The sequence below is a fragment of the Mesorhizobium sp. M0771 genome (assembly GCF_040320155.1).
Classification (GTDB): Bacteria; Pseudomonadota; Alphaproteobacteria; order Rhizobiales; family Rhizobiaceae; genus Mesorhizobium.
In genome coordinates, this window is sequence record NZ_JAMYPC010000023.1 from 1 (window position 1) to 93,985 (window position 93,985).

At 61.9% G+C, this 93,985-nt stretch carries 73 protein-coding genes and 6 pseudogenes; 37 read left to right on the forward strand and 42 right to left on the reverse strand.

Annotation, left to right across the window (positions count from 1 at the left end; genetic code table 11):
- Positions 1-241: 241 nt before the first annotated feature.
- Complete coding sequence (gene hutC, locus NKI05_RS27095) at positions 242-982, reverse strand: histidine utilization transcriptional repressor HutC (RefSeq protein ID WP_023816263.1); 741 nt, start codon at positions 980-982, stop codon at positions 242-244.
- Entirely contained in the window at positions 979-2,331 is a 1,353-nt protein-coding gene (locus tag NKI05_RS27100; RefSeq protein WP_352497317.1) for a formimidoylglutamate deiminase, read from the reverse strand. Before NKI05_RS27100 ends, hutC begins: the two co-directional genes overlap by 4 nt.
- An 88-nt stretch (positions 2,332-2,419) precedes the next feature.
- On the opposite strand from NKI05_RS27100, the gene hutI reads away from it, so the two are divergent.
- The 10 genes from hutI (at position 2,420) to NKI05_RS27150 (ending at position 22,759) form a co-directional block, all read left to right on the forward strand.
- Positions 2,420-3,655: an imidazolonepropionase gene (gene hutI, locus NKI05_RS27105; protein ID WP_023816261.1), complete on the forward strand. Its 1,236-nt coding sequence runs from the start codon at positions 2,420-2,422 to the stop codon at positions 3,653-3,655.
- Positions 3,652-5,190 (forward strand): histidine ammonia-lyase, encoded by a 1,539-nt coding sequence (hutH, locus tag NKI05_RS27110; protein ID WP_023736403.1) that lies wholly within the window; start codon positions 3,652-3,654, stop codon positions 5,188-5,190. Before hutI ends, hutH begins: the two co-directional genes overlap by 4 nt.
- A gap of 1 nt (position 5,191) precedes the next feature.
- Positions 5,192-6,004 (forward strand): N-formylglutamate deformylase, encoded by an 813-nt coding sequence (hutG, locus tag NKI05_RS27115; RefSeq protein ID WP_023672901.1) that lies wholly within the window; start codon positions 5,192-5,194, stop codon positions 6,002-6,004.
- A gap of 28 nt (positions 6,005-6,032) precedes the next feature.
- On the forward strand, positions 6,033-7,703 hold the full coding sequence (gene hutU, locus NKI05_RS27120) for a urocanate hydratase (RefSeq protein WP_023705777.1): 1,671 nt from the start codon (positions 6,033-6,035) through the stop codon (positions 7,701-7,703).
- A gap of 12 nt (positions 7,704-7,715) precedes the next feature.
- Positions 7,716-8,315 carry a HutD/Ves family protein gene (locus tag NKI05_RS27125; protein WP_023682912.1) on the forward strand — a complete coding sequence of 200 codons (600 nt, stop codon included), beginning with the start codon at positions 7,716-7,718 and terminating at the stop codon, positions 8,313-8,315.
- 289 nt (positions 8,316-8,604) lie between these two features.
- Positions 8,605-17,184, forward strand: coding sequence for a glycoside hydrolase family 94 protein (locus NKI05_RS27130; protein WP_352793628.1), 8,580 nt, complete (start codon positions 8,605-8,607; stop codon positions 17,182-17,184).
- Positions 17,185-17,527: 343 nt separating this feature from the next.
- Positions 17,528-19,300 (forward strand): glucan ABC transporter ATP-binding protein/ permease, encoded by a 1,773-nt coding sequence (locus NKI05_RS27135; protein ID WP_023672897.1) that lies wholly within the window; start codon positions 17,528-17,530, stop codon positions 19,298-19,300.
- Between the two features lie 166 nt (positions 19,301-19,466).
- The gene (locus NKI05_RS27140) at positions 19,467-20,228 is read left to right on the forward strand and encodes a heme ABC transporter permease (RefSeq protein WP_023715243.1); all 762 of its coding nucleotides are present in this window, start codon (positions 19,467-19,469) and stop codon (positions 20,226-20,228) included.
- A 192-nt stretch (positions 20,229-20,420) separates the two neighbouring features.
- Positions 20,421-21,092 carry an outer membrane protein gene (locus NKI05_RS27145; RefSeq protein ID WP_023816258.1) on the forward strand — a complete coding sequence of 224 codons (672 nt, stop codon included), beginning with the start codon at positions 20,421-20,423 and terminating at the stop codon, positions 21,090-21,092.
- 77 nt (positions 21,093-21,169) lie between these two features.
- On the forward strand, positions 21,170-22,759 hold the full coding sequence (locus NKI05_RS27150; protein WP_245261943.1) for a tetratricopeptide repeat-containing sulfotransferase family protein: 1,590 nt from the start codon (positions 21,170-21,172) through the stop codon (positions 22,757-22,759).
- Positions 22,760-22,806: 47 nt separating this feature from the next.
- On the opposite strand, the gene NKI05_RS27155 is transcribed toward NKI05_RS27150, so the two are convergent.
- From NKI05_RS27155 to NKI05_RS27165, 3 genes and pseudogenes are all read right to left on the reverse strand, one after another.
- Entirely contained in the window at positions 22,807-23,103 is a 297-nt protein-coding gene (locus NKI05_RS27155) for an addiction module antidote protein (RefSeq protein ID WP_023672893.1), read from the reverse strand.
- Positions 23,096-23,394 (reverse strand): annotated as a pseudogene (locus NKI05_RS27160) (type II toxin-antitoxin system RelE/ParE family toxin). Before NKI05_RS27160 ends, NKI05_RS27155 begins: the two are co-directional and overlap by 8 nt.
- 69 nt (positions 23,395-23,463) lie before the next feature.
- The gene (locus NKI05_RS27165; RefSeq protein WP_023750475.1) at positions 23,464-24,522 is read right to left on the reverse strand and encodes a D-TA family PLP-dependent enzyme; all 1,059 of its coding nucleotides are present in this window, start codon (positions 24,520-24,522) and stop codon (positions 23,464-23,466) included.
- Between the two features lie 150 nt (positions 24,523-24,672).
- Here NKI05_RS27165 and NKI05_RS27170 point away from each other — a divergent pair, with 150 nt between their 5' ends.
- Positions 24,673-25,359, forward strand: a complete 687-nt coding sequence (locus NKI05_RS27170) for a D-lyxose/D-mannose family sugar isomerase (RefSeq protein ID WP_023750474.1) — start codon at positions 24,673-24,675, stop codon at positions 25,357-25,359.
- 15 nt (positions 25,360-25,374) lie between these two features.
- Here NKI05_RS27170 and NKI05_RS27175 read toward each other — a convergent pair whose 3' ends face one another.
- The 8 genes from NKI05_RS27175 to NKI05_RS27210 all read right to left on the reverse strand — a co-directional run bounded on the left by NKI05_RS27175 (position 25,375) and on the right by NKI05_RS27210 (position 32,092).
- The gene (locus NKI05_RS27175; RefSeq protein WP_023689648.1) at positions 25,375-25,551 is read right to left on the reverse strand and encodes a hypothetical protein; all 177 of its coding nucleotides are present in this window, start codon (positions 25,549-25,551) and stop codon (positions 25,375-25,377) included.
- Between the two features lie 123 nt (positions 25,552-25,674).
- The gene (locus NKI05_RS27180; protein ID WP_023705783.1) at positions 25,675-26,058 is read right to left on the reverse strand and encodes a hypothetical protein; all 384 of its coding nucleotides are present in this window, start codon (positions 26,056-26,058) and stop codon (positions 25,675-25,677) included.
- Positions 26,059-26,135: 77 nt separating this feature from the next.
- Positions 26,136-27,002 carry an RDD family protein gene (locus NKI05_RS27185; RefSeq protein WP_023816256.1) on the reverse strand — a complete coding sequence of 289 codons (867 nt, stop codon included), beginning with the start codon at positions 27,000-27,002 and terminating at the stop codon, positions 26,136-26,138.
- Positions 26,989-28,008, reverse strand: a complete 1,020-nt coding sequence (locus NKI05_RS27190; protein WP_023682904.1) for a stage II sporulation protein M — start codon at positions 28,006-28,008, stop codon at positions 26,989-26,991. The genes NKI05_RS27185 and NKI05_RS27190 overlap by 14 nt, the downstream gene beginning before the upstream one ends.
- On the reverse strand, positions 28,005-29,315 hold the full coding sequence (locus NKI05_RS27195; RefSeq protein WP_023715250.1) for a DUF58 domain-containing protein: 1,311 nt from the start codon (positions 29,313-29,315) through the stop codon (positions 28,005-28,007). Before NKI05_RS27195 ends, NKI05_RS27190 begins: the two co-directional genes overlap by 4 nt.
- Positions 29,312-30,268: an AAA family ATPase gene (locus tag NKI05_RS27200; RefSeq protein WP_023715251.1), complete on the reverse strand. Its 957-nt coding sequence runs from the start codon at positions 30,266-30,268 to the stop codon at positions 29,312-29,314. Before NKI05_RS27200 ends, NKI05_RS27195 begins: the two co-directional genes overlap by 4 nt.
- A complete protein-coding gene (locus NKI05_RS27205) occupies positions 30,255-31,463 on the reverse strand; it encodes a hypothetical protein (RefSeq protein ID WP_023715252.1) in 1,209 nt (402 codons plus the stop codon). The genes NKI05_RS27200 and NKI05_RS27205 overlap by 14 nt, the downstream gene beginning before the upstream one ends.
- Complete coding sequence (locus tag NKI05_RS27210; RefSeq protein ID WP_023715253.1) at positions 31,460-32,092, reverse strand: DUF4129 domain-containing protein; 633 nt, start codon at positions 32,090-32,092, stop codon at positions 31,460-31,462. Before NKI05_RS27210 ends, NKI05_RS27205 begins: the two co-directional genes overlap by 4 nt.
- Before the next feature lie 149 nt (positions 32,093-32,241).
- On the opposite strand from NKI05_RS27210, the gene NKI05_RS27215 reads away from it, so the two are divergent.
- From NKI05_RS27215 to NKI05_RS27225, 3 genes are all read left to right on the forward strand, one after another.
- Positions 32,242-33,024, forward strand: a complete 783-nt coding sequence (locus tag NKI05_RS27215) for a hypothetical protein (RefSeq protein WP_023715254.1) — start codon at positions 32,242-32,244, stop codon at positions 33,022-33,024.
- A 63-nt stretch (positions 33,025-33,087) separates the two neighbouring features.
- Positions 33,088-33,966, forward strand: coding sequence for a hypothetical protein (locus tag NKI05_RS27220; protein ID WP_023816255.1), 879 nt, complete (start codon positions 33,088-33,090; stop codon positions 33,964-33,966).
- 27 nt (positions 33,967-33,993) lie between these two features.
- Positions 33,994-34,749, forward strand: a complete 756-nt coding sequence (locus tag NKI05_RS27225) for a hypothetical protein (protein ID WP_023715256.1) — start codon at positions 33,994-33,996, stop codon at positions 34,747-34,749.
- A gap of 36 nt (positions 34,750-34,785) precedes the next feature.
- On the opposite strand, the pseudogene NKI05_RS27230 reads toward NKI05_RS27225, so the two are convergent.
- The 6 genes and pseudogenes from NKI05_RS27230 to NKI05_RS27255 form a co-directional block, all read right to left on the reverse strand.
- Positions 34,786-36,347 (reverse strand): annotated as a pseudogene (locus NKI05_RS27230) (hypothetical protein); the annotation flags it as partial.
- 124 nt (positions 36,348-36,471) lie between these two features.
- Positions 36,472-38,112 (reverse strand): ABC transporter substrate-binding protein, encoded by a 1,641-nt coding sequence (locus NKI05_RS27235; RefSeq protein WP_352793635.1) that lies wholly within the window; start codon positions 38,110-38,112, stop codon positions 36,472-36,474.
- A gap of 415 nt (positions 38,113-38,527) precedes the next feature.
- Positions 38,528-39,514 carry an alpha/beta hydrolase gene (locus tag NKI05_RS27240; RefSeq protein WP_031205814.1) on the reverse strand — a complete coding sequence of 329 codons (987 nt, stop codon included), beginning with the start codon at positions 39,512-39,514 and terminating at the stop codon, positions 38,528-38,530.
- Between the two features lie 3 nt (positions 39,515-39,517).
- Positions 39,518-40,195, reverse strand: a complete 678-nt coding sequence (locus NKI05_RS27245) for an isochorismatase family protein (RefSeq protein WP_023672542.1) — start codon at positions 40,193-40,195, stop codon at positions 39,518-39,520.
- Positions 40,196-40,577: 382 nt separating this feature from the next.
- A complete protein-coding gene (locus NKI05_RS27250) occupies positions 40,578-41,882 on the reverse strand; it encodes a M24 family metallopeptidase (protein WP_023698044.1) in 1,305 nt (434 codons plus the stop codon).
- A gap of 323 nt (positions 41,883-42,205) precedes the next feature.
- Positions 42,206-43,102 carry a GlxA family transcriptional regulator gene (locus NKI05_RS27255; protein ID WP_352519331.1) on the reverse strand — a complete coding sequence of 299 codons (897 nt, stop codon included), beginning with the start codon at positions 43,100-43,102 and terminating at the stop codon, positions 42,206-42,208.
- 183 nt (positions 43,103-43,285) lie between these two features.
- Here NKI05_RS27255 and msrC point away from each other — a divergent pair, with 183 nt between their 5' ends.
- Complete coding sequence (msrC, locus tag NKI05_RS27260) at positions 43,286-43,783, forward strand: free L-methionine (R)-S-oxide reductase MsrC (RefSeq protein WP_023698045.1); 498 nt, start codon at positions 43,286-43,288, stop codon at positions 43,781-43,783.
- Here the strand turns inward: msrC and NKI05_RS27265 are convergent.
- Complete coding sequence (locus NKI05_RS27265; RefSeq protein ID WP_444848994.1) at positions 43,780-44,814, reverse strand: YeiH family protein; 1,035 nt, start codon at positions 44,812-44,814, stop codon at positions 43,780-43,782. The genes msrC and NKI05_RS27265 overlap by 4 nt on opposite strands.
- Positions 44,815-45,061: 247 nt before the next feature.
- The gene (locus NKI05_RS27270; protein ID WP_352793639.1) at positions 45,062-47,788 is read right to left on the reverse strand and encodes an autotransporter domain-containing protein; all 2,727 of its coding nucleotides are present in this window, start codon (positions 47,786-47,788) and stop codon (positions 45,062-45,064) included.
- Between the two features lie 743 nt (positions 47,789-48,531).
- Here NKI05_RS27270 and NKI05_RS27275 point away from each other — a divergent pair.
- The 3 genes from NKI05_RS27275 to NKI05_RS27285 all read left to right on the forward strand — a co-directional run bounded on the left by NKI05_RS27275 (position 48,532) and on the right by NKI05_RS27285 (position 50,956).
- Entirely contained in the window at positions 48,532-48,993 is a 462-nt protein-coding gene (locus tag NKI05_RS27275) for a GNAT family N-acetyltransferase (RefSeq protein ID WP_023816252.1), read from the forward strand.
- Between the two features lie 23 nt (positions 48,994-49,016).
- On the forward strand, positions 49,017-49,400 hold the full coding sequence (locus NKI05_RS27280) for an ACT domain-containing protein (protein WP_023752026.1): 384 nt from the start codon (positions 49,017-49,019) through the stop codon (positions 49,398-49,400).
- 122 nt (positions 49,401-49,522) lie between these two features.
- Positions 49,523-50,956 (forward strand): aldehyde dehydrogenase family protein, encoded by a 1,434-nt coding sequence (locus tag NKI05_RS27285; RefSeq protein ID WP_023752025.1) that lies wholly within the window; start codon positions 49,523-49,525, stop codon positions 50,954-50,956.
- 62 nt (positions 50,957-51,018) lie between these two features.
- Here the strand turns inward: NKI05_RS27285 and NKI05_RS27290 are convergent, their stop codons facing one another.
- The 10 genes from NKI05_RS27290 to NKI05_RS27335 form a co-directional block, all read right to left on the reverse strand.
- A complete protein-coding gene (locus NKI05_RS27290; RefSeq protein ID WP_023689671.1) occupies positions 51,019-52,329 on the reverse strand; it encodes an HlyD family type I secretion periplasmic adaptor subunit in 1,311 nt (436 codons plus the stop codon).
- Positions 52,326-54,062 carry a type I secretion system permease/ATPase gene (locus tag NKI05_RS27295; protein WP_352793642.1) on the reverse strand — a complete coding sequence of 579 codons (1,737 nt, stop codon included), beginning with the start codon at positions 54,060-54,062 and terminating at the stop codon, positions 52,326-52,328. Before NKI05_RS27295 ends, NKI05_RS27290 begins: the two co-directional genes overlap by 4 nt.
- Before the next feature lie 34 nt (positions 54,063-54,096).
- Positions 54,097-54,519, reverse strand: coding sequence for a hypothetical protein (locus NKI05_RS27300; RefSeq protein ID WP_023682883.1), 423 nt, complete (start codon positions 54,517-54,519; stop codon positions 54,097-54,099).
- A 73-nt stretch (positions 54,520-54,592) separates the two neighbouring features.
- Positions 54,593-57,934 (reverse strand): M10 family metallopeptidase C-terminal domain-containing protein, encoded by a 3,342-nt coding sequence (locus NKI05_RS27305; protein WP_023816249.1) that lies wholly within the window; start codon positions 57,932-57,934, stop codon positions 54,593-54,595.
- A 291-nt stretch (positions 57,935-58,225) separates the two neighbouring features.
- Complete coding sequence (locus tag NKI05_RS27310; RefSeq protein WP_023682882.1) at positions 58,226-58,729, reverse strand: hypothetical protein; 504 nt, start codon at positions 58,727-58,729, stop codon at positions 58,226-58,228.
- A gap of 585 nt (positions 58,730-59,314) precedes the next feature.
- A complete protein-coding gene (locus tag NKI05_RS27315; protein ID WP_023682880.1) occupies positions 59,315-59,947 on the reverse strand; it encodes a hypothetical protein in 633 nt (210 codons plus the stop codon).
- A gap of 337 nt (positions 59,948-60,284) precedes the next feature.
- Positions 60,285-60,620, reverse strand: a complete 336-nt coding sequence (locus NKI05_RS27320) for a hypothetical protein (RefSeq protein WP_156939254.1) — start codon at positions 60,618-60,620, stop codon at positions 60,285-60,287.
- Between the two features lie 186 nt (positions 60,621-60,806).
- A complete protein-coding gene (locus NKI05_RS27325; RefSeq protein ID WP_023682877.1) occupies positions 60,807-61,400 on the reverse strand; it encodes a hypothetical protein in 594 nt (197 codons plus the stop codon).
- A gap of 259 nt (positions 61,401-61,659) precedes the next feature.
- A complete protein-coding gene (locus NKI05_RS27330; RefSeq protein ID WP_023672568.1) occupies positions 61,660-62,187 on the reverse strand; it encodes a DedA family protein in 528 nt (175 codons plus the stop codon).
- A gap of 22 nt (positions 62,188-62,209) precedes the next feature.
- A complete protein-coding gene (locus NKI05_RS27335; RefSeq protein ID WP_050591962.1) occupies positions 62,210-62,725 on the reverse strand; it encodes a CorA family divalent cation transporter in 516 nt (171 codons plus the stop codon).
- Positions 62,726-63,118: 393 nt separating this feature from the next.
- Between NKI05_RS27335 and NKI05_RS27340 the strand changes: the two genes are divergently transcribed.
- Complete coding sequence (locus tag NKI05_RS27340) at positions 63,119-63,643, forward strand: OmpA family protein (protein ID WP_352793661.1); 525 nt, start codon at positions 63,119-63,121, stop codon at positions 63,641-63,643.
- A 213-nt stretch (positions 63,644-63,856) separates the two neighbouring features.
- On the opposite strand, the gene NKI05_RS27345 is transcribed toward NKI05_RS27340, so the two are convergent.
- Positions 63,857-64,813: a DUF1402 family protein gene (locus NKI05_RS27345; protein WP_023672572.1), complete on the reverse strand. Its 957-nt coding sequence runs from the start codon at positions 64,811-64,813 to the stop codon at positions 63,857-63,859.
- 489 nt (positions 64,814-65,302) lie between these two features.
- Between NKI05_RS27345 and NKI05_RS27350 the strand changes: the two genes are divergently transcribed.
- The 4 genes and pseudogenes from NKI05_RS27350 to tnpC all read left to right on the forward strand — a co-directional run.
- Entirely contained in the window at positions 65,303-66,613 is a 1,311-nt protein-coding gene (locus NKI05_RS27350) for a hemolysin family protein (RefSeq protein ID WP_352723749.1), read from the forward strand.
- 286 nt (positions 66,614-66,899) lie between these two features.
- The gene (locus NKI05_RS27355) at positions 66,900-67,907 is read left to right on the forward strand and encodes an AI-2E family transporter (RefSeq protein ID WP_023682875.1); all 1,008 of its coding nucleotides are present in this window, start codon (positions 66,900-66,902) and stop codon (positions 67,905-67,907) included.
- A gap of 757 nt (positions 67,908-68,664) precedes the next feature.
- Positions 68,665-68,945, forward strand: a pseudogene (tnpB, locus tag NKI05_RS27360) (IS66 family insertion sequence element accessory protein TnpB).
- Positions 68,946-69,080: 135 nt separating this feature from the next.
- Positions 69,081-69,952: pseudogene (gene tnpC, locus NKI05_RS27365) on the forward strand (IS66 family transposase); the annotation flags it as partial.
- Positions 69,953-69,975: 23 nt separating this feature from the next.
- On the opposite strand, the gene NKI05_RS27370 reads toward tnpC, so the two are convergent.
- The 3 genes from NKI05_RS27370 to tatB all read right to left on the reverse strand — a co-directional run bounded on the left by NKI05_RS27370 (position 69,976) and on the right by tatB (position 72,275).
- On the reverse strand, positions 69,976-70,824 hold the full coding sequence (locus NKI05_RS27370; RefSeq protein WP_352793648.1) for an undecaprenyl-diphosphate phosphatase: 849 nt from the start codon (positions 70,822-70,824) through the stop codon (positions 69,976-69,978).
- Between the two features lie 108 nt (positions 70,825-70,932).
- The gene (locus tag NKI05_RS27375) at positions 70,933-71,712 is read right to left on the reverse strand and encodes a CDP-diacylglycerol diphosphatase (protein ID WP_023700588.1); all 780 of its coding nucleotides are present in this window, start codon (positions 71,710-71,712) and stop codon (positions 70,933-70,935) included.
- A 227-nt stretch (positions 71,713-71,939) separates the two neighbouring features.
- Positions 71,940-72,275, reverse strand: coding sequence for a Sec-independent protein translocase protein TatB (tatB, locus tag NKI05_RS27380; protein ID WP_023682870.1), 336 nt, complete (start codon positions 72,273-72,275; stop codon positions 71,940-71,942).
- A 197-nt stretch (positions 72,276-72,472) separates the two neighbouring features.
- Between tatB and NKI05_RS27385 the strand changes: the two genes are divergently transcribed.
- On the forward strand, positions 72,473-72,793 hold the full coding sequence (locus NKI05_RS27385; protein ID WP_023689684.1) for a hypothetical protein: 321 nt from the start codon (positions 72,473-72,475) through the stop codon (positions 72,791-72,793).
- Positions 72,794-73,080: 287 nt separating this feature from the next.
- Here NKI05_RS27385 and NKI05_RS27390 read toward each other — a convergent pair whose 3' ends face one another.
- On the reverse strand, positions 73,081-74,205 hold the full coding sequence (locus tag NKI05_RS27390; protein ID WP_352630716.1) for a DUF2333 family protein: 1,125 nt from the start codon (positions 74,203-74,205) through the stop codon (positions 73,081-73,083).
- 703 nt (positions 74,206-74,908) lie between these two features.
- Positions 74,909-75,739: a universal stress protein gene (locus NKI05_RS27395; RefSeq protein WP_023682867.1), complete on the reverse strand. Its 831-nt coding sequence runs from the start codon at positions 75,737-75,739 to the stop codon at positions 74,909-74,911.
- Positions 75,740-76,372: 633 nt separating this feature from the next.
- Here NKI05_RS27395 and NKI05_RS27400 point away from each other — a divergent pair.
- Positions 76,373-77,107, forward strand: coding sequence for an IclR family transcriptional regulator (locus NKI05_RS27400; protein ID WP_023682866.1), 735 nt, complete (start codon positions 76,373-76,375; stop codon positions 77,105-77,107).
- Between the two features lie 179 nt (positions 77,108-77,286).
- Positions 77,287-77,991: a tetratricopeptide repeat protein gene (locus NKI05_RS27405; protein WP_245263077.1), complete on the forward strand. Its 705-nt coding sequence runs from the start codon at positions 77,287-77,289 to the stop codon at positions 77,989-77,991.
- Positions 77,992-78,089: 98 nt separating this feature from the next.
- Here the strand turns inward: NKI05_RS27405 and NKI05_RS27410 are convergent, their stop codons facing one another.
- Positions 78,090-78,806 carry a hypothetical protein gene (locus NKI05_RS27410; RefSeq protein WP_352793652.1) on the reverse strand — a complete coding sequence of 239 codons (717 nt, stop codon included), beginning with the start codon at positions 78,804-78,806 and terminating at the stop codon, positions 78,090-78,092.
- Between the two features lie 569 nt (positions 78,807-79,375).
- Between NKI05_RS27410 and NKI05_RS27415 the strand changes: the two genes are divergently transcribed.
- From NKI05_RS27415 to NKI05_RS27440, 6 genes are all read left to right on the forward strand, one after another.
- Complete coding sequence (locus NKI05_RS27415; protein WP_023673600.1) at positions 79,376-80,050, forward strand: response regulator transcription factor; 675 nt, start codon at positions 79,376-79,378, stop codon at positions 80,048-80,050.
- Entirely contained in the window at positions 80,037-81,443 is a 1,407-nt protein-coding gene (locus NKI05_RS27420; protein ID WP_023682864.1) for a sensor histidine kinase, read from the forward strand. The genes NKI05_RS27415 and NKI05_RS27420 overlap by 14 nt, the downstream gene beginning before the upstream one ends.
- Complete coding sequence (locus tag NKI05_RS27425) at positions 81,440-82,543, forward strand: ABC transporter substrate-binding protein (protein ID WP_023682863.1); 1,104 nt, start codon at positions 81,440-81,442, stop codon at positions 82,541-82,543. Before NKI05_RS27420 ends, NKI05_RS27425 begins: the two co-directional genes overlap by 4 nt.
- Positions 82,544-82,756: 213 nt before the next feature.
- Positions 82,757-83,860, forward strand: coding sequence for an ABC transporter substrate-binding protein (locus NKI05_RS27430; RefSeq protein WP_023682862.1), 1,104 nt, complete (start codon positions 82,757-82,759; stop codon positions 83,858-83,860).
- A gap of 120 nt (positions 83,861-83,980) precedes the next feature.
- Positions 83,981-85,651 carry an ABC transporter permease gene (locus tag NKI05_RS27435; RefSeq protein WP_031202992.1) on the forward strand — a complete coding sequence of 557 codons (1,671 nt, stop codon included), beginning with the start codon at positions 83,981-83,983 and terminating at the stop codon, positions 85,649-85,651.
- The gene (locus tag NKI05_RS27440; RefSeq protein ID WP_023682861.1) at positions 85,644-86,738 is read left to right on the forward strand and encodes an ABC transporter ATP-binding protein; all 1,095 of its coding nucleotides are present in this window, start codon (positions 85,644-85,646) and stop codon (positions 86,736-86,738) included. Before NKI05_RS27435 ends, NKI05_RS27440 begins: the two co-directional genes overlap by 8 nt.
- Here NKI05_RS27440 and NKI05_RS27445 read toward each other — a convergent pair.
- On the reverse strand, positions 86,660-87,022 hold the full coding sequence (locus tag NKI05_RS27445) for a glycosyl hydrolase 108 family protein (RefSeq protein ID WP_245262007.1): 363 nt from the start codon (positions 87,020-87,022) through the stop codon (positions 86,660-86,662). The two genes, NKI05_RS27440 and NKI05_RS27445, sit on opposite strands and share 79 nt — an antisense overlap.
- Before the next feature lie 82 nt (positions 87,023-87,104).
- Here NKI05_RS27445 and NKI05_RS27450 point away from each other — a divergent pair, with 82 nt between their 5' ends.
- Together NKI05_RS27450 and NKI05_RS27455 are read left to right on the forward strand one after the other, a co-directional pair.
- Positions 87,105-87,698 carry a CatB-related O-acetyltransferase gene (locus tag NKI05_RS27450; RefSeq protein WP_023682860.1) on the forward strand — a complete coding sequence of 198 codons (594 nt, stop codon included), beginning with the start codon at positions 87,105-87,107 and terminating at the stop codon, positions 87,696-87,698.
- Between the two features lie 79 nt (positions 87,699-87,777).
- Positions 87,778-87,999 (forward strand): hypothetical protein, encoded by a 222-nt coding sequence (locus NKI05_RS27455; RefSeq protein WP_023673607.1) that lies wholly within the window; start codon positions 87,778-87,780, stop codon positions 87,997-87,999.
- Between the two features lie 180 nt (positions 88,000-88,179).
- On the opposite strand, the gene NKI05_RS27460 is transcribed toward NKI05_RS27455, so the two are convergent.
- On the reverse strand, positions 88,180-88,332 hold the full coding sequence (locus NKI05_RS27460) for a twin-arginine translocase TatA/TatE family subunit (RefSeq protein WP_023673608.1): 153 nt from the start codon (positions 88,330-88,332) through the stop codon (positions 88,180-88,182).
- A 178-nt stretch (positions 88,333-88,510) separates the two neighbouring features.
- On the opposite strand from NKI05_RS27460, the pseudogene NKI05_RS27465 reads away from it, so the two are divergent.
- The 3 genes and pseudogenes from NKI05_RS27465 to NKI05_RS32285 all read left to right on the forward strand — a co-directional run.
- Positions 88,511-88,725: pseudogene (locus NKI05_RS27465) on the forward strand (ParB N-terminal domain-containing protein); the annotation flags it as partial.
- 246 nt (positions 88,726-88,971) lie between these two features.
- The gene (locus NKI05_RS27470) at positions 88,972-89,403 is read left to right on the forward strand and encodes a L,D-transpeptidase (RefSeq protein ID WP_023682859.1); all 432 of its coding nucleotides are present in this window, start codon (positions 88,972-88,974) and stop codon (positions 89,401-89,403) included.
- 30 nt (positions 89,404-89,433) lie between these two features.
- Positions 89,434-89,578 (forward strand): annotated as a pseudogene (locus NKI05_RS32285) (chromate transporter); the annotation flags it as partial.
- Between the two features lie 335 nt (positions 89,579-89,913).
- Here NKI05_RS32285 and NKI05_RS27475 read toward each other — a convergent pair.
- Positions 89,914-90,282: a hypothetical protein gene (locus NKI05_RS27475; RefSeq protein WP_023673611.1), complete on the reverse strand. Its 369-nt coding sequence runs from the start codon at positions 90,280-90,282 to the stop codon at positions 89,914-89,916.
- Between the two features lie 26 nt (positions 90,283-90,308).
- Positions 90,309-93,985: beta strand repeat-containing protein (locus NKI05_RS27480; RefSeq protein ID WP_352793658.1), on the reverse strand; the 3,677-nt coding region annotated here is incomplete at its 5' end.

The window sequence follows — 93,985 nt, forward strand, 5'->3', positions numbered from 1 at the left end:
CGGCCCAGCCGTCATCAACAAGCGATTCGTGTGTCATCGCAGCGTAGAATCACACCCGATTCCGCAGGGCAATACCTATCTTAGCGCCTATGCCCTCGAGGGGAGGGTCGGCGAGTAGTCGAAGCGAAGCGGAGACTGCGAGACGGGGTGGGGTCGGCGAGGCTGCACCGACCCCACCCCGCGTCACCAGTGCCGCCTTGCGGCACTTGCTCCGCGACCCTCCCCTCGAGGGGGAGGGTAATCACCCCTGCGAAGGCTTGAACCTCGCCACCAACGTGTGGCTCTCCGCGGCGTAGGTGAACCTCACCTGCGTCACCGGGTGCTCGGCGCTCCAGGTCCGGCGCTCGACCACCAGACAGGGCGTGCCGGTTGCGATGTCGAGCGCTTCGGCAATATGTCTGTCGGCCGCTACCGCGCGGATGCGGTGCTCGGCCTCGCTCCATGGCACGCGGCCGATCAGCCAGGGGCTGGGCGCGATGTCGAGAAACTCTTCCTCGGCGGCTTCCGCGACGGCGGCGAGATTGATCAGCCGCTGTTCGTGCGCGAATGGCCGCTTGCCGGCAAAATGCCGGCATTCCAGCGCCAGCACTTGTCCGGCGGCGCTCAATTCCAGCAAGCCACGGTCCTCGGCGCCGCTGCGCCTTTTCTGCCGCGCCAAGCGCTCGTAGCGATAGGCCAGGCCAAGCGCCTCGACCTCGATCCTGATGTCGTGGATTTCCAGCACCGCGGCCTGCGATTGCGGCTGGCGCACGAAACTGCCCGAACGGCGGCGGCGCTCGATCAGCCCGGCCTTGGCCAGTTGCGACAGCGCCTTGTTCACCGTCATGCGCGAGCAATGATACTGCGCCGTCAGCTCGTGCTCGAACGGGATGCGGTGGCCCGGCGCCCAGGCGCCGGACATTATTTTCTCGCTGATGTCGGACAGGATGCGCTGGTGCAGCGAGCCGCCGCCTTCCGACGCCGCTGTCTCAATCATGCTCATGCCGAAAGCGCCGTCATCACCTGGCGAAAGCGCTCTGCAATCGGCTCGCGCCTGGAATGCCGGCCGCCGCTGACCTGCTTTTTCCCATGCACCCAGACGCAATCGACCTTGCCGCCATTGGCAAAGATCCAGGCGTCGAGGATCGCATCGCCACTTTTTCCGGCCAGCGAAGGATGGTTTTCGTCGAGGGAGACGAAATCAGCCGCGGCGCCGGCGGCGATCCGCGACGGGCCGGCGCCGAGTGCGGTGCTGCCGCCATCGAGGGCGGCGTCGAACAGAGCCCGCCCGGTCGAGCCGCCGGCCACCGCCAGCACATTGCGGGCGCGGTGTGCGAGGCGCTGCGAATATTCGAGCTGGCGCAATTCATCCGGCAGGCCGATCAGCACGTTGGAATCCGAGCCGACGCCGAAGCGGCCGCCATGTTCGATGAACAGAGGTGCTGAAAAGGTGCCGTCGCCGAGATTGGCCTCGGTGATCGGGCAAAGCCCGGCAATGGCGCCGCTTCTGGCCATGCCGGATGTCTCAGCCTCGGTCATGTGGGTGGCGTGAATCAGGCACCAACGCTTGTCGATCCCGGCATTGGCGAGCAGCCATTCGACCGGTCGCGCACCCGACCACGCCAGGCAATCCTCGACCTCCTTCACCTGCTCGGCGACGTGGATGTGGATCGGTCCGTCCGGCGCAATGGCGGCAACAGCGCTGAGTTCCTCCGGCGCCGCGGCGCGCAGGCTGTGCGGGGCGACGCCGACGACAGCCTGATTCAACGCACGAACCGATTCGCGGCTTTTCTCAAGCAAGCGTTCGAACCGATTCACATCGTTGATGAATCGCCGCTGGCCTTCGTTGGGCGCAGCGCCGCCGAAGGAGGAATGGGCATAAAATACCGGCAGCAGCGTCAGGCTGATCCCTGTTTCGTTGGCAGCGGCGGCGATCCGCTCCGCCATCTCGGCCAGGTTGGAATAGGGTGTTCCGTCGCGATCGTGGTGGAGATAATGAAACTCGCCGACGCGCGAGAACCCGGCCTCCAGCATCTCGACGTAAAGCTGTGCGGCGACCGCCTCGACCTGGTCCGGCGTCATCGACAGCGCGAAGCGGTACATCACCTCGCGCCAGCTCCAGAAGCTGTCGGCGGAGGGACCGCGCAGTTCGGCAAGCCCGGCCATGCCGCGCTGGAAGGCGTGGCTGTGCAGGTTCGGCATGCCGGGGACCAGAATGGCGTGGCGTTCGTCACCGCTCCGCGGCGACGTGTCGACTTCGACGGTTGCGATGCGACCGTCCGTGACGACGATCCGCACCTTGTCATGCCAGCCATCGGTCAGCAGCGCCTGTTCCGCAAAGATCGCCGTCACGTTTTTCTCCGAATTCCATAAACAATGCACTTGCAGCGCGTTTCAATATGTATATACATAATCGCCATCCAAGCAACGGAAAAAGATGATGGCGGCACAAGACAAAAGCCGGGCAGGGGGCCTTCAGCTTTGGCGTGATGCGCGCCTGGCAACCATGGCTGAAGGCGTTGCCGGACTTGGCATCGTCGAAAAGGGCGCGATCGTCTCCCGTGACGGCATCATCGTCTATGCCGGCCCGGAAGCCGACATGCCGTCAGCGTTGGCTCAGGGCGGCGAGACTACCGATTGCGAAGGCCGCTGGATCACGCCCGGCCTGATCGACTGCCACACCCATCTCGTCCATGCCGGCAACCGTGCCAACGAGTTCGAGATGCGGCTGGCCGGCGCCACCTATGAAGAAGTCGCCCGTGCTGGCGGCGGCATCGTCTCCTCGGTCAAATCCCTGCGTGCCGCGAGCGAAGACGCACTGGTTGCGCAGACGCTGCCACGCCTCGATGCGCTGATGGCCGAGGGCGTCACCACGGTAGAGGTAAAGTCGGGTTACGGGCTCGATCTCGAACATGAACAGAAGTCGCTTCGCGCCGCGCGGCAGCTGGACAAGCAACGCCCGGTCACGGTCCGCACCACCTTCCTCGGCGCGCATGCGCTGCCGCCGGAAGCAAAAGGCGACAAGGACGCTTTTGTCGATCTCGTCGCCAACACCATCCTCCCCGGAATCGCCGCCGAGGGCCTGGCTGACGCCGTCGACGGCTTTTGCGAGGGCATTGCCTTTTCGCCGGAACAGATTGCCCGCGTCTTCGACAAGGCCAAGGCGCTTGGCCTGCCGGTCAAACTCCATGCCGACCAGTTGTCCAACCTGCATGGCGCCGAACTCGCCGCCCGCTATGGCGCGCTGTCGGCCGACCATCTCGAATACACCGACGAGGCCGGCGCCGCAGCGATGGCCAAGGCCGGCACCGTGGCGACCATCCTGCCCGGCGCCTACTATTTCATCCGCGAAACCAAGAAGCCGCCGGTCGGCCTGTTCCGCCAGCACGGCGTCAAGATGGCGGTCGCCACCGACAACAATCCCGGGACGTCGCCGCTGACCTCGCTGTTGCTGACCATGAACATGGCAGCGACGCTTTTCGGCCTGACCGTCGAGGAATGCCTGGCCGGCACCACTCGCGAGGCTGCCCGCGCGCTTGGGCTGCTTGGCAAGACCGGCACGCTTGAGGCAGGAAAATCCGCCGACCTGGCGATCTGGGACATCGAGCGTCCGGCCGAACTCGTCTACCGCATGGGCTTCAACCCGCTCCATGCCCGCATCTGGAGAGGACAATGACCGAACTTAACCTGAAGCCCGGCAATGCGACGCTGGCCGACTGGCGCGCTATCTATCGTGGCGCCATGCCGAAGCTCGACGCCTCCTGCCGGCCAAAAATCAAGGCCAGCGCCGAGGCAGTCGCCCGCATCGTCGCCAAGGGTGAGCCGGTCTACGGCATCAACACCGGCTTCGGCAAACTGGCCAGCGTCCGCATTCCGGCCGAGGATCTAGAGACCCTGCAACGCAACATCGTTTTGTCGCATGCCGCCGGTGTCGGCGAGCCGATGCCGGTTTCGGTGGTTCGGCTGATGATGGCGCTGAAGCTCGCCAGCCTTGCGCAGGGCGCGTCGGGCGTACGGCCGCAAACCATCGAGTTGCTGGAAGCGATGCTGGCCAACGACGTCATCCCCATGGTGCCGGCGCAGGGCTCGGTCGGCGCCTCCGGCGATCTCGCGCCGCTGTCGCACATGACGGCGGTGATGATCGGCGTCGGCGAATGCTTTACACCGCATGGCCGCTTCCCGGCCAAGGTCGCTTTCGTCTCGCACGGCCTGGAGCCCGTGACGCTCGGCGCCAAGGAAGGTCTGGCGCTGCTCAACGGCACGCAGTTTTCCACCGCCTACGCGCTGGCCGCTCTGTTCGAGGCCGAAGTGCTGTATCAGTCGGCGCTGGTCGCCGGGGCGCTGTCGACCGACGCTGCCAAGGGCTCGGACGCGCCCTTCGATCGGCGCATCCATCTCCTGCGCAAACATCCCGGCCAGATCGAGACGGCGGAAGCGCTGCGCAACCTGATGGCCGGCAGCGCCATTCGTGAATCGCACCGCGTCGGCGATGAGCGCGTGCAGGATCCGTACTGCCTGCGCTGCCAGCCGCAGGTGATGGGTGCGGCGCTCAACGTGCTGCGCCAGGTCGCCGATACGCTCGGCACCGAGGCCAATGGCGTCACCGACAATCCGCTGATCTTCGCCGAGGACGATACTGCGCTGTCCGGCGGCAATTTCCACGCCGAGCCGGTGGCTTTCGCTGCCGACATGATCGCGCTTGCCGTCTGCGAGATCGGCTCGCTGTCGGAGCGCCGCATCGCCATGCTGGTAGACCCCGCGCTGTCCGGCATGCCGGCCTTCCTGACGCCGAAGCCCGGCCTGAACTCCGGCTTCATGATCCCGCAGGTGACGGCGGCGGCGCTCGTCTCTGAGAACAAGCAGAAGGCCTATCCGGCAAGTGTCGATTCCATCCCGACCTCGGCCAACCAGGAAGACCATGTCTCGATGGCCGCACACGGCGCTCGCCGGCTGATCGGCATGATCGAAAACGCCACGGCCGTCATCGGCATCGAACTCCTGGCCGCCGCGCAAGGCTGCGATTTCCATGCGCCGCTGGCGTCGAGTGCAGCTCTGGAAGCGGTTCGCAAGCTGGTCCGCGCCGAGGTGCCGCATCTCGACAATGACCGGCATTTCCACCCTGACATGGAAAAAGCCATCGCCATGGTGCGCAGCGGCGCTGCCATCAAGGCTGCGAGCGCGGTGACATTGCCTTCGATCTCGGGAGTCTGACATGACCGACTGGCTGACAGCGACGGAAGGCACGGCACCCCTGCTGGTGTCCATCCCGCACACGGGTATCGATCTCGCCGGCATCGACAATCGGCTGGTCTCGCCCTGGCTCGGCCGCCGCGATTGCGACTGGTGGATCGACAATCTCTACGATTTTGCCGCCGGCCTTGGCGCGACTGTCGTGCACACGTCGATCTCGCGCACCGTCATCGATGTCAACCGCGATCCTTCCGGCGCCTCGCTCTATCCCGGGCAGACGACAACGACGCTATGCCCGACCGAGACCTTCGACGGCGATCCGCTGTATCTGCCCGGCGCGGAACCGACGCCATCGGAGATAGACCAGCGCCGCATAGCGTATTTCGTGCCCTACCATGAAATGCTGGCGGCTCAGTCCGTCAGGCTGCGCGGCCTGCATGAGAAGGTCGTCATTTACGATTGCCACTCGATCCGGTCGGTGCTGCCGCGCCTGTTCTACGGCACGCTGCCGGTGTTCAATCTCGGCACCAATGACGGCCAGACCGCGGATCCTACGCTGCAGGCGCTGGTTGGCCAGATCATGGCCGAGAGCGGTGAAAGCAATGTCATCAACGGCCGTTTCAAGGGTGGCTGGATCACCCGCTATTTCGGCAATCCGCAAGGCGGCTACCATGCGCTGCAGATGGAACTTGCCGATCGCGGCTATTTGCGCGAGCCCGAGGGCAAGGGCGAACCGGACAATTGGCCGGTGCCTTATGATGCCGAGTTCGCCGCGCCGATGCGCGCCACACTGACGAAAATCCTCCAATCCGCCATTGACTGGGCCGGGCGCTGAGACGCCGCCTTACTCCAAAGGGACAATGATGAACAATCCTCGCCACAACATCCGCGAAGTGCGCGCGCCCCGCGGCGACAAGCTCAACGCCAAATACTGGACGACCGAAGCGCCGCTGCGCATGCTGATGAACAACCTCGATCCCGATGTCGCCGAAAACCCCAATGAGCTCGTCGTCTATGGCGGCATCGGCCGGGCCGCGCGCACCTGGAACGATTTCGACAGCATCGTCGCCTCGTTGAAGACCCTCAATGAAGACGAGACGCTGCTGGTCCAGTCCGGCAAGCCGGTCGGCGTCTTCCGGACGCACACCGATGCGCCGCGCGTGCTGATCGCCAACTCCAACATCGTGCCGCATTGGGCGACCTGGGATAAATTCAACGAGCTCGATAAAAAAGGCCTGATGATGTACGGCCAGATGACGGCCGGCTCCTGGATCTATATCGGCACGCAAGGCATCGTGCAGGGCACCTACGAGACCTTCGTCGAGGCCGGCCGCCAGCACTACAATGGCAACCTTACGGGCAAATGGATCCTGACCGGCGGCCTCGGCGGCATGGGCGGCGCCCAGCCGCTTGCCGCCGTCATGGCCGGCGCCTGCTGCCTCGCCATCGAATGCAATCCGGACTCGATCGATTTCCGGCTGCGCACCCGCTATGTCGACGAGAAGGCCGAGACGCTCGACGAAGCGATGGAAATGATCGAGCGCTGGACCAAGGCCGGCGAGGCGAAGTCGGTCGGCCTGCTCGGCAATGCGGCCGACATCGTGCCGGAAATGTTCAAGCGGGGCATCCGCCCCGACATGGTCACCGACCAGACCTCGGCGCATGACCCGATTAACGGCTATCTGCCCAAGGGCTGGACGATGGCTGAGTGGCGCGAGAAGCGCGTCTCCGATCCCAAGGCTGTCGAGAAGGCCGCCCGCGCCTCGATGCGCGAGCATGTCGAGGCGATGGTCGCGTTCTGGAATGCCGGCGTGCCGACGCTCGACTATGGCAACAACATCCGCCAGGTCGCCAAGGACGAAGGCTTCGAGAACGCCTTTGCCTTCCCGGGCTTCGTGCCGGCCTATATAAGGCCGCTGTTCTGCCGCGGCATCGGCCCGTTCCGCTGGGCTGCTCTTTCGGGCGATCCCGAGGATATCTACAAGACGGACGCCAAGGTGCGCGAACTCACCCCCGGCAACACCCATCTGCACAACTGGCTGGACATGGCACGTGAGCGCATCGCCTTCCAGGGCCTGCCGGCGCGCATCTGCTGGGTCGGCCTCGGCGACCGCCACAGGCTGGGGCTCGCCTTCAACGAGATGGTGGCCAGGGGCGAACTCAAGGCGCCCGTCGTCATCGGCCGCGACCATCTCGATTCCGGCTCGGTGGCTTCGCCCAACCGCGAGACGGAAGCGATGAAGGACGGCTCCGACGCCGTCTCCGACTGGCCGCTGCTCAATGCGTTGCTCAACACCGCGTCGGGCGCAACCTGGGTGTCGCTGCATCATGGCGGTGGCGTCGGCATGGGCTTCTCGCAGCATGCCGGCATGGTCATCGTCGCCGACGGCACGCCGGACGCCGCAAGGCGCCTGCAGCGCGTGTTGTGGAACGATCCGGCGACAGGCGTCATGCGCCACGCCGATGCCGGCTACGACATCGCCATCGAGTGCGCGAAGGAGCACCAGCTCAATCTGCCCGGTATTTTAGGCTGATTGGCTTAAATGATGCGCATCCTACGGGCCGCCGACTACCGGGTCATGCCGTGGAAGAATGGCGGCGGCACGACCACCGAGATCGCCGTCTCGCCGGACGGCGCCGGCCTGGACGATTTCGACTGGCGCGTTTCGATGGCGCGAGTCGAGGATAGCGGGCCGTTCTCGGGCTTTGCCGGCGTCGACCGCACGCTGGCCGTGCTGGAAGGCGAGGGCATCGTCCTCGACATTGCTGGCCGGCGGCCGGCCGAAGTGACGGCGGCTTCCGCCCCGCTGTCCTTCCCGGCCGATGTGCCGACCTCGGCGGCGCTGATCTCCGGTCCGATCACCGACCTCAACGTTATGACCCGCCGCGGGCGGGCCATGCACACGGTCGAGCGCCTGGTGGTCTCGGTTCCGACCGATATCCGGCCGACCAGCGCTATGACCCTGATCCTGCCGTTCGACGGCGAGGTCGGCCTCAGCGGCCCGACATCGTCTCGTCTTGGACCCCTCGACACGCTGTTGCTCGGTCCGCAGGCGAAACTACGGGTTGAACCGGTACGGCCGACGACCGTGTTCGTCATCCGGATAGCCAGGCTGGGCCAGCCGCACCGCCAGCACAACGATTAACGCCTGTTGCCAAACATGATCGCACGCCGGAGAAATCTGGCGTAAGCTGTTGTCTGGATCACGAAAAAGCCCGAATCCTTCCGTCGTTCCAAGGCGGACGGGAGGGCAGGGGTGCTCGTCCTTGAATTGTCGAAAGCCCCACTTAAAATGTCGAAGGGATAACGCCTCTGGCGTGGTGCGAAGCAAAACTTTCGGCCAGTGTAATCATGCAACCAATTGCATTTGAATCGGTTTTAGGGACATTGCCGTGGCGGTGGCGCCGCATCGCGTCCCCCATGCGGAATTTTCAATGAATATCCAGACAAATCCTGCCCATATCGAAAAGTCCAGCGCCGGCTTCCCGGTCATCACCGAAGAGCCGATACGCTCCAATTTCCTGCCCGAAGAGCGGCTGCGCGCGCTGGGCGAAAGCCTTGCCAAGGGCGACATCAAGGACCTGTTCGGCCTGACGCCGTTCGATTTCCAGGCCCGCATCCGCGACAGCGCCAAGAAAATCCTCGAAGTCTACCGCTCGACCAATGCCGCCCAGGCCAAGGGCGAAACCATCACGCCTGCCGCCCAATGGCTGCTCGACAACAATTATCTCGTCGAGGAGACCATTTTTCAGGTGAAGCGCGACCTGCCGCGCCGTTTCTACCGGCAGTTGCCGACCCTGAAAGTGGCCGATCGCGCCGCGGTGCCGCGCGCGCTGGCCCTGGCCTGGAGCTATGTCGCCCATTCCGACAGTTCGGTTTCGGCGACCATGTTCAAATCCATCGTCGAGGGTTTTCAGTCGGTCGAGCCGCTCAAGATCGGCGAGCTCTGGGCGCTGCCGTCGCTGCTGCGCTTCGTTTTGATCGAGAATCTGCGCCGCATCGCCGTGCGCGTCGACCGCACCAGGCAGATGCGCCATATCGCCAACGAGGTCGCCGACCGCGTGCTGGCGACCGACGACAATGCAGACCGCCGGAAGATCCTGTCGGGCTACGGCGCGCATGCGCAGGACACCACCTTCGCCACCCAGTTGCTCTACCGCCTGCGCGACGGCTCGCAGAATGCCGGCAGGGCGCTGGAATGGCTGGAGGTCGAGCTCGAGAAAACCGGCTCCGACGCCGAGGAAATCATCATTTCCGAGCATCGCACGCTGTCCAGCGGCAATGTCACCACCGGCAATATCATCCGCGGCCTGCGCCTCATCAACGACGTCGACTGGACGGTGTGGTTCGAGGGCGTCAGCCGCATCGACACGCTGTTGCGCGAGCGCACCGATTTCGCCGCGCTCGATTTCTTTTCGCGCGACCAGTACCGCACGTCGATCGAGCAACTGGCGCGCCGCTCCGACCTGTCCGAATTCCGTGTCGCCGAAAAGGCCATCGAGCTGGCCAGCCATGTTCCCGGGGTCACCGATGCCTCCGGCGTGCCGGATGCATCAGCCGATCCGGCCATGCATACCGATGTCGGCTTCTTCCTGGTCGGCCCGCGCCGGCCGGATCTGGAAAAGGCGATCGGCTATCGGCCGCCCTTCCATGTGACTTTCAAGCGCGCCTTCACCGCCACGGGCTGGCTCGGCATCGTTGTGCCGGTCTTCCTGCTGACGGTGCTGCTGCTGGTTGTCTCCGGCAATGCGCTTGCCCATCTCGGCCTGTCGGTGGAATCCATCACGCTGATGCTGGCGCTGTTTGCGGTGCCTGCCAGCGAAGGCGCGCTCGCCTTCTTCAACACCGTTGTTTCACTGTTCCTGAAGCCGACGCGGCTCGTCGGCTATGATTACAAGCACGGCATTCCGGCGGCATCACGCACCTTGGTCGTGGTGCCGTCGCTGATCGGCTCGCGCGATGATGTCGAGGAAAACATCCGCAACATCGAGGTGCATCACCTCGCCAACACGGCCGAAGAAATCCATTTCGCGCTGCTGTCCGACTGGCCGGATTCCAAGACCGAGATCGACGCCGCCGACATCGAGATCCTGCAATATGCGCGCGACGAGATCGCCAGGCTCAATGCCCGTTATCCCTCGGAAGGCGCGCCGCGTTTCTATATCCTGCATCGCCGCCGGCTCTACAACCAGGCGCAGGGCGCCTGGATGGGCTGGGAGCGCAAGCGCGGCAAGCTGCATGAGCTGAACCTTCTCTTGCGCGGCGACAGCGACACCACCTTCCTGCCGCTCGACGTGCCGCTGCCGGAAAAGGTCGTCTATGTCATGACGCTCGACGCCGACACGCGCACCACGCGCGACGCCGTGTCGTCACTGGTCGGCAAGCTCGCCCATCCGCTCAACCGCCCGCATTTCGACGCGACAAAGCGCGTCGTTACCGCCGGCTACACCATTCTGCAGCCGCGCATCACAGCCTCGCTCACCAGCGGCGACGACGCTTCTTTCTTCCAGCGCGTCTTCTCGTCCAACAGCGGTCTCGATCCTTACGTCTTTGCCGTCTCGGATCTCTACCAGGACGTCTTCAGCGACGGCTCCTTCACCGGCAAGGGCCTTTATCACGTCGACGCTTTCGAGGCGGCGCTGCAGGGCCGCATCGAGGAAAACACCGTCCTCAGCCACGATCTGCTCGAAGGTGCGCTGGCGCGCGCAGCACTTGTCACCGACGTCGAACTGGTCGAGGACTATCCTACCCGCTACTCGGTCGACGCCTCGCGCCACCACCGCTGGGCGCGCGGCGACTGGCAGCTGCTGCGCTTCATCTTCTCGCCGCGTTCCGGCGTGCCGGCGCTGTCGCGCTGGAAGATGGTCGACAATCTGCGCCGCTCGCTGACCCCGATCTTCTGGGTGATGGCGGCGATCGCCGGCTGGACGCTGCTGCCCTTCACGCAGGCCGCGCAGTGGCAGGCGCTGCTGATCCTGTCGCTGTTCATGGCGCCGACCTTCGATGTCGTCAACGCCATCCTGCCCAAGAGCGGCGACCAGACGCCGCGCGGCCATTTCTCCGCGCTGGCGCACGACACCGTCTTCGGCACGGCCCTTGTGGCGCTGAAAGTGCTGTTGATGGCGCACAATGCCTGGATGATGGGCGACGCCATCGTGCGCACGCTCTACCGCCTGTTCGTCAGCCGCCAGAACCTGCTGGAATGGCGCACCGCGTCGCAGGCGCACAAGGGCGGCGACAACGATATCGGCTCCTATTACAGCATGATGTATGGCGCCGTGATCATCGGCGTCGTCGGTCTCGCTATCCCCGTGCTGGCCGATTCCACCGGTGCCTTCGTCGCCTTCTTCTTCGCTCTGTTCTGGATCGGTTCGCCGGCGGTTGCCTGCTGGATCAGCCGCTCGGCCGAGACCGAGGACCGCCTGCGCATATCGCAGGCCGACATCCACGCGCTGCGCACCGTGGCGCGCCGCACCTGGCATTATTTCGAAACCTTCGTCACGGCCGAGCACCACAATCTGCCGCCCGACAATTTCCAGGAAAGCCCGGCGCCCGTTGTAGCGCCGCGGACGTCGCCGACCAATATCGGCGTCTACCTGCTGTCGGTGGTGTCGGCACGCGATTTCGGCTGGATTGCGCTCTCCGACGCCATCACCCGGATCGACGCCACGATGACGACCATCGAGAGCATGCCGCGCAACCGTGGCCACCTCTTCAACTGGTACGACACCACGACGCTCAAACCGCTCTATCCGCTCTACATCTCCGCCGTCGACAGCGGCAATCTCGCCGGACATCTGGTCGCGGTGGCGGCTGCCTGCGCCGAATGGGCGGAAGCCCCGTCCGTTCACCTGCAGGGCGATTTCGAAGGCGTCCTCGACACGGTGAGTATCCTCGACGAGAGCCTCGAGGAATTGCCTGACGACCGCCGGCAACTGCGGCCGTTGCGCCAGCGTCTGGCCGATCGCCTCGATGGCATGCGGCGCGCCGTCATGACCATCAAGGCGCAGCCGGAGATGGCCTCGATCCGCACGATCAACCTGGCCGTGCTTGCCGGCGAGATCCGCAAGCTCGCCACCGCCATCCACACCGAGGCCGGATCGCAGCGGAGCGACATTATCGCCGACTGGGCGGCCCGGCTGGAAGCGACCTGCGAGGCGCATGTGCATGACTCGCACAGCGACGAAAACGCCGTCGAAGCCTTGCGCGCCAAGCTGCTGGCGCTGCGCGAACGCTGCCGCCGCTATGCCTTCGAGATGGATTTCTCTTTCCTGATGCGTCAGGAGCGCAAACTGCTCTCGATCGGCTACCGGGTCGAGGAGCACCAGCTCGACGAGAGCTGCTACGATCTGCTCGCCTCCGAGGCGCGGCTGACCAGCCTGTTCGCCATCGCCAAGGGTGACCTGCCGACGGAGCATTGGTTCCGGCTTGGAAGGCCGATCGTCGAGATCGGCTTCCAGGGTGCGCTGATGTCCTGGTCGGGCTCGATGTTCGAGTATCTGATGCCGCCTTTGGTAATGAAGGAGCCGCAGGGGTCGATCCTCAACCAGACCAGCAAGCTGATCATCAAGCGCCAGATCCAGTACGCGCGTTCGAAGAACGTGCCCTGGGGCATTTCGGAAGCGGCCTACAATGCCCGCGACCGCGAACTGACCTACCAGTATACCAATTTCGGCGTGCCCGGACTTGGTCTCAAGCGCGGCCTTGGCCAGAACACGGTGATCGCGCCTTACGCCACGATCCTCGCGGCGCAGTTCACACCGCGCGAATCCGTCCAGAATCTGGCCAGGCTGCGCTCCATCGGCGCTCTCGGCCGGCATGGCTTTTACGACGCCGTCGACTTCACGCCGCAGCGCGTGCCGGAAGGCACCGACCATGCCGTTGTCCTGAACTACATGGCGCATCACTCCGGCATGTCGATCGCCGCCGTTGCCGACGCCATCTTCGAGGGCCGGCTGCGCGACCGCTTCCACAGCGATCCGGTGATCGAGTCTGCCGAACTCCTGCTGCAGGAGAGGGCGCCGCGCGACATCCCGACCGCCACGGTCAGGACCGAAGCCGACGAGCGTTCGAAGGACGAGACCGAGGTCGAGAGCCCGGACTCGCGCATTATCCTCGACCCGCTGAGGGCGTTGCGCGCCACCAGCGTCATGTCCAATGGCCGCTACTCCGTCATGGTCTCGGCCACCGGTTCCGGTTACAGCCGCTGGGGCGAACTCGCCGTCACCCGTTGGCAGCCCGACCCGACCGAAGACCGGCTCGGCTCCTACATCTTCCTGCGCGACGCCGGCAGCGGCGACTGGTGGTCGGCCACCGCAGAGCCGAAGCAGGCGACCGGCGAGAGAGTGCAAACGCTGTTTTCCGACGACAAGGCGAGCTTCGTCAAAACAGTGGGCTCGCTGCGTTCGGAGGTCGAATGCATCGTCATCTCGGAAGGCAATGGCGAGGGACGGCGCGTCACGCTCTACAATGACGGCGCCACTGACCGGCATATCGAGGTGACCTCGTTTGCCGAGTTGGTGCTGGGCAACGAAGCCTCCGACAATGCCCATCCTGCGTTCTCGAAAATGTTTATCGAGACCGAGATCGCTGCCAACAACGGTGCCATCTTTGCCACCAGGCGCAAGCGCGACAAGCACGAGCCTGACGTCACCATGGTGCATTTCGTCACCGATCCGTCCGGGTCGGCGCGCGATGCCGAGGCCGAAACCGACCGCCGTGCCTTCATCGGCCGTGGCCGTACCATCGCGGAAGCGGCGGCCTTCGATCCCGGCGCCAAGCTTGGCGGTCACCACGGCTTCACCCTCGATCCGGTAGCGGCCCTGCGCCGCCAGGTGCGGGTGCCGGCCAACAAGAAGATATCGCTGACCTTCTGGACCGCCGTCGGCGCCAACCGCGCCGAACTTGACGAGGCCATCGCCAGGCTCGACCATCCCGAAAGTTTTGCCCGCCAGGCGATGCTTGCCTGGACGCGTTCGCAGGTGCAGACCCGCCATCTTGGTCTCAGCCTGACCGACGCCGCCAACGTGCAGAAGCTGGCGCGCTTCCTGATCTATCCCGATCCGTTCCTGCGCCTGCCCGGCGAATCCATCGCTTCGGGGCTGGGCAAGCAGTCCAGCCTGTGGCCGACCAGCATTTCGGGCGATTTCCCGATCTTCCTGGTCCGCATCGGCGACGTGGCCGACCTCGAAATTGTCGCCCAGGCGCTGCGCTTCCAGGAGTATATGCGCGCCCGCGGCATGATGATCGACTTCGTGGTCGTCAACGAGCAGGCATCGTCCTATGTCCAGGACCTGCAGCGCGCGGTCGAGACGCTGTGCGAAAACAGCCGCCTGCGCGGCAAGGAACTCGGGCCGCGCCAGCACATCTTCGCCGTGCGCCGCGACCTGATGGACGAGGCGACGTACAAGACGCTGCTGGCGGTTGCCCGCGTGGTTCTGCACACGCGCAACGGCACCATCTTCGACCAGATCGAACGCGCCGAGGCGGCAGCCTTGCAAGCACGCGATGCCCTGCAGCCGGTGGCCCCCGCGTCGCTGCGCGAGCCGTCTCTGCCGGTGCCGGCGGCGCCTGCATACCATGCCGCGTCCGACAGCAGCGCCGACGGCAGCGGCCTCAGCCAATGGAACGGCTTTGGCGGTTTCGAGGGCGACGGCCGCCACTATGTCACCCGCCTTGCCGGGCGGCGCTCGACGCCGCAGCCCTGGATCAACGTCGTCTCGAACGCCTCGTTCGGATTCCATGTCTCGGCCGAAGGCGCTGCCTTCACCTGGAGCCGCAACAGCCGCGATTACCAGCTGACGCCATGGTCGAACGATCCGGTCACCAACCGGCCGGGCGAGGGCATCTACATCTACGATCAGGCCAGCGGCAAGGCATTCTCGCCGCTGGCTGCCGTGGTCCGCGATCCCTCGATGACCTATGAGACATGGCACGGCCAGGGCTTCTCCACCTTCCGGTCCAAACGCGGCCCGCTGTCGATGGATCTGACGCACGTCGTCGATCCCGTCGATCCAGTGAAGATCACGCGGCTGCGCATCCAGAACTCAGGCTCGGGGCCGGCGCGGCTGCGCGTCTATGCCTATGCCGAATGGGTTCTCGGCAGCCATCGCTCGAGCACTGCTGCGACCATCATCCCGTCCAGGGATCCAGCGACCGGCGCGCTTCTGGCGCAAAACCCCTACGGTCTCGATTTCGGCGACCGGGTGGCCTTCCTGGCCGCCACCGGTCCGGTGCATTCGGTGACAGCCGATCGTGGCGAGTTCATCGGCAGGCACGGCACCAGCGCCTTCCCGCACACTGTCGTCAGCGGCGCCGGCCTGTCGGGCCGCGTCGAGGCCGGCGACGATCCGTGCGCAGCTGTCGCCAGCGACATCGACATCCCTGCCGGCGGCGACGTCACGCTGGTCTGGCTGCTTGGCGACGCCGCTACATCAGCCGAAGCGAGCGCGTTGGTGCAGACCCATTCGGGCAAGGATTTCGACCAGCGGCTGGCCGATAATGAACGCGTCTGGCGCGGCTTCCTCGACACCATCCAGGTCGAGACGCCCGACAAGGCGCTCGACGCCATGGTCAATCACTGGCTGCCCTATCAGAGCCTGGCCTGCCGCATCCGCGCCCGCTCGGCCTTTTATCAGGCAAGCGGCGCCTTCGGCTTCCGCGACCAGCTGCAGGACACGCTGGCCCTGCTTGCGCATGATCCGAAACTGGCGCGCGACCAGATCCTCAATGCGGCGCGCCGGCAGTTCCCCGAAGGCGATGTCCAGCATTGGTGGTTGCCGCGCACCGACGCAGGCGTGCGCACCATGATCTCCGACGATGTGGTCTGGCTGGCGCATGCCACCAATCGCTACATCGAGGTGACCGGCGATACAGGGATCCTGAAGGAGCAGCTGCCTTTCATCGACGGGCAGGTGCTGGGCGAGGGCGAGCACGACGCCTTCTTCACGCCGGAAATCTCCAAGACGAACGCGTCGCTCTACGACCATTGCGCGCGTGCGCTCGACCTTGCGGTCAAGCGCAGCAGCCCGGCCGGGCTGCCGCTGATCCTCGGCGGCGACTGGAACGACGGCATGAACCGCGTCGGCGAAGCCGGCAAGGGGGAGAGTGTCTGGCTCGGCTGGTTCCTTTTGACGACGCTGGGCGACTTTACCACCGTGGCCAAGGGGCAGGGCGACACCAAGCGGGCGCAGGCCTGGACAAAACACGCCGATGTGCTGAAGCGGGCGCTGGAAAGCACCGCCTGGGACGGCCAGTGGTATCGCCGCGGCAGCTACGACGACGGCACGCCGCTTGGCTCGCATAATTCGGACGAGTGCAAGATCGACTCCATCGCGCAGTCGTGGAGCGTGCTCTCCGGCGAGGGCGACCCCGCGCGCTCGACCACGGCGATGCAGCAGGCGACGAACCTGCTGGTCGACGACAAGCTCAAGATCGTCAAACTGTTTACCCCGGCCTTCCAGAACACGAGAAAGGACCCTGGTTACATCAAGAGTTATCCGCCGGGCGTGCGCGAGAACGGCGGCCAGTACACCCATGCGGCGACCTGGTTCGTGATCGCGCTCGCCGAAATGGGCCGCACCGACGATGCCTATCGCTGCTTCTCGATGCTGAACCCGGTCAACCATGCGCTCGACGATGCATCGGCCGAGCATTATCGCGTCGAGCCGTACGTCGTCGCCGCCGACATCTATTCCGGTGAGGACAAGGGCGGTCGCGGCGGCTGGACCTGGTATACGGGCTCAGCGGGATGGCTCTACCGTGCTGCGGTCGAAGGCATTCTGGGCATTGAGCGGCGGGGCAAGCAGATCACGTTCCGGCCGAAACTGCCCAGCCATTGGGACGGCTATTCTGCCACGCTGAAGATGCTGGGGTCGGAGATCAAGGTTCGCGTCATCCGCGACAAAAAGGCCAAATCCATCTCGCTCGAAGTCAATGGAACCAAGACAAAATCTTCCGGTTTTCAGCCGAAAGCCGGCGACAAGACCGAGGTGGTCGTCAAGATACCCTCGTAAAATCAAAGGCTTCAGGTTATTGACGCGCGCCTTTCGAGGCGCGCGTTTTCTACTTCGGCATGCTCCTGGCGCAGAACGGCGTGCCTTCCCGAAAACGGCGGTCCAAGCGTGCAGTGACTAAAAATGTGGCAGGGCCAGCTGCTGCCATGATTTTGCCGCAAGACTGACATTTCACCTTTTATCTCAAACCGTTAGGTGATCACGGCAGATTTCGCAACGTCGTCATCTTTTGTTCGCAGAATGGGAACGGAAGAAGTAGACGGGCATTGTTTTGCGACCCGTTAACCGGTACGTGTCAAGAAATGGTGCGGTGCACAATAATGTTTTGGGCGGAGTAGCTGAAGTGTCACTTCTGCAAATCTACTGGAGAGCGCTGGGTTATCTCGCAGCCGACAGGAAGCGCGTTGCGTTTATCTGCGGTGCGAATGTCGCGCTCGCCATTATCGCCATCCTCGAGCCGATCATGTTCGGCCGGGTAATCGACGCCATCTCCGATAAGGGTTCGGTGTTTTCGACGCTGGCGCTGTGGGCCGGTCTCGGCGCCTTTAACATCGTCGCCTTCGTGCTGGTGGCGCGCGGCGCCGACCGTTTTGCCCACAAGCGGCGCAGCGAGGTGCTGTGCCAGTCGTTCGAGCGCGTGATCACCATGCCGCTCGCCTGGCACCACCAGCGCGGCACCTCCAACGCGCTGCACACGCTGCTGCGCGCCGTCGAGACGCTGTTCAGCCTGTGGCTTGAATTCATGCGCCAGCATCTGTCGACGGCTGTTGCGCTGGCTCTGCTGATTCCGACCGCTATAAGCATGGATCTTCGCATGTCGCTGGTGCTGATGGCGCTGGGCGTTCTCTATGTCGGCATCGGCCGGCTTGTGATGAAGCGCACCAAGGCGGGCCAGGCCGCGGTCGAGCGTCACTACCATCAGGTCTTCGCGCATGTGACCGACTCGGTCAGCAATGTCGCCGTGCTGCAGAGCTACAACCGTCTCGGCCACGAGGCCGATACGCTGCGCCGCTATGTCAAGAACCTGCTCGACGCGCAGAACCCGGTGCTCGACTGGTGGGCGATGGCCAATGCGTTGCACCGCCTGTCGTCGACCATATCGATGATGGTTGTGCTTTTGATCGGCGCCTATCTGGTCACCCATGGCCAGCTCAAGATCGGCGACGTCATCGCCTTCACCGGCTTTGCCACGCTGCTGATTGCCCGCCTCGACCAGATGTCGGCTTTCGCCAACCAGATTTCGGAAGCCCGCGCCAAGCTCGAGGACTTCTATCACCTCGAGGATTCGGCCGCCGACTCCGCCGAGCCGGACGGCTTGCGCGACCTCACCAACGTCACCGGCCACGTCCGCTTCGAGAATGTCGGCTTCGAGTTTGCCAATTCGAGGCAGGGCGTCGACGACGTCTCCTTCGAAGTCCAGGCCGGGCAGACGGTTGCCATCGTCGGCCCGACCGGCGCCGGCAAGACGACGCTGATCAACCTCTTGCAGCGCGTCTTCTCGCCGTCTCATGGCCGTATCCTGATCGACGGCATCGACACCCGCACGGTGACCCGCAAGTCGCTGCGTCATTCGATCGCCACCGTCTTCCAGGATGCCGGCCTGCTCAACCGCTCGATCGAGGACAACATCCGCGTCGGTCGTGCCGAGGCGACTTATGACGAGGTTCACGCCGCCGCCAATGCGGCTGCCGCGCAGGATTTCATCCTTGCCAAGAGCGCCGGCTATGACACCGTCGTTGGCGAGCGCGGCGGCCAGCTTTCAGGCGGCGAGCGTCAGCGCATCGCCATTGCCCGCGCCGTGCTCAAGGACGCACCGATCCTGGTGCTCGACGAGGCAACGAGCGCGCTCGATGTCGAGACCGAGGACCGCGTCAAGGAAGCCATCGACGAACTGAGGCGCAACCGCACCACCTTCATCATCGCCCACCGCCTGACCACCGTCCGCGACGCCGACCTGGTCGTGTTCATGGACAAGGGCAAGGTGGTCGAGATGGGCGGCTTCGCCGAACTGTCGCTGCGCAATGGCCGTTTCGCCAGCCTGCTGCGCGCCGGCGGCCTGCTCAACGACGAGGAAGTCCGCCGTCTCAGCCGCACGGTGAATATCGAAGCTGCGTAAGCTTTTTTACCTCCCCCTTGTGGGGAGGTCGGACCGAAGGTCCGGGTGGGGTAGTGCCCGCCACCCCACCCCGCTGCTTTGCAGCGACCCTCCCCACAAGGGGGAGGGTAAGCACTGCGACAACCGCTCGATTGCCCCGAACGCGCCGCCGGTCTATCTAGACCTTATGAGCGACACCTCCTCACGCCTCGCCGGCTGGACCGACCTCGCCAACCCGACGCGCTTTGTCGGGCTGGCCGACAGGCTGGTGCCGTGGCTGGCGTCGATCGCCGCGATCCTGCTCGCCATCGGTCTCTATATGAGCTTTGCCGCGCCTGAGGATTTCCAGCAAGGCATCACGGTGCGCATCATGTATATCCACGTGCCTTTCGCCTGGCTCGCCATGATGTGCTACACGGTGATGGCGGTCGCCGCGCTCGGTACGCTGGTCTGGCGCCATCCCTTGGCCGATGTCGCCCTGAAATCGGCAGCCCCGATCGGCGCCACCTTCACCGCGCTTGCGCTGGTCACCGGCTCCATCTGGGGCAAGCCGATGTGGGGCACCTGGTGGGTCTGGGACGCGCGTCTGACCTCGGTCTTCATCCTCTTTCTTATGTATCTCGGCATCATCGCGCTGACGCGTGCGCTCGACGACGCCAGCCGTGCCGCCTGGGCCGCCGCCATCATCACGCTCGTCGGCTTCATCAACATCCCGATCATCAAATTCTCGGTCGACTGGTGGAACACGCTGCACCAGCCGGCCTCGGTGTTCCGGCTCGGCGGACCGACGATCGATCCCAGCCTGCTATGGCCGCTGCTGGTGATGGCGCTCGGCTTCACCGTGCTGTTCTTCGCGCTGCATTTGACGGCGATGCGCACCGAGATCCGCCGTCGGCGAGTGATCGCCATGCGGCGCATCGCGGCGCGGCAGGCAGAGCAACGCGACTAGGCGGTTCTCTTTTCCGGCCACTCGAATGACAACCGAACAGCAGCCTTTGCCTGTCTCCGTCTAAATTAGAATATGCTGCTATGTTGCTGTATAGCAACGAGGATTGCTGAAAGAGTGCCCTGACTGCGTCTGCTTATTGACAGCTCCAACCGCAGGCGAGCAAGTAGCTGGAAGGCTACGAGGGAATCGACGATGAAACTGCTTCTACTGGCTGGTGTGTCGACAACGGCATTGGTGCTTGGCTGGAGTTCGGCGTACGCCGCCGACGCGATCGTCGACGTTCCGAGGGCAGAGGATCTCTGGTACGTCACGCTCTTCGGCGGCGCCAGTTTCCCGAACCATGTGAAAACGGACTACAATGGTACTGGCTATTCAGTCGATCTTGATACCGGGTTCGTAATCGGCGGCGCTGTCGGTCGGCGCATCAACGATGTGTTTCGTGTCGAAGGCGAACTGTCCTACGCGCGCTACAAGGCAAGCGAATACAGCTACACGGGCGTCGGCAACTATCCGGCTTCCGGCAATCTGTCGGCCACCTATCTTCTCGCCAACGTCTGGGCCGATGTTGCGCATTTTGGTGATGCCAAACTCTATGTCGGCGGCGGTGTCGGCGCGGCCTATGTTACCGCCGATACTCACTTTGATGGCCACGCCTTTGGATACGGGCCTGGCGGCTGGGGTTTCGCCGGCCAGGTGGGCGCCGGTGTTACCTACGCGGTAACGCAGAATGTCGACCTCGATTTCGGTTACCGCTTTAAGGCCGTGACAAGCGTGGATCTAGACGACAATGATGGCGGCGGCACATACGAGAACGCCAAATTGTACTCCCACAATCTCCAGCTTGGCGTTACCCTGAAGTTCTGATTGGTTCGTCGCAGGCCGCGACCGGGATTTGACGGATGCCGCTCTTGCCACGCCGGCAACCCCTGGGCCTGCCGGCAATGATCCCAGCTTCGCTGCCGTCCGCCGGTGAACCGGCGGAAAAGACATTGCAGCGCGGCATCGACCTGCAACGGCGCAAGCGTTTTCGCGAGGCCGAGTTCTGCTACCAGACGGTGCTTCGCACGCAGCCCAAAAATGCCATGGCGCTGAACCTGATGGGCACGCTGGCCATCGAGGCCGAGCATCATGACGCCGCCATTGCCTATATGGAAAGGGCGGTCAAGCTCGAACCGGACAACGCCATCTTCCGCAACAATCTCGGCAACGCCTACAATGTAACCGGCAACATCGACAAGGCGCGCAGACATCTGAGAAAGGCGATCGAGCTCGATGGAGGGCTCATCGAAGCGCTGTGCAATCTCGGCCGCTCCTACCGAAGCCAGCTCGAGGGCGACATTGCCGAAGGGTTCTATCGCCAGGCGCTAGCTATCGACGGCCAGTCGGTGATGGCACTTGCCGGTATGGGCGATTTGCTCACCGACATTGGCCGGCCGGCCGAGGCGGTCGAATGCTTCAGCAAGGCCCTTGCCATCGACCCGGGCCATGTCGAGGCGCTGGCTGGAATGGCGCTTGCGCGCCGGGCGGTCAAGGACGATCCGACGTTGCCTTTGGTGCTGAAACGCCTGGAATTGCCGACAACCACCGATCGCGAGCGGGTAGTGCTGCACCACGCCGCCGGCAAGATGCTCAATGATCAGCGCGAGTATAGCCCGGCCATCCGCCATTTCGCGAGGGCCAAGGCGATTTCCGGCAATGATTTCGACATCGACCGGCACACCCAGCTTTACGACAGCTTCATCGACACTTTCGACGCCGGCTTCTTCGAGGCGCGAGCCAATTTGGGAAATCCATCCAGACGCCCGGTCTTCATCGTCGGCATGCCACGGTCGGGAACGACGCTGACCGAGCAGATATGCGCCAGTCATCGCGATATCCATGGCGCCGGCGAGTTGTCGACCATTCGTTCACTTGCCGGCGAACTTGGGTTCGACAAGCTCGACCCAGCCATTTTCACCAAGGCCATGGCGGCGCTCACTGCGGCCAAGGCCAAGGAGCTTGGATCGAAATATCTCGACGATCTCAAAAAGCGCAACAACACGGCGCGGCTTGTCGTCGACAAGATGCCGCATAATTTCGAGCTGCTGGCCTTCATCAGCCTGATCTTGCCGAATGCCCGCATCATCCATTGCCGGCGTGACCCGATGGACAATTGCGCGTCCTGTTTCATGCATAATTTTTCCGAGGCGCACGGCTATAATGCCGATCTTACCAAGCTTGGGCAGTATTACCGGGAGTATGACCGCCTGATGCGCCATTGGACCAAGGTCATCCCGCTGAATATCCACGACATGCCCTACGAAGAAACGGTCGCCGATTTCGAAAATCGCGCCCGTGGATTGATCGGATTCCTCGGCGTCGAGTGGGACGATGCCTGCCTGCGTTTCAACGAGACCGAGCGCACCGTGCGGACGCCGAGCCGCTGGCAGGTGCGCCAGCCGATCTATTCATCCTCGGTCGAGCGCTGGAAGCTGTATGGCGACGCGCTGGATCCGCTGAAGGCGGCGCTGGGTCCGGTTTATCCGTCCTGATTTCAGTTGGCCCGAACAACCTCGCGCTCGACGCGCGCTGGCGTAGATTAGACCTGAGTTGCATCGTGCTTTGGGGCCAAATGAAAGCCGAATGCTTTCATGACCGCCAGTGTGGTTTCCAGCGTAGGATTACCGTTTTCGCTGAGCGAGGTATAAAGATGCTCGCGAGCCAAGCCGGTCTTTCTGGCAATGTTGCTCATCCCCTTGGCGCGGGCAACGACACCGAGGGCGGACGCGACGAATTTGGCGTCTCCGGTTTCCATTGCCTCTGCCAGAAACGCCTCGATTGCCGTATCGGAATCGAGCATTTCGGCGGGATCGAAATCATAGATTTTTTCAACCATTGTCGTCACTCCATTCTACGGCCAGGCGCTTTGCTGTCCGTATGTCGGTTTCTTGTGAACTTTTATCCCCGCCGCACAGGAGCAGGATGACCGTTTCACCGCGCTTGTGAAAATAAACGCGATAGCCGGGCCCATAGTGAATGCGCAATTCACTGATGCCTTCACCCACTAGTCGCCGGGATTTCCTACAATCAAACGTTGCAGCCGAACGGCAATTGCCGCCTTGGCTCTTCCGTCTTTCAGCTTTTGGTGCCACCTCCGAAAGGTGGCTGTCTGCTTCAGGATTGCCATGGGGACTAGTAAGTTATAAATTACAATTCGTCAATGTCGAAATAGGGCGAGCCTCCAAAACGAAAAGCCTCACCCCATCCGCCCACGCGCTTCCACCTTCAGCGTTTCCAGCACCTTGTCACCATCGATCAGATGCACCTGGTCGAACAGGTTGGTCACGACGCAGCAATGATCAGGCACCACGCGCACGCGCTCGCCAATGCGAAGCTTCGCACCATTTCCAAGCGTGACCGTGCCATGTTCCTCGCTCAAGCTGGTGACGCGGGCGCCGGGCATGCCGAGCAGCTCGCCAAAATCGGCGAGCCCCAGCGTGTCGCTGGACAGCGCCTTGCTGCCGCTGTCCAGGATGGCGCGGGCCGGCGTCGGATGGCTGACCACGGTGGCGAGCACCGTCAGCGCACAATCGTCGAGCGTGCCGACGCCTTTGGCGACCTGGTAGCGGTCGAGGTAGATGTAGGTGCCGGGGCGGTATTCGGTCACCACGCTGTCCTCGCCCGAGCGCCACATGTCAGGCGTGCCGCCGCTGGAGATGCGTTCACAGGCGAGGCCCGAGGCCGCGAGCGTTTGTTTGGCGCCGGCCAGCCACGATTCAGCCTCGGCGGCTCGGCCTGCCGCGGGGTAGGTCATCAGTCCGCCGAAGGTGAGCCCCTTGGCCTGGTCGATCATTTTCGCCAAGGCCAACGCCTCGGCGGCGCTCTGCACACCGCAGCGGCCCATGCCGGTGTCGCATTCGACCAGCACGGGCAGGGGCCGCCCGGCATCGATGAAAGTAGCGGCGAGCCCCTCCAGCGTTTCGCGGCTGTCGGCCGTCACCGACAGCGTCACACGACCATGCAGCGCCTTGAGGCGCTCCAGCTTGGCGCGGCCAAGGATGTTGTAGGGCAGAAAGATGTCGGAGAGCCCGGCATCGGCCATCACTTCCGCCTCGCCGATTTTCTGGCAGGTGATGCCGACCGCGCCGGCCGCCATCTGCTTCTTCGCCCAATAAGGCAGCTTGTGCGTCTTGATGTGCGGCCTGAGTTTCAGCCCGTGGCGGTCGGCATGCGCCTGCGCTCGTGCGATGTTGGCTTCGGCGCGGGCCGCGTCGATGAGGATCGCCGGCGTGTCGAGGTCGTCTATGCCTTGCATGAAATATCACCTTGGGAAATCTGGCTGACTTATGGCCCCGATCCGCACGGATGTCATGGGGCCAGCACGCAGTTTGCGTCGACACCGCAGCGCTGTTCGGCTATGCGCTTCAGATAACTCCAGGGAACGCGACGCGAAGGGATCACGATCATGAAACGCTCCACCGTCAACGACATCATCCGCGATGCAGACGCCTTCATCCGCTCGTTCGGCTACATCATGCCGCCCTTCGCCTACTGGAGCCCGGAAGAGATGAAGGCGCGCAAGGCCGACTCCGCCGCCATTTTCACATCGCGGCTCGGTTGGGACATCACCGATTACGGCCAGGAAAAATTCGACGAACTCGGCCTGTTCCTGTTCACCGTTCGCAACGGCGTCTATGCCGACATGAAGAAGGGCATGGGCATGCTTTATGCCGAGAAGATCATGATCTCGCGCAAGGATCAGCTGTCGCCGATGCACCGCCACAACATCAAGGCCGAGGACATCATCAACCGCGGCGGCGGTAAGCTCGTGCTGGAACTGTTCATGCACGATCGCGACGGCGGCATCGATCCGAAGGCCGAAGTGACGGTGCCGGTCGACGGCACCATCCACAGGCTGCCGGCAGGCGGGCTCCTGAAACTCGACCCGGGCCAGAGCGTGACGCTGCTGCCCGGCGTCTGGCACGCCTTCTGGGCCGAGGGCAAGGATGTGCTGATCGGCGAGGTCTCGACCGTCAATGACGACCTTACCGACAACGTCTTCCGCGAACCGATCGGCCGCTTCTCCAACATCCACGAGGACGTTGCGCCGGTGCACCTGCTGGTGTCCGACTATGAAAAGTGGGTGGGGTAGGCGGCCTCGCCGCTTTTACTTCGTTTGATTGAGAAGTGCGCCCAGCCTGCGCACTTCGGCGATCAGGCGAGGCATGTCCTGCCGCGCCGCAGCCATGAAATCCTGGTCTTCGGCCGTGGCGCTGGCCATTTCGATATCGTCGCCGCGATCCGCGCCTTCGTCGGTTTGAATGAAATTCGATCTGCTCAGCAAATCCCGACCCTCGACCCATGATTTCCATGGGCCGGGCTGAGCTGCGGCAGCACGCGCGCCTCCATTTCCTGGAGTTCGAGCTCGGATGGAGAGGTGTTCATGGTGACCGATTACTCGACGCTGTTAACGACAAAGCGCAATGCACTCTCGAACAGCACGCCCGAGATCCTCTGGCGTATCTGTTGAAGACAAGATCGTGTCCAGCGGCACGGCACTCTCTCTGTTGACTTTGGCATAGGGGGTAAGTGTGAATTTGTCGTCCCTTCCCTGGTCGACCGACATCTGACGGGATTTCCGAAGGAGGGAGTTGTACGACTTGAAGCCGAACCGCGAAGCCGAGCTGTCAAGAAGAACCGTGTGTACGATGTCGTCGGGCACATCGCTGGCATAAGCACCAAGCGCGTTGAGTGTTGCTAGACCGATCTCTTTGTCGGAGACCGAAGGTAGCTCGCCAATCAAAATGACGGGACCTGCGAACTTCTCCCAGCCGTCGCGGGTGGTAGCCATCGGAATTGCAAACACACTTTTATTAACTATGTTCAGGAAGCAATGTCTCATGTATCGACTCCCATCTGAGGCACAGCTCACCGCTGATACTTATCCGCCTTGCGGTTGCCCAGCAAAAGCTTGCGTTCGAGTTGAGCCCGCAACTCGCCATAATAGGCGGTCAGGAAGGCCCTGGAATCGACCGGCTCGACCATCATGCCGATCTTGCGCCCGATCGTCTCGGCCACGGCTTTCAGTGCGAAATAGTCGTCGCGGCGCAGCACCTCTTCCAGCTTGTGCAGTTCGGCGATGCCATAGGCATCGAGCTGCGCCTGGGTGAAGCGGAAGGCGCGGGTGGTGGTGTCCTGGCGTTGCGACAGGTCTTCGACCAGCGCCAGTTTCGGCGCCTCGACCACCCAGGTTCCGGCAAGCAGATCGCCGATCCGCATACGGTCGCGGTTGAACAGCGGGAAGAGCGCAAACAGCAGCGTCCAGACCAGCCCGAAGATCGTCGACAACGTGTCGGCGAGCCCCATCTCGCTGCGGCCGAGCATGATCGACAGCGGCAGGAAGATCTCGATCTCGCGCATCAGGTTGCGGGCGATGACCTGATCGATCGACAGGCCGGCGCCGCTGCGCGACGCCACCCGGATGCCGAGCATCCGTTTGCCGGGCGTGGCGGCGCGGCGGCCGGCTTCGAAGACGATGAAATAGGCGTTGCGCAGGAAGAAGATCAGGATGATCCAGACGATGAACAGCGGCTGCGCGCCTTCGCCTTTGAGGCCGGCCAGCCCGAATAGTGCAATGATCGAGATCACGATCGCCGTGACGATGATGATGACAAAGTCGAGCAGGAAGGCGGCGGCGCGGGTGCCGGCATCGGCGAGCTTGATCCGGAGATCGACCCCTTCCGGCGTGATCAGCGGCCGTATCGTCGAGACGGTAGCACGCCTAGCGGTCGCCATGCCGCACCACCCTGAACACATAGAAATAACAGAGCCACAGCGTCAGCATGCCGCCGCCAATGGCGTAGCGTGTCACGTCGCTGGTGATCACCTGCCGACCGATGCCTTCGAGCAGGCCGGCAAACAAAAGCATGATCGTCACCCCGACCATGGTGGTGGCGGCCACGCGCCCGGCATCGGCAGCAGCCGTCATCCGCGTCAGTTCGCCGGGGAAGGCGATGCGCGTGCCGATGCGCATGCCGGCGGCGCCCGCCAAGGCGATCGCGAACATCTCGGTGGTGCCATGGATGGACAGCCATCCGCCCAACTCCAGGCCGAGATCCTTGGCGACGTAGATCTGGAACATCGCGCCAAGCAGGCAGCCATTCATCAGGATCAAGAGCACGCTCGGCACCGCGAAGGCAAAGCCCAGCGCGAAGGCCAGGATCGCCACCTGGACATTGTGCGTGAACAGATAGGCGGCGAAGCCCGACAGGAAATTATTCTCGGTGCCGTCATAAAGCACCTGCCGCAGCACTTCGGCCGAGGCATCCGGGTTGCGCCCCCCGGCCAGGCTCGGCGGAATGATGGCGTCGAACCAGCCCTTGTCTTTGGCCACCAGCCAGTAGCCGGCGCCGGCGCCGACAAAGGTCAGGACGACCGACAGCAAGGTCTCGCGCCACAAATCGCGAATGGCATGCGGCCAGTCATGCAGGAAGAAGTCGCCGATGCGCTGCCGCAAGCCGCGACGTGCGCCATAGAGGTAGAAGTAGCCGCGCAGGCAAAGCGCTTCGAGATAGCTGACCAGCGCATTGTCGAGCGAGGTCGCCCGCGCCACCGAAAGCGAGGACAGCGCCGAGCGGTAGAGCAATGGCAGCGACAGCAGTTCGTCTTCCGATAGCGTGCGTGGCGCGCGTTTCTCGACCCGGGCGAGCAGCGCCTCGAACGCCTTCCAGTCGGCCTCGCGCTCCGAACGGAAGCTCGCCAGCGACTGGCGCACGGCATCCTTGCCGACCAGCGCGTTCACAACAGATCCTCCCGCTTGAACTCGAGATAGCGCTCGACCAGCGCCGGTCCGAGCCTCTGGTGGTCGGCTTCGATGACATGCGCGCCGAGCAGCCTGAGCCTGCCGATGACGACCTGCCTTTCGCGCAGCAGCCCGCCGGCGACGACGGAGCGCGCCACATCCTCCGGCGTGTCCGGCGGCATGTCGGCCAGTGTCTCCAGCTCGACATCCTTCATCATCATGAACAGCACCAGATGCCGTTCGGTGAGCCGGCCTACGGTGCGCAGCATCAGTTCGGCGCTGATCGGATCGACAAAATCGGTGAAGATGATCACCAGCGAGCGCCGGTCGAGCCGCGCCGCCAGCGTCGTCAGCGCCAGGGTGAAATTGGTCTCTTCGGTAGAATAGTCGATCTCCGCCGCCCGCTTCTGGATCATGGCGAAGCTGGCCGAGCCGCGCACGGCGCCGCTGGAAACGCGCGGTCGCGCGTCGAAGCCGAACAGGCTGACCATGTCGCCGCCCTTCAGCGCAATGAACGCCGACAGCAAAGCGGCGGTGACGGCGCGGTCGACCTTCGGCACGCCGTCGACGGGCTCGCACATCAAGCGGCCGCTATCGATGGCCAGCACGATGTTGTTGTTCTCCTCGATGCGGAATTCGCGCGCCAGAAGCCTGCCGTGGCGGGCGCTGCGCTTCCAGTCGATCATGCGCCGGCCCATGCCGGGCTGGTAATCCTTGAGCGCCTCGAATTCGCGGCCCTGGCCGGCTCGGCGCTGCGCATGGCCGTCGGGCAGCGCCTGTCGCTGCAAAAGCGTGATCGCCTCGTCGCGGGCGCTGCTGACGTCGGGCAGCACCGCCACCTTGCTGTCCATCGGCAGCACCACCTGGTTCCAGACCAGCCCGAACGGCCCGGGCCAGCGCACCCACAAGCGGTCGAACCTGGCAATGCCGCGCCGCAGCGCCTGAAATCTGAGATCGAGCGATGCGCTGCCGGCCTCGGCGGTCGATGCGCCGCCGGTGCCGCCCAGCGGTTGCAGCCGCTCGTCATGGCCAAGACGCGCCTGCACGGCGCGCGGCCGTCCGCCGAGCCTGGCGGTGACATTGACGGTGAGCTGGCCGCCGACGCTGACCTGCGGCGGGGCGTGGATGCTGGCGTTCAGAGAAGCCCGTCCGCGCCCGGCGGCCGCGTCCACGGCCAGGAAAGCAAGCAGCGCGCAGATCCACAACAGGCCGAGATACCACAGCGACGGCAGCGCGAGCGCGATCAGGAAGGCCGGTATTGCACCGGCCGCACCTGCCCAGACTGCCCGGCCGCTCGGATAAATCAACGTGGCGCTTCCGTCTGGTCTACAAGGTCGGTCACGATCTGTTCGACCAGGCGGCCGTCGATCTGCGCCGCCGGCGACAGGATAACGCGATGGCGCAGCGCCGGCACGGCAAGCGCCTTGACGTCGTCGGGGATGACATAGGCACGCCCGTCGAGCGCTGCCCGGGCCCGTGCAGCTCTCGCCAGCATGGCGCCCGCGCGCGGGCTGGCGCCGACCTCGAGGTCGGGGCTTTCGCGCGTGGCCCGCACCAGCCTGGCGATATAGTCGACGACATCATCGACCAGCGTAACCTCGCCGACGGTCGCCAACGCCTTTTCCAGCGTCTTGCGGTCGGCCTGGGCCTTGATGCCGTACTGCTTGATGTCGTGCGAGGCGGTGCCGCCGCCATGGTGGATGATGATCGCCTTTTCCTCTTCCGGGCCGGGGTAGCTCACCCGGTGCTTGAACAGGAAACGGTCGAGTTGGGCCTCGGGCAGGGGATAGACGCCCTGATGCTCGATCGGGTTCTGCGTCGCCACCACCATGAAGTTCGGGCCGAGCGCATGGGTGGTGCCGTCGAAGGTGACGGCATGTTCCTGCATCGCCTCCAAAAGGGCGGCCTGGGTCTTGGGCGGCGTGCGGTTGATTTCGTCGGCGAGCAAAAGGTCGCAAAAGATCGGGCCGCGCGTCAGCGTGAATTGCCCGGTCTGGAAATTGTAGATGTTGGAACCGACGATATCGCCGGGCATCAGGTCGGGTGTGAACTGGATGCGGCCATAGGCGACGCCCAGCGCCTGGGCAAAGCAGCGCGCCGTCATCGTCTTGGCCGTGCCCGGCGGTCCTTCGAGCAATATATGCCCGCCGGCGAACAATGCCGTGAGCATCAGATCGACCGTATCGTGTTGCCCGGTGATGGCCTTGGCCACCTCTTCCCTGATCTGTGTCGCCAGGGCCTTCACATCATCGACGTTCACCGAGCCTCCTTGCCGTCCAGTCGTGCAGCTTTTCGGCTGCATCATGCATTTGTGTCAGGGTCTTTGCCGCGTTCGCAGCTTGCAGGCGGGTCGTGAACCCGCCGGCTTCGTCCTTGTCGCGGGAATCGAGCCAGCGGTCGAGCGCTTCGCCCTGCAAACCGTGCGGCGCGCCGAGCAGCGCGCCGGCGCGCACGCGTGCCAGTGCTCCATAGCGGTCGCCCAGTTCCTCCAGCCGGCCGGCGCGGCGCAACAGCATCGCCGTGGTATCGACCAGCGCGCGCTTGCCGAAGGCGATGGCGCGCTGATCGGCCCGTGGCGGCCCGAACCGGCCAAGGCCATGCAGGAAGGCAAGTGCCGCCGCCGCCAGGATGGTCAGCGTCAGCGCCAGGAAGGGCGGCTCGACCAGAAGCTTGGCGAGATCGTATTTTCGCCCGACGCCATGCAGCGTCAGGTCGAACATGACGGCACCCTCTTCGGGCTGGAGGAGCTCGATCAGCTTGAGCGCCGCCGCCGCCTTGTCGGGATCTTTCAAGCCAGCGTTGTTGATGAGATCGGGGTCCGTCAGAATGTAGAACCGCTCGTCTTCGACCTCGGTCAGCACGGCCTTGCCGTTGCCGGCGGCAATCAGCGGGTGTTCGTCGGCCACCCATTGCAACTGGCCGGGAACGCTGACCATTTGCCCTGAGACGTCGAGTTGCTTGACCGTGGTCTCACCTTCGCCGAGCTTGGCCTTGGCGATGCGGCCGAGCCAGTCGTTGACCACCACATCCGGCAGCCGCTGGATCTTCATCTCCCAGCCTTCGTGCAAGGCCAGCGGCAAGGTCGCCCATTTGGGCAGCACGAACAGCGTATCCAGGCCCTTGCGAAGCTTGATGATGTTGGCAAGCGCATCCGGGTCGCTGTCGGGCGAAATGGTGACGATCAGGAGGTTCGTGTCGATCTGAAGATCGCTGTCGGACCGCGCCATGTCGGGCGCTTCGCCGGTCAGCTCCAGCCATTGCGCCAGACCGGCATAGCCGATGCCGCTCTTCGACAGCGGCGTTGCGCCACCGACGCTCGGCTGGCGAAAGTCGGGCGCATAGGTGGACAACAGGAAGAAGCCTGCGGCCGCGAGCAGGCTGGCGAAAATGCCCCAGAACAGCGTCCTGCGGCTGAACGGTTCCTGCTGGGCGATGTCGGCTGTCGCGTCACTCACGTCCAGGCATCCCTGAAGACGAATCGCTCATAGGCGCTGCGCGCCTCCTGCCAGCCCTCGGGCCCGACCGGCCGGCGCGCGAACAGAGCGGCCTCGACGATGCGCGCGATCTGGGTAAAGGCGCCACGCGCCCGCGTTGGCAGCGACGCCGCTCCCGCGATATCGCGCGCGGTCAGCGACGGGCGCAGAAAGTCGGGCAGGCGGCCGGCAATGTCGGCAACGCTGCGGCGCAGCAGGAGATGCACCGCCTCGTCATACTCGCCCCGGGCGGCGAGCGCATCGGCTTCCGACAACAGGATCTGCGCGGCGCCAACGTCGGGGTGCCATATCGCTTCCGCCTCGGTCACGCTCTTTTTGCGCCACCAGGGCAGGCGCCAGGCGACGCCTTTCACTTCAAGGACAATTAGCAGCAGAATGATCGCGGCACCTGTGATCACCGCGCCCCAGAACAGGTAGATCATGTACGGGCCGAGCGATTTCAGGAACTCGCCCAGCGGTCTCATCCACTCGGGTGTCTCGGGTGGTCTGTAGGCCGGCAGGTCGAACTGGATCGAATCGTCTGACAGCAACTGCTTGTGCAGTTTGGCCAGCCATTCGGCTTGCGCAGCGTCCGGCTGTGCAGCAGTCACCTTCTCGCCCCCATGAACCTGCGGTTCGCGGGCCGACACTGGCAATGCAGCGTAACTTTTGCAAGTGGGCTAGACGCCAGTCGTTAATCTTGGCAAATTTACTACTGCGGCTGCCGGACAATATTCGGCGGTGGAACAGGGGGCGCATCATGACTTCGGCAACATTTGCACGGCCTGAGAAATTTCAGATCGGCAGGGTCTTCAACAACAGCTTCTCCGTCATCGGCCGCAACGTCATACTTTTCGTGGGGCTTTCGGTGCTGTTTGCGGGGGTGCCGGCAGTTATTCTTCGGCTATGGACCGAATCGCGCATGCAGGCGCTCCTGACGGCCAATCCCGGCGCTGCGGCCGACCCCGCCCTGGTGTTTAGCAACATTTGGGTGACGCTCCCGGCCAGTTTCATTGCCTCCCTTTTCGTACTGGTGCTGCAGTCGGCGCTCGTGCGAGCCACAATCGAGGATTTGAACGGCAAGCGGCCGACCTTGGGCGATTGCCTGCAGATAGCCATCCGATATTTTCTGCCGACATTGGCGATCGGCCTGCTCGTCGGCCTGGGCGCAGGCCTAGCCGCGCTTGCGTTGCTGGTGCCCGGCATCATCTTGTGGCTGGGCTGGTCGGTTGCGATACCGGTTCAGATCCAGGAGCGGCTCGGCGTGTTCGGCTCGATGTCGCGCAGCCGCGCCCTGACCAAGGGCAGCCGCTGGTCGCTCTTCGGCTTGTTCCTTGTCCTGATCATCATCGGCATGGTCATCCAGGGCGCGGTGGGCGTGTTTGTCTACCTGTTTCACGACATTGTCGCTACTGTCGTGGCGGCACTGGTGCAGAGCGTGATGTCGATGTTGCTGTCGGTCGCCGCCGCGGTCAGCTATGTCGAGCTGCGCCAGGTCAAGGAAGGCACCAGCGTCGACGAACTGGCCGAGATCTTCTCGTAAGCCGACGGGTTTGCACCGCCTTGACCCGGTCAGGTCAAGGCGGGTGCCAGGGCAGGAGGCATCGTGACGTCACTGGCGCAGGACCGACCGGAAAAATTCCGCATCGGCAGGGTTTTCAGCAACAGCTTCGCGGTCATCGGCCGCAATCTGGGTTTCCTTGCTGTGGTCGTCGGACTTTTCTCAACCCTGCCCGCACTGCTGTACAACCTCTGGAACCTGTCCCGGGTCGCTACATTGGTGAACGTCGACAGCGCCGGGAACGCCGCCGCTTTCGAAACGTCGGCCATGGGAGACTACTCGGGCTTATCGATAGTCGCTTCCTTGATCATTTTCGTTCTGGCCTTGCTGGTGCAAGCGGCGCTTGTCAGGGCGGCAATCGAGGATTTGAACGGCAAGCGGCCGGTCATCGGCGACTGCATCCAGATAGCATTGCGCAGCTTCTTCCCCACGTTGGGCATTGGCATTATGGTCATTATCACCCTGGTGGTGGCTGTTTTTGTGATGGTTTTCATCGCCTGGATCATTCCCCCTATCGGCTGGCTGATCGGGCTTGCCCTGGCGTTTATTCCCGCTTTCATGTGGCTGATTTCCGTATCGGTTTCCGTGCCCATTGCGGTTCAGGAGCGGCTTGGCGTGTTCGGCTCGATATCGCGCAGCCGTGCCCTGACCAAAGGCAGCCGCTGGTCGATATTCTGGCTGCTGCTGATCATTGGCGTGGCGGCGATGCTCATCCAGGCGGTGTTCTCGTTGTTTTTCGGACTGGCGCTCGCAACCGCCGGCGGCGTCACCGGTGTCGGTGTCCTGGTCGGAGCGATTGGCAGCACTCTGGTGTCGACGATCTTTTCGACGATGCTGTCGGTGACCATTGCCGTCACCTATGTCGAACTGCGCCAGGTCAAGGAAGGCACCAGCGTCGACGAACTGGCGCAGATTTTTTCGTAACGGCACATCGACCGGGGTAGGGCAATCGTGACGTCGATGACGCCGGAGCAGCCAGGCAAATTTCGCATCGGCAGGGTTCTCCGCGATACGTTCGCGATTATCCGGCGCAATCCGGTGCTGTGCTTGGGAGTGGCGTTGTTCGTATACGCCTTGCCGGAGTTTGGATTTTCCTACTGGTTCTGGGTATCCGTTGGGTCGGTAGAGCCCGAATACTCGATGCGACGGTTGACGATCACGGCAATCTTCATGTTGGGCTTTTTTGTGCTGGGGGCTTTCATGCAGGCGGCATTGACGCGAGCGGCCCTGATGGATCTGCGCGGCGAACGGCCGTCGGCACGCGATTGCATCAGAACAGCCTGTGCGCTTCTGCTACCGGCAAGCGCCGCCTCGATCCTGATCACATTCGCCTTCTGGCTGGGCCTGGTACTCATCATCGTTCCCGGACTGTTGCTGCTGGCGCGCTGGTCGGTCACGACGCCGGTAATTGTCGGTGAAGGGCGTGGCGTGTTCGCCAGCATGCAACGCAGCCGCGACCTGACCAAAGGCAGCCGCTGGCCGTTGCTGTGCATCTGGCTTGTCGTGCTCGTGCCTTCAATCACCGTGGATATTTGGGCGAACGCCTTCTTTTTCTCATTTGGTCTGACACTGGGCTTTTTGCTCAACGCCCTGGTCGATACAGCCCAAGGCTTGGTGGTATCGATCGCCATCGTCGTCATGTATGTGGAGTTGCGACAGCTCAAGGAAGGCACCAGCATCGACGATCTGGCTGAGATTTTCTCGTGAGCGAACGTCGCCGATTTCGGTCGGTTGGCTGCCCTCTCAATGACAGCAGCTACGGTCCGCCTGCGGTCTCGTCCGGCACAGGCATGACGACGTGATCGCCACATTAGCCTTGGCCAGTGCTACGTCGAGCTTCTCCTGCACCCCCGGCAGTTCCACGCTCTCGCCGCGCCGCTTCAGACATTCCACCAACCCGTGCAGCGACCAGACATTGTCGGGGTGCTGGGCGCAGCGCTGGACCTTGCCGCTCAGGCCGAGGTCGTCGCGATAGACCTGCTCGGCCTCGTCAGTGTGGCCCTGGTCGAGGACCAGTGCCGCCAGCGCATGGCGCGGCGGTGCATCCAGGCCCAGGGCTCGGTGTAGGACAGATTGTCGTCGAGTTCGACGGATTGGCGCAGATGGGCGTAAGAGTCGTCATGCTGCCCCTGGTGGTAGGCCAACTCGCCATCGAGCAAGGCGGCGCCGACGGCTAGCGAGGCCCGTGCCGGGTTGCTGAGGAAGCGCCGCTCGGGCGCAATGCTCTCGACATGCCTGCGGAAATTTTCGCGCTCACGCTCGGCTGCCGCGAATTGCTTGAGCGTCGCATGGGCGACGCCCTTGGCGTAGTGCTGCATGGCGGCGGCCAGCACATAAAGTGCCGGCTCGTCCACCATCGGCTCATCGATGATCTCCTGCCAGCGGCCGAAGCGCACCTGCACATGCGATTTTATCGCATGATAGCCCTCCACTGTTTGCGTCAGCTTTGGCCGGTCCTGGATGGCGACCACGTCGCGCGTGACCAGGCTGCGCACCTTGTCAGCCGCCCACAGTGCCGGCTGGTACTGGCCAAGGAACATGCAGGTGAACATCATCAGATGCAAATCGTGGCAGCAGCCGAGCAGATAGTAGGTCGTCTCACCGGCATAGGCGAGGTAGAGGTCGTTGGCGCGCACCGCCTTTTCGCTGGCCAGCTTTGCCTTCTCGTACTCGCCGCACAGCACATGGATATGGCCCGGCATATGGTTCATGTGGCCGGCATCGGGGCACATGGTGCCGAGCCGGTCCGCCGAGCGCATGCCGCGTTCCGGCTGCGTCGACATCTCGAGCAGATGGATATGCAGGTGCAGGATCGCCGGATGCGGCGCAGTGCCGGCTTCGTCCGACAGCCGGATCGATCGCTCGCAGACCTCCAGCGCCTCCAGCACATCTAGTTCGGCGCCGGCTTGCCGGTTTTCAAATCCCACAGCCGCCGCACGGTGCGCATCATCAGCGCCTCGACGGTGAGAGCCATCACGTCATGGTCGTCGGGAAAGTCACAATAGACCTACCGCATCGCGGCGGCAGCGTAAGCATTGTCCCATTGTTCGAATTCCGCCGGCGTCACGCCATGCGGCTGCTGGAAGCGTGCGGCCAGCGCCTCGATCAGCCGCTGCTCGACGGGGCTTGCGCCCGCAGAACCAGCCCGCGCAAGCTGGACATGATCAAAGCAGCGTCGCGGCGCGGTTAGCCTCGTCCTTGCCGTGCTCCTTCCAGGTGAGGTTGTAAAAAGGCTCGGCGGCATAGGCGATGCCCCAATACACGAAGGCGCAATCAGGATCGGTCTCCAGCGCCTTTTCGACACACCAGACCGATCCACGATCGCCGCGTCAAGACAGACACCGTCGTAAATGCTCGGAGTGCGCTGCAGGTATTTACCTGAGCGACATACCGCTCAGGTGCCAGCCGGTATGCGGCGTCCCCGAACGATCACCCCTCCAGCCACACCTTCTCAAAATGCTGTTCCAGCGACTGGTGCTGTTCGCAGCCTTGCACGCCTTTGCGATAGGTGCGGTAGACCGAGCGCCAGTAGGGCTGGATGATGATGCCGGCATCGCGCAGATTCTGTTCGATCTTGGCCATGATCTCCTTGCGCTGTGCGGCATCCGGCGTTGCCAGCGCCTTGTCGAGGAGTTCGTCGAACTCTTTGTTGGCGTAAGCGCTTTCGTTCCAGGCGGCGCCCGATTTATAGGCGAGCGCCAACACCTGGACGCCGAGCGGGCGGCCCAGCCATTCGGTTGTGGAGAAGGGGTATTTGCTCCAGTCGTTCCAGAAGGTCGCGGCGGGCAGCACGGTTCGCTTGATCTTCAGGCCGGCCTCGCGCATCTGCGCGGCGATCGCATCGCCGGTGCTCTTTTGCCATTCGACGTCGACCGAGATCAGCTCGAATTCGTGGTCCGTCTTGCCGGCCTCGGCGAGCAATTTCTTGGCCTGTTCCGTGTCGCGCTTGGCCGGGCCGATATCGGCAAATTCCGGGTGCATCGGGCCGACATGGTGATTGTCGGCAGGCTTGCCGCGGCCGCCGAGGCCGAGCGCCAGCACGGCCGAATTGTCGACCGCAAGCTGGGCGGCGCGGCGCACCTTGACGTCGCCATAAGGCGCGTTGCCGACATTGAAGCGGGCAACGATGGTCGAGCCGGTGGCGATCTCGGAATTCAACAAGCCCATCTGCTCGGTCTGCGACACGGCGTCGGACGCGGTCTCATGGTCGGTGTCGATCTCGCCGGATTCGAACGCCGACAGCGTCGCGTTGGGGTCGGAGCCGTAATCGACCCATTTGATGCCGTCGAGGTAGAAGTCGCCCTTCCACCAGGGCTTGTCCTTGCGCTTCACCTCAGCACTTGTCTCGGCATTCCAGCTGCCCAGTTCGCAGGGTCCGGTGGTGATCGCCAGCGCCTTCATCGGATCGTCGCCGCCCTCATAGGAGCGGTGCATGATCAGCGCGGGATAGTCGGCCATCCCTGCGATCAGCGAAATGTCGGGTTTCGGCAGATTGAGCTTTACGGTGAAATCGTCGACCTTCTCGATGCCGCCATCGACCGGCTTCTTGGTGTCGGCATTGACCAGCGCGCCCATGCGCGCGGCGACCGAATTGCCGGGGACGGAAGCGTCGCACCAGCGGTTGAGATTGTGGATGACGTCATCGGCGTTGAAGGCGTCGCCATTCGACCAGGCGATGCCCTTGCGCACATGCAGCGTCAGCGTCTTGGCGTCGTCGCTGGTTTCCCAGCTTTCGAGCAGCCACGGCTCGAAGGTGAAGTCGCGGTTCCAGCGCACCAGATATTCGTTGCAGTGGCGCGCCACATTGGACATTTCGACACCGTCGAAAGTGCGCGGATCCTTGAACCCCTTGACGTTCATGGCGACGCGCAAGGTGCCGCCGCGCTTCGGCTCCTGGGCCCGGGCAGGCGACGCGCTGAGGCCGCCCAGCGCCAGCGCTCCGGCAGCACTGACGCCGAAGCCGGCCATGATGGCAAGATATTCGCGCCGGTTGACGCCGCCTTTCCTGAAATCGTCGGCAACGGGCTTCGCCTGCGGGTGCAAATTGCGGTCGGTCAGCATGAATTTCATCGTCGTTCCCTCTTTTGTTGGGCGCCCCGACGGTCCGTCTCCGCTGGGGGCGGAGGCGACCATCGGGCGCGCCGTTGCCTGAGCAGGCGATGATAAAGCGGGCCCACCCAGGGAAATGTTCTCTTTTCCGCAATTCTTGTGCACTGCTCCGCAGAGGTAGACTGCCAATCTCCCCCCTTGTGGGGGAGATGTCCGGCAGGACAGAGGGGGGCGCTGTCCCGCCATCCCGTCTGCCGACTGGAGTATCTTCACAGATAATCGTTGCGCTGATTTAGGATATTGAAGGGCCGCGATCCTTCGCGCCCCCCTCTGGCCTGCCGGCTTTCGTCGTTCGGAAAGCCAAGCAATTGGCTTTCCATCCGCTACGCGGACCACTCCTCAACCCCCATGAGGGGGAGATCAGCGCTTCGCCGCCTCAATATGGCCAGTCGTTCTTGCCGAGCACGGCGACGGCGGCGATGGCTGCAAGCGTGCACGCGAACGCCTCGCCGGCGCGCTGAACACTTTTGCGGGCGCGCAGAAAACTGTGCACGAGGCGGTTCTCCTCATACCACCAGGCGCGGCCGCCTGCCGCAACGATGCGGTCGCGATAGGTCTCGCCGTCCGATGACAGCGGATCGCATTGGGCGGTGATGATGACAGTCGGCGGCAGGCCGGAGAAGTCATTGTCGCTCAGCGGCGAAAAAGTCGGGTCGTCGGGCGACTGTGCCGGGGCAGCGCGAATGGTGCGGTAGAACGCGATGTCGCGCAGCGTCAGCAACGGTGCCTCGGCATGTTCGACATAGGAGCCGGCACTCTCGTCGCCGCCGAGGCCGGGATAGATCAGCACCTGGCCGACCGCCCGGCGCAGGTGGCGGCGCGAGGCGTGCGCGACCGCGGCGGCAAGGTTGCCGCCGGCGCTTTCGCCAACGAGCACGATCGGCAGGTCCGTTGTCACCGCCGCCCATTCGAACACGGTCAGCGCGTCGTCGAAGGCGGCCGGGTGCGGATGCTCCGGCGCCAACCGGTAGTCGGCCGAGACAACGTCGAAACCGGTGCCGGCGCAGATCTCGGCGCAGATGTCGTCATGGCTGTCGAGCCCGCCAAGCACAAAGCCGCCGCCATGATAGTAGACGATGACGGCGCGCACGGGCTTGCCCGCCATCCGGTAGTAGCGGATCGGGATGGCGTGCCCTGCATCGGCGGCGATGATGCCGCCGCTGGCCGAAACCCCTTTGGGACAACCCTGATGGAAGGCGCGGCACATCGCATCATAGACCGACCTTTGCTCGGCGATCGGAAGTTCGGCGATTTCTGGCGGGAACCAGTCATTGACCAGGTCGATATACTCCCACAGCGCCGGATCGAGCAGGGTGGCGTATTTCCCCCGCCTGGCGATCTTGAGCTTGTGGACCGTGCCCATCTCTCAGAGCTCGCCGTAGAGCCGTTCGGCGTTTTCAAAGGTGAAGCGCAGCGGCACCGAGCCCTCGACCCGCCATGCATCGACGGTGTCGCCCGCCATCAGCCGGCACGCGTCTATCGTGTTGGTGACGGCGCCGCCATAGAGCCGGTTGGCAAGGTTGAGGATGGCGGTCTGGTGCATGGCGGCACTGCCGCTGCCGCAGGCATCCTTGACCAGAAGCACACGAAAGCCGGATGCGACCGCGTCCTTCACGGTGGCGTCGATGCAGGCCTCGGTCCAGACGCCGGCGACGATCAGCCATTCGATGCCGCGCGCCTTGAGTTCGGTTGCGCCAGGTCCGGCGCCGAAGGCGCTGGCCTGCGTCTTGACCAGCATCGTCTCGCCGGCCGCGGGCGCCACCTCATGGCAAATCTCCGTCAGCGGATCGGTCTTGTCGGAAAAGGCGGACTTGCCGTCGGCGTCGAGCGGATGGAACGGACGCGCCTTGGCGGTATCGACGATATAGGCCCAGTGATACAGCGGCACGAAGTTGCGCCGCGCCGCCGCCTGCAGGCGCTGGACATTGGCAAGCACCTCGCCAAAACCTTCGACCAGATAGCGCTTGTCCTGCCGATGCTCTTCCTGGAGGTCGATGAACGCCGCGGCGACCGTGCCGCGTTTGATCGAGATGCGGCTTTTCATGCGGATAGGCCTTGGTTCGCGACCAACGCCGCCGCTCTTCTCGCAAGGGCAGCGCAAGCGATGGAGATTGGTCGTCGTCCTCCGAACTTCGTCATCCCAGGGCGAAGCAGCCGCGCAGCGGCGTCGCGGAGACCCTGGGATCCATTCCGTGACGTCGACCGTGCAGTGCAACTGTGCAGGATCTGCACCGTTGCGGCGCTCTGGAGTCCATGCCGTGACATTGGCCAAGGAATGCAGCGGAGCAGAACTTGCACCGTTGCGGCGCGGATGAGTCCCGGCATGGATCCTAGGGTCTGCGCCGCGTCGCTGCGCTCCTTGCTTCGCCCTAGGATGACGACGGGATTGGCGTTCGCGCTGGTTGCCAAGGGATGCGAAACGACCATCAAACCTGCTTCTCCAGAAACTCATCCTCGTAGGGAAAGCGCGACAGAAGTTCGGTGCCGGTGTCGGTGATCAGGATCTCGTCCTCCAGCTTGACGCCCTCGCGGCCGCCTTTCTCGCCGATATAGCTTTCCACGCTCACCACCATGCCGGGCACGACAACACCGTCGCGGCCGTAGGTTTCATAGTCCATGGCGTGCGCTATGAACGGCGTCTCGCCATGCATGCCGACGCCGTGCATCACCGAGGTATAGCGCTGGTCGACGAAACGGTCCGGGATTTTCCACGCCTTTTCGGCGATTTCGCGAAACGCCATGCCCGGCCTGACGATCGAAATGTTGTGCTGAACCTGGTCGTGCGCCATGCGGTAAAGCGATTTCTGATAGTCGGTCGGCTTGCCCGGCCCGCAGCGGAAGGTGCGCGAAAAATCGGAATAATAGCCATAGCAGCCGATCGTGTCGGTATCGAGCGCCAGAAGCTCGCCCGGCCGGATTTTGCGGCCGCTGGCCTCGTTGAACCACGGATTGGTGCGCTGGCCCGAGGTGAGCAACCGCGTCTCGATGAACTCGCCGCCCTGGCGGATCACCTCGCCATACATGATGGCGAACAGCTCGTTTTCGGAGACGCCGGGCTTGATCGCCTCGCGCACGGCATAAACAGCGGCTTCCGCGCCAGCCATCGATACCTGCAGGCATTTGACTTCCTCGGGTGTTTTCACCGCGCGCACCGCCAGGATTTCGCCCTGACAATCCCTGACGTCGCAGCCGCGCTTTTCCAGCGCCAGCGCCTGCAAATGGCTGCAGCGGTCGAGCCCGAGCTTCATCGAGCCGCCGCCATGTTTCTTCAAAAGCTCGGCGATCTCGTCGGCGAAGGGGCCGGCGGTTTCGTCGTCGCGGCCCGACACCGAAGACCATACCAGCTTGGACGGGCGCGCCTCGTCGATCGTGTCGAGCACCATCGAGACATGGTAGCTCTGCGGGTATTCGAACAGCACGATCGGCCCGTCGGTCGGGATGAAGAAATACCGCGTCGAGTTGCGCAGGAAATAGCCGAACATGTTGCGCGAGCCGGTGGCATAGCGCTGGTTGTAGGGGTCGAACAAAACGACGCCCCCATAGCCCGCCTCGCGCATCCAGCCGCGCAGTTTCGCCAGCCGACCCTTGCGCAGCGCGTCGGCATCGATGAAGGACGGCTCGGTGTCCGACAGCCACATGCCACCGGCCGAGTCAGCCGCGACCGGGTGGCGCATGCGGTCCTTGAAATCCACATCCTCGGTGCTGTCCGGGTCGAAAACGACGATGCTCATGGGTGCGCCTCCTGAAGGGCTAGACCATAGCCATGCGCCGAAAAATGTCTGTGCGAGAATCCGCAGATGTCGTGCGAAATGCCGCAAGAAGGGCATGGATACAAAGGGCAATGTTGCGATCCTTCGCGCCCCCTCTGTCCTGCCGGACATCTCCCCCACAAGGAGGGAGATTAGCAGCTTTCGCGTCCCGCTCGCCCTGCAACGTTGGTGATTGGCGAAAGCCGAGGCGACATCTGATCTCCCCCCGTGTGGGGGAGATGTCCGGCAGGACAGAGGGGGGCGCTGTCCCGCCAGCATCTCACCGCGTTAGCGCGCAGCGCCCTCTAATGCCGCCGCATCGCCTTCGGCGCGTGCCCATGCTCCTCGCGAAACGCTCGGGCAAAACTTGACATGGACGCGAAGCCGCAGGCCAGCGCCACGTCTCGCACCATCAGCGTCGAATGGGCCAACAGGTCGGCGGCGCGCCGTAGCCTGAGGCGCCGGTAATAGCCGTTGGGCGAAATGCTGAGCTCGGTGCGGAAATTGCGCTCCAGCTTGTCGGAGGAGACACCGAGCCTTGCCGCCAGCTCCGTCATGCCAAGCCGCTCTTCCACCGCATCCTCCATGATGGCGATGGCCGACAGCACCAGTTCGTTCTGGACGCCGGTGCGCAGCCTGAGCGGCATCAGCTTGCGGTCGACGCTCGAACGCAAGGGGCTGTGCACGAACCATTCGGCAACGCCCGCCGCGAGCTCGCCGCCATAATCGTTGGTGATGATCTCCAGCATCATGTCGAGGCTGCCGACGCCGCCGGCCGAGGTGAAGCGCTTGCGGTCGATGACATAGAGGTCGCGCCGAAGCTCGATATCCGGGAAGGCCTCGGTGAAGGCGGCCTGGCTGGTCCAGTGCAAGGTGCAGGCATGGCCGTCGAGCAGGCCGGCCCGTGCGAGGAAGAAGGCGGCGTCGGCCACCGCGCCGATATGGGCGCCGGCGCGCAGGCTCCTGCGGATCCAGGCAACCGCATCGTCCGCGACAAGCAAGTCCGCATTGCCGCCGGAGCAGACGACGATGCGGTCGACCTTCGGTGCGCTCGAGGCTGAGAATCCCGGTTGTATGACAACCCCATTGGACGCCTCGACCGTGCCCTGGTCGGCGCCGACGATCACCCAGCGGTAACAATCGCGCTTGGCCAGCACATTGGCGGCGCGCAGCGGCTCGATCACCGAACTGAACGCCATCATCGGAAAGCCGGGAAAGACCAGCACAGCGAAGGTGAGGGGACCTTCGCTCGCTGCGGGTTGCGCCCGGTCGTGTGTTTGGCTGGCACGGTCGGTATTCACAATTGTGTATTTCCTGGGAGCGTCATTGGTGGCAGACAGGAAATGTAACGGGCTTTTTGGCCCGCCGGCAATGGAGACGACGCCATGTTTGCGGCCCAGACCATCGACAGCACCGACAAGCCGGCCTTCTACCGCGAACTGGCCACCCAGTTGAAGGCGCTGCTGGAAGGCGAGAGCGACTCCGTCGCCAACGCCGCCAACACATCGGCGCTGATCTTCCAGATGGTGCCCGATCTCAACTGGGCCGGCTTCTATTTCTTGGCCTCCGACGAGGAGCTGGTGCTCGGACCGTTCCAGGGCAAGCCGGCCTGCGTGCGCATCGCCGTCGGCAAGGGCGTGTGCGGCACCGCCATCGATCTCGAAATGTCGATGCTGGTCAAGGATGTGCATGAATTTGCCGGCCACATCGCTTGCGACGCCGACTCGCGCTCGGAACTCGTCGTGCTGCTGAGGGACAATGACGGCGTCTTCGGCCTGATCGACCTCGACAGCCCGGCGCCCGGCCGCTTCGACAAGGACGACCAGGCGGGCATCGAGGCGCTTGCCGCGATCTATGTCGCGGCGAGTTCGTTCGAGGATTAAGCGAACTTCACCAGCATCAGGCTGAAGCAGCCGATGAACAGGAAGGCGCAGGAGGCGAGCGCCAGCGGGCGAAGGCCGCGCGAGCGCAGCTGCGAAATGTTGGCCTGCAGACCCATGGCGGCGAGCCCCATGGTCAGCATGATGGTGGTGGCGAACGCCATGGCCGACTTCACTTCGGCCGGCACGGCAACCAGGCTGTTCAGCGCCACGACGGCGATGAAAGCGGCGACGAACCACGGCATCGGCGGCCGCGCACCGGATTGGTCGCTTGGGCGATCGCCATTGCTCTTGCGGCGCGCCATCAGGCCGAGCGCGATGACCATCGGCGCCAGCAGGGCGACGCGGGTCAGCTTGGCGACGGTGGCGATCTCGCCGGACTGGGCGCCGTTCTGGAAGCCGGCGCCGATGACCTGTGCCACCTCGTGGATCGAGGCGCCGGCCCACAGGCCGAATGCGTGCTGGTCGAGGCCGAGCACCGGCGCCAGCAGCGGAAAGCCGAGCATGGCGACGGTGCCGAACAGCGTGATCGAGGCGACGGCATAAGTGACGTCCTCGTCGCGCGCATCGGTGACGATGTTGGTGGCAACGATCGCCGAAGCGCCGCAGATCGAGGTGCCGGCGGCAATCAGCTGCGCCAGCTTGGCGTCGACGCCGATCAGCCGGCCAAGCGTAATGGTGAAGACGAAGGTCGCTCCAAGGGTCAGCGCCACGATGCCGACGCCGCCGGCGCCGATGGAGACAACCTGTCCGAGCGTCAGCTGAAAGCCGAGCAGCACGATGGCAAAGCGCAGCAGGCGCTTCTGCGAGAATGCAATGCCGGCCTTGGCGTGGGCGGGCGTGCCGAGCACGTTGGAATAGATCATGCCGGCGACGACGGCGAGGATCATCGGGCTGAACAGCGCGAAGCCGGAGACATTATGGGCCGAGAAGGCCACCCCCGTGATCATCGCCACCAGCACGATCCCGGGGATGACGCCATTCCACACGGAACCGAGCCGCTTCCGGCCCACGGCCAGATCGGCGGAAATCATGCTGATCGGAATATCGTTCGCTAGCTGGGCGGCGGAAGACAATGCAATTCTCCACGCAAGTACCTCAGGAGAATGTCATTCCGGAATCGATCTTTCCAACGAATTGTTTTTGTTGAAATGATCGATTTTTGTGAACGTTTAGGGCGGCCGAGGTCAGAATGAGAAAGAGCGGCCGGGCGAAACCTGGAGCCGCCCTAGATCATGATGAATTCCCTCACGATCTAACCCCACTTTTTGGGATCATGCCCTAGTATTTCATCCCAATTCGCGCGGCGATCGTATGGTCCTGGCTGTCGCCGTTGCTGCCGACCGCGGTGCTGTAGTTCAGCCCGAAGGCAATACCGCCGATTTGCGCATCGACGCCGAGCCCGATTGACAAATAGTCGTTGGAAAAGGCATCTGCGTCCAGCGCGTAGGGCGTGGTGCCGATATCGGCATAGCCGAGGCTGACGCGGCTGGAGCCGGCAAAGTCGTGCGTATACTCAAAGCGCGCGCGCGGTGTGAGCAGACCCCAGCTGGTAGGAATGTTGTTCTCGATGCGCAGGCCAAGGGTGCCCGACAGCGTGTCGACGGTCTGCTTGCCGAAGGTCAGATTATAGATGTCGCCACCCGTCTCGGTGAAGCCGTCAAGCGTGGAGTGGGACCCCGACAGACGTCCATAGGGTGATATCAGAGAGTCCGGCCGGCGAAATTCGTAGCCCGCCGTCAGCGACCCGAAGACCTGGCTTCCGTCGCGCGTTCCAGACGCGAAATCGCCGGTATCGGTCACATAGCGCTCACTGTCGAAATTGAGGGCGCCATAGCCGGCAAGGCCATCGACAAAAAAATCTGGCGCCGGGCGGTAGCTGCTATAGGCGGCGACCGAGATGGCATGGGCGCGGCTTTCGGTGCCGTTGCTCCCGACGTCGGTGACGTCATGGCCATAGCCAAACCCGAGACCGGCGGTGAAGGTCGGGGAAAAGCGGTAGTCGGCACCGACGCTCACGCCGACCAGCGTATGGTCGAGCTTGATGGCTCCATCGTCATCGGTGCCGAAATTGACGTAGCCGCCGCTCCAGAAGGCCAGTTCGCCAAATGGGTTCTCGGCCGGCAGTGACGACGTCTGGGTGTCCACGTCCGTGCCAGTTGAAGACTGTCCGGTCTTGATCGGCGACGCGCCGGTCGAAGTCCTGTCCTGCTTTGCGTTGGCGTTGGGCTGAATGCGCTCCGGATTGGGCGCTCCGTAAGTGGACTGCGACGATGCCGTGGCGATTGCGGCGAGCGCCGGATCGTTCGCCGCATTCTGCTGCTGAGCGTATGCGTCGGGATTGTCCGACGATTGCTGGACGGCAACGCTGAGGCCTATCGAATTGTGGCGCTGGTCGCCCTCATTGTGGAGCTGTTCCAGCCTCTGTCCAAATCCCTGGATCTGAATGTCGGCGAAGTGCTTTGCCGCCTCCACCTGTGCCCGAATCAGGCCGATCACTTCCGGATCGCGGGAGGGGTCGGGCCGTGCCGTGACGTTGATGGTCACGGTTGCCGGAGGTGACGTTCCGTCGGCATTCGAGAGCGTGTAGGTCAGGCTGGTTGTGCCGGCAAAGGTGGCTGCCGCGGCAAACTGCAGGATATAAGCGCCGCCATCGGGCACAATGGAAGCCGTGCCCGCTTCGCTCGGCGGCGGCGAGGCAATCGTGGCGCTGGTAAACGGCCCATTCGTAGCCCCTTGCGTCAGGTCGAGGGACCCGGTCGTTCCGGCCATCACGTCCAGCGTGTGGTCCTGTGCCGACGGCAAGTGGATCTCGACGACCACAGTGTAGTCACGTTGGCCGGTAAAGCCGTTGCTGTCCGTGGCCCGCACCGTAAAATCGTAATTGGCCGCGACAGTGGGTGTGCCAGCCAGTGTACCCCCAGGCGAGAGTGCGAGGCCGGGAGGCACCGAGCCGGAAACCACGGTGAAGGTGTAGGGTGCGGCGCCGCCATTGGGGCTGCTTGCGGTGATGGTCTGGCTGTACGGCGTGCCAATATGTGCATTCGGCAATGTTGCCGGCGAAAACTCCACCCTCACCGTGGTGCAGGACAGGACAAGATTGGTCACGTCGGCTCCCGCCACCGTGCCCGAGGCCGTCGTGACCGTGCATGTCTGGTCGGCCGGCTTGGCAGTAACATCAACGCTCCAGTTGGAGCCGGTCAGTAGGCCATCCGCAAAGGCAAAGGTGGTATCGCCGACATTCACGTCCCTGGTTTGCGTCCCTGCCGGCGAGCTTGATGTCAATTTCAAACTCACCGTCCCGGTCTGACCGCTCGCCGTGCCGCTGATCACATAGAGCGGCTCATCAAAACAGATCAATGCGGACCCATCGCCTGAATTGACGCCTTCCGCCACCGCAGCCGATTGCAGCGAGCCGGCATCCGATGATCCGCCGCCGCCGCCGCCGCCGGCGCCGTTCCAGTTCTGCTGGCACGAGGTCGTGCCGACGCCTGCGCCGCCACCACCGCCGCCGACAGTAGCCCCGCCACCGCCGCCACCAGCATATCCGGCGCCCAGGAAAGACCCTGAGAAATTTCGTGCAGTTCCGCCTTGGCCATTTGTCTGACCGGCCGTGCCAGGAAAACTATCGCACCCAGCGCCGATCGCGCCACCGGCACCTACAGTGCCACCTTCACCGCCAAAGGGGCCAAGGCCGCCCGAAACATCGGTTCCTGCCGAGCCGGATCCCCCGCTCTTGCCACCGGCGCCACCAGCTATCGAATTTGTAGTGTGCCAGCCCCCGTTGCCACCGCCGCCACCGCCGCCAGCAATTGCCAGGCGGGTTCCGCCCAGCCGCAGGTCGGTCGCCCCGCCACCATTGCCGCCGTCGGGAGTACCGCTCGCGCCACCGGGATTGACCGCGAGCGAGCCACGGCCGCCAACGCCGACAGAAAGGATGTCACCCGGCGCGACAGTCAAGGAACCGCTCACCTGGCCGCCGAGCCCGCCGGCGCCGCCTGGGCTCAATGGGCTGCCCCCGATGGTGCCGGCGCCGCTCTTGCCAACCCCGCCTTGCGCTCCCTTGAGGTATACTGTGGCGGAATGGGTGTTGCCAGGAACCGAGATGGACTGGTCGCCGCCAGTAAAGCTAAAAGCATGAGCTGTCTGTGTGGGACTACAAGACTGCCCGAGCGCTGACGTCGTGCCCGCGAGCGCGTAGACGACCGTCATCGCGCCTAACAAACGTGAGATTGTACGCTTTGCCAGCCCCCGATGCATGGCGCCCCCCCCCGTCAGCCCGTCCAGTGCTTCTCCGCTTATATTATGATGCCAAGATTAGATCAAATAGAAATTTGAACCAATGGTAGGTTGAATGTCCAACAATATTAGCTGTTGCTGTTTTTTTGTACGCGTACGAGAGCCCTACTCGACGGCGCAGCAGTTTAGGCGAGCAACCACCGCGCAAGGTGAAGACTGGCGTTGCCTGGCAGTACACTTATGGCCTTGCCGGCGCCGCCCGCTCTAGCCGCGCGGGTCAACTCGGAGGCTGGGCCAACGCCAAAATCTTGACAGCGCCGCGCTTCCTGCTCCAGCGTGGCGTCATGTTCGTTTTCTCGTTCGCCATCGCCAAGCGACGCCGTTCCTGCACCACGCAGCGCGGCAAGCTGTTTGCGCGACGAAAAGGACCGGCCCAATAAAATTCCGGTTCGTTCGTTCCAGCCCCGCCCGCGACGTCTGCCGGCGGGGTTTTCATGTCTGGAGCCTTTGCCATGTCCAATTCTTCCATCCTGTTTCGGCCGGCCCAACCGGCGGACGCTGCCGCCATCAAGGACATTGTGCGTGCCGCCTATGCCAAATGGGTGCCTCTGATCGGCCGCGAGCCGCTGCCGATGCGCGCCGACTATGACAAGGCGGTCGCCGAACATCCGTTCGATCTCGCCATCGAAAATGGCTGCATCGTCGGCATGATCGAGACCATGCTGGCCGAGGATCATCTCTGGATCGAGAATGTCTGCGTCGCGCCACAGGCGCAGGGCAGGGGAATCGGCCGGCTGTTGCTGGAACGGGCGGAGCAGAATGCGCTGGAGGCCGGCTGCTTCGAGCTGCGCCTGCTGACCATTGGCGCCTTCATGGCCAATGTGTTGTTGTACAAACGGCATGGCTATACGATCGACCGGGAGGAGCCGTTCATGAACGGCATGACGGTCTATATGAGCAAGAAACTGGGGTGATGGCCGATAACAGGGAGGATCGGATGGCAGTCAGGGTCCGGTTGAAGCCGCTCTCGGGGCGGTATGCGGTTTCGCGCCTCGAAGCAAAAGAGAGCATTCCCGGCTGGGCCGAAGGACCGGGCTTCGTCAGCATCACCAGGACAGAGGACGAGCTTTCGGTCGTCTGCCTGCAGGATCGGGTGCCGGACGGGGTGAAGCATGACAGGGACTGGGTCGCCCTGAAACTCCAAGGTCCCTTTGCCTTCGACGAAACAGGCATCGTGCTGTCGGTGATAAAACCATTGTCGGAAAACGAACTCGGCATTTTTCTGGTATCCACCTTCGATGGTGACCATCTGCTCGTCAAAGCCAAGGATGAAGCCGCGGCAAGGGGGCTTCTGGTCGCGGCGGGGCACACGCTTCTGTAGCCGTCGGCTCAATCGCCCGCCCTTGCGTTTGACATCGCTCTTGCCCCATCGTTATCCCTGAACCGATACGACGATCTGGCGATCGCCCCCCATCAATTCAGAAATCCCCCGAGGAGAAGCCCATGTCACACAATCTGCAGTTCTATATTGACGGCGTGTGGGTCGATCCTGTCGTGCCCAGCACACTCGACGTCATCGACCCGTCAAACGAAGATGCTTTCGCGCAGATTTCGCTCGGCTCAACGGCCGATGTCGACAAGGCGGTTGCGGCCGCCAAGCGCGCCTTCGAGACATTCGGCTTCACTTCGGTCGAGGAGCGCCTCGATATCCTCAACCGCATAATCGAGGTCTACAAGAAGCGCAGCGCCGATCTGGCGCTGGCCGTATCGCGCGAGATGGGCGCGCCGCGCCAGATGGCACTCGACAGCCAGGTCGGCATTGGCCTGGCACATCTGCGGAAGATGGCCGAGGTGCTGAAGTCGTTCGAATTCCGCCACGTCAAGGGCTCGTCGCTGATCGTCAAGGAGCCGATCGGCGTCGTCGGCCTGATCACGCCGTGGAACTGGCCGCTGAACCAGATCACCTGCAAGGTCGGTCCTGCGCTCGCCGCCGGCTGCACCATGGTGCTGAAGCCCTCGGAAATCGCGCCGCTCGACGCCATCATCTTTGCCGAAATCATCGACGAGGCCGGCGTGCCCAAGGGCGTCTTCAACCTCGTCAATGGCGTCGGCCCGGGCGTCGGCCAGGCGCTGTCCAGCCATCCCGATGTCGACATGATGTCGTTCACCGGTTCGACTCGCGCCGGCATCCTGGTCGCCAAGGCGGCCGCCGACACGGTCAAGCGCGTGCATCAGGAGCTTGGCGGCAAGTCGGCCAACATCCTGTTTCCCGATGTCGATCTTGAAAAGGCCGTCAGCAAGGGCGTCGCCGGCTGCTTCAGCAACTCGGGCCAGTCCTGCAATGCGCCGACCCGCATGTTCGTGCCGCGCGACCGCCACGACGAGGCGACCGGCTATGCCAAGACGGCGGCCGAAAAATTGACCGTCGGCCCGGCCGATGCGGCCGGTACCAAGCTCGGCCCGGTGGTCAGCCAGATCCAGTTCGACAAGATCCAGGACCTGATCCAGGCCGGCATAGATGAAGGCGCGACGCTCGTTGCCGGTGGCCCCGGCCGTCCGGCCGAACTCAACCGCGGCTACTATATCCGCCCGACCGTGTTCGGCGATGTCACGCCCGACATGCGCATCGCACGCGAGGAAATCTTCGGACCGGTGCTGGCGATCATGCCTTACGACACAGTGGAAGAGGCGATCGGCACCGCCAACGACACCGTCTATGGGCTGGCGTCCTACATCCAGGCCAAGAATATCGAGAAGGCCCGCGAAGTCGCCGCCCGAATGCGCACCGGCAACGTCTACATCAACTATCCCCAATGGGACGCCGGCCTGCCCTTCGGCGGCTACAAGCAATCCGGCAACGGCCGCGAATACGCCGAATACGGCCTCGAGGATTTCCTCGAGATCAAGGGCATCGCCGGCTACGAGGCGGCGGAGTAGGGCTACCCCTTGGGGACCGGCAACCAGCCGGTCCCGAGGCTTCAGCTCTCAAAGGTGCGGCTTCACTCTTCCCGGAAAGCTTTCTGGATCTGATCCGACAGCGGCTTCACCAGATAGGAAAGCATCGTCCGGTCGCCCGTCGGGAAGAACACTTCGGCCGGCATGCCTGGCGCCAGCGCCAGCCCGCGCAGCTTGGCGACCTCGGTTTTGGGCAGCGTCACCCGCGCCACATAGAAGGCTGCTCCGGTGCGCTCTTCGATGGTGAGATCGGCCGAGATCCGCGACAGCGTCCCGGTCAGCTCCGGCGTGGTTTGCCGATTGAACGCCGACAGGCGCAAAATCGCATTCTGGCCCATCGTCACCTGGTCGATATCCTGCGGTGCGATATGCGCTTCAACGGTCAGGTCGTCCGTCACCGGTACGATCTGCATCACCTGTTCCCCGGGGGTGATGACCCCGCCGATCGTATGCACCGCCAACTGCAGCACCACGCCATCCTGCGGGCTGCGCAGATCGATGCGCTTCAACTGGTCCTCGGCCGCTACCTTGCGTTCGACGAACTCGGAGATCTTTCCCTGGGTATCGCGTAAATCGGTCGCGACCTCGCTGCGAAGATCCTGGTCGATCTGGATGATCTGCAGTTCGATCTCGGACGCCTTGCCTTTCACCTGGGCAATTCCCGCGGTCAACTGGCCATGCTCGCCTTCGAGCCGCACCGCGTCCCGTTCCAGCGACGTCATGCGGTCGATTCCTATCAGCTTGCGATGCCAGAGCGACCGCACACCTTCCAGCTCGATCTGGATCAGCTCGATCTCGCGGCGTTTCGCCTGCAGCTGCTCGGTCAGGCCGGCACTCTCCTGCTTCAACTGCGCGATCCGTTCGCGCAATTGCGATCGCTGGCCAGACCGCGCCTGGTGCCGGAAATCGAACAGCGATTGTTCTCCGGCCATCGATGCGGCGACACCGGCTTCGTCGCGCCGCGATGTCAAAACGTCCGGAAAGCTGATCGTGTCCTTGCCGTCACGCTCCGCCTCCAGGCGCGCCAACCGTGCATAAAACTCATCCAGACCTTTTGAGACGATCGCCAGATTGGCGCGTGTTGTCGTTTCATCCAGCCGCACCAGAATATCGCCCGCCTTGACCCGGTCGCCTTCACGCACCCTGATCTCGCCGACCACGCCGCCCGTCGGATGCTGAACCTTCTTTACATTGGAATCGACCACCAGCCGGCCAGCTGCGATCACCGCACCCGACATCTTGGTCACTGCCGCCAGGCCGCCAACACCTCCGACAAGCAGCAGACAGGTAGCAACGCCAGCCACGAGATAGCGGCGGACCTGCCGATGATGCAAAGCGGATCTGTCCTCGCTCATGCAGGAACGCCTCTCTCCGTGGCGGCAACGACCTTGAGCGGTGCCGCCGATCGGAAGACCTTGTTCAGCACCTCATCCTTCGGACCGACGGCCTGCACATGGCCATTGGCCATCACCAGCACGGTGTCGACATTGGCCAGCACACTTGACCGGTGCGCGACGACGATAACGATGCCGCCGCGGTCCCTGATGCCCTGGATGGCGGCGGACAAGGCCACTTCACCCTCTGAGTCGAGATTGGAATTCGGCTCGTCCAGGATGACCAGGAACGGATCGCCATAAAGAGAGCGGGCAAGGGCGACACGCTGGCGTTGCCCCGCCGAGAGCGAGGCGCCGGCTTCGCCAACCTTTGTGTCGTAACCGTCGGCCAGATGCACGACGAGATCATGCACGCCGGCGGCCTTGGCTGCCGCAAGCACCATGTCGGACGACGCATCCGGGTCGAAGCGGGCGATGTTCTGCGCAATCGTGCCGTCGAACAACTGCACATCCTGCGGCAGATAGCCGATATGTTTACCCAGCTCGTCGGCCGGCCACTGGTCAAGCGTCGCGCCGTCCAGCCGCACGGCGCCGCGCGCCGGAAGCCAGACACCTGCAAGCGTACGCACCAGCGATGATTTGCCGGAAGCACTCGGGCCGATGACCCCCAGGCCTGCTCCCCTGGCCAGTGAAAAACTTGCATCCCACACCACCGGCGCGCGTTCGCCCGGCGGCGCGACACTGACATTCTCGACCGCCAGCGCGCTGACAGGCGCGGGCAGGGTCACGCCGGTTGCGCCTTCCGGCAGCGCGGACAGAAGCTGCTTCAGGCGTGCCCAGCTTTGCCGCGCCGAAATGAAACCCTTCCAATGCGCTATCGCCAGTTCGATCGGAGCCAGCGCCCTGCCCATCATGATCGAGCTTGCGATCATGATGCCGCCGGTCGCCTCTTGCTTGATGACCAGATAAGCGCCGATCGCCAGCATTGCCGATTGCAGCATCAATCGCAGGATCTTGGAAATCGTGCCAAGCGTTCCCGCGACATCGCTGGCCGCCGCATGGGCGTTCAGGTACTCGGCATTGACGGCAGACCACCGCTCGGCGATACGCCCGCCAAAACCCATGGCCTGCATGGCTTCGGCATTGCGCCTTGTCGCCTCGGCCAACGTGCTGCGGACGGCTGCGTGCTGTCCGGCGATCCTTGTCGGGCCGCGGGTCCGGAATTCGGCCAGAAGCGTCAATGCAAACAGGACAACGGCGCCGGCAAGCGCGGTAACGCCGATCCAGAAATGAAAAATGAAACAGATGCCGATATAGAGCGGCATCCATGGCAGGTCGAACAAAGCGGTCGGTCCGGCACTGCCGATAAAGGAGCGGACCTGATCGAGATCCCGTAGGGGTTGCAGCCCGTCGCCGGAAGGCTTGGCGCGCAGCGGCAGGCGCATCAACGCCGAATAGACCGACGGGCTCAGCTTTGCGTCCAGCCCCTGTCCCAGCCGCACCATGAGGCGAGAGCGGATCAGCTCCAGCACTCCCTGAAACACGAACAATGTTCCCGCAAGCACCGCCAGGCCGACCAGCGTCGGCACGCTGCGACCCGGAACGACGCGGTCATAGACTTGCAACATGAAGAACGAACCGGTCAGGGTCAGCACGTTGACGACACCGCTCATCAGGACGATGCCCGAAAACGCACGTCGAAAGGACGCCAGGATTCCGACCAGCGTAAGCGGCGTCGATGGCGTCAGCTGCATGCAGGCTCGCAATCAGGATATGGCATCTCGTCCTTCAATAGATAACTGCCTTGAGTGTGACATGGACGGGCAGGCCGGCCTGGAACTGCGCGCTGCCCCGCGCCACCAGCCAGCCGTCCGCACGCTCCAGGCGCGCAACGACCTGCAGCGTTGGTGAAGCGGTCGAGCTTGCGGGCAGGGGCAAGGAAAATTCTATCGTCTTTGAGCCGCCCTCGCTCTTGAGGCTGGTTTTGGCGGCGCGGCGTCGCCCACTGTCCTGAATGGCGGGATCCTCAAGATAGATCTCGAGATGACCTTCCGGGATAGCCTTGCCGCCCACAAAGGTGACGGCGCCGCGAATATCTGTTGCGCGAATATCTGGCGCGCGAATATCTGGCGATTGCGCTGCCGCTGCCCCGGTGGCCGCGGCGACTGCCGCAACTCCGGCGGCCATTAACACCGTGCGGCGGTCAGTCATCGCGTCCTCTCCCTTTTCACTGCGCTGGGGTATGCGGGAGGGCAGCCTGACGGCACCCCCTCCCGGCAACGCGTTAGATGACAATGAAGTCTGCAGCCGAAAGATCCAGATTTGTGTTCAGGTGTGCAAACTGAACGGCTGCTCCCTGTCCGGAACCATCGGCGTCGTAAGACAATATTCCACTGTCGGTGTCGTAGATGATGCGGTCGTCGGCATCATGAGCAGCGCCGGCTGCGCTCTTGTAGAATGAGCCCAGGGCGAGGGCGCCGTCGCCGCCAACGCTGGCAAAGATGAGGTTGTCCAGCAGGATCGTATCGTCGGCGACCTTGAAGTCCTTGATCCAGTCGATATTGCCGTTCCCGAGTTCTGTCGAAAAGCGGAAATAGTCGTCGCCGGCGCCGCCGGTCAGCGTATCGGCAGCCAGCCCGCCATCCAAAAGGTCGCTGCCGCCGCCGCCATTGAGCGTATCGGCGCCCGCAACGCCCGGCTGAGCTGGTACCGGCGGGAATTCGACCGATACGTTCAGCTTGTAAGTCGAGCCCTCCGGCACGGATTCGACCCAGCCATCGCCAGGAGCGGAGTCCGACCATTCGCCCTCCACAATATAGTAGGTTCCGGTTTCCTGAACGATGAAGCTGGTGCTCGAATCGCGGCCGTTGTTGGAGCCGGGGTCGTTGCCGCCATCGTCGTTCTGGGCGACGATATTGCCATCGCTGTCCAGAACCCTGACGATGCTGTCATGGACATTGGGGTCGGCAATGCCATCGATGTCGATGGTGATGATCGTGCCGGCCGCCAGGTTGATGCTGTAATATCCGCCCAAGCCGTTTCCGGTGGCATTGACGGTGGTGTGAAGGGTGGTCGTCGAATCGAAGATGTCGGGGTCGGCAGTCAGCGAGAAGTTGTTCGAGATGTCGAAGGCGGTCGAGACCGAATTGTTGGTCGCGTCCGGTCCGAGCGTGGCGTAGCCGGTGCCCATGCCCGGGCGTGGCGGAGCATCGCCCTGATAGGCGAAATCGCCGAGCAGGGTGTCATCGCCGCCGCCGCCGTCGATCTTGTCGGCGCCGCCCTGGCCGGTCAGCACATTGGCCGCGCCATCGCCGGTCAGGTGATCGTTGAAGCCCGAGCCAGCCAGATTTTCGATCGAGATATAGGTGTCGCCGCCGGATTTGCCGCCACCCAGTTTGAGGTTTTGCCCGCTGGCCGCGTCGGCGTAGTCCGCCGTGTCGCTGCCGGCGCCGCCATTCAATATATCGGCGCCGCCACCGCCGGTCAGCGTGTCGTTGCCGGCGCCGCCGGAAAGTTTGTTGGCCTGGGCGTTGCCGATGAGATGGTCGTCGAAGAACGACCCGACAGCGTTTTCGAAGCCGACCAGGATGTCGTGCCGGATAACGGTGCCGCGCCCGACGATCTGCACCGGGCCATCGCCGTCGCCGCCATTGGCCGTGCCATTGGCGAGGTCGATCGTCACACCGGCGGAGCTGCCTTCGTAGACGATCGTATCGATGCCGGCGCCGCCATCCAGATAGTCCTGGCCGGCGCCGCCGATGATCGTGTCGTTGCCGGCTTCACCGTACAGGATGTCGCCGTCATTGCCGCCATCCAGTATGTCGTTGCCGCCGCCGCCGTTGAAATAGTCGCCGCCGCCCCGGCCCCAGAAATGATTTGCCGCCGACGTACCGATGAAACGGTCGATGCGGTCATCGGAGCCGATCAGGTTCTCGATGCTGTAGAAGGTGTCGCCCGTGGCGGTTCCGCCGCTGGCCACGTTCGTCTCGAGGTTGACGAGCAGTTGGAAGGGGCTCTCCTTGCTGAAGTCTACCGTGTCGACGCCGGCGCCGCCCCGGAATATATCGACGCCATCCTGGCCGCTCAGCGTATCGTCGCCGTCGCCGCCGTCGAGGATGTCGTTGCCTTGGCCGCCGAGGATCGTATCGTTGCCGCGGCCGCCATAGAGCGTGTCATTGCCGTCGTCGCTCTCGGTCTGGTCTGGAAGGTCGGCGACATCGATGGTGTTGTTGATGTCGCGGCTGGCGAGCGAGTCGCGGCCGCCGATGATGAGGTCATCGCCGCCCTGGCCGAAGATCGTGTCGTCGCCGGCGCCGCCGTCGAGCGTATTGTTGCCATTGTCGCCGAAGATGACGCTGGTCATCGTGTTGTCGCCGATGGTCGGTGCGGTTTCGGTGCCGCCGTCTCCAGGCTGGAGTGTCGACTCGTCGGCGTAGATGATGTGTTCGACGTTGGCGATTTTCCGGATATTCAAGTTCCGGTTCAGCAGAACGACCGTGTCATTCCCGCCATTCGCTTCCTCGCGCACGATGTCGTCGAGGGAATCGACGAAGTAGGTGTCGTCGCCGCCATTGCCGGCCATGCGGTCGCCGCCGCCGCGGCCATCCAGCACGTTGGCTCCGTCATTGCCAATCAGGACGTCGTCATAGCTGCTGCCGATGCCGTTCTCGATGTAATAGTCGGTGCCATCGGCGTTGTGCCCGGCAAAGATCGACACATTGTTGCTGTGGCCGTTGACGCTGGAGAACTGTCCGGCGCGCAAATCGAGGATCGTGCCGGCCGTCGAGCCGGAGAAGTCGATCGTGTCGGTTCCGCCGGTGTCATGGATGACAAAACCGATATCGTGCTGCATGCCCGAGGAGGTCAGCCGGTAGCCGTCCACGGCACTGCCGAAGCCGTAGACGTTGTCGCCCATGTTGAGATCGATATGCTGATAGGTGCGCACGCCGTTCTCGTCGACGGTGGAGAAAAAGCGGCGGATGACAGCCTCGATGTCGGCCATCATCGGCGTTGACGCCGACCAGCGGCTGGTTTCACCGACATCGATCCCGTCGAAATAGGACATGACGCTGTATTGCTGACGGTCGTAGGTCCAGGTCGCATTGTTCAGATAATTGATCTGTACGCCGCCTGGGCCGCTGTAATTGTAGAGCCCGGGGTGGTTCAGCCCGAACTCATGACCGAATTCATGGATGAAGGAATCGAAGACATAGCCGCCAATATCCGTCTTGTTGACCTCGGTGTCGTGGAAACGCTGGCCGATGCTGACATAGCGGTCGTTGGAATAGGCGCTGCCGTCGTCCTCTTCGCCCAGTTCGGGGCTGACAACCTGCATCCAGTCCGTTGCGCTGTTGTATGGTGCATTGTCGACGATTTCGAACTTCAACGGGGTGACACTGGCCCACATCTGCAAGGCGCCGATCGCGGCGGCCTTGTATTCGGGATGGTCATTGAGCTCGGAGACATTTATCCTCAGCGTTCCCGCCGCGATCGCCGGCGTTATCGACCGGTCCAGCGCTCCAAGGTAGGTGAGGAAGGCCCCGTAATCTTCGCTTTTGCCGTACGGGTTGTCCGGCGTCTGGTCGTTGACCCACCATTGATCGCTGGTTTGGCTTGAGTTCGGCATCCTTGGGACTCCTTGGTCTCGCAGCCGTGGCAATTACGGCTGTACGGTTTAGCAGTTGCCAACCACCGACAAGCATCGTTTGCGTTTGCCGGTCGAGCCCCGTCCCAGTGCCAACAATGCTATTGGAATCTTCACTTGTCTAGCCTCAGTTCGCGCTCGGTACATATGAAGGTTCTTGGGCGCGCTTGTACCGGCGGGTTTTGAGATACTGGTTTGGTGTTAATTGAGCTATCGCTAATCTATGGTCGTACCTCGCCCGTAGGCACGAGGGGCTGAATGCGCAAGCGTGCTTCAGGAACCCGTCCGGCGCGCGAAATGTTCATATGTCACGCGCCAGGGGTCGCTCTCCGCTCGTCTCTCCTCACCGATCCAGTGAAAGCTGGCGGCGGTGATCTCGGTGAACCGCCACCGCGCCTGCAGGCCGCGCGAGTCGGCGCCCATCTGGACGATGTCCTTGCCTTCGGCCCGCCCGATCTGGCGCGAGTAATCCTGGTTGAGCGGATCGCTCCAGATAATGTGCCAGCCACCGATCCCGGGATCGAAGACGCGCAAGGTCGTGCCATACATGGTGGACGGGGCAGGGCGCCTGGGCCTGATCCAGATGTCCTGAATGGCGCGGCCTTCGAGCACCCAGCCAAAGTGACACTCGCCATCCGATTTCTGGATTGTGCCGTCGTTGCGGTGGTGAACCGTCTCCATGTCCCAGCTGCCAATCAACCATCCATAGAGGTCCATGTCTTTCGCCCGGTCGGCTGGCGGACCTTCGGATGCGAGAGCGGTGAGAAACGTCGTCATGATTGTCTCCAGGGCAAGCCTCGCGGAAACGCTGGGCGCCACAAGCCTTGCAGCGTTGCGGGCCCGGGTCTTGGGAAAAATTGCTGTAGTGCCGCGGCTGCCGACCTTCCGCGTTCGCGCCATATCGCATCTATGCACCAATGCTAATGTAGCGTCGGCGGGTACCCCAATGCCCGCCTGGCCGGCGCCTCCTCAGGCAATCTCTTGGATGAGCGGCGCCGGCCGCTGGCTTGGGCGCAACCAAACTCCTGCCGGAGAACGCCAGCTGCCCAATCGCGCAGTTCTGGAGAAGCATCGCCCGATTTCATGTCGACACGGCCAGCGCCGCCATGTCTGCAGGCGGCTTGTTGTGCGAGGTCACATAGGTGAAATAGCCGGCCATGATGAAATGACCGGCGGGACGATCTGGAGTGCCGCCAAAGCTATTGCGCGCCAGCGTTTGGGCGGGCCGGGTGCTGGAACGTCATCCTTGTCCACGAAATCGACCATTCTGCTCTGTCCAAAAGCCGGGAGAACACAATCCGAAAGGATGATCTACATTAGTTAAAATGCGGATAAATCCTTATGGGAGATGCTGTCGCTGCCCTAGTCGGTCCCTTCCGGCGGCGCCTCATCTTGCCAGCCGGCCAGCTCCGGCAGGTCGTCCAGCCAGCTTTTCTCCGTCATCAAGATTTCGCCGGCCTGTGGTGCCGCCTCAGTGGCGTTTTGAATAAGCCAGTCCATCCACTTTCGATAAGCGGCTGGGGCCAGTTCAGGCGGCAGCACCTTGGCCTTGGCCAGCATGCGTTTACGGAAGCTGAGCTGCCTGCGCAGTTTGGTCGTCGTGAATTTTGTCGCCTTGCCCTGGTATTCCACCGTCCAGCGCCCATCGCCGTGGCTGGTCAGCCTGTCGATGGCAAAACCGGCATCGACCGGCCTGTCCCGCCAGGGAAGCTCGATGGCGTTCCGCCTCAGATCGAGAGCCCATCGCCTATAGTCCGCCCCGGCACGCTGCGGCGGCAGAACGCCGGCCTGTTCGAGGATTTTCCTGCGAAAGGTAGGCTGCTTCTTGATCTGGCCGGTTGTCAGCTCGATGCGATGCCCACGGAACTCGACATGCCAGCGGATTCTCCCGTTGCCGACATATTTTGCCAGCCTGTCGATGGCGAACTCGTCGTCGGACAACTCCACGCATCCCTGGCGGATGCGTTCGAGGATGTACTGGCTGTCAGTGGGCATGACGTGCCTTGGCTGGGGTTCCTGGAAGCTTTTCGAACTTTCTGGGTCACGCCTCAGCCCGAATTGCTGGCACTTGTGAAGGACGTCGGGGCGCATGTATTTGCTCTGGGGCAGGCTTGATCGACGTATGTCGGATTTCGTCCCGGGGATGAACTGGCCCCGCTTCATCGCCCCTTCGAGACTCTTTGGGAGAGCCGTAAGGGTGAAACTTCCGAGCTGCGAGACTTGGACGCCGGCATGTTAGCCAAGCGTCGCCGCTCTAAGCCTGGGCAACGTCTGCCCCCGCGGCGCCTTGGCATCCCGCGCCAGAGTCTTCGTCGCTACAGCCACTCGATCTTCAGGATCTGGTGCAGTTCAAGCCGTTCAGCGATGAGGTGCCGGTGGCGCCATGGATGCGGTCGAAGAACCCCACGCCGGTTATGCGCGCGGCTGTCGGCTTCGCCTTCGCCCCAAAGGTCGGCATCTCCAAGGCTTGGTCCAGAGGCGTGGGGAACGAGACTAGCAGCCTCTCCATGTCCGCGCCGCTGCATCCCCAAACACGTTGGCCGGCCGCCGGTTGGCCATGTCGCGCGACGTTACCGACTTGGGCGGCAATGAAGATTGTTCCGGCGATGCCTGTTGGGCGCAGCGCCGATTTTCCGTCGCTAAAGCGGTTCAATGGGCAGGTTGACATTCTCGTATCGGGCTCCTTCCGGATAGACAATCTCGGCTGATCTCAGCCACTTATCCATTCTAGTGATGTAGTGGGTGATGCTCTCGCTCCATTTAAACGGCTGAATAACGGCAAGAAGCTCAAGATATACCATGTTAAGTTGAATTTTTCCTTTCCTTGGTTTTCAATTGTGATCGACATGTGAGATCACGCTCTGTCGATTGCTTTCTCGCTCAAGTGTTTCCGATGATCCGAAACATGCGCGGCCTTCTTATCCGCGACGTATTTAATGACCTCCCTCCGCCGCACCGGTGTTCCATGTACCGCGATCGCGAGACCTTTCAGATATTCCGAGAGGGAGACGTCGGCGTCGTCCCGAAATCGCCAAGGGGTCCCAGTCAAAGGAGGTTGCCCCTTTAGCGAGAACACAGCAGCGATATTCGGGAGCCGATCCCCGGCCCAAGGGTAGTTACCGCACGTCAAAAGCACGGCGGGGTGAATAGGGTCGAAATCCAGCATCCGCGCGAGAACTCTCAGGCCCGAACTCGGGATCAAGAGGCGTCCCGCGTTGAACAAGTCTCTCTCCGATAGCAAACGCCGCAGAATGGTACTGCGACCGCGGATTTCAGCGGGCAGTTCCGCCACATTTGTGGTCATCTCCCTGGTCACGAACCGAAAATCCTCCACAGTTATCCGGGCAAGATCAAACTCCGCTTCAGAGAGAAGGCGATCCGGCGATTTTAACCGAAAGTGCGGCTTGACCAAATATGAGAACAGTGGCGCTTTGGCTGGCTTGTCCATTAGCAATCCTCAAGGACCAAGCATGCAGCATACACGTCTCTGGTCGGGCTTATGGGTCGAAAAGTTCGGCGAAATCGCCATTTTCTAGCGACGGTTGTCGAGGTTCGGCCATGTGGGTGCCACCCGGCCCTCCGGCGGGTGGCCAGGGGCAATCGCTAAGGCCGACACTGTGCACTGATCGGGGCGAGCGGCTTACCGCGCCTTCAAGGGTAACTGCTTGGAAGGCGGATCGACAAGCTGCTCGCCCGGCGTGAGTCGCCTACATCCAAGCCTGCAGCCATTTGAGGCCGAACGCACCGGGCGCGAGTATCCCTGTCGCCCAGAGGATCGCCGAGGAGACGTTGGCGATCTGGAATGTCAGGACGCGCATTTCGCAGATACCTGCAACCAGCGGAACGGATGCCCGCAACGGACCGGAGAAGCGGCCGATAAACACCCCAAGCCCACCCCAGCGTTCGAAGAATCTATGGCCACGCGGAAGCAGATCTGGGTAACGCTTCAGCGGCCAATAGTGCGAAACCCGGTCTCCCAGCCGCGTGCCAACCCAGAAAGACAGCCAATCGCCAAGTGCCGCGCCGACGATAGCGGCGAGCCACAACGGCCAGAACGCGATCCCACTTTCGCCGATCAGAAAACCGATGCCAACGAGGATCACGGTCGCGGGAAGTAAGAGCGAGATGAAGGCCAGCGATTCGCCGAAGGCCAGCATGGTCACGAGCGGAATGCCCCATGCCTCATGCGCCCGCATAAAAGCGATGGTCGCTTGCGTGATCTCGTCGAGCCTCATTCGTTGGTTTCCTGCTTCACCCCTACCAAGGCGACAAATCCCGATATTTAGAACCAACCCCGCCACTTGAACCAACCAACGGAATGATAGCGCTGAAAGCGATCATGGCCAGTCCATAGGGGTAGCCGAAGGCCCAGTCGTATTCGGGCATGGTCTTGAAGTTCATGCCGTAGATGCCCGCGATTAGGGTCGGCGGAATGCCAACGATCGAGACGATGGTGAGGATTTTGAAAATGTCGTTCTGGGAGATGCCGATCAGCCCGACCATGGCATCGAGCAGGAACTGCACCTTATCGGAGAGATGGACCTCATAATCGTCCAGCGAAGCCACGCCTTGCTTCAGGCCGTTCATTCGCGACGCTACCTTCTCGTCGCCCCAGTCCCCGGTCATCGCGGACGCGAAATCGATGGCGCGCCCCAGGGCAAGCAAGGCATCGCGCTTTTCCGAGAGATAGTCACCCAGCCGGCCGACATGGCGCAACTGGGCGCGAATAACCTTGTTTGAGCGGATCGCCTTACGGCCCTGGCTGTCCGGCACATGGAAGGCGGCGGCAGAAAGGGCGCGCAGGTCCGTCGACTTCGTCGCCCGGCGAGGCGCGCGGCACCGTCGAGACCTGCAGCGGCTCCAGCGTCTCGCTGCCTTGGCGCCTGATCTCGAATTCGAGGCTGGCGTCCTCCGACGGAAGCGGTCACGAGCTGTGAAAGCCCAGCAGCACTAGGAAAACGTGGCGCCGGCTGGTCTCTCGCATCCTTGACCGCGCCGGCAGCGGAGTGGCAGCAGTCACAAAGAGCCTGATTGTCACCCTGAAACAGCTGAATGAGTAACTTATCTCGGCTTGTCGCAACCATAGTGTGGTTGACCCGGCACGCGCTCCGGATTTATTTTGGGAATTATCCGATCGTGACGTCGATTTCCATGCTGGAGGCCGCTATGCGGATAGGCACTTCTTTCTTGGTGCTGGCGACTGTGCTGGCGTCTTCAAATTCGTTTGCCGACCCTGTCCAAACGTCAGAAGACATCGTCAAGTTTTTCGGCAATGCGACTGATCTGGGCCCGTCGCGTGGAATATGCATCGGCACTGAAGACGAATGCAAGAGCAAAGCGGACGCGTCAGTGCCAACCGGCCTCGACATGTTGATCAATTTCAGCCTCGATTCTGCTGAGTTGCAGCCGGAGGCGCGAACAAAACTCGGCGAATTTGCCAAGGCGCTGAAAGACAACCGTCTAAGGGCGCATAACTTCATCGTCGAAGGCCACACCGACGCCTCGGGCTCGGCTATCTACAATCAAGGACTTTCGGAACGACGGGCGCAATCAGTGACGGCATTCCTCCTATCGAACGGAATCGAACCGTCACGCATCAGGGCAATTGGCGAGGGCAAAAGCCATCCGAGAGTCGCCTATCCCTACGACCCGGTCAACCGGCGGGTCGAGATGCGGATAAACTTGCCATAGTCATATTGGACTGCCGGGGGGGTTCGTCGCGTTGACATTCTCGCGTGACGTTCTGAGTTCAATGGTGCTCGAATGGCACTTAGGCCAACTCTAGAAAATGCCGCCTTCCGAATTTCGCCACCAATGTCGGGCTCTGCTCCGTCTGCGCGGCGCCTGACCTGCGGGTGATGGTCTGCCAACGCGCTTAACCGCGCGGCGGCCAGCGTTGATTGCTCACCCTTGACCGTCAAGAAGGGCTCGCAATTCATCGAGTTTGGTGTTTACGAACCAGCCGTAGTAATTCTCCACCGGCAGCTTTCGTCCGGATCCCTTTGCCGCAGCTTCGCGAAGTTCGGCTGCGCGACGTTGCGGCTGGCCGACATTGTAGAGCGTTGCTGTAATGCCCGGATTCCCGGAAATATCGAACCCCTCCTCGGCATACGCGTCGATCGCCTCCCGCAGGATGGCGGTCGTGTAGATCACGCTGCGCTTCGGATCCATGATGTCGCGGTAGATTGCCTGCGGCCGATCGGGTGAGAGCTTTTCAAAGCCGCTCACCCGATTGACCAGGTCGGTCACTTCCAGCGCCGCCAGAGGGCTGATCTGGCCAAGCCCGAACGTCTGGCCGGCGAAGAACGGTTGAAAGAACGCCCTTTGAAAGGTCACGTTCTCATAGGCGACATTGCCGACAGTTTTTCCGAGGAACTGTGTGTTCCAGACGTCGGTTCGGCAGCTCCACAGTGCCGAACTCCCTTTGGCAGGGGTGCAGCCGGAAAATTCCGGGCGATTGACAAACGACTGCAGCGAAATGCCTTTGTAGCGGAATTCGAAATCCGCGTTGGCGTATGCCAGGGCCTTGACGTAGTAGGTTTGCGCCGCATCAACGCTGCTGACATTGTAGGTATGTTCGCCGACAAGCGCGCCGACAACGTGGATCGGATCGATACCATAGGCAGCGGCCGTATCCTTGATCTGTTGCACGAGCTTTTTATCGTTACTCAGCAACGCCAGAATCTTGTGGTACTTGGCGTCGTAAGTTGTCTTGAAGGCGCGCGTCCTATTCGCTGACGCTGCGGGAATCGGCGGCTGCTGCTCGAACCGGTTTCCGGGAGGAACGACGGTGAGGCCCTTCGCGAGGGCTTCGAGGCCCAATCCGTTGGCAAACACCAGGACAAGGGCGGTCAGCGCCATGAGCGCGTGCCTAGTATTTTTCATGTGTCGCCCCCCGATGAGCAGGGGATACACCCACGCTCGCCGCCCGTTCCCGTATGAACCAATCAAGCTCGATCAGCGTGGCACGCCGGTTGTCAACGCATGACCGCGATCGCCGGGCATGATCGCGCCCTGGGTGTGACGTATCGGTCACTATGCTGGTGCTGACGCCAGCAAATCGTTCGCGGGACCGGCATCTCGGCCAACCTGTTGCCTTGCGAATCTTCGAACACGAGTCTCGCGTTGATCGAGCGTACCGCCCTTGGAAGGTTGCTTTTCACCCTAAACGTTATGATCGGTCCCGTCCGTCCAGGCTTAGCGCACCAAGTTCAGTAGTACGAGCTTGTCCGACCTTCCGCTCAAGCAGTCGCATTGGTGTATCTGCCGTCGGTCCTTGCTACGGATCGCTGCAACATAGTGGTCGAATGCACCTTTTCGTTCCCGCTTCGCAGATGCTAAACGTTCGCTATGCTTTACATTGAACTCGCGACCGTCGTCGTCCTGATCTGCATCAACGGCCTGCTTGCAATGTCGGAACTAGCCGTTGTCTCGGCGCGACCGGCTAGGCTCAAAGGTATGGCCGAACGAGGCCTGAAGGGTGCCAATCGTGCGCTGGCGCTTGGTGCCGATCCCGGAAAATTCCTATCGTCTGTCCAAATAGGGATTACATTGGTGGGCGTGCTTTCCGGGGCCTTCTCAGGCGCTACGCTGGGCGAGCGCCTGTCATTTGTCTTGGCCGCTAGCGGCGTGCCCGGCAACATTGCAGACGCCTTGGGTGTCGGTATCGTAGTGGCAGTCATCACCTATGCCTCTCTGATCGTGGGAGAACTTGTTCCCAAGCAGATTGCACTTCGCAATCCGGAGGGCATAGCAATGCGTGTAGCTCCGGCGATGACCATCGTTGCGAAAATTGGCGCACCGCTGGTGTTCTTACTGGATTTCTCCGGTCGTGGTTTGCTGTGGCTCTTAGGCCAGAAAGGCGAGTCCAAGGAAAAAGTCACCGATGAGGAAATCAAAATGTTGGTTGCCGAAGCCGAGCATCACGGCACCATCGAGGCAGACGAACGCCGGATGATCGCGGGCGTCATGCGTCTGGGAGACCGGGCGGTGCGCGCCGTTATGACACCACGGACCGATGTGGACTGGATCGACATTACCTGGGAAGAAACGAGAGTGCGCAAGGCGATCATCGAGACGGAGCATTCTCTGCTGCCGATTGCCGAAGGTACGGTCGATGCAATGATCGGCGTCGTGCAGACCCGCAAGGTACTGGCGGGCATGCTCAATGGGCAGAAGGTCGATCTCAGGCCTGACCTGCAGAATGCGCCGATCGTGCACGACCAGGCGGATGCGCTTGATGTGCTGACAACACTGAAAGGAGCACAGGTGCCTTTGGCCCTGGTCCATGACGAGTACGGTCATTTCGAGGGCATTGTGACGCCGGCCGACATCCTCGAGGCGATCACAGGCGTGTTCCGTTCCGATCTGGAAGCCGAGGAAGAAACGGCCGCCGTGCAGCGCGAGGATGGGTCATGGCTGCTTGCGGGGTATATGCCCGTTGACGAGATGTGTGATCACCTTGCCATCGAGCTCCCAGAAAATCGCGATTATGAAACAGTTGCCGGTTTCATCCTGTCGCACATGCACCATTTGCCGGCGACAGGCGAAACGGTCGAAGCGGACGGCTGGCGGTTTGAAGTCGTCGATCTTGACGGCAGACGCATCGACAAGGTCATGGCCAGCAAATTACCCAGCGGACGCCGGCTCGCTCGGTATTAAATCAATGATCGCGCAGGATGGCAGCCGCATGTCTCTTACTGCCGTTCGCGACGATTGATTCACGCCTTGTCGGGCAGAACGAGCGTTCCGAAGGCGCACATGCCAATTCGACCATGGACCGTGTCGCATGGATCAAAGTATGAACGACAACCATCAAGCTGCAAACCGGGAAGAAATGTAGGCGGCTAGCCTCACACACGTATTGGGTGCGTGTTCGCTTGCGCATCACCGGGTATCAAAGCTAATGGAAACCCGGAGAGGACTTGGCTGCTTCAGCAGGTGAAAAGTGCTGCCTTTCTCACGGTTCTATGTCGCGTCGTGCCTGCTCGCAATTATAGCGCTGGTCGCCGTTCTCGAGCTCGGCCTACTACCGGCACTGCTTTCGGGCCTTCTCGTGTTCAACCTCGTTCATTTCGCCGCACCGATGCTCCATCGAATCGGCGTCTCCAACAGCCTGACGAAAAGCCTTGCGTTGACCTTGGTGGCATTGATTTTCACGCTCCTGATAGCCGCCGCTATCTTTAGCGGCGTGTCGCAATTGACTGGCGGTTCGGAGAACGTCGTGACGCTCCTCAAGAAGATGGCCGAGATCATCGATACCGCGCGTGTCCATCTCCCGACCTGGGCGATGGCCTATTTTCCGTCGAATATCGAGGAACTGGAAGTCTTCGCGGCCCGGTGGCTCCGCGAACATGCCGGCCAGCTTCAACTCGTCGGGCGAGATGTCGGCGTCCTGGTGGTCCACATTATCGTCGGCATGGTGATCGGCGGCTTGATCGCGGTGAACTCGGCGGCGCCATCGGGCGAGCCCGGCCCACTGGCGATCGCGCTGGCGGATCGTGTCAAAATTCTGAGCAAGGCTTTTCGCAACATCGTGTTCTCGCAAATTCGGATTTCGGCGTTGAATACATTTCTAACGGCGATCTATCTCGTCGCTGTTTTGCCGTCCTTCGGAATCGATCTGCCATTCATCAGGACGATGATAGCGCTGACTTTCGTCGCCGGCCTTCTGCCGGTCATCGGCAATCTGATCTCCAACACCGTGATCGTCGTTGTCAGCCTCAGCATCTCCTTCCTTGCAGCGCTCGGCTCGCTTACCTTTCTCATCGTCATTCACAAGCTCGAATACTTCATGAACGCCAAGATTATTGGAACGCGGATCAACGCGCGTGCCTGGGAGCTTCTTCTGGCGATGGTTTTCATGGAGGCCTGGTTCGGTATGCCGGGTCTTGTCGCCGCGCCGATCTATTATGCCTATCTGAAGGCTGAACTCACGATGCGCGGGCTAATCTAGGATTGGAGCAATGCCCGATCGAACGAAATCGGGTCGCGTCGATGGTTAACAGGCCAGCTAGCATCAGGCTCATTGATTAAGACGGAAGGCCACGGCGGCTGCGATGCAGATTGCCGAGAAGACGGTGTGTGCGTAGCGGTCAAATTGGGCGCGATGCGCCGCTAGTCCTTCAGCTTGGCGAACATGTTCTCGATGTTGTGACGTTGGCGGCATAGGGTGTTGTCGTCGTCGATCGGCTTGTTTCCGCTTTTGACCGGTGGGGTGCATTTTGAGTATCCATCCGGCGTGTCGCGCCTTGTTCGGGTGAAGAACGAGTGGTCTTAAGCGTGCTCTTATGAGCGCACTTAGGAGCAGTTGATGGGTCAGATCACGTTGCTCACAGGCCCCGAACGTCGGCGGCGGTGGAACGAGGCGGAACGGCGCCAGATTTTGGAGGAGGCGTTTTCGCCGAGACCTGTGTGACGCAGGTGGCGCAGCGGCATGACGTTTCGACGCCGCTGATCTACACGTGGCGCGCAAGCTGTGCGAGCACGTCCCGGACCCGTGCCTTACAGAGGCGGTGGTTGTCGATGACGACGTCGGCCATCCACTGGAGCACCGGCCGGCTATTGTCGTGGAGGTGGTAAAGGGCGGCCGGGTGAGCATCTTCGCGGGAGCGACGCCCACGCTGGTTACGGCAGTGGTAAAGGCACTGCGGTGATCCCGCCGGGCGCGCGGGGTGTGGCTGTCGATGGGTCACACCGATATGAGGAAGGGCATGCAGGGCCTGGCTTTGCTGGTGCAGCAGCACCTGAAGCGCGATCCCCACGGTGGTGATCTCTACGTTTTCCGCGGACGCGCCGGATCGCTGGTAAAGACATCTGGCATGACGGGATCGGTATGTCGCTTTATGCCAAGCGGCTCGAGAAGGGCCGCTTCATTTGGCCCCAGGTGAAGGACGGTGCAGTGTCGCTGACGAGCGCTCAGCTGGCGTGTTTGCTCGACGGGATTGACTGGCGCAACCCGCAGTACAGCTGGCGTCCGGTGAGCGCGGGATAGGACACGGATTTCCTCAGCCAAAGCGGCATTTTTCGGTTGCACCGAGAGACAGTGTGCTGATTCATTTCGGTCATGGAAGCCGCCATTTAGCCCCTGCCGGACGATGTCGAAGCGCTTAAGGCCCTGGTTGTGTCGATGGGCGCCGAACTTGCCGCCGCGTGGGCTAAGGCGTCGGCCAGGGAAGCTCTGATCGGGCACCTCAAGCTGCAGATCGCCAAGCTCAGGCGCGAGCAGTATGGCCCCAGCGCCGAGCGCAGCCGCCGGCTCCTGGACCAACTTGAATTGCAACTCGAGGAACTCGAGGCCACAGCCAGCGAAGTTGACCTTGCCGCCGAAGCGGCGGCGACCAGGACGACCAGTGTCACCGCCTTCGAGCTTCGAGCGCAAACGGCCAGTGAAGAAGCCGTTTCCCGAGCATCTGACACGTGAGCGCATCGTCATCCCCCGCGCCATGTTCGTGTCCGACTTGCGGCGGGACGCGGCTTTCGAAGCTCGGCGAGGTCGTGACCGAGACACTGGAGGTGATCCCGCGTCAGTGGAAGGTCATCCAGACGGTGCGCGAGAAGTTCTCGTGCCGGAACTGTGACGATCACCCAGCCGCGGGCGCCGTTCCATGTCGTGCCGCGTGGCTGGGCAGGTCCTGGCTTGCTCGCCATGCTGCTGTTCGACAAGTACGGCCAGCATCAACGCTTAACCCGCCAGGCTGAACGTTTCGCTCGCGAGGGCGTGCCACTGAGCCTGTCGACGCTCGCCGACCAAGTTGGCGCGGCCACTTTCGCGCTCATGCCCCTCTATCGCCGGATCGAGGCTCATGTTCTCGCCGCCGACCGATTGCACGGCGACGACACAACGTGCCGGTCCTCGCCAAGGGCAAGACCGATATCGGCAGGCTGTGGGTCTATGCCCGCGACGACCGGCCCTTCGGCGGCGCCGATACGCCCGCCGCGCTGTTCCACTATTCGCGCGACCGCCGTGGCGAACATCTTGCGCTGTTCGCGTTCGCATGGTTTCGGAGCGACCCCAAGAAAGCTTAAAGCGCCAGATAGAGCAAGGCTGCGGCTCCAGCGCCGATGCAATAGTACGCGAATGGCTTGAGCGTGTCCGTTTCAAAGTATTTGAGCAGAAAGCGAATTGAAAGAAATGCGGTTCCGCCAGCACACAAGGCGCCAACAACCGCCTGACCCAATCCTGCGCCGCCATTTGTGAAAAGATCGGGGACCTTGAGCACGGCAGCCGCCAGGATGATTGGGGTGGCCAGCAGGAATGAATAGCGGACGGCGTTCTCGTGAGAAAGCCCACAGGCGAGCCCACCGCTCATGGTCAGTCCGGTGCGAGAAAATCCCGGTATCAATGCGAAACATTGCGTGATGCCGATGATGACGGCTTGGATCCATGAAAGGGCAGCAAGCTTCCCGTCATCGTGGGCACCTTCAGTCGCGCCGCGCGAACGCAACACTTCGACGACATAGAGCATTGGGCCATTCAGTACGAGCACAGCCGCGACGAGTGTCGCGGCTGCAAAGAGCTGCTTCAGTCGCTCTTCGAACAGAAGCCCAAGGAGTCCGGCCGGAATGGTGCTGACGATGAGAAGCCATCCCAGCTTGGCATAGGTGTCATCGGCGCGGATCTCGTGTTGTTTGAGGGAGCGGAGAACACCACCGATGATGCCTAGCCAATCGCGCCAGAAAAAGCCCAGCAACACGAGAGCCGTCGCCAGGTGCGTCAGCACCAAAAAGGCGACAAATGCAACGCTCGATCGGTCGACGGGCCAGCCAAGCAGGGCAGGGATCAGAACGGTCTGTCCCAAGCTCGAAATCGGAAAGAGTTCGGCGAAACCCTGCAAAAGCCCCAAAACGATCGCCTGGAAATAAGTGATCATAGGTCCGTAATCCCGGAATCTTGGTTCCCCAAAATAACGTCGATACCAGCTTTCAAGGGGTGACGGTATCAGGTGCGGCCATTGGCCTTTCCAAATACCTCGTGGCGCTCATCGCGAAGTGCAGTCGTGATCTAAAAGGCGCTCGGCGGCGGAGTGCTCCCAGTTGGCCAGAATGTAAAACCCTGGCCTGGCATGGGCCAGTTCGGCCCCAACAACGACGATATTTACCCGATGCATGGCGCGCCGAGCCTGCGGCAACCCGGCAGCAACAATGCCGGCCACGTTGGTGGCTGCCAAATCCGGCCGATCGACCGCCTTGATCCAGTAGCGTTTTCCCATCAGCGCCAGGGGGAACAGCTGCCATGGGCCTTCGGTCTTCGGCCCGGTCGAGGCGAGTTTCTTTTCTACCGATGCTGCAAGGCAATCGACGTGGATGTGGAACTGATCCTGGGACCGCGCAGTTCTGGAATTCACCGCCAGGGCAACCGCCGTTCGTGGCAGATATCGTCCAAGGCTCGCCGAAACCCTGTTTCGAACTTCCCATGCCCGATGCCAGAGTTGGGCACTGTCCTCCTCACGGACCGGCGGGCTTTCAATACCGGCAACAGCCGCAAGTGGCATCAACAGAAACTCGGTCCGAAATCGGGGCGACTTGATGAGAGCCGACCCAGGTGGGCCCTGTTTGGGCAGGACCACTTCCTCGCAAGGGAAGGCGCTGCCAAGATGCGCCGCGGCAAAAGCGCAAGTCTGCACAACCTGCCAGAGCGCGTTGCGATGCGCGGGAGCGGAGCCGACGCTACTGGCCGACACCGTTACAAACAATGTCAGCAGTGCCCGGAGGACCCTGTCCCGAGCCAAAAGGCCCCACAAATGGCGTTGGATGGTCATGGGTAGCGGAAACCGGCAGCGCAAGATTGCCAACAATATCAAAGCTTCTGGACGACAATGATGGAGGAACTGCGACCTGCAACCGGGTATGTAGCAGCCGAAATGTCGTTCACGAGGCTTGGAGACTGAGGCTGCGTTCGGCGGAACCGGGATGGTATCGGTGGAGCCGCTGTTTGACTCCTTGAGATGGTTTCGTTCAAGCGGGCTGTCGCCCTTTTGGTGTCAGATCACCGGTTGGATGCGGTGGACGCCAACTTTGAGTCAGCGCTCTGTTCAGCAGCCGGATTGCGATCGTTATCCTTCCCTTCGATGGCCTTATCAGCGCTTTGCGATACACTTTCCATTGAATTCTTTAGCACCGAGCGGGTTTCCTGCAGGTCGAGTTCCTTCTCGGCTTGTCGTACGGCGTCGTCAAACTGCTTTCGAAAATCACCAGCGATCCGATTGAATGTCTTCATCATTGCCCCCGCCGATCGCATTACTTTTGGAAGCTCCTCTGGTCCGAAAACAACGAGCGCCACCACAAAGATGACCACCAGGTGGGTCATGCCAAGTCCGAACATCGGTAAGTCCTCTCGCGCACATCGCCGGCAGTGACAATCTCTCCGCGGTTTTGCGTCGACCTATCGGGTAGCGGTTCGATCGACACCGCCGAGCCTGCCATCAGACCGCCTCGCGTGAGCCATTCCAGTATGCGCCGCGCGATTGTCGTCCATACTTCGCGCCATGTGGCACCACCCGTCAACCCGAATATCAAGCCATGCTCACAGCAAGCGGACACCACGCCGGAGCGGATGGCACACGGCCCAGAATCTTTGAAGCGGGCGCCTACTCCTTTTCTGACGAACTCGGCGGATTACGGGTCATTTCAGTCTCGGGAGCAGGAACGAGGGGCGCCCCCATCGTGGTCACCGGGGAACTTGAATCGGTTGATCCCGTAGCCCTGACCATACGGACCATCCGGCCGGTTCAACCCTTCGGGCACTTTGGCAACTACGCCGCGGGTTTCATTCCCCTCAAGATCGTCGCCCTCAACAATAGTCGTCACGCCTGGGTCGAATTCGAGCTGGAGTTGCATTAGATTCTCAACAGCAGAGCGATTTCGGCGACGGGCTTTGGTTCGACAAGGCACGCCGCGGGACGGGTCCAATTTTGTCAAGCAGTTTAGCCGGACCTCACGACCGCCTCCTGTTCCGCAAAGGCAAGGTCGATCCGTGTAGCGATGGTGCGGACTTGGTCAGGCCTGCGAGCACAACCAGTTTCCCGGATGAAGGCCATTACTCGTCAAGACACCCACCCAGGAGGCGTGCTGAAAATTCGGTTCTGGGCGAATTTCACCGTTCACAAAACTGGGTCGGTGGCAGCGAGTTACTGCGCAATAACGTTGCTAATCTCGATCATGTTTGAGCGCACGCGCAACATGTAGAAGCCAATTGTCGTTAGGTGGTTCGGCAGCAGCCAGCCGTCCTCGCGGCCGTTGGCGATGATTAAGGGCAGGATGCGCAGCGCCGAGACGAACTGCGCATCCATGGTGTCCCACAGGTTCTGCAGGTGCTTTTCCTTGATCACGTCCTCGAAATCGGCCTGGGCGCCCTTCATCAGCCCGTAATAGGCATAGAGCTGACCATAGGAGAACCAGAAGCGGTCGTCGGCGCGGAAGTCGAACCAGCCATTGTTGTGGTTCTCGGCGCGTTCCTTGAGGATCGCCGAGGTTGAGCCGATGTCGGAGGAGATGCGGTCGATATACTGTTTCAGATTGTCGGCTCGGGCATCGAACGTCGCCTGGCAGGTGGCCAGCCGAGCATTGAAGGAGCGCAATTTGCGAACCGCGTCGCGATAATAGCTCGGCGTCGGCGTCTTGGGTCCGAACGGGTTGAGGCCGAAATACCAGGTTTCCTCATCGAACTGCAGATTGCCGCGCGCATCCTGTAGGTCGGTGTCGATCTGCGATGTGGTGCGCACGCGGCCGAGATTGTCGGCAAGCTCGGTGGAGGTGCGCCGCACCGCCTGGTTGATGCCCCGCTGGAACGAGGCCTTGTTGTCCATGAACGGCGTGTGGTCCCAGTCGATGCCGAACAGGCCGAGTTTGTAGAGGATCATCGACGAGATCCAGGCATTCTGGTTGACGTTGAAATCGGTGAGGTCGGCCGCGACCTGGGCGATACCTGAATTGCCGCAGGTCTTGGCGGTTTCGGTGCCAGCGCCGGCCGCGACCTGTTCGCCGGCGGAAATGTTGCGGTTCTCGAAGGTGTATTTGTCGACGTAGTTGGGATCGAACTTGTTCCACCACTGGGTGGCGTAGAAGAAATTGGCGTAGAGACCGATCAGAACCAGCAGCGCGAGGCCGACCGCCGCCTTCAGGATCCAGCCGCGCTGTGTGTACCAGCGCCCGGCCCACAGGAACGGCCAAAGGATCACGCCGAAGGCGAGGCCGATGCCGCGGCCGATCCACTGGAAGATGCGGGTGAAGAAATTCACGATCGGATCAAGCATGGCTCTCGTTCACCCCTTCAGCATGATGCCAAAAAGTTGCAGACTTTTTGGATGACATCATGCGCCAAAACAATAAGTTAGAACGAAATGACGGCTCATTTCGTTCTAGTCAGTCAAGCCGTAAAGGCGCGTGCGAAACGCCACCTTGTCCTTCAAATATGTGGTTTGCAGAACGACGCGCTGCATAGACCATCCGTCCCGGTTTTCAAACCGCATGGTTATCGGCACACACCATACCTCGCCTAGCCATTCGCACACGACAGGCAATTTCGGCGCTTTTTATGAGCGCGCCTTCGTGCCAGTTTACTTCGTTCTGATATCGATAGACGTTCGCCAAATGCAAGCAGTGTGCCTCTGCGAGATGCCCGTCTTGACGTTTGAGACTGCCAACATCATCTAGTGTTCGCTCAGCCCCAGACTTCTGGCTCTGTGCGAGTTCGGCCTCAAGTGGTTGCAGGCGCGGACGTGATGGGCACCAAAGGCGGACCGTCATTGTCGGCCTCTGGCAGGGGCAGGAATCAATCGTAGGTGCCGCGAACGGCTATGCTCCCGGTTCAGGTCGAGTTCGATATCGAAGGCAAAACAATCGGCAACTCACGAGCAATCCGGCAGTTTCGTCTTGGGCTAGTTTAGAACCTGATACAGTGCGCCGCTGGCACAATCGTAGTAGCCAACCCGCCGCCGACAACTCTCGGGCAGATTTCTAGTGCGACAAAAGGACAGGCAGGCGCAGATCGCCAAGAACGCTTTTGGTTGCTCCACCCACGACAAAATCTCTCATCCGGGAATGGCCGTATGCACCCATAACAAGCAGATCGGCGCCCATGCTGACAGCGCGCGCCTGAAGCGTAACGCCAATGGGGCGATCTTCGAGGTCGATTGAGATCCCCTCAGCGGGAAAGCCACGCTTTCTCAGGCTCAGGGCGAGGCGTTCGCCAATATCGCGCAGCGACTTTTCGTCTGTCACTGTCAGTACCGTTATCTTTGAGGCACATTGCAGAAACGCGTGCGCATCGGCAACGGCCCGGGCCGCAACGCGGCTACCATCCCAAGCGATGATGACATGATCGATCGCACCAACGTTTGCGTCTTCCGGCAGAATTATGGTTGGGCGACCCGAACCAAACAGGACCGCATTAACGGTCATGCGCGCAGTCTGGTTATTTGGCTCCAACCCAATCAAAGCAAAATCGAAATAGCGTGACTGAGTTGCCGCAACATCGCCGATAGATGCTGGCTGAACAGCAATCTCCTCGGTTGTGAGGAGCGATCCGACGCGTGCCGCTTCAGCTTTCAATGCCTCCAGCAAATCGAGCCCATGCTTGCGGCTGGTCGCTTCTGTCTCCCGGATCATTTCGGGAAGATCGATCAAGTATCGCGAAACCGGATTGGAAATACCCGGAATATCGACATTGATCGTCAATGCATGAAGTGCGGCACCAACGTGCTTGACCACCGCGATTGCGTTTGATGCGATTTTGGTGGAATTCGCTTCCGGATACGTCGCCAGAGGAAGTAAGGCAATTTTGCTCATCAGACCTCAACCCCGTTATTTCGATCGCCGTCGACCATTGGCCCAATGCGTGTCACACTCAAGCCAGCCATTTCAGCCTACAAAAACTCAGACGACCGAGGGTTGTTACTGCCTATCCAAGGCGATCTTGCGCCGCGCCGATTCCGTCCTGAACGACTGTGGCTATAATGGCAGGCATCCAGGAACAGAGATGGCAAATGACGATTGGCCTGCTTGTTGCCATGAGCGCAGTGCCGCTCGCAAGCATTGTTTGAACAGTAGCGGTAGGCGATGATGTGGCCGCAACCCAGCGGTTCACGATCCGCGCCGGGGAAACCACGCTCCGCGACCATCCTGCTAAATCAGGATACCAGCCAACTTGGATGCTGGGGAGGCTGCGACACAACTTGGAGCACCCGACGCGCCAGTATTGTGTCCCCCACATCATGTCCGACAGGACGCGACATTTGAAGATGCAGTAGGTCCTCTTTTTCCACGATCGTGTAGGATTTTCAGTTACCGACAGGATAATATGCTGAATGATGAAATGGCACTTTGCTTTTCGCGAGCGAGGTACTCCAAAGCTGAGCACGTGGGGACGTGATCAGGACCCGACTTCGCAACTGAGCTTTGGCGTTCAAAGGAACCAAACGCGTGAACCATCAGGCGGTGGAGCAAGCTGACACAAGAGCGGGAGGGGTTGAAGCTGTCGATCGCGCGCTTTCGATCCTCGGGTGCTTCACAGAGCATGACGAGGGTTTAAGCCTGGCTGAGATATCTTCTAGAACGGGCCTATACAAAAGCACGATCCTTCGGTTAACGGAATCCCTTGTCCGCAGTGGCTACATTGTTCGCATGGCGGACAAGCGCTTTGCTGTCGGCCATACGCCGATGATATTGGCCTCATTCTACCGTCGTCGTTTTAAGATAGAGGCATTCGTTCGGCCTCTCCTTTTGAGCCTTGTCGAACAGGCGGGTGAAAGCGCATCGTTTTTTCGAAAGGAGGGAAATGACGGAATTTGCCTATTTCGCGCAGACTGTCGTCATTTGATCCGTGATCAAATCCGAGAGGGTGATGTGCTTTCGCTTGACGGTCACGCAGCTGGCCAAGTGCTTGCACGGTTCAGTACGGCTAAGCCTAGGACGCGAACAGCTCTTATGGCGAAGATTCCGTTTATATCGCTCGGGAAGGGAGATTCCGAAACAGCTGCGATGGCCGTACCGGTTTTTTCAGGCAGCGAGGGCTTGATCGGAGCGCTGGCTGTTTCTGGGCCGCTGACCAGATTTACGCCGGAAAAGTTGGTCAGCATCAGACCGCTTTTGCTGGGTTTTGGCGAACGTCTATCGATATCCCTTGCGAGCAAACAATATGCACAAGCGCGCTCATAGAATGGTCGTGACCAGCACGTGTCTGCTTAAGGGAAGGGGAGTAGCAGTTGGGGCGGATTGGTGGCAAGCGAGGCTCCAAGTCGGTTACTCTCTGCTCTGTGGCAAGTGGTCCCGCCAAACATGACTGGAATCGACATCGGCCCCTTGCGGACATGACTGCCAGTGAGCGTCCAAGCATAATGCGCACCAATCAAAACGATAGTGACGATCTGATCCGCCGCGCTTTGGCCGCGTTCAATTCCGGCAATCATCGCCAAGCGATCGATGTGTGCGAATTGGGCCTGAAGCAGCACCCAGGCGACCCGGCGCTTTGCCATCTTCTGGCGGCTGTATTGTTCGCCAAGGCAGATCTGCCGGAGGCTCGTGCGCGCATCGAAGCAAGCCTTGCCACTCGACCCGACTATGCGCCCGCCTTGATACTGGCATGCCGGATTGCCCGGGCCGAAGGCAGGTTTGAAGCGGCGTTTCAGTTCCTGGACCGCGCGGCAAGACTGTCATCTCAGGCGGAAATGCTCGTCGAACGGGCACGCACCTTCGATCAAGCAGGCGATGCCCCTGCGGCGAGCGCGTCCTGGACACTTGTCTTGCAACGGGATCCGAAATCCGGGGAGGCAGCGGCGCGCCTCGGGCGCCTTGCATGGCAGCGCCGAGCGGCTGTCGAGGCGGAAGGTCTGCTCGAACGCGCAGTCGCTGGCCGCGGGCATCTGTCGGCCTGGTTCGACCTCGGGCTGGTACGTCAGGACATGCGCAAGTTCGGCAGCGCTGCACAGGCCTATCGACGCGTGCTTGAGATGAGCCCGGCGCCCCGGAAGCGGCTGTCAATCTGGGTGTCGTCCTGCAGGAAACCGGCGACCTCGACGAGGCCATGGCAGCGTATTCATTAGCCTATGGTCTCAGCTCATCCACCTTCAGCGTCATCGCCATGGCGCTGACGTCGGCGCCAAGGGGCCGGCTGTGGCTTGATGAGAAAGCGCTGCGTCGCTCACTCGCTGGCGGAGCGTCCCCGCCTGGCGCGAAACCGCTTGCGGTAGACGCCGGGCGTTGACAGGACATCGGCGACCGTCTGCGCATAGGATGCCTGTCGCTTTTCGTCGAACACTTCGTATTCGAGCTGCGGCGCGGCCCGCGGAACCGCAAAGCACAGCGCGACTGGAGTTACTTTCCTGAGCACGCCAGAGAATCCGGGCTCCGTCCAGATCGCCGGGAAATTGATGCCCCCATCGCTGAACCGGTCGGAATCCACCAGGCCAGTCACCAGCCTGAAGGGAAGATCCTCGCGATTGACCGGATGCGTCGCGAAGAGCGACCAGCCGTCCTCGATCTGTATGGTCCAGAAGCTGTTGAATTTGATAGCGGCTTGACCGGGAGTGGCAAACGGGCTGCCGGCGAGCTGCCCCGGCGTGTGGAAGCTCAAAGGCGCTCGGGGGTGGTTCTCACTGACCGGGTCTGGAATGTGCCAGTCCCAGGAAAAGGTCCCTTTGTCGACGACGACGTCGCACGGCAGGAGGATCATGAAGCCATAGGTCATCGCATCGATAACGGGCGGGCACTGCTTGAGCGTGCGAATGTCGCGGCCGTGGATCGCCGAATAGGCAGTGGCGGGCATTGCGCGCAGCCAATCCGGTAGAGCACCGCGCGCGAGGATCGGGCGTGGCAAATGCTCGATCAACATCGGATCACATCGGAAAATGACACGCATCGTCGCCTCCCGGCGTTGCGGTACCACGATTGCCGATCACACTCCAAGCGGCGATAAGGTAGGGCAATGCTGCACTAACACCTTGGACAAATTGGCGAGTTTTTCTTCAATTCAGGCGAGACCCAGCCATTTGCTAGGCCAAGCTGTTCCAAAGGCTATCCGGAAGGGCGCAACGCAGTCAACAAACCGCCGCGTCACACATGACCAACGGCACAATCGCCACCAAGACTGCCGCGTTTGCGAGGATAAACGGAGGGCGCTGCCAAGCAACCAGGCAAAAGATGAAAATGACGACGCCAACGACAACAAGATGCAGGCGAAAAGTTCACCGTGTCTTTGCGAGAACGACAGTCGACATCGTAGCTTGCATTTTGTCGTCACGACAATCCGGGCATCCTGTCTCGCCTGATGCGCCCTCGTCGGCCGACAGTGTATACGCAGATCAAAATGAAGGCAGACGGCATGGCGCAGCCAGTCGTTCGGATGATTGGAAGCTGAACAGCTGATATCCGCAGATGCTGTCGAGCGCGACGCTTGATAGGCTACTGCTTCCGTGCAAATGCTCCGTCATGCGAATTCTCCTCGTCGAAGACACGCACGACGTTGGCGAGGCAATCAGCCGCCGCTTCGAAACGATCGGCCATGCGGTCGATTGGGAGACGGACGGTCGTGCTGCCGCAGAAATCCTCGGTTTCACCAGCTACGATCTCGTCATACTCGATGTCATGTTGCCCGGCCTCGACGGGTTCGAAATCGTTCGAAGGCTCCGGCAGGCAAGAAAGACGACCCCAGTTCTGATGTTGACGGCCCGTTCGGAGATAGAGGACCGCGTTGGCGCGCTCGATATCGGCGCCGACGACTATCTGGTCAAACCGTTCGATTTCCGCGAATTGGAAGCGCGCGCCCGTGTTCTGCTGCGGCGGAAAAGCGGCGAGGCGACCAACATCGTTCAGTGCGGCGATGTCGTGCTCGACCGCGCCAGCCGCTCGGTCCGGGTAGGCAGGCGCGAGGTGCAATTGAAACGACGCGAAATGACGTTGCTTGAGATACTGGCGTCGCGGCCAGGTCGCGTCTTCAGCAAGGATGAACTTATCGATCAGCTTTTTGGGTTTGACGAGCCGGTCAATCAGAACGCGATCGAACTTTATGTCGGCCGGCTGCGCAAGAAGCTGGAAGGCGCCAAGGCGCAGATCGTCACCGTGCGGGGCATGGGATATCAGCTGGCTTCCGATGATACCGGCTGAGCCTTCCCTTTTCACGCGCCTGGCGGTCCGCATCTCGCTGGTGCTGGGCCTGGGCGCGGCTCTTCTGGTGAGTGCGGCGTGGTACTACGCGCGAACCGCCGCCGATGACGCCTATGACCGGCTTCTGCTAGGTGCGGCGATCCAGATGGCGGACAGCCTTACGGTTGAATCCGGTTCACTCATCGTCAACTTGCCGGTATCGGCTTTTGAGCTCCTGGGCCTCGCCAGCCGCGACCGCATCTTCTATCGCGTGATCGATCCTTCCGGCGCGACGCTGACAGGTTATGCCGATCTGCAAACAGAAGTTGATTTGGCAGCAATACACGATGTCCCGGTATTGGAATCGGCGCGTTATCGCGGCGAACCGGTCCGCATAGCGGTGGTGGCTCGCGCTCTATCCGATCCCGCCGTATCCGGTTGGGCGCATGTCATCGTTGGGCAGACCACGGAAGCGCGCAGTGCGCTCGCGGGGGAGTTGACGCTCAGAGCGACCGTCCTCCTGGTAATCATGAGCATATTGGCATTGGCTGGGGCGATGGTGGCCATTCGCTATTCTCTGCAACCGGTCAAGCATCTGGGAGCGACGCTTCGCCGTCGTGATCCACAAGACCTTACGCCCGTGACAGTCGTCGTCCCGCGAGAATTGCGGCCTTTCGTTACTTCCATCAATTATTTCATGAGTCGGCTCGACGAGCGCGTGAAACTCCTGCAGCGATTCATCGCCGACGCGGCGCACCAGATCAGAACGCCGCTGACGGCACTTACCGCGCAGCTCGATCTGTTGAGTCAAGCCAAGCTGGACAAGTCGAGCCGCCAGCATCTCGATCGCGTACAGCAGCGCGCCGGCGAACTTGCGCGCCTGACCAACCAGTTGCTCAGCCACGCCATGGTCATCCATCGTGCCGATTCCGTGCAGCTTCAGCCGCACCACCTTGCAGACGTCGCACGGCGCGCTTTCCGTGCGGCGGTTCCGATAACTATCGATTCGGACATCATCGTCTCCTTCGAGGCGCCTGACGATGAACCTGTCGTGCTTGCGGACGCCGTCAGCCTGCGTGAAGCGATCGTCAATATCATCGACAATGCCCTGCGCCACGGAGTGATGTCGCGCCTTGAGGTCAGGGTACGCAGCGACGGTACGCTTGCCCATGTCGAGGTCGAGGATGACGGACAGGGCATTCCGTCGAGCGAGTGGGAGCGAGTCACGCAGCGCTTCGAAACGTCCAAATCTCACGACGGCAGCGCAGGTCTGGGTTTCGCCATCGCGTCGGAGGTGGCGGCGGCTCACGGTGGCGCGCTGACCTTTCGCGAGAAAAGCGAGGATGGCGGGAAGCGCACGCAAGGGTTCACCGTCACCTTGACGTTGCCCATCGCCAGAGAGAAGGCAGGATGATAGCGAGAGCATTGCGGGCATTCACTTTACTGGCTGCAATCCTTTTGTGCGTCGATCAGGCGGCAAGAGCTGCTGAAGGAAGCAGCGCATTTTTCCCTTCGCCACAGCCGGAGAAGGATCGACTGTCGATCCACGCCGCGACCGATCTGGTGGCGATGGAACCCCTGATCCGGGACTTTCAGTCCGTTTTCCCCAACGTTGCAGTCGACTATGTTGAATATGTCACCAACGACTTGCAAAAGAGTGCCAGCGAAGCCTGTCGGACGGGCGCGGTGCTGGGCGACATCTTGTTGTCGCCGTCGGTCGACCAACTCGTGAAGCTCGCCAATGACGGCTGCGCGGCGCCGCACGTGTCGGCGGAAACCGCGCATGTCGCCGACTGGGCAAACTGGCGCGACGAAGTATTCGGCTTTACCTACGAACCGGCCGTCTTCGTCTACAACGCCCGCCTCGTGCCGTCCGGCGACGTACCGCGCACCCACATCGAACTCGCCGATCTTCTTAGGCGGCGGCTCGATTTTTATCGTGGGCGGGTCGGAACGTTCGACATCCGGCTTTCGGGCATCGGCTACCTATTGGCGTTCAGTGATGCGCGGCAGACGACCGCGGTCTACGGTCGGCTTCTGGAAAGCATGAGCCGAGCGGAAACCGTGGTTCGTTGTTGCACCGCGGAGACCCTTCAGGACGTTGCAAACGGGACCCTGTATATTGGCTACAATATGATCGGGTCATACGCCTATGCGGCGGCCAGGGACAATTCCGACTTAAGGGTCGTTGTCCCGCGGGACTATGCGCTGATACTCAGTCGTGGCGCGCTCATTCCGAAGACGGCACCGAGTATGGCCCTTGCCAAACGATTTCTCGACTACCTTCTGTCAGCCCGGGGACAGAAAGTCGCGAGGGAAAGTTCCTTTTTCTTCGCCGAGAATGGGCAATTGCCTGACGGAGCGGACGGCCCGGAAACACTTGGCGAGTCTGGTATCGCGCGCGCCATTCGCATCGGCCCTGCGTTACTTGCCGTACAGGACGAGGCGCTGCGCCGCCGCTTCATCGAAGATTGGAGCAAGTCGATGATCGGTGCCCAGGGCCAGCGACCGTGACCCCGCAGGATGCCGCTCCAAAATTTCCACAATCTCAGCGATATGTCGATGTGGCCGATCCGGCTGTCGTCGAGAAACTGAGCACGACCCATCGGGCCCAAGTCGGCTGAGCAAACCTCTACATTGCCGTGACAGGTTGGTGACAGGTCAGGATGATACTCGCCTTTTGTGCCTGGAGGAGGTACGATTTAGGCGAACTTGGAGGAGACCTCAATGAAAAATCGTCTTGCGACGATGACGGCCGTGCTTTCGCTGTCAGCCGCTTTCGCGACGCTTGCCCCCGCTGCCGAAATTCCCGCCGGGTATCCGGACAACTACAAGGATCTGGTGGCCGCCGCCACCGCGGAAGGACACCTCAGCATCTATTCGACGACCGATGCGGCGCTGGTCCAGCCCTTGCTCAAGGATTTCGAAGCAGCGTTCCCCGGGATTGCCGTAGAATATTCCGACCTCAATTCGACCGAACTCTACAATCGCGTCATTGCCGAAACCGCTTCGGGCCAAGGCACGGCGGATGTCGCCTGGTCTTCGGCTCCGGATCTGCAGATCAAACTTGCCGCAGACGGTTATGCGCAGGAGTACAAATCCGTCGAGGCGGCTCACGTTCCGGCCTGGGCGTCGTACAAGGGCATGATCTATGGTGCCACAGCCGACCCGGTGACTTTCGTCTACAACAAGCGTCTCGTGCCTGAAGGCGATGTTCCCGCAAGCCACGCCGATCTGCTCAAGCTGATGACCGGCAAGACCGCCGATTACGACGGCAAGATCGCGTCCTACGATCCGGAAAAGTCCGGGGTCGGCTTCTATTTCTACAACCAGGACGCCAAGACATGGACCGATTCCTGGGCGCTCAACAAGGCTTTTGGCAAGGCCCATATCAAGCTCTATAGCTCCGCCGGCTCGATGATTGAGAAGGTCACGTCTGGCGAACATTCCATCGCCTACGGCATCTTCGGCTCGTATGGCCTCGCCAAACAGGCCAAGGACGAGAACCTTGGTGTGATAATCCCCAAGGATTATGTTTTAGTGACCACCCGCGCCACGGTCATTCCAGCGGAAGCCAAGGATCCCAATGCGGCGAAGTTGTTCGTCGACTATCTGCTGTCGGCGCGCGCGCAGAAGCTGATCGCCAACGACATCAAGCTCTATGCCGTTCGTGATGACGTTGAGGGGGCAACCACGCTGGCGTCCATAAAGGCCGCTGCCGGCGAAAATGTTCATCCGATCGCGCTCGACGACAAACTGCTCGAAGGCCTGGACGAGACGACACGGCTGGCGTTCCTCAACGAGTGGCAGAAAGCCATGAAGGGCGAGTAATCGCCTGATCGGGAGTGCCGCCACAATCGGCTCTTCCGCCTTTCTTGCTGTTAAGAACCATCGGAACGGCGCGCTTGCGCTCTTGCTAGCGGACGGCCCCCGGCTTTGTTCGAGGCGATCATGCCCTTCCGCGTCTTTCGTGTCAGCACCAATCTCCTCGCCATCCTGGTGGTGTTGGCGCCGGTAACGCTGATCATCTACCAGAGTTTTCTGTCCGGCCCGTTCTTCCAGAAGACCGCGCATCTGTCGCTGAAGGCTTATAGCTTCATCCTTGCAGATGCGGATTTCTGGCTGGCGCTGACGACTTCGCTCAAGCTCGCGGTGGGGATGACATTGATCGCCGTTCCGGTGGGAATCCTGCTGGCGTTCATCATCGTGCGTACCGACGTGCCGGGCAAGCGCTGGCTGGAGCCGATCATCCTCATCCCGGTGTTCATGTCGGCGGTAGTGCTGGCCTTCGGCTATGTGATGACGTTGGGACCAGTCGGCTTCGTCTCGCTGGCGGTCAAGTCGGTGATTGGCTACGTGCCTTGGAATGTCTATTCGGTGACATCGATCGCGATTATCGCCGGGCTCACCCATGTCCCGCATGTCTATCTCTATGCGTCGGCGGCGCTGCGCAATGTCGGCGCCGACCTGGAAGAGGCGGCACGCATCGTCGGCGCCGGCCCCTGGCGCGTCGCCGCCAGCGTGTCGCTGCCCATGGTGATGCCGGTGGTGCTTTATGCGGCGGTTCTAGTGTTCTTCCTTGGTTTCGAACTTTTCGGCCTGCCACTGGTGCTTGGCGATCCGGAAGGGGTGTTAGTTCTCGCCACCTATCTCTACAAGCTCACCAACAAGCTCGGGGTTCCTTCCTACCAGTTGATGGCCGTAGTGGTGGTGGCGATCATCATGATCGCGCTTCCGCTGGTGGTGCTGCAGCGCTACATGCTGCGCAATGCCAGCCGCTATGTGTCTGTCAAGGGCAAGGGCAGCCGGCACAACCCCATTCGGCTGGGCGCGCTTCGCTGGCCGGCCTTCGCGCTCGTAGTGGCATGGTTCGCGGCCACGGTGATCATACCGGTGGGCGGCGTCGCAATTCGCTCGCTGGTGACAAGCTGGGGCGTCGGGGTGAACATCTTCGAGGTGCTGACGTTAGATCACTATCGCGATCTCGCTGACTATCCGAATGTCGTCAGCGCCATTGTCAACACGGTCGGTGTTGCGGTCATCGGCGGTGCGGCTTCGATCGCGGCCTATACCGCCGTGGCACTCGCCGGTCACCGCTCGAACGCACCCCTGACCAAAGTCGTCGACTACGTGGCCATGATACCGCGGGCGATGCCGGGTATTGTGGCTGGCCTCGCCATGCTGTGGATCTTTCTGTTCTTCAAGCCGATCGCGCCCCTGCGTGCCACGATGATCTCGGTGTGGCTTGCCTATACCATTGTCTGGTTCGCCTATGGCATGCGACTGATTTCCGGAACGCTCCTGCAGATCGGCAAGGAACTCGAGGAAGCCGGCCGGTCAGTTGGCGCCAGCGAAGGCCGGGTCGCCAGGGACATCACGCTGCCGCTCATCCGTGGCGGGATGTTCTCGGCCTGGCTGCTGATCTTCCTGATCTTCGCGCGTGAATATTCGACCGGCGTTTATCTGCTCGGGCCGGGAACCGAAGTGATCGGCTCGCTCATGGTTTCCCTGTGGGGCACCGGCGCGATCGATCTGGTCTCCGCTCTCGCCGTCATCAACACCGTCATCATCGTGACCGGTCTCGCCGTAGCGATGCGCTTTGGAGTCCGCCTCAATGACTGACATCATCATAGACGGCCTGCGCCTCAGTTACGGCACCCTCGAGATCCTGAAAGGTGTGTCCTTCTCGGTCGAACCAGGCCAGATTGTCGCCTTGCTCGGCGCCTCCGGGTCCGGCAAGACGACGCTCTTGCGAGCGGTCGCTGGTCTGGAAACACCCAACCGCGGCAAGATACTGCTCGGTGACAGGCCGCTTTTCGACGCGGAGCAGAACATCAATCTGGCGCCGGAAACGCGCGGTCTCGGGCTGGTATTCCAGTCCTATGCGCTGTGGCCGCACCGGACGGTGTCGGAGAATGTGGGTTATCCGCTGAAGCTGCGCAAAGTGTCTCGGGCGGATCTTGCCAGCCGCGTCCAGAAGGCTTTGGACAGCATAGGCCTCGGCAAACTAGGTGAGCGCTATCCGCACCAGCTCTCCGGCGGGCAGCAACAGCGCGTCGCGTTGGCCCGCGCGCTGGTCTACGAGCCGAACGTGATCCTGCTCGACGAGCCGCTGTCCAATCTGGACGCCAAGCTGCGCGAGGAAGCGCGGATCTGGTTGCGTCGCCTCATCACCAATCTCGGCCTATCGGCACTGTGCGTCACCCATGACCAGGTCGAAGCGATGGCGCTCGCCGACCGCATCCTGCTGCTCAATGGCGGCCAGATCGAACAGGACGGAACGCCCAAACAAATCTACAACAGGCCGAAGAGTCTGTTTGCAGCAGAGTTTATGGGCGCCAGCAATCGCCTTGACGGCGTGGTCGCCGCCATCAAGCGCAACCGTGCGGAAATTGTCGCGAACGGCATCCATCTCGTGGGCAATGCTCAGGAGGAGCTGACCGTCGGCACCAAAGTCACCGCACTCGTCCGGCTTGAGCGGGTGACGTGGTCCGGGAAGGACGGTCCGGGGCGTATTGCCATGACCTGCGTCGAGAGCCTTTTCCTCGGCGACCGGCACGAGGTGATTTTCGAAGGCAATGACCTGACGGTCCGGACTTATTCCCGCGATGCCCTTCCGTCCGGCCAGTACTACGTTGAATTCCCCGTCGAGGACCTGATGGTTTTCGCGGCGGAACGCGGGAGCCGAACGCTGGGCACGACCAAGTAATTTGATGCCGGCATTGAAGTTCGACCACCCGCTACCGCGAACGGCGACCACAAAAATTCCGCCGGGAAGAAGAAGCCGTTCGCGGCAACGAGCCGGTCGTAAATCTCGTTCAGCTCGTCGGTCGTGACGCTTTTGACCGAGCGCTTTGTCTGGCCCTTGCCGACCCAGCAAGCGTCATAGACGCGCTGGGTGACGCCCTTCAATGTTGGGCCACCAAGATCATTCTTATTGTTTTGAATAGTCGCCTTCGTGCGCGAGCACCTTGGCAAGCGATTCCTTCTCACGGGAAACTGCCATTACAATTCCTCTTGGGTTGTGTTGATGCGTGTTTTCCGGCTATGCCATTCGGCAGAGGCGGATCGAAGAATGTCGGCTATTTCGAAGTGGATTCGGGACGCACGTGCGAAATTGCCCGAGCATGTTTCTGTCGGCCGCCACACCTATGGCGTCACTTGGCGGAAGGTGCTTTTCCCAACTGGTGAATCTCCCCTAGACGTGGGGAGCTTCTGCTCAGTTGCTGGCCAAGTCCTCTTCATGTGTACTGGTCAACACCAGACAAAGAGTGCCACTTCATTCCCGATTTATAGCCGCCTCCTGAAGCAGCCTGAGCCGATACCCAACGCCGGAAAGCCTGGAGGCATTACGATTGGCAACGATGTTTGGATTGGCCACGGCGCCATCATATTGCCAGGCGTGACCGTTGGCGATGGCGCCGTTGTGGGTGCCGGCTCCGTGGTCACCAAGTCTGTCGAGCCGTATTCAATAGTCGCCGGCAATCGTGCACGAGTCATCCGCAGTCGGTTCCCTACTGATGTCATTGCACAGTTGCTGGAAATAAAGTGGTGGCTATGGGAAGAAGATAAGATCAAGAGCGAGGCAGCTATTCTCACCGGTCCGATCGAGACTTTCATTGCTAAGCACGCGACCAGAACCAAGTCGGTGTCGAGCCGGAAGGTCTAGCGATCTGGGCCATCGGCGCGATGCGATGTCGTCACGCCTGAACCTTCCTGGGAACAAGGGATTGGTGTAGAAACGATCGATGAGAAATTTTACGCTGAAATTGCTCTACCAGTATGATGCCTATTTCGCGGGGCTGGCTGCAGCGGCGACCGGCCTATCTGCCTACAGATTGGGTGCCGGATACTGGCTCTCAGGCATTGCCGCGCTGGCTATTTTCCTGTTCGTCGCCATAGCGGTTGACCAATATTTTCTCTGGTCATTCGATAATTACCGCGACCGGCAAAACAGCAGGACCAGATAATCATCAGGCCCAAGCCCCTACAACAAATGGGTTGTGGAGCAAAATTAGGTATTGCTGGGCGGCCGAAAGGACTTGGTCGGGTACATCGCCTACGGCGACAAGGAATTATACCACCGCGGCGTAGGCGCGAAGATGATTGCAGGATGGAGCGCTCGGACCAGGCTGAGGGCATCCGCATCGTCACTGTAAACTTCCGAAATCACCAGCGATCCGATTGAATGTCTTCATCATCGCCCCTGGCGATCGCATGACTTTTGGAAGCTCCTCTGGCCCGAAAACAACCAGCGCCACCACAAAGATGACCACCAGGTGGGTGATGCCAAATCCGAACATCGGTTCGGACTCTCGCGCACATCGCCGGTAGCGACAATCTCTCCGCGGTTTTGCGACCGATCCGGTTGAACGCCTCGATCGACACCGCCAAGCCCGGTCATCAAACCGCTCGCATGGGCCATTCCACCATGAGGCCGCGCGATTGCCGTTCATATTTCGGGCCATGTGGACCGCCCGTCAACCCCTGCAAAACCTTGTGGTGAAGCCGGAGCTTGACGGCGAAAGTGCGGAAACCGGCTTCCATTTAGTCAGCATCTGGCGAAGGCCGCAGGGTCGAGCAGTTGCTTCGCGTAAAAACGCAAGCAGATCAAGATGACCGAACCGATCCGCTGTGTCATCGACACCGTGAACGATCCGCACGAAATCAGCCTCGATGAGAATATCACGCGCGAGGTAACCAGCTTCAGGTGTTGTTCGTTCATCCGACGATTTGAGCAGTGGACGGGGTGGTTGTGCAAGCCTGCCGCCTATATCGATTGTGCGTGTCGTCGCGGCAGCTATGACGGGAAATCGTTCAAATCCGCTGCTTTAGATTGGCGATTTCGTCAAAGACTGTGTGTTACGCCACTCACCTGCCGCTAAAGATGAAGAAACCGCGCGATGGCAGTCAGGCAAAGGGCATAAAAGGGGCTTGATCTCATGAACAGAGTTGTTCTCATGGCGGTAGCACTTGCTGCGATGCTGTTCGGCACGTCTGTCGAAGGCAACGCCGCGGGCCTGGTCGCCACCATTGATGTATCTTCGCAGACCATGACTGTCAGCCGCTATGGTCAAGTGCTTTACCGATGGAGCGTATCCACCGCCCGCAAGGGTTACATCACCCCGCGCGGCGCCTATCGGCCGCAACGGACAGCGCGGATGTGGTATTCGCGCAAATACGACATGTCGCCTATGCCTTATTCGGTATTCTTCCGTGGCGGCTATGCCATTCATGGCACCGGCGCGGTGAGATACCTTGGACGCCCGGCGTCGCATGGCTGTGTCCGCTTGCACACCGCCAATGCCGCGACCTTCTATTCAATGGTGCGGGAAGTTGGCTTCGGCAACACGCGGATCGTCGTCACCGACTGAGGCTCGGCGCCGACGAAAAGACACCCACGGCAAGCGGCCGTGCCCGCCTTTGGCTGGCTCTCGCCCGGCGAGATGGTCAACGACTTCACGGAGATCACGCCGGGGCCGTTGATGATGCGTGCTGCAGTTCGTCGGCCATATTGCGGCTTTCCGCGCACCAGGCGCGCTCAATCCGCACGACGGCTTACCCGCAGTCGGGGCACGAATGGGTTGGGTCAGGCGTCCGGACTAAGCCGACGGCGTTGGAATCCACCGGTTGTGGTGGGCCAAGATCAGCTAGTAGTCATCCGTTTTCGAACAATTGCCCGTGCGAAAAGTTCCCGAACTGCATGACAGCGAACCGGCCGCGTTGACCCGGATAAAGCGTGTGGCTCAAGGGCAGGTCGTTCCAGCCAATTGACACGGGCTTCAGGGGCAGAAATGGCCAGTACGATCGCTCCAGCAATCGCTCTCGACAATCTCCCGTGGGCTGTCATCGTCAGCCTGTCGGCGCGACTTGATCCCTTCCGGTCAGTTCATGTACTCGACCATGCGGTCGTGGAAGCACTCGCACTTGTTGAGGGTGTCTTCGTCCTTGTAGTTCGTCTTGAGATAACCATAGGCCATGCCGCAGGCGACCTTGGCTTCCGACGCCCAGATGAAGGCGGGGCGGGACGAATTGATCCATTCCGAGCTGTTGGCGACGGCCACCGACTCGTCCATGAGCTTCACCACCTCGGTCTTGAGATCGACGATGTTGTCGTTCAACACCAAATTCGACGTGCCGACGGTCCGGCAATAGTCGGCCACCGGCCCTTCGATAATGTCGGCGGCCTGAAGTCCTGTCGCGCATATCGACAGCAGCCCGGCTCCGAAAGCCACTCGCAAAACTCTGTTCATGCTCCTCACCCCGTCCCTTTCGCCCCTTAGACCACGTCCGTCTTGGTGCCGTGGCTGTCATCGTAGAGTATTTTGACCGCATCGGCGGCGCTGTGGAATGTGTAGTTCTCCAGCACGGCGACCGTATGATAGTTGTCGCCGCCGCCGTCGGTGTCGACCTTGACCTCGGCATTGGCCGAGGACTGCGCGATCTCCACGAAGCCGCCGCCCACGAGATCGGTGACGCCAGCCAAGCCTTTGAGCAACGAGGAAAGATCAAGCTGGTCGCCATCGTGGAAGTCTGCGATCAGGTCGGCTACCTCGAGCGAGCCGATGGTGAAGGTCCTTGTGCCATCGGAGGCAACGGACGTTTCCACGGGCGCAACAAGTGAGGTGTTGAGTTCGACCTCGATATAGTTGCCGGTCGTGCCGTCGGCCATCTGGAAGGTGCCGTTGCTTGCCACGGCCTGCCCATCGATTTCGCCGACAGCGGAGGTCGTTGTCGTGCTGATCGAAATAATACCGTTATCAGCAAGGTGTGACAATTCCCCAGAGTCACTGATGCCGTTGGCGTTGGCGTCCTTCCAGATCAGCAGGCTGCTGAAGGCATCGTCGTATTGATCGATGACGCCGTCATGATTGCTGTCGAGCGATGCAAGTGCCGCCGCGCCGCTGGCGAAATGGCCGCCGCCGAAACTCGGCGTAAACAGCTCGGTGCCATCATCGATCTTGCCGTTATGGTTGAGGTCGATCGCCAGCATGCCGTCGTTCGAGGTGTTCCAGGCAATTTGGTCTTTGGTTCCGTCACCATTGATGTCAAACTGGACGCCATGGCTGACGTCGGAGAAGGCGAAGCCATCATGGTTCAGATCCAGGATAATCGGATCGACCGATCCGCCGATCAGGGTGTTCAGGTTCGCTACCGTGACGTTCTGGAGATCGACCAGTGCTCCTACGCCGGCATTGGTGGTTGTCTGGGTATAGACGAACGTATGATTTACGCCCGAGATGGTTGCCGTGAATGCGAGCGTCGCCCCGGCGTTTCCGATGTCTGTGCCCATGAGATATTGGACAGCCGCCGCGAGAGCTGCGGTTGAGGTGATAGCCAACGGCGAGCCGCCGGCATCTGTTCCGAAGAAACTGGCGATGCCGTTGGTGACCGAATGAGATTCCACTGTATCTCCGCCGATCGTCAATACGGAGTCTCCTGCTCCGTCGACAAGGCCGGCGGTGGCGGCCACCAGAGTCCCTGGCAGGGCCAACTTGTCGGTCCCGGCGACGAAGTCAGTGATGATGTCATAGCCGGTGATCGTCCCGGCATTGCCGGTTCCGCCTATAACGGGTGTCGAATCCCCAGTCCCGATCAGGAAGGTGTCGGCGCCGGCGCCGCCCGTCAGGAAATCGTTGCCGCCCCGTCCGATAATGATGTCGTTTCCACCGCCACCGGACAGATGATCGACACCGGACGTACCATAGATCTGGTCGGCCAATGTGGCGTCGCCATTCACCGTGATGCCGGGATCGCCCGGATCATGCGAGAAGAAGGAGAAGCTGACCGAGCGCGCCTGGTAATTGCCACCACTATTGTCGAAGTAAGACAGCGTCCATGAGTCGCCGGCTGTAGGTGGGTGTGCGATCAAATAGCTGGCAAGCGTCGTGGAGGTGGCGTTGCCGCTGCCGTCCAGAAGGAAGATATGGTCGTAGTCGACAGTTGCCTTCATCAGGCCGGTGGCCGGATCGTAGAACCAGCTCTGTTCGAATGTTCCGGCGGTCAGATCGTCTTCGACAACTGCGAAATGGTTGGTGCCTATGACTATCTCGACCTGGACTTCCTGTTCGCGATGCGATCCCGCACTGCTGTCTCCGAACACGCCGGGATTTCGCTCCGCTACAGGTATCGGCGTTACGAAGGGCGACTCTTGAAAGTCGGTATAGACTACTAGAGTCGCGCTATGAGGATCGGCGATTATAGCATTTACCGTGGCTTGTGACAGGGCCAGGGTCGTGACCTGATCATTTCCCGAGGTAAGAGGGCTGCTGCCATTGCCCACCTGAGCAGTGTCGCTGGGCAGACTGGTCGGGGGCACTTCGTGGATGCCGACAGTCTGGACAGTCGTGGCGGTGCCATCGAAGACATTCAGCGTAAGGTTGGTGTTGACAGTATCGGTTACCGTGGCGGTTGGTGTGTAGACCAGGTTACCCAGCAGGTTGATGCCACCGGACGGATTGTAGAGCACGGTGCCGGTTGTCAGGGCGACATAGGTCACGCCGTTGTAGTAGAACACCCCAGTCGGGATCGTCCCTGTTGCGGTGACGATCAGGTTGTCGCCATCCGCATCCGTCGGGATCGAGACCAGCAGCGGATATCCATTGGGATAAGTCGGCGTGCCAAGGGTCTGCTGCCCCGGGTCGCTCGACATCCAGTTCTGGGTGCTGGCAACAACCGGTGCATCGTTGATGTCCGTCAGGTTGATGGTCAATGTCGTCGTCGAGAAGTCGCCGTCGCCGTCCTTGATTGTGTAGACGAACACGTCCGTGGTGTTCGCGTTAATGCTGTGAGCCGTCGACTGGTAGGTGTAGGAGCCGTCGACGTTGAGGTGAAGCGTGCCGTGCAGGCCCACAATGTCGGTGTTGACGCCACCCGATACTGCTGTCGTGGTGTTGCCGCCCGCCGCCCGTACGCCATCGATCGTGGCCCCGTCGGCGCCGGCGACGTCATTGACGAGCACGCCTGCCGCCGCCAATACGGTGAGCAAAGCGCCCTCGTTGACATTGCCGGTATCGGCATGCGCCGTCGGCACGTCGTCGATGATGTTGATGACCAGGTTGCCGGCCGGTGCGCTGTCGCCGTCAGTGTCGGTGACGATGACTGCGAAGCTGGCGGTGGTGTTGTCGCCGGTGGTGTTGTCGACGAGCGTGTAGGAATAGCTGATCGTGCCGGCGCCGGTGGCCGGATTGTAGACATAGCTTGCCGTCAGCGAGCCGGTGGCGTCGGTGAAGGTCTGCGCGGCGCCGGTCAGCACATGGCCGCCGAGCGAGACTACCGACACGCCGTCCGGCGAAGTGAAGCCGATGGTGCCCGAGGTGGTCTCCGAGTTGGCGGCAGCGTTCGAGCCCGCGGACTCGCCGCCGCGTGCCGGAAGGCCGGCCTCATAGACGGTGGTCGAGGCAAGGCCCGGCGCCGGAATGCTGTCGGTCGGCGTCGAGTCGCCGATCGAGATGGTCAGCGTGGTGTGCGAGGTGTCGCCGTCGCCATCCTTGATGGTGTAGGTGAAGACGTCGTCGTGGCCGCCCTGCGAGCCGGCATCGCGTACATAGGAGTAGGAGCCGTCGGCGTTAAGCGTCAGCTTGCCGTAGGTGCCCTGGATCTGCACGCCGAGCGAGCCGGTGAAGTCGGCATTGGTGTCGCCGGCCTGGACGCCAACCACCGCTGCGCCGTCTGCACCCAGGACATCGATGCCGGTCACCGGCGAGGTGGTGCCCACCGCCGTCAGCACGTTGCCGGCCTCGGCCGTGAACTGGTTGGAGGCTACACTGTCGGTATCGGCATGCGCCGTCGGCACGTCGTCGATGATGTTGATGACCAGGTTGCCGGCCGGTGCGCTGTCGCCGTCAGTGTCGGTGACGACGACTGCGAAGCTGGCGGTGGTGTTGTCGCCGGTGGTGTTGTCGACGAGCGTGTAGGAATAGCTGATCGTGCCGGCGCCGGTGGCCGGATTGTAGA

Bases quoted from the DNA above. Each gene is read 5' to 3' on its own strand.
- hutC (WP_023816263.1), bottom strand. From the start codon at position 982: ATGAGCATGATTGAGACAGCGGCGTCGGAAGGCGGCGGCTCGCTGCAC.
- hutI (WP_023816261.1), top strand. From the start codon at position 2,420: ATGGCGGCACAAGACAAAAGCCGGGCAGGGGGCCTTCAGCTTTGGCGT.
- hutH (WP_023736403.1), top strand. From the start codon at position 3,652: ATGACCGAACTTAACCTGAAGCCCGGCAATGCGACGCTGGCCGACTGG.
- hutG (WP_023672901.1), top strand. From the start codon at position 5,192: ATGACCGACTGGCTGACAGCGACGGAAGGCACGGCACCCCTGCTGGTG.
- hutU (WP_023705777.1), top strand. From the start codon at position 6,033: ATGAACAATCCTCGCCACAACATCCGCGAAGTGCGCGCGCCCCGCGGC.
- NKI05_RS27125 (WP_023682912.1), top strand. From the start codon at position 7,716: ATGCGCATCCTACGGGCCGCCGACTACCGGGTCATGCCGTGGAAGAAT.
- NKI05_RS27130 (WP_352793628.1), top strand. From the start codon at position 8,605: ATGAATATCCAGACAAATCCTGCCCATATCGAAAAGTCCAGCGCCGGC.
- NKI05_RS27140 (WP_023715243.1), top strand. From the start codon at position 19,467: ATGAGCGACACCTCCTCACGCCTCGCCGGCTGGACCGACCTCGCCAAC.
- NKI05_RS27145 (WP_023816258.1), top strand. From the start codon at position 20,421: ATGAAACTGCTTCTACTGGCTGGTGTGTCGACAACGGCATTGGTGCTT.
- NKI05_RS27150 (WP_245261943.1), top strand. From the start codon at position 21,170: ATGATCCCAGCTTCGCTGCCGTCCGCCGGTGAACCGGCGGAAAAGACA.
- NKI05_RS27155 (WP_023672893.1), bottom strand. From the start codon at position 23,103: ATGGTTGAAAAAATCTATGATTTCGATCCCGCCGAAATGCTCGATTCC.
- NKI05_RS27165 (WP_023750475.1), bottom strand. From the start codon at position 24,522: ATGCAAGGCATAGACGACCTCGACACGCCGGCGATCCTCATCGACGCG.
- NKI05_RS27170 (WP_023750474.1), top strand. From the start codon at position 24,673: ATGAAACGCTCCACCGTCAACGACATCATCCGCGATGCAGACGCCTTC.
- NKI05_RS27180 (WP_023705783.1), bottom strand. From the start codon at position 26,058: ATGGCTACCACCCGCGACGGCTGGGAGAAGTTCGCAGGTCCCGTCATT.
- NKI05_RS27185 (WP_023816256.1), bottom strand. From the start codon at position 27,002: ATGGCGACCGCTAGGCGTGCTACCGTCTCGACGATACGGCCGCTGATC.
- NKI05_RS27215 (WP_023715254.1), top strand. From the start codon at position 32,242: ATGACTTCGGCAACATTTGCACGGCCTGAGAAATTTCAGATCGGCAGG.
- NKI05_RS27235 (WP_352793635.1), bottom strand. From the start codon at position 38,112: ATGAAATTCATGCTGACCGACCGCAATTTGCACCCGCAGGCGAAGCCC.
- NKI05_RS27240 (WP_031205814.1), bottom strand. From the start codon at position 39,514: ATGGGCACGGTCCACAAGCTCAAGATCGCCAGGCGGGGGAAATACGCC.
- NKI05_RS27245 (WP_023672542.1), bottom strand. From the start codon at position 40,195: ATGAAAAGCCGCATCTCGATCAAACGCGGCACGGTCGCCGCGGCGTTC.
- NKI05_RS27250 (WP_023698044.1), bottom strand. From the start codon at position 41,882: ATGAGCATCGTCGTTTTCGACCCGGACAGCACCGAGGATGTGGATTTC.
- NKI05_RS27255 (WP_352519331.1), bottom strand. From the start codon at position 43,102: ATGATGGCGTTCAGTTCGGTGATCGAGCCGCTGCGCGCCGCCAATGTG.
- msrC (WP_023698045.1), top strand. From the start codon at position 43,286: ATGTTTGCGGCCCAGACCATCGACAGCACCGACAAGCCGGCCTTCTAC.
- NKI05_RS27265 (WP_444848994.1), bottom strand. From the start codon at position 44,814: ATGATTTCCGCCGATCTGGCCGTGGGCCGGAAGCGGCTCGGTTCCGTG.
- NKI05_RS27275 (WP_023816252.1), top strand. From the start codon at position 48,532: ATGTCCAATTCTTCCATCCTGTTTCGGCCGGCCCAACCGGCGGACGCT.
- NKI05_RS27280 (WP_023752026.1), top strand. From the start codon at position 49,017: ATGGCAGTCAGGGTCCGGTTGAAGCCGCTCTCGGGGCGGTATGCGGTT.
- NKI05_RS27285 (WP_023752025.1), top strand. From the start codon at position 49,523: ATGTCACACAATCTGCAGTTCTATATTGACGGCGTGTGGGTCGATCCT.
- NKI05_RS27290 (WP_023689671.1), bottom strand. From the start codon at position 52,329: ATGAGCGAGGACAGATCCGCTTTGCATCATCGGCAGGTCCGCCGCTAT.
- NKI05_RS27295 (WP_352793642.1), bottom strand. From the start codon at position 54,062: ATGCAGCTGACGCCATCGACGCCGCTTACGCTGGTCGGAATCCTGGCG.
- NKI05_RS27300 (WP_023682883.1), bottom strand. From the start codon at position 54,519: ATGACTGACCGCCGCACGGTGTTAATGGCCGCCGGAGTTGCGGCAGTC.
- NKI05_RS27305 (WP_023816249.1), bottom strand. From the start codon at position 57,934: ATGCCGAACTCAAGCCAAACCAGCGATCAATGGTGGGTCAACGACCAG.
- NKI05_RS27310 (WP_023682882.1), bottom strand. From the start codon at position 58,729: ATGACGACGTTTCTCACCGCTCTCGCATCCGAAGGTCCGCCAGCCGAC.
- NKI05_RS27315 (WP_023682880.1), bottom strand. From the start codon at position 59,947: ATGCCCACTGACAGCCAGTACATCCTCGAACGCATCCGCCAGGGATGC.
- NKI05_RS27320 (WP_156939254.1), bottom strand. From the start codon at position 60,620: ATGTCAACCTGCCCATTGAACCGCTTTAGCGACGGAAAATCGGCGCTG.
- NKI05_RS27325 (WP_023682877.1), bottom strand. From the start codon at position 61,400: ATGGACAAGCCAGCCAAAGCGCCACTGTTCTCATATTTGGTCAAGCCG.
- NKI05_RS27330 (WP_023672568.1), bottom strand. From the start codon at position 62,187: ATGAGGCTCGACGAGATCACGCAAGCGACCATCGCTTTTATGCGGGCG.
- NKI05_RS27340 (WP_352793661.1), top strand. From the start codon at position 63,119: ATGCGGATAGGCACTTCTTTCTTGGTGCTGGCGACTGTGCTGGCGTCT.
- NKI05_RS27345 (WP_023672572.1), bottom strand. From the start codon at position 64,813: ATGGCGCTGACCGCCCTTGTCCTGGTGTTTGCCAACGGATTGGGCCTC.
- NKI05_RS27350 (WP_352723749.1), top strand. From the start codon at position 65,303: ATGCTTTACATTGAACTCGCGACCGTCGTCGTCCTGATCTGCATCAAC.
- NKI05_RS27370 (WP_352793648.1), bottom strand. From the start codon at position 70,824: ATGATCACTTATTTCCAGGCGATCGTTTTGGGGCTTTTGCAGGGTTTC.
- NKI05_RS27375 (WP_023700588.1), bottom strand. From the start codon at position 71,712: ATGACCATCCAACGCCATTTGTGGGGCCTTTTGGCTCGGGACAGGGTC.
- tatB (WP_023682870.1), bottom strand. From the start codon at position 72,275: ATGTTCGGACTTGGCATGACCCACCTGGTGGTCATCTTTGTGGTGGCG.
- NKI05_RS27385 (WP_023689684.1), top strand. From the start codon at position 72,473: ATGCTCACAGCAAGCGGACACCACGCCGGAGCGGATGGCACACGGCCC.
- NKI05_RS27390 (WP_352630716.1), bottom strand. From the start codon at position 74,205: ATGCTTGATCCGATCGTGAATTTCTTCACCCGCATCTTCCAGTGGATC.
- NKI05_RS27395 (WP_023682867.1), bottom strand. From the start codon at position 75,739: ATGAGCAAAATTGCCTTACTTCCTCTGGCGACGTATCCGGAAGCGAAT.
- NKI05_RS27405 (WP_245263077.1), top strand. From the start codon at position 77,287: ATGCGCACCAATCAAAACGATAGTGACGATCTGATCCGCCGCGCTTTG.
- NKI05_RS27410 (WP_352793652.1), bottom strand. From the start codon at position 78,806: ATGCGTGTCATTTTCCGATGTGATCCGATGTTGATCGAGCATTTGCCA.
- NKI05_RS27415 (WP_023673600.1), top strand. From the start codon at position 79,376: ATGCGAATTCTCCTCGTCGAAGACACGCACGACGTTGGCGAGGCAATC.
- NKI05_RS27420 (WP_023682864.1), top strand. From the start codon at position 80,037: ATGATACCGGCTGAGCCTTCCCTTTTCACGCGCCTGGCGGTCCGCATC.
- NKI05_RS27425 (WP_023682863.1), top strand. From the start codon at position 81,440: ATGATAGCGAGAGCATTGCGGGCATTCACTTTACTGGCTGCAATCCTT.
- NKI05_RS27430 (WP_023682862.1), top strand. From the start codon at position 82,757: ATGAAAAATCGTCTTGCGACGATGACGGCCGTGCTTTCGCTGTCAGCC.
- NKI05_RS27435 (WP_031202992.1), top strand. From the start codon at position 83,981: ATGCCCTTCCGCGTCTTTCGTGTCAGCACCAATCTCCTCGCCATCCTG.
- NKI05_RS27440 (WP_023682861.1), top strand. From the start codon at position 85,644: ATGACTGACATCATCATAGACGGCCTGCGCCTCAGTTACGGCACCCTC.
- NKI05_RS27450 (WP_023682860.1), top strand. From the start codon at position 87,105: ATGTCGGCTATTTCGAAGTGGATTCGGGACGCACGTGCGAAATTGCCC.
- NKI05_RS27455 (WP_023673607.1), top strand. From the start codon at position 87,778: ATGAGAAATTTTACGCTGAAATTGCTCTACCAGTATGATGCCTATTTC.
- NKI05_RS27460 (WP_023673608.1), bottom strand. From the start codon at position 88,332: ATGTTCGGATTTGGCATCACCCACCTGGTGGTCATCTTTGTGGTGGCG.
- NKI05_RS27470 (WP_023682859.1), top strand. From the start codon at position 88,972: ATGAACAGAGTTGTTCTCATGGCGGTAGCACTTGCTGCGATGCTGTTC.
- NKI05_RS27475 (WP_023673611.1), bottom strand. From the start codon at position 90,282: ATGAACAGAGTTTTGCGAGTGGCTTTCGGAGCCGGGCTGCTGTCGATA.